This window comes from Rhizobacter sp. OV335, assembly GCF_900142965.1.
Taxonomy (GTDB): Bacteria; Pseudomonadota; Gammaproteobacteria; order Burkholderiales; family Burkholderiaceae_C; genus Rhizobacter.
This window is the reverse complement of the sequence record NZ_FRCQ01000001.1, coordinates 165857-280701: the sequence shown is the minus strand read 5'-3', so window position 1 is coordinate 280701 and position 114845 is coordinate 165857. Positions and strand designations below refer to the sequence as shown.

At 69.8% G+C, this 114845-nt stretch carries 96 protein-coding genes (2 of these 96 running past the window's edge); 50 read left to right on the top strand and 46 right to left on the bottom strand.

Annotated elements, in window-relative coordinates:
- On the bottom strand, positions 1–1097 hold the 5' portion of the coding sequence (locus tag BUE42_RS01280; RefSeq protein WP_235002009.1) for a wax ester/triacylglycerol synthase family O-acyltransferase. It extends 343 nt beyond the left edge of the window; 1097 of the gene's 1440 nt are visible here — the first part of the coding sequence; the start codon lies at positions 1095–1097; the stop codon falls past the left edge of the window.
- A 103-nt stretch (positions 1098–1200) separates the two neighbouring features.
- On the opposite strand from BUE42_RS01280, the gene BUE42_RS01275 reads away from it, so the two are divergent.
- Both BUE42_RS01275 and BUE42_RS01270 read left to right on the top strand, forming a co-directional pair.
- Positions 1201–1458, top strand: coding sequence for an acyl-CoA-binding protein (locus tag BUE42_RS01275; protein WP_073462283.1), 258 nt, complete (start codon positions 1201–1203; stop codon positions 1456–1458).
- On the top strand, positions 1455–2624 hold the full coding sequence (locus tag BUE42_RS01270; RefSeq protein ID WP_073462282.1) for an acyltransferase family protein: 1170 nt from the start codon (positions 1455–1457) through the stop codon (positions 2622–2624). The genes BUE42_RS01275 and BUE42_RS01270 overlap by 4 nt, the downstream gene beginning before the upstream one ends.
- 42 nt (positions 2625–2666) lie before the next feature.
- Here BUE42_RS01270 and BUE42_RS01265 read toward each other — a convergent pair whose 3' ends face one another.
- The 4 genes from BUE42_RS01265 to BUE42_RS01250 all read right to left on the bottom strand — a co-directional run bounded on the left by BUE42_RS01265 (position 2667) and on the right by BUE42_RS01250 (position 7464).
- Positions 2667–3005 carry a polyhydroxyalkanoic acid system family protein gene (locus BUE42_RS01265; RefSeq protein ID WP_073462281.1) on the bottom strand — a complete coding sequence of 113 codons (339 nt, stop codon included), beginning with the start codon at positions 3003–3005 and terminating at the stop codon, positions 2667–2669.
- A gap of 18 nt (positions 3006–3023) precedes the next feature.
- Complete coding sequence (locus tag BUE42_RS01260) at positions 3024–4118, bottom strand: aminopeptidase (RefSeq protein WP_073462280.1); 1095 nt, start codon at positions 4116–4118, stop codon at positions 3024–3026.
- A 28-nt stretch (positions 4119–4146) separates the two neighbouring features.
- Complete coding sequence (locus tag BUE42_RS01255) at positions 4147–5304, bottom strand: ABC transporter substrate-binding protein (RefSeq protein WP_073462279.1); 1158 nt, start codon at positions 5302–5304, stop codon at positions 4147–4149.
- Between the two features lie 129 nt (positions 5305–5433).
- Positions 5434–7464 carry a molybdopterin-containing oxidoreductase family protein gene (locus tag BUE42_RS01250; protein WP_073462278.1) on the bottom strand — a complete coding sequence of 677 codons (2031 nt, stop codon included), beginning with the start codon at positions 7462–7464 and terminating at the stop codon, positions 5434–5436.
- Between the two features lie 152 nt (positions 7465–7616).
- On the opposite strand from BUE42_RS01250, the gene BUE42_RS01245 reads away from it, so the two are divergent.
- The 7 genes from BUE42_RS01245 (at position 7617) to BUE42_RS01215 (ending at position 15007) form a co-directional block, all read left to right on the top strand.
- Positions 7617–8744, top strand: coding sequence for an ABC transporter substrate-binding protein (locus BUE42_RS01245; protein ID WP_073462277.1), 1128 nt, complete (start codon positions 7617–7619; stop codon positions 8742–8744).
- 26 nt (positions 8745–8770) lie between these two features.
- Positions 8771–9901 (top strand): ABC transporter substrate-binding protein, encoded by a 1131-nt coding sequence (locus BUE42_RS01240; RefSeq protein WP_083613790.1) that lies wholly within the window; start codon positions 8771–8773, stop codon positions 9899–9901.
- Positions 9902–9986: 85 nt separating this feature from the next.
- A complete protein-coding gene (locus BUE42_RS01235) occupies positions 9987–11189 on the top strand; it encodes a M20 aminoacylase family protein (protein WP_073462275.1) in 1203 nt (400 codons plus the stop codon).
- Between the two features lie 7 nt (positions 11190–11196).
- On the top strand, positions 11197–12282 hold the full coding sequence (locus BUE42_RS01230) for a M14 family metallopeptidase (RefSeq protein WP_073462274.1): 1086 nt from the start codon (positions 11197–11199) through the stop codon (positions 12280–12282).
- Positions 12283–12308: 26 nt separating this feature from the next.
- Positions 12309–13643, top strand: a complete 1335-nt coding sequence (locus BUE42_RS01225) for a chloride channel protein (protein ID WP_235002029.1) — start codon at positions 12309–12311, stop codon at positions 13641–13643.
- Positions 13644–13721: 78 nt separating this feature from the next.
- Complete coding sequence (locus BUE42_RS01220) at positions 13722–14030, top strand: DUF1272 domain-containing protein (protein WP_073462272.1); 309 nt, start codon at positions 13722–13724, stop codon at positions 14028–14030.
- Positions 14027–15007, top strand: a complete 981-nt coding sequence (locus tag BUE42_RS01215) for a GlxA family transcriptional regulator (protein WP_073462271.1) — start codon at positions 14027–14029, stop codon at positions 15005–15007. The genes BUE42_RS01220 and BUE42_RS01215 overlap by 4 nt, the downstream gene beginning before the upstream one ends.
- A 1-nt stretch (position 15008) precedes the next feature.
- Here BUE42_RS01215 and mdoH read toward each other — a convergent pair whose 3' ends face one another.
- The 3 genes from mdoH to BUE42_RS01200 all read right to left on the bottom strand — a co-directional run bounded on the left by mdoH (position 15009) and on the right by BUE42_RS01200 (position 20374).
- On the bottom strand, positions 15009–17228 hold the full coding sequence (gene mdoH / locus BUE42_RS01210; protein ID WP_083613789.1) for a glucans biosynthesis glucosyltransferase MdoH: 2220 nt from the start codon (positions 17226–17228) through the stop codon (positions 15009–15011).
- Positions 17201–18673, bottom strand: a complete 1473-nt coding sequence (locus BUE42_RS01205) for a glucan biosynthesis protein G (protein WP_073462269.1) — start codon at positions 18671–18673, stop codon at positions 17201–17203. Before BUE42_RS01205 ends, mdoH begins: the two co-directional genes overlap by 28 nt.
- 393 nt (positions 18674–19066) lie before the next feature.
- A complete protein-coding gene (locus BUE42_RS01200) occupies positions 19067–20374 on the bottom strand; it encodes a DUF4397 domain-containing protein (RefSeq protein ID WP_073462268.1) in 1308 nt (435 codons plus the stop codon).
- 134 nt (positions 20375–20508) lie between these two features.
- On the opposite strand from BUE42_RS01200, the gene BUE42_RS01195 reads away from it, so the two are divergent.
- The 5 genes from BUE42_RS01195 (at position 20509) to BUE42_RS01175 (ending at position 25150) form a co-directional block, all read left to right on the top strand.
- Positions 20509–21381 (top strand): DUF6502 family protein, encoded by an 873-nt coding sequence (locus BUE42_RS01195; protein ID WP_073462267.1) that lies wholly within the window; start codon positions 20509–20511, stop codon positions 21379–21381.
- On the top strand, positions 21378–22562 hold the full coding sequence (locus tag BUE42_RS01190; RefSeq protein ID WP_073462266.1) for a DUF5666 domain-containing protein: 1185 nt from the start codon (positions 21378–21380) through the stop codon (positions 22560–22562). The genes BUE42_RS01195 and BUE42_RS01190 overlap by 4 nt, the downstream gene beginning before the upstream one ends.
- A 94-nt stretch (positions 22563–22656) precedes the next feature.
- Positions 22657–23343 carry a heavy metal response regulator transcription factor gene (locus BUE42_RS01185; protein WP_073462265.1) on the top strand — a complete coding sequence of 229 codons (687 nt, stop codon included), beginning with the start codon at positions 22657–22659 and terminating at the stop codon, positions 23341–23343.
- Positions 23340–24713, top strand: coding sequence for a heavy metal sensor histidine kinase (locus BUE42_RS01180; RefSeq protein ID WP_073462264.1), 1374 nt, complete (start codon positions 23340–23342; stop codon positions 24711–24713). Before BUE42_RS01185 ends, BUE42_RS01180 begins: the two co-directional genes overlap by 4 nt.
- Before the next feature lie 89 nt (positions 24714–24802).
- Positions 24803–25150, top strand: coding sequence for a DUF4148 domain-containing protein (locus BUE42_RS01175; protein WP_073462263.1), 348 nt, complete (start codon positions 24803–24805; stop codon positions 25148–25150).
- Between the two features lie 13 nt (positions 25151–25163).
- Here BUE42_RS01175 and BUE42_RS01170 read toward each other — a convergent pair whose 3' ends face one another.
- Together BUE42_RS01170 and BUE42_RS01165 are read right to left on the bottom strand one after the other, a co-directional pair.
- Positions 25164–26069, bottom strand: coding sequence for a LysR family transcriptional regulator (locus BUE42_RS01170; protein WP_073462262.1), 906 nt, complete (start codon positions 26067–26069; stop codon positions 25164–25166).
- Between the two features lie 57 nt (positions 26070–26126).
- Positions 26127–26504, bottom strand: coding sequence for a hypothetical protein (locus BUE42_RS01165; RefSeq protein WP_073462261.1), 378 nt, complete (start codon positions 26502–26504; stop codon positions 26127–26129).
- 347 nt (positions 26505–26851) lie between these two features.
- On the opposite strand from BUE42_RS01165, the gene BUE42_RS01160 reads away from it, so the two are divergent.
- The 8 genes from BUE42_RS01160 to BUE42_RS01125 all read left to right on the top strand — a co-directional run bounded on the left by BUE42_RS01160 (position 26852) and on the right by BUE42_RS01125 (position 42654).
- Positions 26852–27298 carry a hypothetical protein gene (locus tag BUE42_RS01160; protein ID WP_073462260.1) on the top strand — a complete coding sequence of 149 codons (447 nt, stop codon included), beginning with the start codon at positions 26852–26854 and terminating at the stop codon, positions 27296–27298.
- A gap of 246 nt (positions 27299–27544) precedes the next feature.
- Positions 27545–29083 carry an Lcl domain-containing protein gene (locus BUE42_RS01155; protein WP_073462259.1) on the top strand — a complete coding sequence of 513 codons (1539 nt, stop codon included), beginning with the start codon at positions 27545–27547 and terminating at the stop codon, positions 29081–29083.
- Positions 29084–29134: 51 nt separating this feature from the next.
- Positions 29135–32890 (top strand): DUF4132 domain-containing protein, encoded by a 3756-nt coding sequence (locus BUE42_RS01150; RefSeq protein ID WP_073462258.1) that lies wholly within the window; start codon positions 29135–29137, stop codon positions 32888–32890.
- Positions 32887–35859 carry a DUF4132 domain-containing protein gene (locus tag BUE42_RS01145; RefSeq protein WP_073462257.1) on the top strand — a complete coding sequence of 991 codons (2973 nt, stop codon included), beginning with the start codon at positions 32887–32889 and terminating at the stop codon, positions 35857–35859. The genes BUE42_RS01150 and BUE42_RS01145 overlap by 4 nt, the downstream gene beginning before the upstream one ends.
- A complete protein-coding gene (locus tag BUE42_RS01140; protein WP_073462256.1) occupies positions 35856–36947 on the top strand; it encodes an ATP-binding protein in 1092 nt (363 codons plus the stop codon). The genes BUE42_RS01145 and BUE42_RS01140 overlap by 4 nt, the downstream gene beginning before the upstream one ends.
- Before the next feature lie 12 nt (positions 36948–36959).
- Positions 36960–39488, top strand: a complete 2529-nt coding sequence (locus tag BUE42_RS01135; protein WP_073462255.1) for a DUF5682 family protein — start codon at positions 36960–36962, stop codon at positions 39486–39488.
- Entirely contained in the window at positions 39485–40630 is a 1146-nt protein-coding gene (locus BUE42_RS01130) for a VWA domain-containing protein (protein WP_073462254.1), read from the top strand. The genes BUE42_RS01135 and BUE42_RS01130 overlap by 4 nt, the downstream gene beginning before the upstream one ends.
- The gene (locus BUE42_RS01125) at positions 40627–42654 is read left to right on the top strand and encodes a hypothetical protein (RefSeq protein ID WP_073462253.1); all 2028 of its coding nucleotides are present in this window, start codon (positions 40627–40629) and stop codon (positions 42652–42654) included. The genes BUE42_RS01130 and BUE42_RS01125 overlap by 4 nt, the downstream gene beginning before the upstream one ends.
- On the opposite strand, the gene BUE42_RS01120 is transcribed toward BUE42_RS01125, so the two are convergent.
- The gene (locus BUE42_RS01120) at positions 42639–43874 is read right to left on the bottom strand and encodes a serine hydrolase domain-containing protein (protein WP_073462252.1); all 1236 of its coding nucleotides are present in this window, start codon (positions 43872–43874) and stop codon (positions 42639–42641) included. The two genes, BUE42_RS01125 and BUE42_RS01120, sit on opposite strands and share 16 nt — an antisense overlap.
- Before the next feature lie 200 nt (positions 43875–44074).
- Here BUE42_RS01120 and BUE42_RS01115 point away from each other — a divergent pair, with 200 nt between their 5' ends.
- The gene (locus tag BUE42_RS01115; RefSeq protein WP_143171237.1) at positions 44075–44782 is read left to right on the top strand and encodes a hypothetical protein; all 708 of its coding nucleotides are present in this window, start codon (positions 44075–44077) and stop codon (positions 44780–44782) included.
- Positions 44783–44912: 130 nt separating this feature from the next.
- Positions 44913–45467 (top strand): thioredoxin family protein, encoded by a 555-nt coding sequence (locus BUE42_RS01110; RefSeq protein ID WP_073462395.1) that lies wholly within the window; start codon positions 44913–44915, stop codon positions 45465–45467.
- A gap of 6 nt (positions 45468–45473) precedes the next feature.
- Here the strand turns inward: BUE42_RS01110 and BUE42_RS01105 are convergent, their stop codons facing one another.
- Positions 45474–46214, bottom strand: a complete 741-nt coding sequence (locus BUE42_RS01105) for a response regulator (protein ID WP_073462250.1) — start codon at positions 46212–46214, stop codon at positions 45474–45476.
- Between the two features lie 175 nt (positions 46215–46389).
- On the opposite strand from BUE42_RS01105, the gene BUE42_RS01100 reads away from it, so the two are divergent.
- On the top strand, positions 46390–46815 hold the full coding sequence (locus BUE42_RS01100) for an organic hydroperoxide resistance protein (RefSeq protein WP_073462249.1): 426 nt from the start codon (positions 46390–46392) through the stop codon (positions 46813–46815).
- A 38-nt stretch (positions 46816–46853) separates the two neighbouring features.
- Positions 46854–48161, top strand: coding sequence for an ATP-binding protein (locus BUE42_RS01095; RefSeq protein WP_073462248.1), 1308 nt, complete (start codon positions 46854–46856; stop codon positions 48159–48161).
- A 46-nt stretch (positions 48162–48207) separates the two neighbouring features.
- Here BUE42_RS01095 and BUE42_RS01090 read toward each other — a convergent pair whose 3' ends face one another.
- On the bottom strand, positions 48208–48891 hold the full coding sequence (locus BUE42_RS01090) for a glutathione S-transferase (RefSeq protein WP_073462247.1): 684 nt from the start codon (positions 48889–48891) through the stop codon (positions 48208–48210).
- A 245-nt stretch (positions 48892–49136) separates the two neighbouring features.
- On the opposite strand from BUE42_RS01090, the gene BUE42_RS01085 reads away from it, so the two are divergent.
- Positions 49137–49898, top strand: a complete 762-nt coding sequence (locus BUE42_RS01085; RefSeq protein ID WP_073462246.1) for a DUF4397 domain-containing protein — start codon at positions 49137–49139, stop codon at positions 49896–49898.
- Here BUE42_RS01085 and BUE42_RS01080 read toward each other — a convergent pair.
- Genes BUE42_RS01080 through BUE42_RS01065 form a run of 4 tightly spaced genes read right to left on the bottom strand, consistent with a single transcriptional unit; the run spans position 49885 to position 54552 of the window.
- On the bottom strand, positions 49885–50538 hold the full coding sequence (locus BUE42_RS01080) for a response regulator (protein WP_073462245.1): 654 nt from the start codon (positions 50536–50538) through the stop codon (positions 49885–49887). The two genes, BUE42_RS01085 and BUE42_RS01080, sit on opposite strands and share 14 nt — an antisense overlap.
- Before the next feature lie 58 nt (positions 50539–50596).
- Positions 50597–50953, bottom strand: a complete 357-nt coding sequence (locus BUE42_RS01075) for a hypothetical protein (protein WP_073462244.1) — start codon at positions 50951–50953, stop codon at positions 50597–50599.
- Positions 50950–53367 (bottom strand): hybrid sensor histidine kinase/response regulator, encoded by a 2418-nt coding sequence (locus tag BUE42_RS01070; RefSeq protein ID WP_073462243.1) that lies wholly within the window; start codon positions 53365–53367, stop codon positions 50950–50952. The genes BUE42_RS01075 and BUE42_RS01070 overlap by 4 nt, the downstream gene beginning before the upstream one ends.
- A gap of 6 nt (positions 53368–53373) precedes the next feature.
- On the bottom strand, positions 53374–54552 hold the full coding sequence (locus BUE42_RS01065; protein ID WP_073462242.1) for an HD domain-containing phosphohydrolase: 1179 nt from the start codon (positions 54550–54552) through the stop codon (positions 53374–53376).
- A 219-nt stretch (positions 54553–54771) separates the two neighbouring features.
- Between BUE42_RS01065 and BUE42_RS01060 the strand changes: the two genes are divergently transcribed.
- The 8 genes from BUE42_RS01060 (at position 54772) to BUE42_RS01025 (ending at position 63112) form a co-directional block, all read left to right on the top strand.
- Entirely contained in the window at positions 54772–55248 is a 477-nt protein-coding gene (locus BUE42_RS01060; protein ID WP_073462241.1) for a Csu type fimbrial protein, read from the top strand.
- A 13-nt stretch (positions 55249–55261) separates the two neighbouring features.
- On the top strand, positions 55262–55723 hold the full coding sequence (locus BUE42_RS01055; RefSeq protein WP_073462240.1) for a hypothetical protein: 462 nt from the start codon (positions 55262–55264) through the stop codon (positions 55721–55723).
- Positions 55724–55767: 44 nt separating this feature from the next.
- Positions 55768–56469, top strand: coding sequence for a fimbrial biogenesis chaperone (locus tag BUE42_RS01050; protein ID WP_235002007.1), 702 nt, complete (start codon positions 55768–55770; stop codon positions 56467–56469).
- 13 nt (positions 56470–56482) lie between these two features.
- Positions 56483–58873, top strand: coding sequence for a fimbria/pilus outer membrane usher protein (locus BUE42_RS01045; protein ID WP_073462238.1), 2391 nt, complete (start codon positions 56483–56485; stop codon positions 58871–58873).
- Complete coding sequence (locus BUE42_RS01040; RefSeq protein ID WP_073462237.1) at positions 58870–59721, top strand: spore coat protein U domain-containing protein; 852 nt, start codon at positions 58870–58872, stop codon at positions 59719–59721. The genes BUE42_RS01045 and BUE42_RS01040 overlap by 4 nt, the downstream gene beginning before the upstream one ends.
- Before the next feature lie 221 nt (positions 59722–59942).
- Positions 59943–61244, top strand: a complete 1302-nt coding sequence (locus BUE42_RS01035; RefSeq protein ID WP_143171236.1) for a WD40 repeat domain-containing protein — start codon at positions 59943–59945, stop codon at positions 61242–61244.
- A 54-nt stretch (positions 61245–61298) separates the two neighbouring features.
- The gene (locus tag BUE42_RS01030; protein ID WP_073462235.1) at positions 61299–62435 is read left to right on the top strand and encodes an AAA family ATPase; all 1137 of its coding nucleotides are present in this window, start codon (positions 61299–61301) and stop codon (positions 62433–62435) included.
- On the top strand, positions 62432–63112 hold the full coding sequence (locus BUE42_RS01025) for a DUF4276 family protein (RefSeq protein WP_073462234.1): 681 nt from the start codon (positions 62432–62434) through the stop codon (positions 63110–63112). Before BUE42_RS01030 ends, BUE42_RS01025 begins: the two co-directional genes overlap by 4 nt.
- 16 nt (positions 63113–63128) lie before the next feature.
- On the opposite strand, the gene urtE is transcribed toward BUE42_RS01025, so the two are convergent.
- The 13 genes from urtE to BUE42_RS00960 all read right to left on the bottom strand — a co-directional run bounded on the left by urtE (position 63129) and on the right by BUE42_RS00960 (position 81214).
- Positions 63129–63821, bottom strand: a complete 693-nt coding sequence (gene urtE, locus BUE42_RS01020) for an urea ABC transporter ATP-binding subunit UrtE (protein WP_073462233.1) — start codon at positions 63819–63821, stop codon at positions 63129–63131.
- A gap of 3 nt (positions 63822–63824) precedes the next feature.
- Positions 63825–64718, bottom strand: a complete 894-nt coding sequence (gene urtD, locus BUE42_RS01015) for an urea ABC transporter ATP-binding protein UrtD (protein WP_073462232.1) — start codon at positions 64716–64718, stop codon at positions 63825–63827.
- On the bottom strand, positions 64715–65851 hold the full coding sequence (urtC, locus tag BUE42_RS01010; RefSeq protein ID WP_073462231.1) for an urea ABC transporter permease subunit UrtC: 1137 nt from the start codon (positions 65849–65851) through the stop codon (positions 64715–64717). Before urtC ends, urtD begins: the two co-directional genes overlap by 4 nt.
- The gene (gene urtB, locus BUE42_RS01005; protein WP_143171254.1) at positions 65848–67440 is read right to left on the bottom strand and encodes an urea ABC transporter permease subunit UrtB; all 1593 of its coding nucleotides are present in this window, start codon (positions 67438–67440) and stop codon (positions 65848–65850) included. The genes urtC and urtB overlap by 4 nt, the downstream gene beginning before the upstream one ends.
- Positions 67441–67531: 91 nt before the next feature.
- The gene (urtA, locus tag BUE42_RS01000; RefSeq protein ID WP_056815695.1) at positions 67532–68806 is read right to left on the bottom strand and encodes an urea ABC transporter substrate-binding protein; all 1275 of its coding nucleotides are present in this window, start codon (positions 68804–68806) and stop codon (positions 67532–67534) included.
- 618 nt (positions 68807–69424) lie between these two features.
- Positions 69425–70396, bottom strand: a complete 972-nt coding sequence (locus tag BUE42_RS00995) for a response regulator transcription factor (RefSeq protein WP_073462394.1) — start codon at positions 70394–70396, stop codon at positions 69425–69427.
- Between the two features lie 76 nt (positions 70397–70472).
- Positions 70473–73436: a pilus assembly protein gene (locus BUE42_RS00990; RefSeq protein WP_159445351.1), complete on the bottom strand. Its 2964-nt coding sequence runs from the start codon at positions 73434–73436 to the stop codon at positions 70473–70475.
- A gap of 749 nt (positions 73437–74185) precedes the next feature.
- Positions 74186–74833: a pilus assembly PilX family protein gene (locus tag BUE42_RS00985; RefSeq protein ID WP_073462228.1), complete on the bottom strand. Its 648-nt coding sequence runs from the start codon at positions 74831–74833 to the stop codon at positions 74186–74188.
- Positions 74827–76011, bottom strand: coding sequence for a PilW family protein (locus BUE42_RS00980; protein WP_073462227.1), 1185 nt, complete (start codon positions 76009–76011; stop codon positions 74827–74829). The genes BUE42_RS00985 and BUE42_RS00980 overlap by 7 nt, the downstream gene beginning before the upstream one ends.
- Complete coding sequence (locus BUE42_RS00975; RefSeq protein WP_159445350.1) at positions 76012–76467, bottom strand: type IV pilus modification PilV family protein; 456 nt, start codon at positions 76465–76467, stop codon at positions 76012–76014. It abuts the gene before it with no gap.
- A gap of 8 nt (positions 76468–76475) precedes the next feature.
- Entirely contained in the window at positions 76476–77114 is a 639-nt protein-coding gene (locus BUE42_RS00970; RefSeq protein ID WP_143171253.1) for a GspH/FimT family pseudopilin, read from the bottom strand.
- Positions 77114–77560, bottom strand: coding sequence for a type IV pilin protein (locus BUE42_RS00965; RefSeq protein ID WP_073462224.1), 447 nt, complete (start codon positions 77558–77560; stop codon positions 77114–77116). Before BUE42_RS00965 ends, BUE42_RS00970 begins: the two co-directional genes overlap by 1 nt.
- 135 nt (positions 77561–77695) lie before the next feature.
- A complete protein-coding gene (locus BUE42_RS00960) occupies positions 77696–81214 on the bottom strand; it encodes a hybrid sensor histidine kinase/response regulator (RefSeq protein WP_073462223.1) in 3519 nt (1172 codons plus the stop codon).
- Between the two features lie 82 nt (positions 81215–81296).
- Between BUE42_RS00960 and ureA the strand changes: the two genes are divergently transcribed.
- Genes ureA through ureC form a run of 4 tightly spaced genes read left to right on the top strand, consistent with a single transcriptional unit; the run spans position 81297 to position 84240 of the window.
- Positions 81297–81599 (top strand): urease subunit gamma, encoded by a 303-nt coding sequence (gene ureA, locus BUE42_RS00955; protein WP_056815720.1) that lies wholly within the window; start codon positions 81297–81299, stop codon positions 81597–81599.
- 11 nt (positions 81600–81610) lie between these two features.
- A complete protein-coding gene (locus tag BUE42_RS00950; protein WP_143171234.1) occupies positions 81611–82207 on the top strand; it encodes a HupE/UreJ family protein in 597 nt (198 codons plus the stop codon).
- A gap of 12 nt (positions 82208–82219) precedes the next feature.
- On the top strand, positions 82220–82525 hold the full coding sequence (locus BUE42_RS00945) for an urease subunit beta (protein ID WP_073462221.1): 306 nt from the start codon (positions 82220–82222) through the stop codon (positions 82523–82525).
- Positions 82525–84240, top strand: a complete 1716-nt coding sequence (gene ureC, locus BUE42_RS00940) for an urease subunit alpha (protein ID WP_073462220.1) — start codon at positions 82525–82527, stop codon at positions 84238–84240. The genes BUE42_RS00945 and ureC overlap by 1 nt, the downstream gene beginning before the upstream one ends.
- 11 nt (positions 84241–84251) lie before the next feature.
- Here ureC and BUE42_RS00935 read toward each other — a convergent pair whose 3' ends face one another.
- From BUE42_RS00935 to czcI, 4 genes are all read right to left on the bottom strand, one after another.
- Entirely contained in the window at positions 84252–87380 is a 3129-nt protein-coding gene (locus BUE42_RS00935) for an efflux RND transporter permease subunit (protein ID WP_073462219.1), read from the bottom strand.
- A gap of 13 nt (positions 87381–87393) precedes the next feature.
- The gene (locus BUE42_RS00930) at positions 87394–88587 is read right to left on the bottom strand and encodes an efflux RND transporter periplasmic adaptor subunit (RefSeq protein ID WP_073462218.1); all 1194 of its coding nucleotides are present in this window, start codon (positions 88585–88587) and stop codon (positions 87394–87396) included.
- 20 nt (positions 88588–88607) lie between these two features.
- The gene (locus BUE42_RS00925; protein WP_073462217.1) at positions 88608–89831 is read right to left on the bottom strand and encodes a TolC family protein; all 1224 of its coding nucleotides are present in this window, start codon (positions 89829–89831) and stop codon (positions 88608–88610) included.
- 76 nt (positions 89832–89907) lie between these two features.
- On the bottom strand, positions 89908–90258 hold the full coding sequence (czcI, locus tag BUE42_RS00920; RefSeq protein WP_073462216.1) for a cation efflux protein, CzcI family: 351 nt from the start codon (positions 90256–90258) through the stop codon (positions 89908–89910).
- A 140-nt stretch (positions 90259–90398) separates the two neighbouring features.
- On the opposite strand from czcI, the gene BUE42_RS00915 reads away from it, so the two are divergent.
- A complete protein-coding gene (locus BUE42_RS00915; RefSeq protein WP_073462215.1) occupies positions 90399–92258 on the top strand; it encodes a multicopper oxidase domain-containing protein in 1860 nt (619 codons plus the stop codon).
- Between the two features lie 11 nt (positions 92259–92269).
- Here the strand turns inward: BUE42_RS00915 and BUE42_RS32890 are convergent, their stop codons facing one another.
- The 3 genes from BUE42_RS32890 to BUE42_RS00905 all read right to left on the bottom strand — a co-directional run bounded on the left by BUE42_RS32890 (position 92270) and on the right by BUE42_RS00905 (position 97853).
- Positions 92270–92419 (bottom strand): hypothetical protein, encoded by a 150-nt coding sequence (locus BUE42_RS32890; RefSeq protein ID WP_159445349.1) that lies wholly within the window; start codon positions 92417–92419, stop codon positions 92270–92272.
- A gap of 85 nt (positions 92420–92504) precedes the next feature.
- Positions 92505–95852 carry a di-heme oxidoredictase family protein gene (locus BUE42_RS00910; RefSeq protein WP_235002004.1) on the bottom strand — a complete coding sequence of 1116 codons (3348 nt, stop codon included), beginning with the start codon at positions 95850–95852 and terminating at the stop codon, positions 92505–92507.
- Positions 95853–96206: 354 nt separating this feature from the next.
- Positions 96207–97853 carry a methyl-accepting chemotaxis protein gene (locus BUE42_RS00905; protein ID WP_073462214.1) on the bottom strand — a complete coding sequence of 549 codons (1647 nt, stop codon included), beginning with the start codon at positions 97851–97853 and terminating at the stop codon, positions 96207–96209.
- Positions 97854–97946: 93 nt separating this feature from the next.
- Here BUE42_RS00905 and ureE point away from each other — a divergent pair, with 93 nt between their 5' ends.
- The 7 genes from ureE (at position 97947) to ureG (ending at position 103411) form a co-directional block, all read left to right on the top strand.
- Positions 97947–98522 (top strand): urease accessory protein UreE, encoded by a 576-nt coding sequence (gene ureE, locus BUE42_RS00900; protein WP_073462213.1) that lies wholly within the window; start codon positions 97947–97949, stop codon positions 98520–98522.
- A gap of 5 nt (positions 98523–98527) precedes the next feature.
- Positions 98528–99238: an urease accessory protein UreF gene (locus BUE42_RS00895; RefSeq protein ID WP_073462212.1), complete on the top strand. Its 711-nt coding sequence runs from the start codon at positions 98528–98530 to the stop codon at positions 99236–99238.
- Positions 99239–99260: 22 nt separating this feature from the next.
- Positions 99261–99974, top strand: coding sequence for a response regulator (locus BUE42_RS00890; protein WP_073462211.1), 714 nt, complete (start codon positions 99261–99263; stop codon positions 99972–99974).
- The gene (locus BUE42_RS00885) at positions 99971–101170 is read left to right on the top strand and encodes an ATP-binding protein (protein ID WP_083613784.1); all 1200 of its coding nucleotides are present in this window, start codon (positions 99971–99973) and stop codon (positions 101168–101170) included. Before BUE42_RS00890 ends, BUE42_RS00885 begins: the two co-directional genes overlap by 4 nt.
- 131 nt (positions 101171–101301) lie before the next feature.
- Positions 101302–102231, top strand: coding sequence for a dioxygenase family protein (locus BUE42_RS00880; RefSeq protein WP_073462210.1), 930 nt, complete (start codon positions 101302–101304; stop codon positions 102229–102231).
- Positions 102232–102402: 171 nt separating this feature from the next.
- Positions 102403–102708: a hypothetical protein gene (locus BUE42_RS00875; RefSeq protein ID WP_143171232.1), complete on the top strand. Its 306-nt coding sequence runs from the start codon at positions 102403–102405 to the stop codon at positions 102706–102708.
- Positions 102709–102766: 58 nt separating this feature from the next.
- Complete coding sequence (gene ureG / locus BUE42_RS00870; protein WP_073462209.1) at positions 102767–103411, top strand: urease accessory protein UreG; 645 nt, start codon at positions 102767–102769, stop codon at positions 103409–103411.
- Between the two features lie 11 nt (positions 103412–103422).
- Here ureG and BUE42_RS00865 read toward each other — a convergent pair whose 3' ends face one another.
- From BUE42_RS00865 to BUE42_RS00850, 4 genes are read right to left on the bottom strand one after another with little or no spacing between them, the layout of a single operon-like run.
- A complete protein-coding gene (locus BUE42_RS00865) occupies positions 103423–104439 on the bottom strand; it encodes a S49 family peptidase (protein ID WP_073462208.1) in 1017 nt (338 codons plus the stop codon).
- Positions 104440–104462: 23 nt separating this feature from the next.
- Positions 104463–104873 (bottom strand): Rieske (2Fe-2S) protein, encoded by a 411-nt coding sequence (locus BUE42_RS00860; RefSeq protein WP_083613783.1) that lies wholly within the window; start codon positions 104871–104873, stop codon positions 104463–104465.
- A complete protein-coding gene (locus tag BUE42_RS00855; RefSeq protein WP_073462206.1) occupies positions 104866–105528 on the bottom strand; it encodes an HAD family hydrolase in 663 nt (220 codons plus the stop codon). The genes BUE42_RS00860 and BUE42_RS00855 overlap by 8 nt, the downstream gene beginning before the upstream one ends.
- Positions 105525–106544, bottom strand: coding sequence for an RluA family pseudouridine synthase (locus tag BUE42_RS00850; protein ID WP_083613811.1), 1020 nt, complete (start codon positions 106542–106544; stop codon positions 105525–105527). The genes BUE42_RS00855 and BUE42_RS00850 overlap by 4 nt, the downstream gene beginning before the upstream one ends.
- Positions 106545–107183: 639 nt before the next feature.
- Here BUE42_RS00850 and BUE42_RS00845 point away from each other — a divergent pair.
- The 3 genes from BUE42_RS00845 to BUE42_RS00835 all read left to right on the top strand — a co-directional run bounded on the left by BUE42_RS00845 (position 107184) and on the right by BUE42_RS00835 (position 111680).
- Entirely contained in the window at positions 107184–110399 is a 3216-nt protein-coding gene (locus BUE42_RS00845; protein ID WP_073462204.1) for an Rne/Rng family ribonuclease, read from the top strand.
- A gap of 160 nt (positions 110400–110559) precedes the next feature.
- Complete coding sequence (locus tag BUE42_RS00840) at positions 110560–111006, top strand: nuclear transport factor 2 family protein (RefSeq protein WP_073462203.1); 447 nt, start codon at positions 110560–110562, stop codon at positions 111004–111006.
- Entirely contained in the window at positions 111006–111680 is a 675-nt protein-coding gene (locus BUE42_RS00835; RefSeq protein WP_073462202.1) for a methylamine utilization protein, read from the top strand. Before BUE42_RS00840 ends, BUE42_RS00835 begins: the two co-directional genes overlap by 1 nt.
- A 16-nt stretch (positions 111681–111696) precedes the next feature.
- Here BUE42_RS00835 and nagZ read toward each other — a convergent pair whose 3' ends face one another.
- The 5 genes in view from nagZ to era are tightly spaced (at most 17 nt apart) and all read right to left on the bottom strand, a layout consistent with a single transcriptional unit that may run on beyond the window.
- Entirely contained in the window at positions 111697–112746 is a 1050-nt protein-coding gene (gene nagZ, locus BUE42_RS00830; protein ID WP_073462201.1) for a beta-N-acetylhexosaminidase, read from the bottom strand.
- Positions 112747–112763: 17 nt separating this feature from the next.
- A complete protein-coding gene (gene acpS, locus BUE42_RS00825) occupies positions 112764–113162 on the bottom strand; it encodes a holo-ACP synthase (RefSeq protein ID WP_073462200.1) in 399 nt (132 codons plus the stop codon).
- Positions 113159–113959 (bottom strand): pyridoxine 5'-phosphate synthase, encoded by an 801-nt coding sequence (locus BUE42_RS00820; protein WP_073462199.1) that lies wholly within the window; start codon positions 113957–113959, stop codon positions 113159–113161. The genes acpS and BUE42_RS00820 overlap by 4 nt, the downstream gene beginning before the upstream one ends.
- A 7-nt stretch (positions 113960–113966) precedes the next feature.
- The gene (gene recO, locus BUE42_RS00815) at positions 113967–114758 is read right to left on the bottom strand and encodes a DNA repair protein RecO (RefSeq protein ID WP_073462198.1); all 792 of its coding nucleotides are present in this window, start codon (positions 114756–114758) and stop codon (positions 113967–113969) included.
- 9 nt (positions 114759–114767) lie between these two features.
- Positions 114768–114845 carry the end of a GTPase Era gene (gene era / locus BUE42_RS00810; RefSeq protein WP_073462197.1) on the bottom strand. It continues 882 nt past the right edge of the window, so only the last 78 of its 960 coding nucleotides appear in the window; its start codon lies beyond the right edge, outside the window; its stop codon occupies positions 114768–114770.

The following is a 114845-nucleotide window of genomic DNA, read 5'->3' as shown; positions in this document are numbered from 1 at the left end:
AGCGGCTGGTAGCTGCCCTTCAGGTCGGTCATGCGCGCTCGCACCGCGTAGACGCGCTCGACCGGGTTCGCGATGCCGATCGGCAGCACCAGCGGCACCAGCCCGAAACGGTTGCCGAGCTGGTGCGCCTTCTCGAGCGGGCGCAGGTTCACCGGCACCATCGCGCGGATCTCCTGCCCGTCGGGGTTCTCGCCGCGTGCGCGCAGGTAGCCGCCGATCGCGCCGGCCACGCAGGCCAGCAGCACGTCGTTGACCGAGCAGTTCAGCGCGCGGCCGATCGCCTTCACCTGGTCGAGCGGGATCGGCTCGCCCCAGGCCACGTGCTTGCGGCCGACCGGCGTGCCCTTCAGCGAGGTCGGCGAATCGTCGGGCATCAGCGCGAGCGCCGCCACGTCGCTCAGCACCTGGTAGCCGGTGCGCGCCATGTCGAGCGAACCCAGCAGCGGCTGCTGCGGGTGCGCCAGCATCTCCATCGACTTCGCGATGCCGCCGCCGTACATGCCGATCGCCTTGACGGTCAGGTCGGTCAGCGGCTTGACGACCGCATCGGACAGCCAGTCAGCATCGCCGTCGTCGTCGGCCGCCTTGCCGCGCGTGCGGCGCGGTGGCGGATCCTGCCCGCCGTCGGTGATCGACAGCATCACCGAGATCAGCGCGATGCCGTCGGCGATGCAGTGGTGCACCCGGGCGATCAGCGCGCTGCCGCCCTCGTAGTCGTCGATCAGGTGGAACTGCCACAGCGGGTGCGCGCGGGCCAGCGGCGTGCTGCTCAGCTCGGCGACACGCTCCTGCAGCGCCTGGCGCGCCGACTGGCCGCGGGCACGGTGCAACGGCTCGTGCAGCACGTGCTGCTGCAAGTCGAAGGCCGGGTCGTCGACCCAGCTCGCGCCCATCGCGTCTTCCACCACCTTCTGGCGGAAGCGCCCGTACTTCAGCAGCTTGTCCTCGACGCGCTCGCAGAGCGCGGCGTGCGTGATGGCCGGCTGCAGCAGCCACACGCCGACGATCATCATCAAGTTCACGTCGTTGTCCATGCGCAGCCAGGCGGTGTCGACGCGCGACATGCGCTGGGTTGCGGCGTGGGGGGAGGTGGGCATCGTCGGGGTCTCCTGGGGGCGTGTCTTGTTCTGCGGGGCACGATGATGGGTAACATTCGCCGCGTCAATGCCGACTTTCACCCACGCATCACCGGAGACCTTCATGGCCGACCTCAAGACCCAGTTCGACGCCGCCGTGGCCGACTCGAAGAACCTGCCCGAGAAGCCCGACAACATGACGCTGCTCAAGATCTACGCGCTGTACAAGCAGGCGAGCAGCGGCGACGTGGACGGCAAGCGTCCCGGCTTCACCGACATGGTCGGCCGCGCCAAGTGGGACGCCTGGGATGCGGTGAAGGGCAAGTCGGGCGACGAGGCGATGCAGGAGTACGTCGACCTGATCGAATCGCTGAAGGAGTGACGCGCGATCGCCAGCCCGGGCTGGACACGCTGCGGGCGCTGGCGATCCTCGGGGTCTTCGCGTACCACTACCGGGTGTTCGTCAGCGGCGAGAACACCTTCGGCTGGGCCAGCGCGGTCGGCTGGACCGGCGTCGACCTGTTCTTCGTGCTGAGCGGCTACCTGATCGCCAACCAGCTGCTGGGCGGGCTGCTCTCGGGGCGGCGGCTGTCGTTCGGCGCGTTCTATGCGCGGCGCGCGCTGCGCACGCTGCCGAACTTCTGGGTCGTGCTGGCGCTGTTCTTCCTGTTCCCGGCGGTGATGGGCGGGCGCGAACCGCCGCCGCTGTGGCGCTTCCTGAGCTTCACGCAGAACATCGAGCTGCAGCCGGGCACCGCGTTCTCGCACGCCTGGTCGCTGTGCATCGAGGAGCAGTTCTACCTCGGGCTGCCGCTCGCGCTGTGGGCCGTGACGCGGCTGCGGCACCAGCGGGCACTGGCCTGGGCGCTGATCGGCGCGCTGGTGCTGGCAGCGATCGCCTGGCGCAGCATGCTGTGGCTGCAGTACGGCCGCGAGGCCGGCGGCGCGATCGAGCGCTACTACCCGACGGTGTACTACGGCTCGCTGTCGCGGCTCGACGAGTTCCTGCCTGGCGTGGCACTCGCGCTGCTGAAGAACGGACACCCGCAGGCCTGGGCGCGCGTCACGCAGCATGGGAAGGCGCTGTTCGCGGCCGGGCTGGCCGCGTCGCTCGCGATGCTGTGGGGCCTGATGAATTTCTACGAGATCGACGGCTACGGGTATGGCTACCTGATGAGCGGCTTCGGCTACTCGCTGATGGCGATGGCCTGGGCGCTGCTGCTGCTGAGCGCGCTGAGCCGCGGCTCGCCGCTGCAGCGCTGGCGGGTGCCCGGCGCGGCGTCGCTCGCGCTGTGGTCGTACGCGCTGTACCTGACGCACAAGCCGATCGCGTTCATCGTGAACCGCCAGCTCAAGCCGTGGGCGCTGCCGACGCCGCTGCTGGTCATCGCGATCTCGGCCGCCTGCCTGCTGGGTGGCTGGCTGCTGTTCAGGCTGGTCGAGACGCCGTTCATGCGGTGGCGGGACCGGTGGGTGCCGCGGCAGTTCGATGCGAGCGAGATGACATCGCGTACCGCGCCGGCGGGAGTCGGAACCCGTTCGCCCTGAGCAGGGTTCTTTTGCAGCGGCCCGGTCGATCAGCGTTCTCGATCAACGGCCCTTGGTCTTCTTCGCTGCGGCCTTCTTCGCCGGCGCCTTGCCGCCCGCCAGCAGCGCATCCAGGTTCTTCTCGATCTCGCCCTGGATCGTGCCGGCGAAGGCGCCCATCAGGAAACCCAGCTTCGCCTGCAGGTCGAAGTGGTCGGCCGCGACGACCAGCTCGCCACTGACGCCTGATCGCTTGAACTCCACCGTGTCGGTGTCCTCGCCTTCGATCACGGTGCATTCCATCTCGAACTTCTTCTCGGCCTCTTCGGCCCATTTCCACGCGATCTCGCGCGCGCGGGCCAGGCCCAGGTCGTGGTCGCGGTGGATGTGGATGTCGGGCATGTCGGTCTCCTCGGGTCTTTATGGGGTCGCCGTCGCAGCGCCGGCGGATTGGAGTGTCGCGCGCCGCTCGTCGCGCGGCAACGCGGCGATGCGCCGCACCTCGGCGTAGAAGCGGTCGAAATCACGGCCCTCGCGTTCGAACAGGCGCTCGAACTGCGGCACCAGCTCGTTGTAGGCGGCCAGCACGCCCAATGACGCATTGTTCGCGCGCTCGAACCAGCCGTCGTAGCCCGCATAGCCGGCCCACGCGCCGGCCTTCAGCGCGGCGTAGTCGGCACGCAGCGCCGCCATGCGCTCGGCCTTCGCGCCGCGCTTGTCGGCATCGCTGCGGCCGCTGCGGTAGATCGCGTCGAGGTCGCTGCGCGCCTGCATCGTCAGCGCACGGAACTCCTGGCGCCGCTGGTCGTAGCGCTCGTACTCGTCGCGCGCCGCGGCCGTCGACTTCTCGACCAGCCAGCGCGTGCCGCCGATGCGCTCGACCGCGGTCGCGAACGACTCGTTGAACATCGTGTCGTCCTTCGCGAAGGCCACCTGGTGCGCCAGCTCGTGAAAGATCAGCCGCGCCAGTTCGCCTTCGGGCCAGCGGATGAAGGTGTTCAGCAGCGGGTCGCTGAAGAAGCCGCCCGGCAGCTTGCCGAGCGTCGAATAGGCCGGCACCGCGTACACGCTGACCTCCAGCCCCTCGGCGCGCAGCTCGTCGCCCTGCGCGTTGGCGGCCGGCTGGTCGAAGTAGCCGCGGTAGCCGACGCAGCCGGTCACCGGGTAGCACCAGGTCTTCAGTTGCAGGCTCAGTTCAGGCGCGGCCACCACGTTCCACACCGCGGCGTTGCGGTGCAGGTCGGCATAGCGCCGGTAGCTCGCGTTGTCGGGCAGCTTCAGTTCGCTGACCGCGTAGTCGCGCATGCGCTGCGTCAACTGCAGGCGCTCGCGCAAGGGCTCGGCCGTGGCCGGGTCGGCGATCCAGTCGCTGACCGGCTTCGCCTGGTTCAGCAGGCTCAGGTGGCCGCCGACCGATTGCGCCAGGTAGCGCACCGAGCCGCAGCCACTGAGCGAGCCCAGCAGCACGACCACGCCGACCGCCATCCACCACTTTTTCTTCACCGAAACTCGCATCGCGCGAGTCTAGGCGAGCTGACCAGGCTCAGCTCAACCGGCGCCCGTTGGCCCCGAGCACCGCCAGGCCGACGTAGCGCGAGGCCACGTACGGTGCCGTGCCGCCGAAGCCGAGCGACAGCTCGCCCAGGTTCAGCTGCTTGAGGCCGGTCAGCGCCAGGCGCAGCTTGTCGCGGGTCACGTCGCGGCCGGCGCGGCGCAGCCCCTCGGCCACCACCATCGCGTTGACATAGCCTTCGAAGCTGCTGGCGCCGAACTCTTCGCGGCCGATCGCGCGCATCGCCGCCTGGTAGCCGCGCACTGATTCGAGCTTCGGCGACACCGCATCCGGAAACACCTGCGACAGCGCGATGCCCTGCGACGCGGCGCCCAGCTTGGACAGCTCCGACGAGATCACCGACACCGACAGCCCGACCATCGGCAGTCCGGCCATGCGCGCGCGCAGTTGCAGCATCAGCGCCGTGCTGGTCGTGCCCGTCGTGCCGAAGAACACCACATTGGGCTTGGCCGCGAGCAGCTGCTCGACGACCTGTGCCACGTTGGAGCCGTCGACCGCCGCCGGCAGCGTCGTCACCGCCTGCAGCCCGGCCGCCTGGAGCGCGGCGGTCGCGTCCTTCGCGACCTCCTTGCCGAACGGGTTGTCGAGGTAGACCAGCGCGATGTCCTTCAGGCCCATCGCCACCAGCTGCTGGGTCACGCGCGTCACCTCGTCGGTGTAGCTCGCCCGCACGTGGAAGACGTTGCGCTGGCCCGGCTGGCGCAGCGACGATGCGCCGGTGATCGGCCCGACATACGGCACGCCGGCCTGCTCGATCGCCGGGATGATGGCGGCGTTGTTCGCGGTGCCGATGCACGAGATCAGCGCGAACGCGGTGTTGCCCTCGATCATCTGCTTGACGTTCTCGACGGTGCGCGCCGGCACGTAGCCGTCGTCCTTCATCAGCAAGCGCAGTTCGCGGCCGTGGATGCCGCCGGCCTTGTTGATCGCCCCGAAGGCGGCCGAGATGCCGGCATTCTGGTCACGACCCGAGCCGGCCAGGATGCCGCTCAGCGCGGCCGAACTGCCGAGCGTGACCTGGCCCGCGCTCAGGCCCTCGTCGGCCCCATGCGCGACATGAACCCAGCCGGCGCCGCTCGCCGCCGCCACACCCTGTACACACGAACGCAAGAACGACCGACGCTTCATCGCTACGACTCCAGGCGAAAAGCAGTCACTCTCGGGGCAGCGCGGGAGACCACCTGTCCCGGCCGCGACACCGGCGAATACATCGCGGGGAAACGTGAAGCCCGTCACCGGCCTCGCGGCCGGCCTGCATCATTCACGCGACACTTCGACCAGGCAGTCGTAGAAGCTGGGCGCGCGGCCGAGGTCGGTCAGGCGCTGGTGGGTCAGTTCATTGACGTTGGTGCCGCGCACGCCGAGCTTGCGCCACCAGATGCCCAGGCCGTTGACGACGCCCGGCCGCGCGCGCTGGCTGACCACCGCCTTGCACCAGTACTCGCCACGGTCGTTGAAGACCCGCACCAGCTCGCCGCCGGTGATGCCGCGCCGCTGCGCATCGTCGACGTGGATCTCCAGCACCGGCTCGCCCTCGATGTCGCGCAGGCTCTGCACGTTGACGAAGCTGGAGTTCAGGAAGTTGCGCGCCGGCGGCGAGATCATCGCCAGCGGGTAGCGCTGCGCGAGTTCGGGCGTCGAGCTGGCCGATTCGTAGTTCGGCACATGGTCGGGCACGCCCCAGCCCGGCGCGTCGATCGTGCAGCGGCCGCTCGCGGTCGGGAAGCCGCCGTCGGCGAACGGCGCCTCCGCGATCGCCAGCTTCACCCAGTGCTTCTCGCGCAGTTCGTCGAAGTCGACGACATCGCGGCCGAAGGCCTGGCGCGCGAGGGCTTCGTCGCTGTCGCTGAAGCACGGCGCATCGAAGCCCATGCGCGCGGCGAGCTCGCGGAAGATCTGCGTGTTCGGCTTCGCCTCGCCGACCGGCGCGATCGCCGCCTCGTTGATCAGCACGTAGGTGTGGCCGTAGCTGGTGTGCACGTCCAGGTGCTCCAGCTGCGTCGTGGCCGGCAGCACGTAGTCGGCGTGGTCGGCGGTGTCGGTCATGAAGTGCTCGAGCACGACGGTGAACAAGTCGTCGCGCCGGAAGCCCTTCACGACCTTCGGCGACTCGGGCGCCACCGCGACCGGGTTGCTGTTGTAGACGATGAGCGCCTCGATCTTCGGGCCGAACGCCGCCGAGCTGTCGCGCAACAGGTCGTCGCCGATCGTGCTCATGTTGATGGTGCGCGGGCGCCGGCCGGCCAGCAGCTCGGGCCGCTGCAGCGCCGCCTTGTCGGGATGGAACCAGCCCGACGCCGACAGCAGCATGCCGCCCGCGCGGTGCCGCCACGCGCCGGTCAGGCACGGCAGGATCGCCACCAGCCGCACCGCGTTGCCACCGCCGCGCACCCGCTGCATGCCGTAGTTCAGGCGGATCGCGGCCGGCCTGGTCGTGCCGTAGTCGCGGGCCAGGCCGCGCACCTCGTCGGCGCTGATGCCGCAGGTCTCGGCGGTGCGCTCGGGCGTCCAGGCCATCGCGCGTTCGCGCAGGGCCGGCCAGCCTTCGGTGTGGCGTTCGATGTAGTCGGCATCCAGCCAGTCGTTGACGACCAGCTCGCGCATCAGCCCGAGCGCGAGCGCACCGTCGGTGCCGGGCAGCAGCGCGATGTGCTGGTGGCACTTGTCGGCCGTCTCGGTCTTGCGCGGGTCGATGCAGACGAGCTTCGCGCCGTTGCGCTTGGCCGCGTTCGCGAAGGTCCAGAAATGCAGGTTCGACGCGATCGAGTTGCTGCCCCAGATCACGATCAGCTTGCTCTCGGCGAAGTGCTCGACGTGCATGCCGACCTTGCCGCCGTAGGTCGCCATCAGCGCTTCAGCGCCGGCCGAGGCACAGATCGTGCGGTCGAGCAGCGAGGCGCCCAACTGGTGGAAGAAGCGCCCGGCCATGCTCTCGCCCTGCAGCAGGCCCATCGTGCCGGCGTAGCTGTACGGCAGGATGGCCTGCGGCGCGCGCGACGCGATTTCGCCGAGGCGCGCAGCGATGTCGGACAGCGCTTCATCCCAGCTGACGCGCACGAACTGCCCGCTGCCCTTGGTCCCGACCCGCTTCAGCGGATGCAGCACCCGGTCCGGGCTGTAGGTTCGTTCGGTGTAGCGCGACACCTTGGTGCACAGCGCACCGTGCGTGGTCGGGTGACCGGCGTCGCCTTGTATGCGAATTGCGCGACCGTTCTCAACGGTCACGCGAATGGCGCAGGTGTCTGGACAGTCATGCGGGCACGCCGCCGCAACAGTTCGTGAACTCATCGCGGCACTATTGCACAAGCTTCCGGATGTATGTACCTGCTTGGTAATGAACCGCACCGTTTGTACCGATATGGACGGATATCCTTACGCCCCAGCAAACGGCCCGCCGAGTCGTAACAAGCTGCAACAAATTTGTCAACGGAACTTGCCCCATGAAACGTCGTGTACTTCTCAAAGGTGTTGCCGCCGGCAGCGCCATGTTGGCGTTGCCTGCGCTGGCACAAAGTGACCGTCGGCTCGTGCTGGGCCAGTCCGCCGCCTTCACCGGCCCGGCCGCGCAGTTGGGCATCCAGATGAACCGCGGCGCGCGCGTGTTCTTCGATGCCTTCAATGCCGCCGGTGGCGCCAACGGCCACACCGTCGAATTGAAGACACTGGACGACGGCTATGAGCCGGACCGTTGCAAAGCCAACACCGACCGCTTCATCAAGGAAGACGTGTTCGCGCTGTTCGGCTATGTCGGCACGCCGACCTCGCTGGCCGCGCTGCCGCTGGTCAACGAGAGCAAGATGCCGTTCTTCGGGCCGTTCACCGGTGCCGAGGCGCTGCGCGAGCCGTTCAGCAAGTCGATCTTCCACGTGCGGGCGTCGTACTACGACGAGACCGCGCTGATCGTGAAGAACCTGACCCAGCTGAGCCTGAACAAGATCGCGGTGTTCTACCAGAACGACGCGTACGGCAAGGCCGGCCTGGAAGGCGTGACACGCGCGCTGAAGCCGCTGAACCTCGCGCCGGTCGCGCTGGGCACCGTCGAGCGCAACACCGTCGCGGTGAGCCAGGCGGTGAAGGACATCGTCGCGAAGCTGCCCGACGCGGTGGTGCTGATCAGCGCGTACAAGTCGTGCGCGGCGTTCATCCGTGAAGCCCGCAAGGCCGGCTACGGCGGCACCTTCTACAACGTGTCGTTCGTCGGCACGCAGGCGCTGGCCGACGAGCTCGGCAAGGAAGGCCGCGGCATCATGATCAGCCAGGTGATGCCGTTCCCGTTCTCGACGACCACGCCGATCTCGCGCGAGTACCTCGAAGCAGTGGCCAAGGCCGGCGGCGACGCGACGCCGAACTACTCGAGCATGGAAGGCTACCTGGCGGCGAAGGTGTTCGCCGAGGGCCTGAAGCGCGCCGGCCGCGCGCCGTCGCGCGACGCGCTGATCGCCGGGCTGGAGTCGATCCAGAACGCGAACTTCGGCGGCTTCAACGTGCACTTCGGAGCGAAGGACCACGTCGCGTCGAGCTTCGTCGACGTCTCGATGCTGACCGAAGACGGCAAAGTCCGTCGCTGATCCCTGTTCAATCGTTTGGAGTTCTTGTGAATCGTCGTCATTTGCTGCGCCTGGGCGCATTGGCCCCGGTGGCCCTGGCCTTTCCGAAGCTGGCGACCGCCGCCTCGTCCAAGATCGTGCTCGGCCAGTCGGCCGCGTTCTCCGGTCCGGCCAGTGCGCTGGGCGAGCGCTACAAGGAAGGCGCACTGCTCGCCTTCGAACGCGTCAATGCGCGCGGCGGCATCAACGGCCGCACGATCGAGCTGCGCAGCGTCGATGACGGCTACGAGCCCGACCGCTGCGCCGAGAACACCCAGAAGCTGCTGAAGGACGACGTGTTCGCGCTGTTCGGCTACATCGGCACGCCGACCTCGGTGGCCGCGCTGCCGCTCGCGACCGCGGCGCGCACGCCGTTCTTCGCACCGTACAGCGGTGCCGAGGCGCTGCGCTCGCCGTTCAACCGCATGGCTTTCCATGTGCGCGCGTCGTACAACGACGAGACCGCCGAGATCGTCAAGCAGATCACCTCGATCGGCATGAAGCGCATCGGCGTCTTCTACCAGAACGACAGCTACGGCAAGGCCGGCCTCGACGGCATGACCGCGGCGCTGAAGGCGCACAACCTCGCCGCGGTGGGCCTCGGCACGGTCGAGCGCAACACGGTGAACGTGGACGCCGCCGTGGGCACGATCCTGGCCGACAAGCCCGACGCGATCGTGCTGATCAGCGCCTACAAGTCGTGCGCCGCGTTCATCCGCGCGGCCCGCAAGCAGGGCTTCAGCGGCAGCTTCTACAACGTGTCGTTCGTCGGCACGCAGGCGCTGGCCGCCGAACTGGGCCAGGACGCCCGCGGCGTCGCGATCAGCCAGGTGATGCCGCTGCCGTTCAGCGCGACGGTGCCGATCTCGGCCGACTACCTGTCGGCCGGCAAGGCGCTGGGCGCGAAGTTCGAGCCCAACTACGGCGGCATCGAAGGCTTCGTCGCGGCGCGCACCATCATCGAAGGCCTGCGCCAGGCCGGCAACAACGTGACGCCGGAGACGCTGGTGACGGCACTGGAGAACATGCCGGAGCTGAACCTCGGCGGCTTCTTCGTCGACTTCACCGACCGGTCACATGCCGGCTCGAAGTACGTCGACATGACGATCCTGACGGCCGAAGGCAAGGTCCGGCATTGAAGGTCCGGCATTGAGTTTCGGGGTGGCCCCGTCGGACAAGGGCCACGAGTAAACTGGATCGCTTCGCACGAGCTGGAGCGTTTCCATGCAGTTGATCGAATCCATCCTGGCCGATGCCGCGGCCGTCACGGCGATCCGACGTGACATCCATGCCCACCCCGAACTCTGCTTCGAGGAGAAGCGCACCGCCGACGTCATCGCGAAGGCGCTCACCGACTGGGGCATCCCGATCCACCGCGGCCTCGGCACCACCGGCGTCATCGGCATCGTGAAAGGCACCGCGGGCACGAGCGAGCGCGCCGTCGGCCTGCGCGCCGACATCGACGCGCTGCCGATGACCGAGAAGAACACCTTCGCGCATGCCAGCACCCACGCCGGCAAGATGCACGCCTGCGGCCACGACGGCCACACCGCGATGCTGCTGGCGGCCGCGAAGCACCTGTCGAAGAACCGGAACTTCGACGGCACCGTCTACCTGATCTTCCAACCGGCCGAAGAAGGCGGCGGCGGCGCCCGCGAGATGATCAAGGACGGCATCTTCGACAAATTCCCGATGGAAGCGGTATTCGGCGCCCACAACTGGCCCGGCATGAAGGTCGGCCAGTTCGCGCTGAAGAACGGCCCGTGCTTCGCATCGAGCAACGAGTTCCGCATCGTGATCCGCGGCAAGGGCTCGCACGCCGCGATGCCGCACAACGGCATCGACCCGGTGCCGATCGCCTGCCAGCTGGTGCAGGGCTTCCAGACCATCATCACGCGCAACAAGCGGCCGATCGACGCCGGCGTGATCTCGGTGACGATGATCCATGCCGGCGAAGCCACCAACGTGGTGCCCGACAGCGTCGAGATCCAGGGCACCGTGCGCACCTTCACGCTCGAGGTGCTCGACCTGATCGAGAAGCGCATGAAGGAGGTGGCCGAGAACCTGTGCGCCGCCTTCGATGCCGGCTGCGAGTTCGAATTCACCCGCAACTACCCGCCCACCATCAACCACCCGGTGGAAACCGAGTTCGTGCGCGGCGTGATGGCCGACGTGGTCGGGGCCGAGAACGTGCAGGAGTTCGAGCCGACGATGGGCGCCGAAGACTTCAGCTACTTCCTGCTCGAGAAGCCGGGCTGCTACTTCCTGATCGGCAACGGCGACGGCAGCCACCGCATCGGCGGCCACGGCATGGGCCCGTGCATGCTGCACAACCCGAGCTACGACTTCAACGACGACCTGATCCCGCTCGGTGCGACGCTGTGGGTGCGCTTGGCCGAGCAGTGGCTTTCGCAGCCGCGGCGCTGAGGTCGGCATGATGAACACCGAAGCGCTCTTCGCACAGACCTACGCCGAAGCGCGCGGCAAGTTCCTGGCCGCGGCCGAGGCGGCCGAGCTCGACGTCGAGACCCATGTGCACCCGCTGCTCGGCCGCGACGGCGAGACGCTCGCGATGGACATCGTGCGCGACGGCCCGGCCGATGCGGGCCGGCTGCTGATCATCAGCAGCGCCTGCCATGGCGTCGAGGGCTTCTGCGGCTCCGGCATCCAGGTCGGGCTGCTGGGCGATGCGGCGTGGCGTGCGTCGGCCCATGCGGCCGGCGTGGCGGTGCTCTGCATCCACGCGCTGAACCCGCATGGCTTCTCGTGGTGGCGCCGCACCACGCACGAGAACGTCGACCTGAACCGGAATTTCCACGATTTCAGCCAGCCGCTGCCGGCCAACCCCGGCTACGACGAACTGGCCGGGCTGCTGGTGCCGCCGACCTGGCCGCCGTCGCCCGAGGTGATGATGCGCATCGGCCAGTTCGTGCAGCAGCGCGGCATGGAAGCGCTGCAGGCCGCCGTGTCCGGCGGGCAGTACGACCATCCCGAGGGCCTGTTCTACGGCGGGCGCAATCCCACCTGGAGCCAGGTGACGCTGCGCCACGTGCTGCAGCAGCACGGACAACGGGCAGCGAAGCTCGGCTGGATCGACCTGCACACCGGGCTCGGGCCGATGGGCGTCGGCGAGCGCATCTTCGCGTGCCGCGACGATGCGGCCGCGCTGGCCCGCGCCCGCGCCTGGTGGGGCGACGGCGTGACCTCGATCTACGACGGCAGCTCCAGCTCGGCGCTGCTGACGGGGCTGATGTGGAGCGCGGCGTACGAAGAATGCCCGCAGGCCGAGTACACCGGCATCGCGCTCGAATACGGCACGCTGCCGATCATGCAGATGATCGAGGCGCTGCGGGCCGACCAGTGGGTCGAGAACCACCCGGAGGCGCCGGCCGAGCAGCAGGCGCAGATCAAGCGCCAGACCCGCGATGCGTTCTACATCGACACGCCGCAGTGGAAGCAGCAGGTGTGGGAGCAGGCACGCGACGCAGCGGGGGCGGCAGTGCGGGGGTTGGCAGGCTGAGCGGCCGACGCCCACTGATGGAGCCACTGCAGCCGCATCCGGATTTCGTCGACGCGGTCCGCCAGGAGCTGTCGGATTGGCGCAGTTGGCTGGCGCGTGCCGTCGTGCTGGCGTACGCGGCGGCGGCCGGGCTGGCGGTCGTGGGCTTCACGGCCTTGTCGGACCTGGCATTGCGCGGCTTCACGGCGATCACGGCCTGGCAGGCCTGGCTGCCGTTCGTCTGGATGCCGGCCTGTGCCGCGGCCATCGTGTGGGTGACGCGGCGCCACGTACCGGGCGCCGCGGGCTCGGGGATCCCGCAAGTGATGGCCGGGCTGTCCATGCAGACGCCGCCGCCGCAGCTCGGGCTGTTCGTCTCGCTGAAGCTGAGCCTTGCCAAGGTCCTGCTGACCGCGGCCGGGTTGCTGGGCGGCCTGTCGATCGGCCGCGAGGGACCCTCGGTGCAGGTGGCCGCCGGCATCATGCAGAGCGCGAAGCGCTGGCTGCCCGAAGGCTCGGGCATCACCTCGCACGCGCTGCTGGTGGCGGGGGGCGCCGCCGGCATCGCGGCGGCATTCAACACGCCACTGGCCGGCATCGTGTTCGCGATCGAGGAACTCTCGCGCCGCATCGAACAACGCAGCAGCGGGCTGATCATCGCCGCCATCGTGCTGGCCGGCCTGATGGCGGTGTCGGTGTTCGGCAACTCGACCTACTTCGGCGTGATCCACGTGCCGGCCATGGGGCTCGGCCTGCTGTGGCCCGGGCTGCTGGTGGTGCTGCTGTGCGGACTGGCCGGCGGGCTGTTCTCGCGCCTGCTGATCACCTCGCTGTCGCCACGTGAAGACCGCATCGGACGCTGGCAGCGTGTCCACCCGGTGCGCTTCGCGGCGGCCTGCGGACTGGTGCTGGCGCTGATCGGCTGGGTGACCGCCGGCGCGACCTTCGGCAGCGGCTACGGTTTCACACAGGGCTTGCTGGCGGGCGAGGCGCACGCGCCGGGCCTCGTGGTGGTGCTGCGCTTCATCAGCACCTGGATCTCGGCCGCCTGCGGTGTGCCGGGCGGCATCTTCGCGCCGTCGCTGACGATCGGCGCGGGCATCGGCAGCGACGTGGCGATGCTCACCGGCGATCACGCTGCCTCCGCAGCACTGATCGCGATGGGCATGGCGGCGTTCCTCGCAGCGGTGACGCAGGCGCCCATCACGGCCTTCATCATCGTGATGGAAATGGTCGACGGGCATGCGATGGTGTTGAGCCTGATGGCGGCGGCGCTGGGGGCCAGCCTGGTGTCGCGCTGGATCAGCGCACCGCTGTATGCGACCTTGGCGGCGATGCAGCTGCAGCGGCTGCCGGTCACGGACCCGCCTGTCCGGAATTGATCGGTCCCGGTCGGCCGACGCCGCGACAGCCGGTGCCTTGGCAGCTATCGTGCTGGCCTGCATCCTCGAAAGCCCGCCATGCTCCAACTCCGCCCCACCTGCGAACACTGCAACACCGCGCTGCCGCCGGAATCGCTCGATGCGCGCATCTGCAGCTTCGAATGCACCTTCTGCGCGAATTGCGTCGACGGCGTGCTCGGCAACGTCTGCCCGAATTGCGGCGGCGGCTTCGTGCCGCGCCCGGTGCGGCCGGTGACCGACTGGAAAGGCGGCAACCACCTGGCCCGCTACCCTGCCGAGACGGCGGTGAAACACCGGCCGGTCGACCCGGCCACGCAGGCCGCGTTGCGCGAGCGCCTGCGCGGCGTGCCACCCGAGCAGCGATGAACCGCGTCGACGTCGCGATCGTCGTGCCGCCGCGCACGCTGCTGCTCGATGTCGCCGGGCCGGCCGAGGCGTTCCGGCTGGCCGACACGCACCTCGCGGACCAGGGCCGGCCAGAACGCTTTCGGCTGCGCTTCGTCGGGCCGCAGGCGCAGGCCCCGAGCTCGGTGGGGTTGCAGGTGGCGGGACTCGAGGCGCTGCCGACGCGCTTCGCCGCGCCGACCTGGCTGATGGTGGTCGGCCAGCCCTCTGCCGCGCTCGGCCGGCCCGATGCGGCGACGCTGGACACCATCGACTGGCTGCGCCGCGATGTCGGCCCGCTGCTGGCGTCGGGCGAGGATCACCGCCTCATCGGCGTCTGCACCGGCGCGCTGCTGCTCGCGCGCGCCGGGCTGCTCGGCGGGCGGCGCTGCACGACGCACCATGCGTTCATCGAGATGCTGCGCCGCCTCGCGCCGGCGGCGCAGGTGGTCGACAACCGGGTGTTCGTGCTCGACGGCGCGCTCGCCACCAGTGCCGGCGTGACGGCCGGCATCGACCTCGCGCTGCACCTGATCGCGCTGGCCTGCGGCGATGCGCTGGCGGCGCGGGTCGCGAAGGACCTGGTCGTCTATTTGCGCCGCACGCCGAACGACCCCGAGCTGTCACCGCTGCTGGCGCACCGGCACCACATCCACCCCGCGCTGCACCGCGCGCAGGACGCGGTGTGCGAGCGGCCCGGCAACGACTGGACGCTGGCGTCGCTGGCCGATGCGGCGCACGTGACGACACGTCACCTGCTGCGGCTGTTCGCCGAGCACGCGGCGGTGTCGCCGATGACCTATGTGGAGAAGATCCGCCTGGAGCGGGCGCGCCAGGCCTTGTCGGGCGGCGCCAGCGTCACGCGGGCCGCGGAGCACGCGGGGTTCGCGTCAGACCTGCAGCTGCGCCGGGCCTGGGGCCGGCACCTGGACGGCACGCCCCGTGCCGCCAGGCCGTGAATCACGCGCGACGTTCGTTGCGCACCAGGCTGGCGTTGGCCGCCAGCTGATCGCGCAAGCGCACGATCGTCTGCGGCTCGCTCAGCAAGCGCATCCGGTCGGCCTTGCTCAGCCGCTCGGTGTCGTGCTGGGCCAGCAAGCCCTTCACCAGCAGGCGGCGCGCCTTGCCGCGGCTGCCCCAACTGGTGTTGCGCGGGCCCATCGCGCCGCGCACCACGTCGAACAGCCACGGGTCGTTCAGCGCATCGCGGAACTGGCGCACCGGCGCCGCGCGGCGCGCATGCGCCCAGGCACGGCGCAGCACCGTCGGCGCCGAATGCTCTTCCGGCGTCAGCAGCAGCTTGTTGGCCAGCAGGCGCTGGCCGAGGCCCGAGCGGCTCGTCAACACCACCAGCGGCACCGCCAGCAGCAGCGGCAGGCCCATCGGCGCCAGCCACAGCGTGGCCTGCGGCTGCACCCACAACACCAGCGCCGACAGCAGCGCCACGCCACCGCTGATGAACATGAAGCGGCGCGCCGCATCCGCCCAGCCGATGTCGCTCGCCTCCCGCGGAGGCGACTTCCAGTCCAGCTTCAGCCCGGTCAGCGCGACGACGACGAACAGCGTGTGCGCCATCATCCGCACCGGCGCCTGCAGCACCGACAGCCCGCCTTCCAGCACGGCGCCCTTGATCAGCGCGACGGTGCCGCCATAGCGGTGCTGCTGCTTCGTCATCACGATCGCGGCCACGCCCATCACGCGCGGCATCGCCAGCATCACCGCGGTGGCGAGCCACAGCAGCGCCATCTCGACCGGCAGCTCGCGCGTCGCCCCGAACACCGGGTGGCCGCCGAACATCCACAGCCCCGCGCCGAGCAGCACGAATGCCAGCCACAGCGGGGCCGACAGGTAGGCCAGCGCGCCGGTCAGCAGCATCGCGCGGTGCACGCCGTGCAGGCCGGGCTCGGCGATCAGGCGGGCGTTCTGCAGGTTGCCCTGGCACCAGCGGCGATCGCGCTGCAGCTCCTCGAGCAGGTTGGGCGGTTGCTGTTCGTAGCTGCCGTGCAGGTCGTGCACCAGCCACACGTGGTAGCCGGCACGGCGCATCAGCGCGGCTTCGACGAAGTCGTGCGACAGGATCTCGCCGCTCAGGCCGCCACGGCCCTTCAGCGGTGCCAGCCCGCAATGCTTCATGAAGGGCTCGACGCGGATGATCGCGTTGTGGCCCCAGTAGTGCGATTCGCCCAGCTGCCAGTACTGCATGCCGGCGGTGAACAGCCGGCCGGCCACGCGGCCCGCGAACTGCTGCGAGCGCGCATGCACGGTGTCGAGGCCACAGGCCTGCGGCGCGGTCTGCAGGATGCCGGCGTCGGGGTTGGCTTCCATCAGCCGCACCAGCTTCACCAGGCAGTCGCCGCTCATCACGCTGTCGGCGTCGAGCACCACCATGTAGCGGTAGTCCTTGCCGAAGCGGCGGCAGAAGTCGGCCACGTTGCCGGCCTTGCGCTTGGTGCGGATGGTGCGCCAGCGGTAGTAGATGCGATCGGCCAGCCCGCCCTCGGCGCGCAGCTCGGCCCAGGCGGCCAGCTCGGCGGCGCGGATCTCGGGGTCGTTGGTGTCCGACAGCACGTAGACGTCGAACAGGCTCGACGCGCCGGTGGCGGCCAGCGACTCGACCGTCGCGCGCAGGCCGGCGAACACGGTGGAGACCTGCTCGTTGCAGATCGGCATGATGATCGCGGTGCGCGCGGCCTTGTGGATCGGCTCGTTGCCGACCGACGATGCCGACATCGCATGCCGGTCGCCACGCCACAGCACCCAGAAGCCCATCATCGCGGTGAAGAAACCGGCCGACACCCATGCGAACAGCAGCGCGTACAGGCCGATCTGCAGGTTGCGCAGCCAGGCGCTCTCGTGCTGCGGCAGCACGGTGGCCAGCAGCGCGGTGGCACCGGCGGCCGACAACGCGACCAGGCCCAGCAGCACGCGGCGGCGCGCCTTCGCGGCACGCTCCCAGGCCTCGGGGGCCTGAGCCGGTGCGGCCGGCGCGGCCACTGCGGCGCGCGCGCCGGGCTGCACCAGGCGGCCCAGGCCGGCCAGCGTGCCGACCAGCAGCTCGCCGAGGCTGCGTGTGAAACCACGCCACGGCTGAGCCACCATCGAGCCGCGGTTCATGCGCGGCATGCTGGCGCCCGGTGCGGATCGGTCGGCGCTCACTCGGGTTGAATGATCGTGGTCCATGTTTCGGTCAAGGCGTTGTCGCCGGTTTGGAGAAAGGCTCGCAGCTCGGCGGGTTGCGCGAGTTCGAGGCGGTTGACGCGCACGGTCATGCGCCAGGTGCCGGTCGCAGGGTTGCGATAGGCGTTGCGTTCAACGATCTGGGCGTTGGTGCCGGCCGTGACGACGGCCTTCACCTGGGCATTGGCCGGCAGGGCACGCAGCGCGGGGCCGTCGAAATCGACGACGTACTGCACCTCGCGCGGATCCAGTGCTTTCTTGCGGTCGACGAAGCCATGGCCGCGGCGGGTCTGCACCGTCCAGCCGGCAGGCGGGCGCTGCTGGCGCTCGCCCTGCCACTGCATGCGGTAGGCGAAGTCGATCGGCTGGCCGGGCGCCGGCACGCTGGCAGGCACCCAGTACGCGACGACGTTGTCGTCGGTCTCGTCCGGCGTGTGCAACTGCAGCAGCTCGACGCGGCCCGGGCCCCACGAGCCCTGCGGCGTGACCCAGACGCTCGGGCGGTGCTCGTACTGCGCCTCGGTGTCTTCGTAGCTGTTGTAGGCGTGGTCGCGCTGCATCAGCCCGAAGCCCTTCAGCTCGGCCATCGAGAACGAGGTCACCAGGGTGCTCTTCGGATTGACCAGCGGGCGCCACAGCCATTCGCCGCCGCCCTTGCCATCGCCGGTGGCGACCATCAGGCCGTCCGAGTCGTGCACCTCGGGGCGGAAGTCACCGGCCTTCGGCTGGTTCTCGCCGTGCGCGAACATGCTGGTCAGCGGCGTCAGGCCGAGCGTCGCGACGCCGGCGCGCAAGAACAGGCGGGCCTGCACGTCGATCGCCGTCTCCTCGCCGGGACGCAGCGTGATGCGGTACGCGCCGGTCGCGCGCGGCGAATCGAGCAGCGCGTGGATCACCAGCGTGGTCGCCTGCGGCGCCGGGCGCTCGATCCAGAACTCGCTGAAGCGCGGGAACTCCTCGCCGCTGCCGCCGACGGTGTCGATGCCCAGCCCGCGCGCCGACATGCCGTAGTGCTGACCCTTGCCCAACGCGCGCAGGTAGCTCGCGCCGAGGAAGACCACCAGCTCGTCCTTGTAGGCCGGATTGTTCAGCGCGTAGTGCACGCGGAAGCCGGCGAAGCCGAGGTCGCCCCAGCCCTTCTGCGTCAGCTTGTTCTTGCCGTAGTCGAAGTCGGCGCGGTCGAACGCGACGTGGTTGACCCGGCCATCGGGGGCGATCTCGTTGATCGACACCGGCTGCGTCTGGAACTTGCCGAGGTGGAAGAAGGCCAGCTCGAACGGCAGGTTCTCGCGGCGCCACAGCGCCTTCTGCGGGTTGAAGCGGATGTCGCGGTACTGGTCGTAGTCGAGGTTCTTCAGCTCATCGGGCAGCTTGACCGTGACCGGCGCGTAGGCACGGGTCGCGGCTTGGCGGGCGCGCTCGGCCACATCGTCGAAGCCGAAGGCCATCGCCTGGCCGGCGAGGCCCGCGAGGCAAAGGGAAACCAGCGCGCGAACCCATGTCGCGGATCGGCGAACGGTGGAAGCGGTGAGCGCGGTGTGACCGGGGGAAGCGAGCAAAACGTGGTTCCTGTCTGGCAAAACAAGGCCGTGAAAACGGCCGCGATGCCTTGACAGCGCAACGCTTGTGCCAGCAGAAAAAATCGTTTCGGATCAACGACTTGCAGCGAGTAACAAAGGGTTTGCCCGTATCTGACGCTCAAACAGCTGTCCGGACCGGTCTTTTTGTCGCCAGGCAGCGACAGCCCTTCCGCTGGGTTTCGCCAAGTCGTTGATATGAAACAACTATTCGCCTGTCACCGGATGGCGACAGGCGAATCGGCGACCGGTTGCCGCCGCCGTTCAGCGATCGCGCACCAGCGTCCCGAGCGGCGCCGCGGCGTCGCCGAGCATGAACACCGTGTAGACCCGGGTGGCCTGCAGGTTGGCTTCGTCGTTCAGGTACAGCCGGGACGCCGCGGCCGGCGAGGTGACCTCCAGCCGGATCGGGTTGCCGACCACCAGACTCGCGCTGACCGAGGCCTGGCCGAACGGGATGTCGCTGGCGACGAGGCCGTAGTCGGCCGTCAGCGTCACGTTGCCGGCCAGGCCGTTGACGCCGTGCACCAGCCGCAGCTTCGCGCTGGTGGCGGCGGCCGGCTTGTTGTTGTCCTGCAGCACGAACGCGGTCGGCGCGGCCGGCGTGCCCAGCACCATCAGCGTCACGTCGGCACCGGGCAGCGCGGTGAACGCCGGCAGCGCGATGGCGGCACCGCCGTTCACGCGCAGTTCACCGGTGACCGCACCGGCCGGCACCATCGCATACGGCACGATCGCCGGCGACGCGATGCCGCTCGACAGCGTGATGCCGTTCGCCTTCACCGACACCGCACCGCTGGCCGTCGTGCCGGCCACCACGCGCACGCGGGCCGACGGGTTCTTCTGCGCGACCACGTCGGCGCGCTGGTTCAGCAGCAGGCCGTGCACCAGCACGCCGCCGGGCGTGGCCGTCAGCACCAGCGTCACGACCTGCTGGTCGGCGAGCGTCACCGACGGCAGGTCCAGCCGCACGTCGGCCTTGTTGCCGGCGCCGGTCACGACGACGCGCCACGCGCCCTTCGCGAATTCCTTGTACAGGCTCAGCGTGTCGGTCGGGACGTTGCCAAGCGCCGGGTTCTGGTCGGCGAGGCTCGCATCGGCCGGGAACACGTAGGTGTCGAGCGTGCCGGCCTCGACCGCGCCGTTCATCACGCGCAGCTTCGCCTGGCCGGCCGACGGCGCCGCTTCGCTGTCGTTCATGTACATCGCGCGCAGCGAGGTCTCGCTGCTGTAGGCCACCAGCGTGTGGTAGCCGTCGCTGGCCACGGTGCGGCTCACGCTGGCCGCGCTGGAGGTGGAGCCGCTGCGCTTCAGCGTCATCGCGACCGTGCCCGAGCCGATCTCCGAATAGGCCCCGACCGCGAACGACGCGGTGTCCTTGGTCTGCAGCGCGTCGCCGGCGTAGAAATCGAGCGCCGCGTAATCGGTCGTCGCGTTGACCAGGCGCACGCGTCCGGGCGAGCCGCCGCCGTCGTCGGAGCCGCCGCCGCAGCCGGGCAGCACGGCGGCCGCCGCCAGCGCCGCGAGCGCCGTCGCGGCAACCAGGATCCGGCGGGTGAAGAACTTGTTCATCGAAGCGTTTCCAGTGGATAAGTCAAATGTGCCAATCGCACATTCACTGTAGATTCCACGACACACGGTGACAAGCCCCGGGCAACCACGGATGGCAAAACCGTGATCAAATGTGCACACTGCACATTATTCCGATGACCCCGCCCGACGACACCGAAGCCGCCTTCCAGCAGGCGCTCGAGCGCCTGCTGCTGCCGCTCGCGCAGCTGTGCCTCGATCGCGGCCACGGCTTCCCGCTGCTGGCCGAGGCGTTGAAGCGCGCGCTGGTCGCGGCGGCACGCGAGGCGCACTCCGGCGCGCAGGCGAGCCGCGACATCAGCCGCATCAGCACCACCACCGGCCTGACGCGCCGCGAGGTGACGCGCATCACGCACACGCCGCCGGCCGACGCGTCGCCGCGCAGCTCGCCGGCCACGCAGGTCTTCACCAAGTGGATGGGCAGCCGGCGCCTGCAGGACAAGCACGGCCACCCGAAGGCGCTGCCGCGCCAGGGCAAGGCACCGAGCTTCGAGGAGCTGGCGCGCTCGGTGACGCGTGACGTGCACCCGCGCAGCTTGCTCGAAGAGCTGTGCCGGCTCGGCCTCGCGAGCTTCGATCCGGTGACCGACACCGTCACGCTGGAGCGCGATTCCTTCGTGCCGAGCGCCGACCAGTCGCGGCTGCTCGGTTTCGTCGGCCACAACGTCGGCGACCACCTGTCGGCCGCGGTGGCCAACCTGGCGGCCGGCAGCAGCGGCGAGAAGCCGCCGCATTTCGAGCAGGCGGTGTTCGCCGACGGCCTCTCGGCCGATTCGGTCGCGCAACTGCGCGGGCTGGTCACCGAGCAATGGCGCGGGCTGATGGCCGCGCTGGTGCCGCGGCTCACCGAGATGATCGAAGCCGACGAGCGCGCGCACCAGGCCGGCGATCCGCCGCCGCGCCGCGTGCGCGTCGGCCTGTACACCTTCCATGCCGATGCGCCCGCGGCGGCGGCACCCTCTTCACCAGACGAGCCCGACCCATCGTGAACACCCGCCCACCGACCCGCCGCCGCCTGACCGCGGGGCTCCTGGCCGCCGCGCTGCTGATCACCCCGCTGGCCGGTTGCGGCGGTGGCGTCGACAGCGGCGGCACCGGCATCATCGCGTCCGGCCCGATCAGCGGGCTCGGCTCGATCTTCGTCAACGACGTGCGCTTCGACGACGACAGCGCCGAGATCCGCGACGAGCAGGGCGCGCTGCTGACGAAAGACCAGCTGAAGCTCGGCATGACGGTGATCGTCGAGGGCGGCACGCTGGACACCAGCAGCACGCAGGCCACCTCGACGGCGCAGGTGATCCGCGTCGTCAGCGACCTGGTCGGGCCGGTGGGCACGGTGGATGCCGCCGGCGGCAGCTTCACCGTGCTCGGCCAGACGGTGCTTGTCGGCGCGCGCACGCTGTTCGACGGCAGCCTGACCGGCGGCTTCGCTGCGCTGGTGCCGGGCATGACGGTGCAGGTGTATTCGCAGTACGACCCGCTGACGCGCCAGTACGCCGCCACGCGGGTCGAGCAATTGCCCGATGCCGCGTTCTACAAGATCCGCGGCGTGGTCGCGGCGCGCGACCCGCAGGCGCCCAGCCTGACGCTGGGCAGCGAGGTGATCGGCGTCGGCGGCGTGGCCGGCAGCGCGGTGCCGCCGGTGGACATCGGCGATTTCCTCAGCGTGCGCCTGCTCGCCGAGAACGGCCAGCTCGCCGCCACCTCGGTGCGCACCGCCGACCTGATGCTGAGCGACCATGCGGTGGCGCGCGTCGAGGGCACGGTGACCGAGATCCTCAGCCCGCGCAGCTTCAAGGTGAACGGCATCGCGGTCGACGCCGCCGCCGCGCACTTCGACGGCGACGAGAGCAAGGTCGTGCTGGGCGCGCGCGTCGGCGTGCTGGGCAGCACGCAGGCCGGCACGCTGGTGGCGGCGCGGGTGATCGTGCACGACGACAGCGTGCCGGCGATCGCGAGCTTCGCGCTGGTCGGCGCGGTGCAGGAGTTGGACGCGGCGGCGCGCAGCTTCCGCATCCGCAACACGCCGGTGGTGTTCGACGACAGCACCACGTTCAGCGGCGGGCTGGCCGCCGACCTGGCGAACGGCCGGCGCGCCTCCGTGGCCGGCGTGCCCTCGCTCGACGGCACCCGCATCGTCGCGACGCAGGTCACGTTCGCGGCGCCCTGAGCGGCTCGTCAGACAGAAGAAGTCCCGCGCAGATGACAGATTTGTCATCTGCGCGTCAGCCGCCGGCCGGGGGAGCGTCACTAAACTCCCGGGAATGCGCGTCCTGATCATCGAAGACGAACCGAAGACGGCCGACTACCTGCGCCGCGGGCTGACCGAGCAGGGCCACGTCGTCGACGTCGAGCACAACGGCATCGACGGCCGCCACGCGGCGCTCGAAGGCCGGCACGACGTGATCGTGCTCGACGCGATGCTGCCCGGCATCGACGGCTTCGAGATCCTGCGCGACGTGCGCCGCGTGAAGCAGGTGGCGATCATCATGCTGACCGCGCGCGACGGCATCGAAGACCGCGTGCGCGGCCTGCAGGACGGCGCCGACGACTACCTCGTCAAGCCCTTCTCCTTTCTTGAACTCAGTGCGCGGCTGCATGCGCTGTCGCGCCGCAGCCGGCAGACCGAGCCGACCACCATCACGATCGGCGACATGGTGCTGGACCTGCTCGGGCGCAAGGTGCAGCGCGGCGGCGACCGCATCGACCTCACCGCGAAGGAGTTCTCGCTGCTGACCACGCTCGCGCGCCGGCCCGGCCAGGTGCTGTCGCGCACCGAGATCTCCGAACTGGTGTGGGACATCCACTTCGACAGCAACACCAACGTCGTCGAGGTCGCGGTGAAGCGGCTGCGCGCCAAGCTCGACGGCCCCTACCCGGTCAAGCTGCTGCACACGATGCGCGGCATGGGCTACGTGCTCGAGGCGCGCGCGGCGGAGGGCACGCCGTGACGCGCCGCCTCTCGGTGCGGCTCACGCTGATGTTCGCGGCCTGCGCCGCGGCGGTGTTCCTGGTCGGCGGCTGCGCGCTCTACCGCATGCTCGACGGCGGCATGATGGAGCAGGTGCGCGGCGAGATGCGGCTGCGCGCCGGCTGGGCCGAATCCATCGTGCTGCGCGTGCAGGATGAATCGCAGTGGCGGCTGTGGCTCACGCCCAAGTTCAACACCCTCGAGATGGAGCGCAGCGACGTGCGGCTGTGGGTCGTCAGCGACGATCCGAGCTTCCGCTACGGCCCGCGCCGCGCCGACATCGAGGCGCTGGCGATGGCCGGCGGCTATGGCGAGCTGGTCGAGCCCGGCCACCCGTGCAAGCTGCTGACCTGGACCCGCCACCTGCCCGCCGACGGCGACCGGCCCGCGGTGACCCTGGTGCTGGTGAAAGACCCGCTGCGCTTCCTGCAGACGCTGGAGGACTTCCGTTTCGCGCTGATCGGGCTGGGCACCGTCGGCGTGCTGGCGGTGGCCTTTCTCGGCTACGGCATCGCCCGCGTCGGGCTGCGTCCGCTCGACCGGCTGAGCCGGCAGGCGCGGGCGCTCGATCCGAACCACCAGGACCAGCGGCTCGTGCTGCAGCCGATGCCCGCCGAGCTGGACAAGCTGACCGCCTCGTTCAACGGCGCGCTGGCGCGGCTGGAGGCGGCGTACCAGCAGCTGGAGGCCTTCAACGCCGACGTGGCGCACGAGCTGCGCACGCCGCTGACCAACCTGATCGGCCAGACCCAGGTGATGCTGACGCGCGAGCGCAGCGCCGGCGAGCTGGAAGAAGTGCTGCGCTCCAACCTCGAGGAGATGGAGCGGCTGAAGGGCATCGTCAACGACATGCTGTTCCTCGCGCGCGCCGACCAGGGCGCGGCCGCATCGCGCCATGCCGACACCTCGATCGCCGACGAGGTGCACAAGGTGGCCGAGTACCTCGATGCGCTGCTCGACGAGCGCGGCGTGCGCATCCGCGTGCAGGGCGACGAGCGCGGCTGCGTCGAGACGGCGCTGCTGCGGCGCGCGCTCGGCAACCTGCTGCAGAACGCGATCGAGCATTCGACGCCGGGCGACGAGATCGTGGTCGAGATCGCGCGCCTGCTCGACGCGCCCGAGCAGATCCGCGTGGCGGTCAGCAACCCCGGCAACCCGATCGACGAGCAGCACCTCACGCACCTGTTCGACCGCTTCTACCGCGTCGACAGCGCGCGCCGCAACCCGGGCGGCAACCACGGGCTGGGCCTCGCGATCGTCAAGGCGATCGCGCTGATGCACCGCGGCTCGGTGTTCGCGCGCTCGCAGGCCGGCCGCAACACCTTCGGTTTCACGTTGACGGCCACCTGACAAAAACGTCATCTGCCGGACAGGCTCCTGTGCGGGCCCGCTTTCTACGATGCCTTCACTCCCAACCACTTCGTGAAAGGTACCGAATCATGAAAGCCACCCTCGCACTGAGCATCGCCGCCCTGGGCTTCACCGTGCTGTCGCAAGCCGCGCACGCCGACACCGACACCTACGCCGACAAGGCGATCAACCAGGCCTACAGCGCACCGTCGACGCTGACGCGCGCCGAAGTGCAGGCCGACCTGGCGCTGTGGCAACGCGCCGGCCTGGAAGCCGCCGCCGGCCGTGAAAGCTTCGACCCGACCCGCCCGGACATCGCCAGCCGCCTCGCGCAGTACAAGCAATGGCGCAGCGGCTCGGAATACCGCAACGAGCTGGCGCGCCTGCAGGACAAGTCGATGACGGCGCAGGCGCCTTCGTCGCGCATGGCCAACTGAGCGGGCGTTCTCCTCAAGCCGCCAGCTTCACCGATCGGCAGGCCGAGGCCAGCGCGACCAGGTTCGGGTCGCGCTGCCTCGACTTCAGGTAGTTCAGCCCGATCTGCTGGCGCACCTGGTAGCGCGGCTGCAGCGGGATCAGCTCCACCTTGCCGCCGAGTGCCTCGCGCACGCGGCCCGGCAGCAGCGTGCAGCCGAGGCCGCCGCCGACCAGGTTGATCAGCGTGAAGATGTCGCCCACCTGCATCGCGAGCTTCGGCGTGAAGCCGGCGGCGCGGAACGCGGTGTCGAAGCCGTCGCGCGTCGCGAAGCCCTTGCGCAGCGTGACGAAGCGCTCGCCGACGCAGGCCCCCAGGTCCACCGCGCCCAGCCGGGCGTAGCGCGAGCCGATCGGCGCCGCGAAATACATCTGGTCATCGAACAGCGGGGGCGATTCGATGTCCGGCTCGTTCGGCGGGATCGCCATCAGCGCGGCATCCACGGTGCCGGCGCGCAGCTGCGCGAGCAGCTCGGCGTTCGAGCCCATCACCAGTTCGGCCTGCACGTCGGGGCGGCGCAGCTTCATGTCGGTGACGAGCCGTGGCACCGTCTCGACCCCCAGCGAATAGAGCGCGCCGAGGCGGATGCGGCGGGCCGACCAGCCGCCGCTCGCGCGCGCAGCCTGCACGCCGTCGTCGAGGATCTGCAGCGCGTGGCGCGCGGACTCGGCCAGCACGCGTGCGGCCTCGGTGGGCAGCAGCTCGCGACCCTCGTGGCGGAACAGCGGGCAGTCGAGCGCGTCTTCCAGCGAATGCAGCGCGCGGTGCACGCTGACCGTGCTGACCTCCAGCTGCTCGGCGGCACGCCGCAGGTTGTTGGTCTCCATGTACGCCAGCAGCATCTCCAGCTTGCGAAGCGTGATCTCTTCCATCAGTGCCATCGCACGGGTCTTTCCTTGTTTGCGATGGATGCTAACGATGAGGGATCCCCGAAACTGCTACGCAATGTTCCGTTCGTTGCAAGGCGCGCGCAGGGTGAGCCGCGATGGCGGGAAGGCTCCGTCGCAGTGGGGCGGGTAAACGAGCAAGGGCAGGTTCAACAGGTCGTCGGTCCAGCCTGCTTGGCCCCGGGCACGCAGGTGCGGCCTGCGGCCACTGGAGCGATCGACCTTCACTTCGCGACGGCGACAGGAAACCGGATCGATGAAGTAGAGGCACTGCGCATCGGACTCGATCAGCTCGATCGCTGTGGTGGCATTCAGTTGCCGCATCAGCGAGCCGACGTGGCTGAACATCAGGCCGACATGGGTGATCGCACGGTGCGTGGGGTTGGTGGTGGGATGGAGGGTGATGAAGTTGATGAGGAGGTCGGGCATCGGCGATGCGTCTGCGGAAGGACGCGCGAAAGAGGGAATGCGCCGAGCTTGCGGCGAATGTTCTCTGTTGACACGTGTCTTCAGGCGACCGAGTCGACAAGATGGCGGCCGATGCGCCCCAGCCGCAATGCCCTTCTCGTGCAAGCCCTCGGTGTCGTTCTGAAGAAACGTCGCCAGGGGACAACCGGCATGGCGACATGCGGGCCGCGTTCGCCTCCAGGCCCGCGTGAACACATGATGCGGCGCAGCGATCCGACAACCTCGCCCGTCCAAGCGTTACACCTCGCCGGTCAACAGGTGAACCACCCGAGCCGTTGGATGCCCCATCAACGACTCCGGATGCGCCCATGCACCCCGTCCCCCGAACCCTGTCGCGGCTCGCCGCCGCGGCCTGTCTTGCCTTCGCCCTGACCGCCTGCGGTGGCGGCGGTGACGACGGCTACGTCACCTTCGACGTCGGCATCATCGTTGCGGGCCAGCCGATCAGCAACGGGCATGTGCACTCCGGCTCGTCGCAGAGCATCTCGGTCTATGCCGGCGACTCGCTGCAGCTCGATGCCAGCGAGCCGGTCGTGTGGTCGCTGCAGGTCGCGGGCACCTCGGTCAGCGGCAGCGGCAGCACGGTGTACTACGGCGGCATCGGCGTCACGATCGACACCCTCAGCGCATCGCGCATCCTGGTCGACACCTTCGACACCAGCCCCTTCAGCACGCCGGTCGCGCTGACCTTCACCGCGACCTCCACCTATGACGCGGCAGTGGTTGCCACGGTCACGGTGTACGTCTTCTACTGAACCTGGCAGTTCAGAATCCAGGGCGAACACAGACCCTCGTCGCCCCATGCCCATCGCCCTCGACAGCGTGTTCATGCGCAAGCAACTCACGTGACCCTCAGCGAGGTCGTGCCCGACTGACCCGATTGGTGATGCGCTTCACGCTGCGGTCCGCTTGTCGATCAAGCCGCATGCAGAAACGGCCGATATGTCCGCTGCCCCCCGTCCATTCCCGGACCCGGGCCCATGCGCACAAGGACAGCGGCGATGAAACGGATCAGGCAGTTGTTGATCGGCACCGCCATCGGTGTGCTGGCCGCATGCGGCGGCTCGGGTGGTGGCAGCAGTGGCGGCAGCACGACCGCGATGGGCGGCAACTCGGTCGGCAATGCACCCGCGACGAGCACCGTGTCGGGTGTGGTGGCCGACAAGAACGGGCTGGCGATCCAGGGCGTGCTCGTCACCGTGTTCCACCACAACGACCACACGACCCGGACCGCCAGCACCGACGCCGACGGCCGTTACGCGATCGCCGGGCTCAGCGCCGGCGTCAATGCCGACTACGCGGTCTACGCGCAGCAGGCGGGCTTTGCCTTCTACCCGTCGGTCGGCGACGTGGCCGGTTCGGTCACGAAGATGGATTTCAACGGGCTCTACCGCACCGTGATCCGCTTCGCGACGCTGCCGACGCACGATGTCGCGAACGCGGACTTCACCGCCTCGCGCGCAGGCGACCGGATGGCGAGCCTGCCGCGCACCGGACAGTCGGCGAGCTTCGCGGTCGGCGACGACGGCTCGCTCGCCCACGGCGTGGCATGGCCCGGCACCCGGTTCATCGACCACGCCGACGGCACCGTCACCGATGCACTGACCGGACTGGTGTGGCTCAGGAACGCCGGCTGCTTCAACGCGACCGACTGGCCGACGGCGCTCGCCGCGGCCGCGCAACTGGCCAGCGGCACCTGCGGCCTGAGCGACGGCTCGGCCGCAGGGCAATGGCGCATGCCGAACGCGAACGAGCTGGAGAGCCTGGTCGACGTGTCGCAGGCCGGCCCGGCGGTGGCGAGCGGCCACCCGTTCACCGGCATCGCCCTCGCCAATGCCTACTGGAGCTCGACCACCTACATGGCACTGACGAGCAGCGCGATGGCCATCCGCTTCAGCGACGGGCGCTGGATCAACGGCGCGAATGCGGCCGACGGCGGCATGAGCAACGTAAAGGCCAGCTCGGCGAACTCGCTGTGGGCCGTGCGCTCGGGCGCGGCCGGCGCGGTGCAGCTGCTGGCCACCGGCGTGTACGCCGGCATCGGCGGCGGCTCGTTCGGCAGCGCCGACGATGCCGCGCTGCAGACCGGCGCGCCCCTCACCTCGCCGCGCTTCATCGACAACGGCGACGGCACGCTGGCCGACACGGTGACGGGCCTGACCTGGTTGAAGAAGGCCGATTGCATCCAGCAGCCCTGGTCGGGCGCACTGGCGGCGGTGAACGCGCTCGCGAACGGCCAGTGCGGCCTCGCCGACGGATCGACCGCCGGACAGTGGCGCCTGCCCAACCGCGCCGAGATGCTCAGCCTGTCGGACCGCGCGCCGACCTTCCCGCAGGCCTCGTACCTGAATGGCCAGTACCAGGCCAGCACGGCGGTCACCGGCCCCGCGGTGTTCGACAACTTCATCGTCTCGGACTACTACTGGACCTCGACCACCAGCGCGGCGGACATGAGCGAAGCCTGGACCGTCTACAGCTGCGACTTCGGCGTCTACAACGTCGCGAAATCCGAGCTGCGTTACGCGCTCGCGGTGCGGTAGCGCCCCGATATAGTCCGCTGCTGTACGCAGCAGACAGGAAGGACGCGGGGCATGCGCCGATTCGAGCTGGTCGAGGGAACATCGAGCAAGTTCTGGGAGGTGGCGGTGGCAGAAGCCGACGTGACGGTGCGCTTCGGCCGCATCGGCACCAACGGCCAGGCCAAGACCAAGTCGTTCGCGAGCGCTGCGGCCGCGCAGGCCGAGCATGACGCGCTGGTGAAGGAAAAGACCGGCAAGGGCTACCGCGAGACCGGCGTGGCCGCCGGCGCGACGCTGGCGGCGGTCGCTGCGCCGGCTGCGGCGCCTGCAGCGCCGAAGGCGGCAATCCCCTCGACACCGACAGCGACGCCGACACTGCCACCGCCACCCAAGGCGCCTTCCCCTCCCGCCGCGACACCCGCCACCGACGCCGCGCCGATCGACTGGCCCCACGGCGGCTTCGACTGGAACGATGCCCTGCGCAAGGCGCTGCCGGTGGTCCGCGGCATCCATGCCCCCACGCCCGTCGATGGCCGCAGCCTGCTTGCGACGCCCGTCACCGTCCGCGACGTGCAGTACAGCCACCGCGCGCAGGAGTTCACCGCGCTGGCTTCGCAGCTGAAACGGGCCTGGTCGCAGTGGAACGCCACCAGCTTCACCGAGATGACGCAGCCCGATCGGCTGAAGCAGGCCGATCCCGACTACTGGCTGGAGCTGTGCGCGCAGTGCCTGCACGGCAACGTCCTGCACCAGGGCGACCACTACGGCACCCACGGCCTCGCCTGGGCCACGCAGGTGGGCATCGCGCTGCACGGCCTGCCGTTCATGATCGAGACCGCGCTCGATCTCGCGCGCGGCGCGCAGCCGCACCAGTTCACGCTGAGCCGCGTGATCAGCTCGCAGTTCGAGGCGCTGCGCACCGCGATTGCCGCCGCCGGCGACGCCGAGCACGATGCCGCCGTCGCCACGCTCGATCGCCAGGCCGGCTCGACACCGCTCGACCGCCTGCTGCGCGCCGTGCTGTGCCCGCACCGCAGCGACTGGGCCCTCACCAGCATGGCCGACGACGCCGCGGACGACCAGCTCTACCTGCGCGACTGCGTCGTGCCGGCCGAGGCCATGCGGAGCTACCTGAAGGCCGCCTCGCCGTACTACTACCTGATGGAAAGCGCGCTCGCGCTGCAGATCCACCTGCACGGTGCCGACGCCTTCGAGCTGCTCGCCGACCTGCTGCGCCGCGCCGACGACCGCGACAACAGCGAGAAGTTCACCGCGCTGGTGCTGCGCATGCGCGTGCCGCAGAGCATCCCGCTGCTGACCGAACTGATCGAGCGCAAGGACGCGCGCGCCGCGCTCGACAAGCTGTCCGAGCGCTACCCGGCCGCCACGCTGCAGTGCGTGATCGGCCATGCGCTCGCGACGCGTTCGCGGCTGGCCGAAGGCTGGGCCGTGCGGCTCGCATTGCGCGAACCCGCCGCGCTGGCGCAGGCCCTGCCCACGCTCGGCGCCGGCGAGCGCGAGCGCTTCCAGGCGCTGCTCGATGCACTGCAGAGCGCCGAGGCTTCGCCCGAGCAGCTGCCGCCGCTGCTGCGCGAGCCGCCGTGGCTGCGCAAGGCACGCGCCGAAGACTTGCCGACGCTCGACATCACCGTGCGCGCCACGCCCGACCGCCTCGTGTGGACCGCCGCCGAACGCACGCGCCATGCAGCCCATCAGGTCAACCCGTGGCGCAGCAAGCAGGCACCGAGCCCGACCGCGTACGCGCTGACCGAGATGCAGGTCACGCCCGAAGGCCAGGCGCGCGTGATGGCCGGCCAGCCGCTGCTGCCCGACAACTTCAAGATCACGAAGAACTACTTCTACGGCCAGACGCCCGAGGTCGTGCTGCTGTTCCCCGACACCGCCGCGCTCGCGCTGTGGAGCAGCTACCCGTCGAAGTACTGGTATTCGTTCAGCGACAACAGCGCGCCGATCCGCGCGATCCTCGCGCGCCACGGCGAGGCCGCAGTGCCGGGCTTCGTCGGCTACGTGCAGTCGTATCCGGAATCCGGGCTGCCGATCGCAATCGATGTCGACAGCGCGCAGCTCGTGCCGATCGCGCTGCACGCACTGCGCAACCTGAAGAAGGCGAAGGCGCCTGCGATGGCCTGGCTGCGCGCGCACGTCGACACCGCGCTGGCGCAAGCCCTGCCGCTCGCCTTCGGCCGCGACCGCACGCAGCGCGAGAACGCGCAGTTCGGCCTGCGCTGGCTGGTGGCCAACGGCTTCGAGGCGCGGACCCGCGAAATTGCCGGGTCGTACGGCACGCCGATGCAGCACGCGCTGCAGGCCCTGCTCGACGCCGACCCGCTGCTGGTGCTGCCGGCGCGCATGCCCAAGCTGCCGGTGTTCTTCGTCGCACCGGCGCTGCGCCGCCCGCTGCTGCGCGACAGCGGCGAAGCCCTGCCGACCACCGCGATCGAGCACGTCGGCTCGATGCTCGCGATCAGCAAGCTCGAAGCGCCCTACCCCGGCCTCGCGATCGTCAAGGAGCTCTGCACGCCGGCCTCGCTGGCCGAGTTCGCGTGGGACCTGTTCGAAGCCTGGATCGCTGCAGGCGCGCCGAGCAAGGACGGCTGGGCCTTCGCGGCGCTCGGCCTGCTGGGCGACGACGAGACCGCGCGCCGGCTCGCGCCGCGCATCCGCGAGTGGCCGGGCGAATCGGCGCACCAGCGTGCGGTCACCGGGCTGGATCTGCTCGCCGCGATCGGCAGCGACGTGGCGCTGATGCACCTGAACGGCATCGCCGGCAAGGTGAAGTTCAAGGCCTTGCAAGACCGCGCGAAGGAGAAGATCGCCACCGTGGCCGAGGCGCGCGGCTTCACCGCCGCCGAGCTGGCCGACCGGCTGGTGCCCGACCTGGGGCTCGACGAGCAGGGCGCGCTGGAACTCGATTTCGGGCCGCGCCGCTTCTTCGTCGGCTTCGACGAGACGCTGAAGCCCTTCGTGAAGGATGCGCAGGGCGTGCGCCTCAAAGACCTGCCGAAGCCGGTCAAGAGCGACGACGCCGCGTTGGCCGAGGCGGCGACCGATCGCTTCAAACAGCTGAAGAAGGATGCCAAGGCCATCGCCAGCCTGCAGGTCACGCGGCTGGAGATGAGCATGGTCGAGCGCCGGCGCTGGGGGGCCGCCGATTTCAAGCTGTTCTTCCTCGAACACCCGCTGATGCGACACCTCGCGGCACGCGTGGTGTGGGGCGTGTATGAAGGCGAGGACGACACGCCCGGCGCGCTCGCGAGCGCCTTCCGCGTCGCCGAGGACTGGACGCTCGCCGACGGCGACGACTTGCAGACCCTGCTGCCCGACGACGCGAAGGTCGGCATCGTCCACGTGCTGGAGATGCCGGCCGCGATGCAGGCCGCGTTCGGCCAGGTGTTCGCCGACTACGAGATCCTGCAGCCCTTCAAGCAGCTCGGCCGCGAGACCTACCGGCTCACGCCGCAGGAGCTGCAGGCCACCGAGCTGACGCGCTTCGCGCAGAAGACGGTGGCCACCGGCAGCGTGATGGGCCTGGTCAACCGCGGCTGGGAGCGCGGTGCGGCGCAGGACGGCGGCTGGGTCGGCTGGTTCACGAAGCGCGTGGGCGGCGGGCTGGAGGTGGAGCTCGAACTCGACCCCGGCACCGTGATCGGCGACCTGAGCTACGAACCGAAGCAGCGCATCCCGAAGATCGTGCTGCGCGAATCCGGCACCTGGGCGCAGCAAGGCCATGTGAAGTTCGAGCGGCTCGACCCGATCGTCGCGAGCGAGGTGCTGCGCGATGCGGACCTGCTGGCGCCGCTGCCATGAAGAAGGCGCTCCTCGGCCTGGTGTGGCCCACCGGCGGCTTCCAGTGGACGCCCGAGTGGCTGGAGCTGCTGCCGGTGATGCGCGGCGTTCACCTGCCGTCGGCCGCACCGTCGACTCAAGAGAGTCCGACCGTCGCGCTGGAAGCCGCGCTGGTGGGGCCGCTGCCCCAGGCCTACGCGGATTGGTTCGCACGGTTCGAGCCGCTGCGCGACGCGGTCGCCTGTGCCGACGAGGCCACGTACGAAGCCGCGCTCGCGGTGGCCCAGCGCGGCAGGACGAGTTCGTCGTCGGCCGCCCGCGCCTGTGCCTTCGTCTTCCCGCAGCTCGGCGACTGGACGGCCGAGTGGCTGGCCGCCCACGGCAAGGAGCCTTGGGGGCATGCAGTGCTGGTGCGGTCTGCGATGCAGCCGGCCGACTTTCTGGCGTATTGCGCGGCGCACCCCTGGCTCGACCACGCCTCATTGACGAAGGGCGTGCTGCTGCAGTTGAAGCTGCACGGCGAGGCGGCGCTGGAGGTGCTGGCGTGGTTCATCCGCACGCGCCTCACGTCGCGTGACCCGAAGCTCGCGACGCAGGCCCTCAAGCTCGCGGCCCAGATGCGGGTGCCCGGCCTGCTGCCGCTGCTGGTGGTGCAGTCGGAGCACAAGAAAGTGCGCGACACGCTGGAGAAGCTGGCGAAGAGCCATCCGGTGGCCGTGCTGCTGACGGTGATCCGCCATGCGGTGGCCGGCCGCAGCCGGGCCGCCGAGACCTGGGCCTTGCGGCTGGCGCATGAGTGGCCGGAGGTCTTGCCGGCCGCGCTCGATGCCCTGGAGCCGGCGCTGCGCAGCCGCTTCGAGGGCGCCGTGGCGGCGCTGAATCCGGTGGAGGCGCCCGACGCAGCCTTGGCGCCGATCCTGCGAGAACCGCCGTGGCTGCGCGCCGACCGGCCGGGGCAGTTGCCGGTGCTGGACATCGCCGCCATTGCGACGCCCGATGCCCTGGCGTGGCCTGCGGGCCTGCTGGAGCGCGTGCGGGCCATGCAGGCCCAGGATCAGGTCGAAGACCTTGCGCAGTGGAACAGCCTGCCGCCCGAACACTGGAAGTTCAGCCCCTGGAGTCTCGATGCCGAACAGGTGCTCGCCCGCTTCGGCGTGGCAGCGATCCCCGGCATGGTGGCGGTGCTGACCACGCACCTCGGCAAGAGGCCGGACATCGCGCTGCTGATGGACACGCCGCTGCTGGTGCCGCGCATGGCGAAGCTGCTGCGGCAATCGCGCATGCACCGCGCCGGCGCGATCGACTGGATCACCAAATTCCCGCGTACCGTGATGGTCCGCGCGCTGCCCGCGGCGTTCGCGGCGCAGCACAGTCCGGAGCGCGACGATGCGCGCCACACCTTGCGCTGGATGGCGGAGCGGGAAGGCGGGCGCAGCAGCCTGCTGGAAGCCGCCGCGGCTTGTGGCGAAGCGATGACCCAGGCCGTCACAGCCCTGCTCGGCACCGACCCGCTGGACGTGCTGCCAGGCGAGATGCCGCCGTTGCCGGCCTTCTGCGACGTGGCCACGATGCGCCGCCCGCACCTGCAGGCCGGCGGCGCGCTCAGCGTTGCCGCCACCGGGCACCTCGTGCGCATGCTGATGATCGGCCAGCCCGATGCGCCCTACCCCGGCGTCGCGCTCGTGCAGGCCGCGTGCACGCCGGCCAGCCTCGCCGAGTTCGCGTGGGACCTGTGCGAGGCGTGGATCGCCACGGGTGCACCATCGAAGGACAGCTGGGCCTTCCGCACGCTCGGCCTGCTCGGCAACGACGAGACGGCCCGCCGCCTGATCCCCCGCATCAACGACTGGGCCGGCGCACCGGGCACCCGCGGCCGCGCCGAATCCGCGCTCGACCTGCTGGCCGCCATCGGCACCGACGTGGCGCTGATGCTGCTGAACACGCAGGCCACCAAGGGCCGGCACAAGCGCGTGCAGATGCGTGCGGCCGGCATGATCGCGGCGGTGGCCGATGCGCGCGGGCTCACGCTCGATGAACTCGGCGACCGGCTCGCGCCGACGCTCGGCCTCGATGAGCCCGATGCGGCGGTCTTCGATTTCGGCCCGCGCCGGTTCTCGCTCAGCTTCGACGAAAGCCTGAAGCCCGTCGTGCGCGATGCCCGCGGCCTGCGCCTGAAAGACCTGCCGAAGCCGCTGAAGGCCGACGACGCCGCACTCGCCGGCCCGGCAGCCGAGCGCTTCAAGCAGCTGAAGAAGGACGTGCGCGCCATCGCCAGCCTGGAGATCACGCGGCTGGAGCGCGCGATGCGCAATGGTCGGCGCTGGCCGCTGCCCGCGTTCCGGCGCTTCTTCCTGGCCCATCCGCTGATGCGCCACCTGGCGGCGCGCCTGGCCTGGGCCACCTACGACGGCGGCGCGCTGCGCCAGCCCTTCCGCGTGGCCGAGGACTGGACGCTCGCCGATGCCGCGGACGAGCAGCTCGCGCTGCCCGAGGCCGCGCTGATCGGCATCCTGCACGTGCTCGAACTCGATCCGCCCGCGAAGGCGCAGCTCGGCCAGCTGTTCGGCGACTACGAGATCCTGCAGCCGTTCAAGCAGTTGCAGCGCGAGACCTACGCGCTGACGCCGCAGGAGAAGCAGCAGAGCACCATCAAGCGCTTCGAGAACCGCGATGTCGCGACCGGCGCCGTGATCGGCCTGGACCAGAAGGGCTGGGAGCGCGGCCGCGCGGAGGACGGCGGCATGGTCCGCGAGTACACGCGCGACGTGCCCGATGGCCTGCGCGTGACGCTGCGCTTCAGCCCCGGCATCTTCGTCGCCGGCGGCGTGATGGAGCCCCGCCAGTCGCTCGAGTGGCTGACGCTCGCACGCCGTTCGGCCGAAGGCGCCGTCAACGCGCTATCGTTCGACGCACTCGACCCGGTGTCCGCCAGCGAGATGCTGCGCGACATCGACCTGCTGAACCCCGCTCTTTCACAGCCCCAGCCATGACCGACCGCACCCTCGCCCTCAAGAGCCAGCGCCCGCCCGCCGAGCTGCTCTACGCCGACGAGCTGGCCCAGCTCGCGAAGCACGACAGCGGCCCGGTGCCGCCCGGCTGGCGGCTGTCGATGAAGGCGGTGATGCGCTTCATCGGCGGCGCGCCCGACATCCGCCGCAAGATCGTCTGCGCGCCCAGCCTGCTCGAGCGCGCGATGGTCACGCTGGCGTCGAACCGCGCGCTGCTGCTGGTCGGCGAGCCGGGCACCGCGAAGAGCCTGCTGTCGGAGCTGCTCGCGGCCGCCATCAGCGGCACCAGCACGCTGACCATCCAGGGCAGCGCCGCCACCACCGAAGACCAGATCAAGTACGGCTGGAACTACGCGCTGCTGCTGAACGACGGCCCCAGCCCGCGCGCGCTGGTGCCCTCGCCGCTGTACCGCGCGCTGCGCGACGGCCGCATCGTGCGCTTCGAGGAGATCACGCGCTGCCCGCCGGAGGTGCAGGATGGCTTGCTGTCGATCCTCTCCGAGCGCCTGCTGATGGTGCCCGAGCTGGCCGACGACAACGCGGTGTTCGCCGCGCCCGGCTTCAACCTGATCGCCACCGCCAACACGCGCGACCGCGGCGTCAACGAGATGTCGGCTGCGCTGAAGCGGCGCTTCGCGTTCGAGACGGTGTTCCCGATCGCCGACTACGACGAGGAGCTCGCGCTGGTGCGCTCCGAGCTGGCGCGGCTGCTGGCGCAGGACCAGATCGCGGTGCAGCCATCGGACGACGTGCTGGAGGTGCTGGTCACCACCTTCCGCGAGCTGCGCACCGGGCTCGACAAGGACGGCAACGCCGGCGAGCGGCTGTCGACCGTCGTCAGCACCGCCGAGGCGGTGAGCGTCGCGCATGCGGTGGCGCTGCGCGGCCACTACCTGCGCGGCGATGCCGGCCGGCCGGCCGACATCGTCGAGGCGCTGGCCGGTGCGGCCGCGAAGGACAACGCCGACGACCTGAAGAAGATCCGCCGCTACATCGAGCAGCGCGCCAGCCGTCGCAAGGGCGAGCACTGGCAGGCGTTCCACGCGGCGCGGCATCTGCTGCCGGAATGAGGGGCGCCTGAGGTGCCGACGGGCCAGGTTCGCGTGATCGGCGTGCGCCACCACAGCCCCGCCTGTGCCCGGCTGGTGGCGCATGCGATCGCGCACGAGCGGCCGCAGGCGGTGCTGATCGAGGGCCCGAGCGATTTCAACCCGCGCATCGGCGAGCTGCTGCTCGATCACCAGTTGCCGCTGGCGCTGTACAGCTACGCGAACGAGGACGGGCAGGCGGCGCAGTGCTGGTTCCCGCTGCTCGACCATTCGCCAGAGTGGGTCGCGCTGCGCGCGGGCCGCGACATCGGTGCGGCGCTGCGCTTCATGGACCTGCCGCACTGGCGCTACCGCGCGCTGTCCGATGCGCAGCGCCGCACCGCCGGGCAGTGGAACGCCCGCTCGCGCTACGGGCAGGTGGTGGAGCACCTGTGCCGCCGCTTCGGCTGCGACAGCGACGACGCGCTGTGGGATCACCTGTTCGAATCGCTGCCCGCCGACGCGCCGCCGGACGAGCTGGCCCGGCGGCTCGACCTGTACTTCGCCGAGTTGCGCGGCGACGAGGCCGGCACGCCGCAGGACCAGGCGCGCGAAGCCCACATGGCGCAGTGGATCGCGTGGGCGGCGGCCCACTTCGAGCGCGTGCTGGTGGTGTGCGGCGGCTGGCACAAGCCGGCGCTGGAACGCACACCGTTCGCCCTGAAAACACCGTTCGCCCTGAGCTTGTCGAAGGGCCCGACCATCCTGAGCCTGTCGAAGGACCTGAGCTTGTCGAAGGGGGGGACTGAGCCTGTCGAAGGACCTGCGCGCTCCGGGAACAACCCTTCGACGGACGGGCCTTCGACAGGCTCAGTCCCTGCTCAGGGCGAACGGGAGGGACGCGAACGGGAGGTGCGCTCCGTGACCGACGAACCCGAGGTGCCGCAGCCGGCCGACGAACGCGCCGCCGGTTGCTACCTGGTGCCGTTCGAGTTCCGCCAGGTCGATGCGCTCGGCGGCTATGCCGCGGGGCTGCCGTCGCCGATGTACTACCAGTGGCTGTGGCAGCACGGGCTGCGCCCGGCCGGCGACCGCGCGGTCGCGACGATGGTGGCGCGGCTGCGCCGTGCGCAGGTGCCGCTGTCGACCGCCGACCTGCTGGCCTTCGAGCGCAGCGCCGCCGCCTTGGCCGCGCTGCGCGGGCACGCGGTGCCGCTGCGCGTGGATCTGCTCGACGCGCTGCAATCGGCCGTCGTCAAGGAGGCGCTGGACGTGCCGGCGCCGTGGAGCAACGACCGCCGCCTCGGCCCGCACCACCACCCTGTTCTGCGCGAGGCGCTGCTCGCGCTGACCGGCGACGGTGCCGGCCGCCTGCATGGCGACACGCCGCTGCCGCCGCTGCTGCGCGACGTGCGAGAGCGCCTGGCCGCCCTCGACCTGCCGATCGAGCGCACGGCCCACCAGCGCGTGCTCGACCGCCGCCGCGCCGACGACACCGTGCGCGCCCAGCTGCTGTGGCAACTGCGCTGCCTGAAGATCAGCGGCGTGCAACTCGTCGAGACCAAGGCGCCCCGCGCCGCACGCGGCCTCGCGCGCGAGCTGAACTTCGAGGAGCACTGGCGACTGCAGCAGACCGAGCGCTGGTACCCCGACCTGATCGAGGCCGCAGTGCACGGCGCCACGCTCGAAGCCGCGGCGCGCCAGGCGCTGCTGCGCCAGGTGGCCGACGCCCAGGGCGACGCCGCGGTGCTGGCGCAATGCCTGATGCAGGCGATCCGCGCCGGGCTGCTCGACATGGGCCGCGAACTCGCGCAGCAGCTGCGCCAAGGCATCGGCCGCAGCCACGACCACGGCGCGCTCGCGCGGGCCGCGCAATCGCTGGCCGCGATCGTCGAGTCCGGCTTCTGGGGCGACGACCCGCGCGCGCTGCTCGAAGACACGCTGGCGCTGATGGCCGGGCAGCTGCTGTGGCTGCTCGAAGGCCGCGACGGCGCCGGCAGCCCGCAGTTGCTGGAGGCCGACGTGCGCGCGGCCGCGGTGTTCGACACGCTGCTGCGCCTGCACCTGCCCGCGCTCGACGCCGGCTTCGTGCGGCAGACGATGGCCCGCCTCGCGCGCGCCGCCACCAAGCCGCCGGCGCTGCGTGGCGCGGCACTCGGCGTCGCGTTCCAGCACGACGCGCTGGCCGCCGATGCCCCGACCGCGCGCGACGAGGTGATCGCCATCACGCGCGCGATGCCGCCGCGCGACGCGCTCGGCGATTTCCTGTATGGCCTGTTCTCCTGCGCGCGCGCACTGGCGAGCGAGAGTGACGGCATCGTGCGCGCGATCCATGCGGCGCTCGACGGCATGGGCGTCGAGGACTTCCTGGTCGCGCTGCCGGCGCTGCGCTCGGCACTGGGCTGGTTCCCGCCACGTGAGCGCGGCGCGCTGGCCGCGCACGTCGCGCGGCTGCTCGGGCTGGACGCGAACCAGCGGCAACGACTGCTGAAGCTGCACGACGGCACCGAGGCGCTGCTCGATGCGCGGCGCGTCGAAGCGCAGGCGATGGCCTGGGCAAACCAGATCGGCTTGCTGACATGACCAAGCCGCTGCCCGACCTCGATGCCGCCGAGCGCTGGCGCCTGCTGCTCGGCGAGGCCGCCGACGCGAGCCTCGGCGCGGCCGGTGGCAACGCGGCCGCGATGGACCGCGCGCTCGCGTGGCTGTACGGCCGCGACGACCGGTCGCAGGACGGCCGACATCCCGACGACGCGCTCGACCGCCACGGCGGCAGCGAGGCCTCGCAGCTGACGGTGCCGGAGTGGATCAACGGCATCCACGAGCTGTTCCCGAAGGAGACGATCGAGCGGCTGGAGCGCGACGCGATCGAGCGTTACGGCATCGACGAGGTGGTGACCAACCTCGAGGTGCTGGAGCGCGCGACGCCCAATCCGGCGTTGCTGCAGGCGGTGTTGCGCACCAAGCACCTGATGAACCCGCAGGTGCTCGCGATGGCGCGCAAGCTGGTCGACAAGGTGGTGCGCGAGCTGATCGAGAAGCTCGCGAAAGACGTGCAGCGCGCCTTCAGCGGCGCGCGCAAGCCGCAGCAACTGAGCCTGCAGGGCGCCGCCGCCCAGTTCGCCGCGCGCGAGACGCTGAAGCGCAACCTGCGCCACTACGACGTGCAGCGCGGCCGGCTGGTGATCCAGCGGCCGCTGTTCCACGTCAACACGCGGCGCGTGCTGGAGCCCTGGCAGGTGTTCCTGCTGGTCGACCAGAGCGGCAGCATGCTGAATTCGGTGATCCATTCGGCGGTGACCGCCGCCTGCCTGTGGGGCCTGCCCGGCATCAAGACGCACCTGATCGCGTTCGACACCGAGGTGGTCGACCTGAGCGACAGCGTCACCGACCCGGTCGAGGTGCTGATGGGCGTGCAGCTCGGCGGCGGCACGTTCATCGGCAAGGCGGTGGGCTATGCGGCCGAGCGCATCAGCGTGCCGCGGCGCGCGGTGGTCGTGATCGTCAGCGACTTCTACGAAGGCATGCCGGAGCATGTGCTGATCGGCCACGTGCGGGCGCTGGTGGCGCAGGGCAGCACCGTGCTCGGGCTGGCCGCGCTCGACGAGCGGGCCGATCCGGTCTACGACAAGGAACTCGCCGGCCGGCTGGTCGAGGCCGGCGCGCAGGTGGGCGCGATGACGCCGGGGCAGCTGGCGGCGTGGCTGGCGGAGAAGCTGAAGTGAGCGACACAACGAACCCGGTCCGCGACGACCTGCTGCACCTGTCGCCCGAGGCGCTGTCGCATGCGGCGAACGCCGGCATCGTGAAGCGCGCGGTGCGCGAGCTGGCGGGCGGCTACCGGCCGCGGCTGTCGGTGGATGCGCAGGGGCTGCTGGAGGCGGCGTTCGACGACGGCGTGAGTTGCCGCTGGCCGGCCGGCGTGGCGATCCAGGACGCGCGCTGCAGCTGCAACGCGGCCGGCGTGTGCCGGCACCGCGTGATCGCGGCGCTGGCGTACCGCGAATCGGCGTCGGCACAAGCGGAACAGGCGGCCGCGCCGCTGCCGGTCGCCGCACCGGTGGCCGATGCCGACGATGCGGCGCTGGCGCGCGTCGTGCCGGCCACGCTGCTGGCACAGGCCGGCCTGCTGCGCGATGCCGGCATCAGCATCGAAGTGCGGCAGCGCAGCGGCGGCGACCCGTGTGACACCGCGCGGCTGCCGAGCGCCACCGTGCGCTACTGGGGCGGTGCCGCGCTCGAGACCGCGCGCTGTGACTGCGTGCGCGCGGCGGCCTGCGAGCACGTCGCGCTCGGCGTGTGGGCGTTCCGCGCGGCGCGCGAACAGGATGCGGTGGCAACGCAGCTGACGGTGCGGCTGGGCTCGGCGGGCCAGGCCCATGCGGTCGAGCGGGCGCCGTTCGAGCAGTTGGTCGAGGCGATCGTGCGGCAGGGCGTGTCGCAGGGGGCCGATGCGTTGATGCAAGGCCTGTCGACGGCACGCATCGCTGCGGCGGACGCGGCCTGGCTCGCGTTGCTGCTCGCCGACCTGGAGACCTGGAGCGAGGGCTACGCGAAGCGCCGCGCGCTGTACGACGCCGCGCAGGGCGTGGACCTGCTGGCCGAGCTGGGGCTGCGGCTGGCTGGCGGCGGCCTGCCCGGCCATGCCGCCGCGGTGCTCGGCATCGGCCAGGCCGGCGAGACCGCGCTCGACCGGGTGCGCCTGATGTGCCTGGGGGCGCGCACGCAGCGCGATGGCGAGAGCCGCCGCACGACCCTGGTGATGGCCGACATCGACACCGGCACGCGCCTGGTGCTGGCGCATGCGTGGCAGGTGCCCGAGGCGCGGCGGGCCGACGAGGCGGCGATCCGTGCCGCCGAGCGGCTCGCACCCGGCGTGTTGCTGGAGGCGCTGGCACAAGGCCAGTTGCTGGCGCAGCAGGCCGCGCGCCGGCCCGACGGCAGCGTGCGGCTGGCGCGTGCACGCAGCTCGCAGAACAGCGTGCTGCCGCAATCGGCCGACTGGGCGCAGCTCGGCGCGCCGCTGCGCTTCGACAGCGTGGCCGCGCTGCGCGCCGAGCAGCAGGCGCACCCGACGGCCGCGCTGCAGCCGCGGCATGCGGCGCGGCGCTTCATCGTGTTCAGCCCGGCTGCTGTGCTGCCAGCGGCCTACGACGCCAACGAGCAGGGCGTCGCGCTGCTGCTGCGCGATGCGCAGGACGCGCCGCTGCTGGTGCAGCGCTTCCACGAACGCCATGCGCCGCATGCGCTCGATGCGATCGCCGCGGCGGCGAGCGGCCGGCACGGCGCGCTGCGCCACGTGGCCGGCGTGCTGAGCTGGCAGCACGGCGTGCCGAGCCTGGAGCCGTGGGCGTTGGGCTGCGAGGGCGGGCTGCTGGTGCCGGATTTCGCGAAGGCCAGCGGCGCGCTTGGTGCACTGCCGCTGGGGGTGGCGCAGTCGGCCAGCAGCGACCCTTGCTCGCTGCAACTCGAAGCGCTGCGGCAGCACCTGGCAACACTGCTGCACCACGGCCTCGCGCGGTTGCCGCGTGCGTGGGCCGGTGAATCGGCGCCACTCGCGCGGCGGTTGGAAGCGGCCGGGTTGCGCGAGCTGTCACAGCGGCTGCAGGCACTGTCGGCCGAGGTGGTGGCCGCGCAGGACCATCCCGGCGGTGCGGTGCTCGCGCCGGCGCTGCTGCAACTGCTGGCGCTGCGCCAGCTGCATGAAGACGCGGCGATGCTGGAGCGCGGCGACTACCAGTCGCCGTAGGCCGCGACGATGCCGCGCAGCAGCGCGTTGCGCTCGGCGCCCAGGTGGTTTCCGCTCGCATCGCCCGAGGCATCCTTGCCGACCGCGGTGTGCACGACCACCAGCTTCAGCGCCGGGTCCACGAAGATCGCCTGGCCATAGACACCGAGCAGCATGAAACGCCGCTGCCGCCCCGGCACCAGCCAGGTCTGCAGGCCGTAGCCGAAGTAATTGCTGCCGTGGTACGCCATCTGCCCCGGCCGGAAGGCCTCGGGCTGGCGCGCGGGGTCGGTCATGTCGAGCAGGTGCTCGCGTGACACCACCGCAACACCGTTCACCTGCCCGTCGGCGGCCATCATCATCCCGAGCCGCGCGTAGTCGCGCAGCGTCGCATTGAACCCGCCCTGCGCGAGCTCCACCTGGTCCGCAGGGTTCAGCAGCCAGCTCGCCGCCGCCTGCGCGCCGATCGGCTTCCACAGCCGCTCGCCGACGTACTCGCACAGCGTGCGGCCGGTCGCGCCGCGCAGCACGAGGCCCAGCACCTCGGTCTGCGCGCCGGCGTAGTTGAAGCGCTGCCCCGGCGGATCGCTGCGCTCGGTGACCTCGCGCGCCGCCTGCGCGATGCCGGCGCGGCGCGCCGTCGCGTTGAAGCGCGCGCGATCGTCGTTCGGCGTGTAGTCCTCGACGTAGCGCGCACCCGACGCCATGCGCAGCAGGTCGACCAGGCGCGTGCCGCCATACAGCGTGCCCTTGAGCGCGGGCGCGTAGGCCTCGGCCGGGTCGTCGAGCGACTTCAGCAGGCCGTCTTCCAGCGCCTTCATCACCGCCAGCGCGGTGATCGTCTTGGCCATCGAGTTCGACAGCATCCGCATCGCCGGCGTGCGGTCGTAGTTGTAGCGCTCGGCGACGATCTCGCCGTCTTTCACGACCAGCAGGCCGGTCGCGCGCTGGTGCTGCATGTAGTCGTCGAGCGTCAGCTTGCGGCCCTGGTAGCGGTAGCTGAACGGCGTCTCGGCGGCCGCGGCCTTCAGCGGCACCGGCGTGTCGGCCGGCGCCAGCGTGCACGACGGGTTGAAGCTGTCCATCGCGCTGAACGAGCCGACCAGCCAGGGCTCTTGATAAGCCTGCCGCAGCGTGCGGGCCGCGGGGTAGCCGGCGGCCTGGCCGAGCGCGGCCTCGTCGGGTGCCGCGAACGCGACCAGCGGAGCGAGCAGCAGCAAAGGCAGGTGACACAGGCGCATCGGCCGATTGTCGGGCGCGATGGCAGCGCGTAACGTTTTTTTACGCGCATGCCATGTCAACGCGTGTCTTGCGCGTTCGTTCAGTATCGCAACTAACAAGACACCACACAGCCAAAGCCGTCGTGCCGATCTCCGGATCGGCATGGGATGGGCGGAGCCTTGTCAGTTCGCGCCCCTCCACAACCCATCTTCATATCATCATGAAACTATCAAGCACCCCTTCCTGCCTGTTGATCGCCGGCCTCTGCGCCACGCTCGCCGCCTGCGGTGGCGGTGGTGACGACTGCCCGCCCGCGGTCGACCCTCCGGTCGAGACGCTGCCCGACGTCAACGACTGCTTCACGGTCAAGCCCGGCCTGCGCTACACGATCTCCGATCCGGACAAGACCTATATCGCGAAGTCGGTCCTCTACACGCAGGAAAAGTTCGACGGCGCCGTCCACCCGGTGCAGATCGAGTACTTCGACGTCGAAGGCACCTCGCACGCCGCCAAGCACTATTTTTCGATCGAGGCGGACGGCGTGCGCTTCTGGGGCGACTACGACTACACGCCCGAGGGCGTGCAGGCCACGAAGTCGGTCTACACCGGCTTCCTGCTGCCGAACACGCTGGCCCCCACCCAGACGGTGACGATCCACTACACCGACAACAACTACTTCACGAACGGCGGCTTCCTGGCCGAAGCCGAGCAGGAGACGTGGACCTTCGAAGGCCACGAGACACTGACGATGGCCGGCCGCAGCTTTCCGAACGCCTGCCGCTTCAAGGTCATCGACGACACCCTGCCGTCCTTCGGGACGACCGTGATGTGGGTCGCGCCCGGCTACGGGCCGATCCAGTACAAGTTCATCAATGTCGACGGCACGGTCAGGGGCGTGCGCAATCTCGCCAGCGTGACCGAACCCTGAGCGCCGCGCGGTCATTCCCGTGAAACGTAATGTGTCGGCGTGCCGGGCCGACACACAGGCCTACGAAGAAACCTCGGCGGTGGCGGTGCGCGACCAAGAATCCGCGCACCTGCCACTCCGCACCACCGCCATGAACCTCCGATCCAACGCCCTCCTCGCCGCCGTGGCCATCGCCGCGACGGTGGTTCTCGTCACGCTGGCCGCACCACCGGCCATCGGCACACCCGCCGTCGCCCACCCGGTGGCGGCGCCCGATTTCCAAGGCATCGCCACCTGGCAGAACTCGCCGCCGCTGAAGATGGAGGCGCTGCGCGGCAAGGTGGTGCTGGTCGACTTCTGGACCTACACCTGCAGCAACTGCCTGAACCAGCTGCCGCACGTGAAGGAATGGCACGACAGGTTCAAGGACCAGGGGCTGGTCGTGATCGGCGTGCACACGCCGGAGTACGCCTTCGAGAAGTCGACGCCCAACGTGCAGGACGCGATCCGCAAGCTGCAGATCACGCACGCCGTCGCGCAGGACAACGACTACGCCACCTGGCGGGCGTACGGCAACCAGTACTGGCCGGCGCTCTACCTGATCGACAAGCAGGGCCGCATCGTCTACACGCACTTCGGCGAAGGCCGCTATGGCGAGACCGAGAACAAGATCAAGGCGCTGCTGGCCGAGACGTCGGCACCGTGATCAAGCTCAGTCGCGCGACTCGACGCCCGACGCGAAGACGTAGCCTTCGCTGCGCACCGTCTTGATGTAGCGCGGCTCGCGCGCATCGTCGCGCAGCCGCTGCCGCAGCCGGCTGACCAGCAGGTCGATCGAGCGCTCGAACAGCTCGGCCTCGCGGCCCTGCGTGAGGCTCAGCAGCTGGTCGCGGCTCAGCACCCGCTGCGGGTGATCCAGGAACACCCGCAGCAGCCGGTACTCGGCACCGCTCAGCGCCACCATCACGCCCTGCTCGTCGAGCAGGTGGCGCGCGACGGTGTCGACCTCCCACTCGCCGAACGCCAGCCGGTGCGAGGCTTCGGCCACCCGCATGTTCGGCGGCAGCATGCGGGTGCGGCGCAGCACCGAGCGCATGCGCGCCAGCAGCTCGCGCGCGGCGAACGGCTTGGCGAGGTAATCATCGGCGCCCATCTCCAGCCCGAGGATGCGGTCGGCCTCTTCGTTGCGCGCGGTCAGCATCACGATCGGCGTTGCCTTGTACTTGCCGCTGCGCAGGTCGCGGCACAGCGTCAGCCCGTCTTCGCCGGGCAGCATCAGGTCGAGCACGATCAGGTCGAACGGGCCGGATTCCTCCAGCGCCGCGCGCATGTGCCGGCCGGTCGGCACGGCCACCACGCGCAGGCCGTTCTTGACCAGGTAGGTGGTCAGCAGCTCGCGGATCTCGCGGTCGTCGTCGACGATCAGCACATGGTCGCTGGGCTTGGCTTGCATGGCCGTGACTGTAGTGCGGCGGCCGCCCGGGCGCAGCCCCTTTGTATTGCAGTGTGTCCGGGTCGCACCGCGCCTACATGCGAATGCAAATCCGGGGGGTGGCCGACACACCGGGGATACAGCGGGCCGTTGAAATACAGGCTCGCTTCAACCCAACTCTCCTGAAGGAATCGCCATGCTGCAGAAGATCGCCAATGTTCTCTATACCGCTGCCACCCGTACCACCGGAGGCCGCGACGGCGCGGGCCGTTCCAGCGATGGCGCGCTCGACGTGCAGCTGAGTCCGCCCGGGTCGGGCAAGCCCGGCACCAATCCCGAGCAGCTGTTCGGCGTCGGCTACTCGGCCTGCTTCATGGGCGCGATGCAGATCGCCGCGCGCCAGCTGAGCATCAAGTTCCCGGCTGACACCGCGATCGACGCCCGCGTGTCGCTCGGCAAGACCGCCGGCGACGCGAGCTACGCACTGGCTGTCACACTGTCGATCAGCCTGCCCGGCCTCGACGCCGACGTGAAGCGCCGCCTGGTCGACGCGGCGCACCAGACCTGCCCGTACTCGGCCGCGACGCGCGGCAACATCGAGGTCGACTTCGTGATCGCCTGACATCGATTGCCCGACCCCACCGCAACGGACCGCCAGACATGATCCACGTCACCCTGCCGATGCCGCGCTCGCTGTTCGCGCGCGTCACGCTGATCATCGTGCTCGGTCTCGCGATCGCGCAGGGCCTGACCTTCGTGCTGATCCGCTACGAGCGCGGCATGGCGCTGCGCGAGCTGATGATGCTCGGCATCGAGCGCGACATCGCGAGCTCGATCGCGATCATCGACCGCCTGCCCGCCGACGAACGCGACGGCTGGCTCGCGCGGCTGGAGCGCCGCAACTACCGCTTCTCGCTCGGCGGCAGCGCCGGCGGGCCGGCCCCGGCGGATGCGATGCTGCGGCAGTTCGCGACCGCCATCGTCGATGCGATGAAGCCGTTCGAGACGGTGCGCGTGGCCGAGGTGCCGCAGCCGGTCGGCGGGCTGCAGATCCAGGTGAAGCTGTCGGACGCGAGCATGGTGATCGTGCATGCGCGCCGCGTCGACATGCCGGTGTCGGGCTGGGTCAGCTGGGTGCTGGCGGCGCAGCTCGCGGTGCTGGCGCTGTGCGCCTGGATCGCGGTGCGGCTGCTGACGCGGCCGCTGGCGGCGCTGGCCGCCGCGGCCGACCAGCTCGGCCCCGACCTGAAGGGCCAGGCGCTGCCCGAGCACGGCCCGAGCGAGGTCGCGCACGCGGCCCGTGCCTTCAACGCGATGCAGCAGCGCATCGCCGGCTATGCGGCCGAGCGGGTCGAGATATTGGCGGCGATCTCGCACGATTTGCAGACGCCGATCACCCGCATGCGGCTGCGCACCGACCTGATGGACGACGGCCCCGACCGCGACAAGATCCGCCAGGACCTGGACGCGATGAACCTGCTGGTGCGCGAGGGCGTGACCTACGCGCGCACGCTGCACGGCGCGACCGAGCCGCCGTGCCGCATCGATGCCGATGCGCTGTTCGAGAGCCTGATCGCCGACTACGAGGACGCCGGCGAAGCGGTGCAGCTGGAAGGCCGCGTCAGCGTGCCGATCGTGTCGCGGCCGAATGCGCTGCGCCGCATCCTGATGAACCTGATCGACAACGCGCTGTCGTTCGGCAGCGAGGTGGCTCTGCGGGTGCAGACCGACGGCACGCGGCTGACACTGTCGGTGCTCGACAACGGGCCGGGCATTCCGGAAGACCAGCTGGAGGCGGTGCTGAAGCCGTTCTACCGCCTCGAGGGCTCGCGCAACCGCAGCACCGGCGGCACCGGGCTGGGCCTCGCGATCGCGCACCAGCTGGCGATCGCGATGGGCGCGCAGCTGAGCTTGCACAACCGCAGCGCTGGTGGGCTGGAGGCGCGGCTGGTGCTGTCGCTGGGTTGACGACGCGCTCCGCGCTTGAGTGCTGCAGCTTCAGAAGCCATGCAGGTCAATCGTTCGCGAAGTCGTACGGCCCACCCCGCTCCAGCGCGCGCTGGTAGGCCGGCCGCGCATGGATGCGCTTCAGCCAGGCCATCAGCTTCGGCCGGCTCGCATCCAGCCCCGCGCGCTGCGCCGAGGCCTCGACCGGAAAGCTCATCTGGATGTCGGCCGCGCTGAACTCGCTGCCGGCAAACCACTCGCTCCTGCCGAGCTCCGCCTCCATGAAGTCGAGCTGCCGCTTCAGGTTCGGCTCGACCATCAACGCCAGCACCTTGGCCGAGATGCCCTTCGCGATCGGCTTCACGAAGAACGGCATCGGCGATTTCGGGATGCGGTCGAAGATCAGCTTCAGCAGCAGCGGCGGCATCGCCGAGCCTTCGGCGAAGTGCAGCCAGTAGGTGAAGCGCAGCGCTTCCGGCGTGCCCGGTTCCGGCTTCAGCCGCCCCTGGTTGCCGGGCCCGAAGCGCGCCAGCAGGTACTCGATGATCGCGCCCGATTCGGCCAGCGTGTTGCCCTCGTCGGTGATCACCGGCGACTTGCCCAGCGGGTGCACCTGCAGCAGCTCCGGCGGCGCCAGCATCGTCTTCGGGTTGCGCTGGTACTTCTTGATCTCGTACGGCACGCCCAGCTCTTCGAGCAGCCAGAGCACGCGCTGCGAGCGCGAGTTGTTCAGGTGGTGGACAACGATCATGCGGTCTCCTTGGTGCCGGATGGCGGACAGGGGTGGCTCGAACGGCAGCGCCGGTGGCGCGCATTGTCGCGGTGCGGCATCCGACAGTGCCCGCCCGTGAAGGCGGCGCCTTGTCCGACATCGATCTCAGGCACGCCCCACAGCGGGTCACCGCATCCACCGACACGGTGCACGGTGCACCGACCCTAGAGTCGCCTCACGGTTTCCCGATCGATTCCACCGACTCCATTGAAAGGCTGTCCATCATGCACAAAGCTCTCAAATTCCTCGCGGCGTTCGCTCCGATCCTGCTGGTCGCCGCTTGCGGCGGCGGCGATGACAGCATCGACGACCGGCTGGACATCGCCGACCCGAAGGTGCGCTTCATCCACGCGATCCCGGCCGGCCCGAACGTCGCGCTCTATCGCAACACCGAGGTCTCGGGCGGCATCAGCGATGTCGGCTACCTGTACGCGTCGAAGTACTACGTCGTCGACACCGCACCGGCCGACTACACCGTGAAGACGACCGTCGGCGGCGCCACCGTCGGCACGATCAACTTCAACCCGACGCGCGGCAACAAGTTCACGCTGATCGCGGTGCCGGGCGAAGCCACGACCACCAACCTGCTGCTGATCAACGATCCGTACGACAAGCAGCTCACCGCCACCAACGGCCGCGTGCGCGTCGTCAACGGCTCGTTCAACGCGCAGAACGTCGACGTGTACCTGACCGCCGCCAATGTCGACATCGCCACCGTGGCGCCGAACTTCGCGGCCGCGGCCTACAAGAACGCGGTCCCGGCCTCGAGCGCGAACTCGACCGACTTCACCGCCGGCAACTACGTGATGCGCGTGACGACCGCGGGCACGAAGTCGGTGATCTTCACCGCGCCGATCGAGGTGCAGACCAACGCCGACCTGCTGCTGATGACGGTGCCGCAAAGCATCGCCGTCAACGACGTGAAGGTGCTGGAGGTGATCGCCGACAACGGCCAGCCGAGCACCGAGATCATCAACCAGCCTTGAGGCTGCTGCGATGATGCGACGCCGCCAGCAGCAGCTGGCGGCGTTGCGCATGGGCCTCCAGGAAACCGAGCACCCGGTCCCAGGGCACCGGCTTGCGGTACAGCAGCACGTTGGGCGGCAGGCCGCCGCGGCGCGCGATCTCGTCGTCGTCCAGCCCGGTGACGACCACCTGCGCCATCAAGGCAAGCTCCACATCGTTCTGCACCGCGGCCACCAGCCGGAACCCGTCGACCGGCTCCATCTGCAGGTCGGTGATCAACACATCAGGACGAAAGCGCTCGAGCTTCAGCAAGGCCTCGATGCCGTCGGTCGCGAATTCGCACGAGATCGGCAGCCTGCTGCGGCGCAACACCTTCTGGTAGCTCAGCGTGGTGGTCGGGCTGTCCTCGACGATCAGCACCGTCATGCTCGACGACGGGGCCGGCGTGGCGGCCGACGCCGCCCCCGGCACCAGTTGCAGCTGGCCGCTCAGCAGCGCCTGCACCGAACTGCGGACGATGCGCCGGTGCCCGCCCGGCGTGCGCATCGCGAGCAGCACGCCGCTGTCGACCATCTTCTGGACCGAGGTGCGGGAAACCCCCAGCAGGCCGGTCACCTCGCCCACGGTCAGTAATTCCTCGTGTTCCACGGTGTCGGTCAACTTGCTGTCGGGAGAAGCGCCGATGTTACGGCCTCCGCCCGGAGCGCCCGGGCAGCGCTCAGGAGAAGCGCTGCCGCAGCCACTCGCGCGCCCCGTCGGCCGCCGCCTCCAGCAACTGCGTCACCTCGTGCTGCACCAGGACCGTGTCCAGCACCTCGCCGCCGTGGCAGCTGCGCTCTATCTCGCGCACCCGGCGGCCGGCGTCGAAGCACCAGATCGATTCCAGCGAGTTCGCCAGCTCGTGCAGCACCGCGGCATAGGCGGCGCGGCCGCGTGCCGGGGCGTCTTCCAGCGCCGTGCGGCCGGTGTCCAGGTCTTCCAGGAACGCGAGCAGCACTTTGGCGATGCTGTCGGCATCGCCATCGAAATCTGCCAGCGCGCGCCGGGTGTCGAAGGTGACCTTCGGAAAGTTCATGGGTGAGCGGCTTCCAGGGTGGGTGTCAGGCTGATGCGGGGCAGGAATTCCGGCAGCTCCGGCAGCGGCTCGTTGGCGGCGATCAGCGGCACGAGCTTGCGGATCAGGCCGTTGCGGTCGACCGGCTTCGTGATGTAGTCGTTCATGCCGGCCGCCTGGCATTGCTCGCGCTCGCCGCCCATCGCGAGCGCGGTCACGCCGATGATGGGCACGCTCGCGCCGCTGGTGTGGCCCGCGCCCGACACGCCGCCCATCGCGCGAATCGCGCGTGCCGCGTCGTAGCCGTTCATCACCGGCATCGAGACATCCATCAATATCGCGTCGAAGTGCGCGCCGGCCGCCTTCTCGACCGCCTGCTCGCCGTTGTTCGCGATCTCGACGTGCGCGCCCTCCTGCTGCAGCCACTTGCGCAGCAGCATCTGGTTGATGCGGTTGTCGTCGACGACCAGCACGTGCCGGTCGACCAGCCCGTGCGCCAGCGTGTCGATGCCGATGTCGGGCTGCGTGTGCACGAAGCCGACGCTCGATGCGGCGCGCGGCAAGAAGACGATCACCTCGAAGCACGAGCCGCGGCCCTCGGTGCTTTCGACCTGGATGTCGCCGCCCATCATCCGCGCGAGCTGGCGGCACAGCGCGAGGCCGAGCCCGGTGCCGCCGTAGCGCCGCGTGACCGACTCGTCGGCCTGCGTGAAGGCGGCGAAGAGCCGCTTCTGCAGCGCCTTCGGGATGCCCACGCCGGTGTCGGTGATGGCGATGCGGATGCGGCTGCCGTCGGGCACGCGCGCGTCCCTCGCCTCGGCCACCTCGACCCGCACGCCGCCGGAGGTGGTGAACTTGATCGCGTTGTCGAGCAGGTTGTTCAGGATCTGCGTGATGCGGAACGGATCGCCCAGCAGCACCGGGTGGCCGACGTGGAAGCGCGCCTCGAAGCGCAGCCCGCGCGATTCGGCCAGCGCCTTGAACGGTACGCAGGCATCGTGCAGCTGCTCCTCCAGGTCGAACGGCAGGCTCTCCAGTTCGAGCCGCCCGGCCTCGATCTTCGACAGGTCGAGGATGTCGTTGAGCAGGTTGCGCAGCAGCCGCGCGCTCGACCGCATCACGTCGATGTACTCGCGCTGGTCGGGCGTCGGCGACGAGCGCGTCAGCAGGTCCAGCATGCCGGCGATGCCGTTGAGCGGCGTGCGGATCTCGTGGCTCATGTTGGCCAGGAAGCGCGATTTCACCTGCGCCGACTGCTGCGCCTCGGCGAGCGCCGCCTCCAGCGCGCGCGCGTCGCGCAGCTCCTGCGTCATGTCGCGCAGGAACAGGCACATCTTCGGGCCGTGCGGCAGCTTCATCAGCTCGCCGTACAGCCGCACGGTGGCGGCGCTGCCGTCGGCGCACAGGATGCTGCGGTCGAGCATCAGCCGCGTGCGCTGGCCGGCGCCGTGCGCCGCGAAGTCGAGCATCGTGCGCATGAACTCGTAGCGCTCGCCCGCCGGGATGATGCGGTCGAGCCGGCCACCGACGAGCTGCTCGCCGCGCCAGCCGAACTGGCGCTGCATCGCCTCGTTGCAGATGCGCACGGTGCCGGTCACGTCGTACACCAGCACCGCCTCGGGCATCGCGTCGATCACGCGGCCGAGCGTGCGCAGCGCCTGCTCCTTCGCACGCAGCTGGTGGGTGCGCTGCGCGACCACCTCGGACAGCGCATGCGCGAGCGCCCGCAGCTCGCGCGAACCGACCGCCCGCGGGGGCGGCGCCTGCACCGGCGCCTCGAGGTGGGTCGCGCGCTCGCGCGCCCAGCCGACCAGGCGCTCCAGCCCGCGCGCATGGCGGCGCATCAGCAACCCGAACACCATGCCGCCGGACAACGAGATCGCGACGAACAGCACCACCAGCACGCCCACTACGTAGCGCACCGTGGTGTCGGCCGGGCGCAGGCTGACGGTGGCGACCAGCACGCCGTCGCCGCGCGGCAGCGGCACCCAGCTGCGCATGCGCGTGCCGTCGATCATCTGCCAGCCGGGCTGCAGCATCGCGCCGGGCGACACGTCGAGCGGCAGGGCCGGCGGATCGCCGTCGCCGCGCACGACGCGGGCCTCGCCCTGCGCCGACAGCACGACGGCGTTGACGTAGGTCGGCGCCTCGAGGTGGTTCTGCAGGCTTTGCCGCTGCGCCGCCGCCTCGAACTCGGTGCGCGGCAGGCCGCCGAGGTCGAGCGCCAGCCCGCGCAGGCGGCTCAGGCTGATCCCGCCGGCCACCTGGTGCATCGCCGCTTCGACATAACCGAACGACGCGACGCCCAGCACGATGAGCACGACCGCGAGCGTGGCGGCGTGGATCACCAGCACCTGCGTCGCGAAGCCGCGCCGGCGAAACCAGTCGACGAACCGCGCCGCGGGTGTGCGGCGCGGTTGCACCAGGGTATCCATGATGGGTCAGATTAGAGTCATCGGCGTCGTCTTTGCAAAGGGCTCGGCCATCTCGAAGTACTGCTTGATCGTGAGAAGTTGGTCGGAAGCGTCGGTCAATGCGCTGACGACGGCCGGGTCGAAGTGCGTGCCGGCCTGCGCACTGATCTCACGGATCGCGAGGTGCAGCGGCCAGGCCGCCTTGTAGGGCCGCTCGGTGCTCAGCGCGTCCAGCACGTCGGCCACCGCGACCAGCCGGCCCGACAGCGGGATCTCGTGGCCGCGCAGGCCCTGCGGGTAGCCGCTGCCGTCGAAGCGCTCGTGGTGCGACAGCGAGATCTCGGCGCCGAGCCGGATCACCGCGGACGACGAGTCGCGCAGCAGCTCGAAGCCGAGTGCAGGATGCCTGCGCATCAGCGTGCGTTCGTCGTCGTCCAGGCTGCCGCTCTTGTGCAGCACCGCGTCGGGCACGCCGACCTTGCCGATGTCGTGCAGCGGCGCGGCGGCCACCAGCATCTGCGCCTGGGTCAGGCTGAGCCCGTAGCGGCGGCCGATGACGGCCGCGTAATAGGCCATGCGCTCGGTGTGCTGCCCGGTGTTGCGGTCGCGCAGCGACGCGATGCGCGACAGGTGGCGCAGCATCGACTCGTCCTCGTCGGTGATCTCCGCCTTCTGCTCGTACTGCGCGAGCAGGCCCCAGCCGCCGTGCGATGCCGGCCCCTCGCGGCCGGCATCGGCCAGCAGCACGCGGTCGAGCACCGGCGCGGCCAGCGACGGCGCCGCCATCTCGAACGGCGCCTGCGCGGCGCTCAGCAGGCTCTTCACGCGGCGCAGCAGTTCCTCGCCGGTCAGGTCCTTGGACAGCACGTCGCTCGCCCCGGCCTCCATCGCGCGCGGCCGCAGGGCCTCCAGCGACTGGCCGGTGAACATCACGATCGGCAGCGTGCGCGCCGGCGGGTAGTGGCGCAGCGCCTCGATGAAGCGGATGCCGTCGATCTGCGGCATGCCGTAGTCGACCAGCACCAGGTCCGGCAGGCGGTAGTGGCAGGCCTGCAGCGCCGGCCAGGCACTGCGGAACACCGTGACGTTGCGGAAGCCCCGCGTGTTCAGCAGTTTCTGCATGCGCACACCGACGACCGGGTTGTCGTCGATCACGCAGATGCGTGGCACGAAGGGCGCGAAAGGAAGGGTGCGTGGCGTGTTCATTCGGCAAGTCTGGCAGAAAGAAAAGCGAAAATCGATTGCGATTTATGTGGTTTATTTGCCAAGCAGGCGCAAAAGCACCCCTCATTCAAGGGGGTCGTCCTCACGATTGAGGACGGAAATCTCGCAGGCAACTCATCGGGAATCCGAGGACTTGCGCGGCGCATTCAACTTAATCACAATAATCACCGTAAACGCAACTTTCACACCGGAGATGCCTTCATGAAGAACGTCCTGCTCACCGCCCTGCTCGGGCTCGGCCTGGCTGCCCACGGCAGCGCCTTCGCGACCGATTCCCCCCCGCAGAACTTCACCGTCACGGTCAACCTGACACCGGCCTGCGCGCTCGGCACCGTCGGCGGCATCGCGTTCAACTACACCGGCGCGCAGGCCACGCCGGCCACCGGCAGCGGCGGCGGCTTCACGCTGCTGTGCACCACCAACCTGCCGTACAGCTTCACGCTGGACGCCGACAGCGGCAGCTCCGGAACGGCCACGGCGCGCACCTACACGGACAACGCCACGCAGCTCGCCTACACGCTGACCACGCCGGTCGCCGGCACCGGCACCGGCGCCAGCCAGGGCCTCTCGCTGAGCGCGACGATGGCGGCCAACCAGGCCGGCTCGTGCCCGTCGGCGACCGCCTGCGACAACACCGCAAGCACCAACCGCACCCGCACGCTGACGGTCACGTACTGAGCACGGCCGGCCCATGCATGCCCATCCGCGGGTCGGATCGCTGCGCCGCCGGCACGGCCGGGTGCCGCAGTGGCACGTGCTCGGCGGCGTGTGCGCTGCGCTGGCCGGCAGCACCGGGCTGCCGGCGCGTGCCGGCAGCGCCGAGACCGGCGTCGCGGTCCACATTGCGCTGACGCTGCCGGCCGGTTGCCGCAGCAGCATCGAGCGCTCGGCCGGCGGCGCGCGCGTCACGCTCACCTGCGGGGCCAACCTGTTCATCAACGTGCGGCCGGTCATCGTGTCGGCCGCGGCGGGCGGGTCGGCCGGCGCGACGCGCGGCGCGGCCGATCCGGCAGGCGGCCCGGCCAGCCCGGCCGACGGCGCGGGCGAGACCGTGTCCTGGCTGATCTCGCCCGACGGCGAGCCCGCCGCGGACGACGCGCGGCCGGTGCAGGTCGCCGCCGGCCGCGCGGTCGAGATGTGGATGATCTTCTGATGCGCCCGCCGCGCGCACGGGCCTCGCTCTCGTTGGCGTGGTCGTTGACGTTGTCATTCGCGCTGTCATTGACGCTGGGGGCCACATCGGCCGCCGCCGGCGTCTTCACGATCTCGCCGGTGCGGCTGCACATGGCGCCGCGCGACCGTGCCGTCGCGGTCGCCCTCGGCAACGACGGCGACTCGCCGCTGGTGCTGCAGGCGGAGCTGTTCCTGTGGCGCCAGGATGCCGCCGGCGCCGACGTGCTGACGCCCACCGACGACCTCGTGCTGGCGCCACCGATCGTCAAGCTCGATCCCGGCGGGCGCCAGGTGGTGCGGCTGGCGATGGTGGTGCCGCGCGACGCCGCCCGGCAGCTCACCTACCGCCTGGTCATGCGCGAGGTGCCGGAGGCGCTGCCGGGAGCGCCCGGCGTCAGCGTGCCGGTCGCGCTGGCGATGAGCCTGCCGGTGTTCGTCACGCCGCCGGCGGCGCGCCGCGACCTCGCCTGCACGCTGCAGCGCGATGGCGCGCAGCTGCTCGCGCAGTGCGTGAACCGCGGCAGCGCCTACGCGCAGGTGCGCGAACTGCGCGTGCTGCGGGCCGGCCGGCAACTCGCGCGCTTCGACGGCGGCGCCTACGTGCTGCCGGGGGCCAGCCGTCCGATCGCGCTGCAGTCCGACCCTGACGTCGCGCCCGGACCGGCGCAGCTGGCGCTGCTGTTCGACGACGGCACGCGCCGCACCGACGAACTGGCGCTGCCGTGAGGCCGCGGCCGCGATGGACCGGCACGCGCTGCTGCGCCGGTCGGCCCGGCTCGCCTGGGTGGCGGGCGCGATGACGGCGTGCGCGCTGCCGTTGCTCCACGCCCAGGCGCAGGCGGTCGATGCAAGCGCGGAGCGCGTGCCCGGCGAGCGGCTGATGCCGCTGGAGGTGCGCGTCAACCAGCAGCCGAGCGGCGGGTGGCTGTTGATGGAGCGCGCCGGCGTGCTGTTCGCCCCGGCGATCGCGTTCGACGAATGGCGGCTGAACCGGCCCGAGCTGCCGCCGCTGCGCGTGCGCGGGCAGGCCTGGTACCCGCTGTCGGCGCTGCCGGGATTCGCCGCGCGCTTCCACCCGGCCGCGCAATCGGTGGACCTCGACTTCGCGCCGCAGGCCTTCGCGGCAACGCGCCTCACGCAAGCGGCGCCGAAGCGGCCGACGGTGTCGCCGGCCGAGCCGGCCCTCGCGCTGAACTACGACCTGAGCCTGACCCGCTTGGCGGCGCGCGGCGCGATGGCGCAGCAGGGCCTGGGCGCGCTGGTCGAGCTCGCGCTGTCGGGCAACGCCGGCGTGCTGTCGTCCAGCCACGCCGGACGCAACCTCGCGGTGCGCGGCTTCGATGCAGCGCCGCGCTGGCAGCGCCTGGAGACGAGCTTCACGCACGACTTCCCCGAGCCGCGCATCAGCCTGCGCCTGGGCGACCTCGTCACGCATGCCGGCGCGATCGGCCGGCCGGTGTTCTTCGGCGGCGTGCAGCTGTCGCGCAACTTCGCGCTCGACCCCGCCTTCATCAGCCGGCCGATCCCGTCGCTGGCCGGCACCTCCAGCGCGCCCAGCACGCTGGAGCTGTACATCAACGACGTGCTGCGCCAGACCGGCAACCTGCCGGCCGGCCCGTTCACGGTCAACGAACTGCCGCTGCCCGACAGCACCGGGCAGGTCCGCATGGTGGTGCGCGACATCCTGGGCCGCGAGACGGTCGTCGAGCAGAGCTTCCTGTCGAGCAACGCGCTGCTGGCGGCCGGCCTGAGCGACTGGAGCCTGGAGGCCGGCGAGCTCCGGCGCAACCTCGGCCTGCCCGACGCGCACTACGCCACCCGCTTCGGCGCCGGGTTGTACCGGCTGGGCCTGAGCCCCGACTGGACCGGCGAGCTGCGGGCCGGCCTCTCCGGGCCGCAACAGGAGGCGAGCATCGCGCTCAGCCATGCCCACACGCCGTGGCCGGTGCTGGTGCAGGCAGGTCTCTCGGGCAGCCGCAGTGCCCTTGGGCATGGTGCGGGTTGGCTGCTGAGCATCGAGCGTGCCGGCATCGCGAGCGGCTGGCTGCTGCGCACCGAAGGCAACACCGCCGCCTGGCGCGGGCTGGGCCAGGACCCGCAGACGCCGCCGACGCGCCGCCAGACGACGTTCAGCCAGCGGCTGAACGCAGGGCGCTGGGGCAGCCTCGGGCTGAGCATCGCGCAGAGCGTGGCCGGCGACGGCAGCCGCTACCTCGCGGCCACCACCGGGCAGAGCCTGCGCATGGGCGACCGCAACACGCTGAGCCTGGCCGTCACGCGGCTCACCGGCAGCACCGCCGGCACGCGGCTGACGGCCACGCTGTTCGTGCCGCTCGGACCGCGCAGCGTGCTCAGCGCGACGGCGGCGCACACGCGGCACGGCGACTCCGACACGCTGGTCGGCCTCAGCGCCTCGCCGGACGACCCCGCCGGCTGGGCCTGGCGCCTGCTGGCCGGCGAGCGCAGCAGCGCCGCGCAGGCCGAGGCCGGCCTGTACCGCGACGGTCCGCGCGGCAGCCTCGCGCTCGACCTCGGCCAGACGCGCGAGCTGCAGACGCTGCGGCTGGGCGCGCAGGGCGCCTGGGTGGCGGTCGACGGCACGCTGTTCGCCACGCGGCGCAGCGGCAACGCAATGGCGCTGGTCGAGGTGCCCGGCCAGCCCGGCGTCGGTGTGAGCCTGCTCGGGCAGGTCGCGGCCCGCACCGGCAGCGACGGCCGGGCGCTGCTGCCGCAGTTGCTCCCCTACCAGCCGAACGCGGTGCAGCTCGATCCGTCGGACCTGCCGATCGGCGCCGAACTCGATTCGGTGGAGATGTCGGCCGTGCCCCCGGCACGCAGCGTGGTGAAGCTGCGCTTCCCGGTGCGCAGCGGACGCGCGGCCCTGATCCGCGTGCGGCTGGAGGACGGCGAAGCGGCGCCGCCGGGCGCCGAGGTCGGCATCGTCGGCGACCCGCAGGTGTTCTACATGGCGCGCCGCGGCGAGGTCTTCGTGACCGGCCTCGCACCGACGGCCACGCTGGTGCTGCGCTGGCGCGGGCAGTCGTGCGCGCTGGCAGTGCGGCTGCCGCCGGACGACGGCAACGACATCACGCGCGTCGGACCGCTGACCTGCGCCGGGGTGTCGCGATGAGCTTCGCGCAACGCTCGGGTGCCCTGGCCGGCACCCTGGCACTTCTCGCCGTGCCGGCGACCGCGGCGGGCGCGGTCAGTTGCACGCTGACGCTGAGCTCGCCGTCGGGCAGCGTGGCGGCGGGCGCCCTGACGCTGGGCGGCACGCTGACCGTGCAGTGCACGAAGGCGGCGGACAGCCCGCTCGCGAGCGCCTCGTTCAGCGCCACCGTCGGCTCGACGCACGCGCTGGCCGCCGAGGACAACGCCGGGCGCGGCATCGGCTACGGCCTGTGGCAGGACGCCGGCGCCAGCACCCCGTGGGGCAGCAGCGCGCCGTACGCGCTCAGCGGCAGCGTGGTCTTCGCCGGCGGCCCGATGGCGAGCACGCAGCTGCCCTTCTACCTGGTGGCGCCCGCGCGGGCGTTCCGGCCCGCGGCGGGCAGCTACCGCGACACGCTGCTCGTCACGCTGGCCTACAACGTGGACGGCAGCGCTGCGCGGTCCGGCGGCAGCACCGGCGGCAGCAGCGGGACCGGCAGCGTCGCGCTCGACGTGCCGCCGGCCTGCAGCCTGTCGATGCCGACCGCGGTGACGCTGGACTACGTCGCCTTCCAGTCCGCGCCTGCCATCGCCGCCAACAGCTTCAGCGCCGACTGCAACACCGGTTACGGGCTGGCACTGGACAGCGGCGGCGGCACGCTGCTCGGCCTGCCCTACACGCTGACGCTGGATGCCGACTCCGGCCTCTACGACGGCCAGGTGCACCAGCACCGCGTCACCGGCCGCATCGACGCCGGACTGGCCGGCTCCTGCGCGGCGGCGCCCTGCCAGGCGAGCCGGATCCACTGGCTGACCATCAGTTATTGAGGGGCTGACCGGTTGAACGGTTGAATGGCCCGCTCCAGCGGAGGGCCCGGAGGGCCGGGCGGGCAGCCGACTCCGATACCCTTGCCCGCTGGCGAGGACCCCCCATGTCGACTCTTCTCAGATCGGCCCGAGACAGGGCTGACGGATCCGGCAGTACCGATATCCCCAAGGCACGCAGCCGCCCACGCATCGGTGGGGCGGAGACGCCGCGCATTGCGCTCGTGTGCGTGTTGCTCGCGCTGGTGCTGCTGGCGCTGGATTTCAAGGTCAGCCAACGCGTGCTGGAACTCCACGGCCCGTCGGCGCTGGCGCTGCGCCCCGACGGCACGCAAGCCTGGCTGGCCGTCGATGACGAAATCTGGTCGTTCGACGCCGGCGGGCACCGCGGCAAGCGGGCGAAGCTCGCCGAGATCGGCCTGCCCGGCCACGCCTACAGCCTCGATTGGCACCCGGGCGCCGGTTTGCTGGCGATCCGGCTCGACAACGAGCCGACGATCCACCTGCTCGACCCGGCCACGCTGCTGCCGACCGGCACCATCACGCTGCAATGGCCGCCCGAGCTGGTGGAGCACGCCAGCCGCGCGGTGCACCTGGCCTTTGCCGAGGACGGGCGCATCGCGGCATCGACCGGCGGCGGCCATGCGGTGGCGCTGTTCGGCCGCGACGGCCGCTTCCTCGCGCGCACCGTGCTGGGCACCTACCGCTTCACGAACGGCCTGTGGTGGAGCGGCGATGCGCTGTGGACCACCGACACCAACGGCTTGCAGCTGAAACGGCTGGACGGCCGCACGCTCGCGCTGCAGCAGGCGGTCGACGTGCCGGCGCCGCGCGGCACCCGCTACCTGGGCCTGGCGCGGCCACATCCGCCGCAGGCGGCCGACGTCAACGAACCGCTGCCGCTGGCCACCGTGATCCGTTTCGGCAACGACCGCATCGTCGGCGTGGTGGCCGACATCCTGCCCGGCGGCGGCGAGCTGCTGTTCTCGCAGACCGAGCGCATGGAGCCGCGCGACCTCGGATGGCTGGGGCGCGAGCTGCTGGTGGTCGACGGCCGGAGCCGCTCGGTGCTGCGCTGGAGCGGCGCGCACGAGCCGCTGCCGCCGTTCGGCGATGCCGACAGCCGGCGCGAGCTGCAGGAGACCGGGCAGATGCAGCAGCGCCTGCAGTGGCTGCACCAGGCGCTCGTCGCGGCGGCGATCGGCGGCGTGGTCGCCGCGATCACGCTGGTGTGGCACGCGCGCCGCGGCAGCCGCTCGCGGCGGCGCATCGCGGCCACGCCGCACTGGTGGGCGGTGCTCGCCTCGGCACTGCTGCCGGGGCTCGGCCAGTGGATGCGCGGGCGCAATGCGATGGCGCTCGCCTGGTTCCTGGTCTGGTCGGTCTACACGCTCGCGATCAGCGTGCCGGTGCTGTGGAACCTGCTCGGGCCGCGCAGCGACGTGTCGGTGCAATACGCGGCCGACGTGCTGGCGGTGCAGTTGCTGATCACCGCGTTCGCGGCGCTGGAGGCGGCGCGCCGCTGAGGCCAACGGCGTTGCGACTTTGAGAACCACCTCGATTGTCGGTAGAGTTCCGGGATGACCCACATCCAGAAGCTCACCGTCAAGGGCTACAAGTCCATTGCGGCGCTCGTCGACTTCGAGCTGCGCCCACTGAACGTGCTGATCGGGGCCAACGGCGCGGGCAAGAGCAATTTCATCGGGTTGTTCAGGTTCCTGGCTTCGGTGGTCGGCGACAACTTTGCGGTTGATGTGCAGAAACGGGGCGGCCCGGAAACCTTGCTTCACTACGGCAGCAAGGTGACACCCCAGATGAGCATCGACATCCGGTTCTCGGGCACCGAAGGGGTCACCGGTGTCTACGAAAACGGCTATCGCATCACACTGGCGGCAACGCAGGACAACCGGCTGATCTTCGCGCGTGAAGAGCCGACCGTGCGTGGCGCTGGCTACGCTTCGCCGAAGGTCTATTCGCTGGGTGCCGGTCACGACACGGCCCGCATCCGCAGCGACAAGGACAGTCCGAGTGCCACCGTCAGCCGCTATGTGCTGGACAAGCTGCAGATCTGGCGGCAATACCACTTCCACGACACCGGCGACACCGCAGCGGTCAAACGCATCCATGCCGTGAACGACAACCTGCGGCTGAAGCCGGACGCAGCCAACCTGGCGGCGTATTTGCGCAAGCTGAAGACCACCCCGATCTTCGAGAGCAGCTACGACCGCATCGTAGAGACCATTCGCCGCGTGGCGCCGTTCTTCGGCGACTTCCTGTTTCGCGACGACGCAGGCGAGTTCATCGAACTGGAATGGACAGAGCGGGGACGGCCCGACACGCCCTGGAAGGCTCATGTGCTGTCGGACGGAACGCTGCGTTTCATCTGCCTCACCACCCTGCTGCTGCAGCCCAAGAGCCTGTTGCCCGACACCCTGCTGATCGATGAGCCGGAACTGGGGCTGCACCCCTTCGCGATCAACTTGCTGGCCGACATGCTGCAAGAGGCCGCCGAGAGCAAACAGGTGATCGTGTCGACCCAATCCGTCGAGCTGCTCAACGCCTTCCAACCCGAGGACGTGGTGGTGGTGCAACGTGAAGAGGATGCCTCGGTCTTCAAGCGTCTCGACAAGGCTGCACTGAGCGACTGGCTCGCGGACGACTACAGCCTGGGTGAGCTTTGGAAGCGCAACATCCTGGGCGGGAGGCCCGGTTCATGAAGCGCGTCTGCGTGGTCTGCGAAGGGCAGACCGAGGAAGAGTTCATTCTGCAAGTGCTGGCGCCGGCCTTTTACGATCTGGGCTTGAACCTGGTCCCGGAAATGATCGAGACATCGCCCGGCCACAAGGGCGGCGCATTGCGCTACGCCCGTGTCAAGCGCCATCTGCGCAACACGCTGCGCCAAAACAGCGCCCCGGTCGTCACCACGCTGTTCGACCTGTACCACCTCGATGTCGACTTCCCGGGAATGTCAGCTGCGCAGGAAACGCCCGAACTGTCGCAGCGTCTGAGGATCTTGACCGAGGCCCTTCATGCGGATGTGGTGGACGAGGCCGGATGCGCACCAGACCGCTTCATCCCCCATATCCAGCCCCACGAATTCGAAGCCCTGCTGTTCAGTGACGTTGCAACCCTGGTCACCGTTGAACCGGCCTGGCAGCAGGCCGAAGCCGTGCTGACCGCGGCACGTGCGGCCGTAGCTTCACCCGAGCACATCAACGATCACCCCGATACCAAGCCGGCAGCTCGCCTGGAGCGTGCATTGAAAAGCCCGAGCTATCGAAAGAGCTTGCACGGGCCCACTGCGGCCCGGAAGATCGGATTGACGAAGATGGAAGAGGAGTGCGCCTCTTTCGCCGGATGGCTCGCCCGGATCAGAGCCCTGGCACAGCCGTGAAGGCTGACGGAAGCATTCAGATCGACATCCGGTCCCGCACGCCCTCGGCTTCCATGTTCGGGCCGCGGCCGCGCTGGATGATCTCGCCGCGCTCCATCACCAGGTACTGGTCGGCGAGCTCGGCCGCGAAATCGTAGTACTGCTCCACCAGCACGATCGCCATCGTCTTGCGGTCGGCCAGCATGCGGATCACGCGGCCGATGTCCTTGATGATGCTCGGCTGGATGCCCTCGGTCGGCTCGTCGAGGATCAGCAGCTTCGGCCCGGCCGCCAGCGCACGCGCGATCGCGAGCTGCTGCTGCTGGCCGCCCGACAGGTCGCCACCGCGGCGGTTGATCATCTGCTTGAGCACCGGGAACAGCTCGAACAGCTCGGCCGGCACCGGCGTGCCGCCGCTCTTGTACGCCAGGCCCATGCGCAGGTTCTCGTCGACCGTCAGCCGGCCGAAGATCTCGCGGCCTTGCGGCACGTAGCCCACGCCCTTGCGCACGCGCTCGTACGGCGTGTCGTGGGTGATGTCCTGGCCGTCGAGCCGGATGCCGCCGGTCTTCACCGGCACCACGCCCATCAGGCTCTTCAGCAGCGTCGTCTTGCCGACGCCGTTGCGCCCGAGCACCACGGTCACCTCGCCCAGCTTCGCCTCGAAGCCGAGGTTGCGCAGGATGTGCGACCCGCCGTAGTACTGGTTGATCCCTTCGACCTTCAGCATGGTTCAGCGCCCAAGATAAACCTCGACCACCTTGTCGTTGGCCTGCACGTCGGACAGCGGGCCTTCCGCCAGCACGCTGCCCTCGTGCAGCACCGTCACCTTCTTGCCGTTGCGCCCGTTCTGCGTCAGCTCGCCGATGAACTTCATGTCGTGCTCGACCACCACCAGCGAGTGGTTGCCCTCGAGCGACAGGAACAGCTCGGCGGTGCGCTCGGTCTCTTCATCGGTCATGCCGGCCACCGGCTCGTCGAGCAGCAGCAGCTTCGGGTCCTGCATCAGCAGCATGCCGATCTCGAGCCACTGCTTCTGCCCGTGCGACAGCAGACCGGCGACGCGCTGCGCGCCGTCCTTCAGGTGGATCAGCGCCAGCATCGCGCCGATGCGGTCGAGCTGCTCGCCGTTCAGGCGGAAGAACATCGACGAGCGCACGCCGCGGTCGGCCTTCAGCGCGAGCTCGAGGTTCTCGAACACCGTCAGCTGCTCGAACACCGTCGGCTTCTGGAACTTGCGGCCGATGCCGATCGACGCGATCTCGTTCTCGCGCAGCCGCAGCAGGTCGATGGTCGAGCCGAAGAAGGCCTTGCCCGCATCGGGCCGCGTCTTGCCGGTGATGACGTCCATCATCGTCGTCTTGCCGGCGCCGTTCGGCCCGATGATGCAGCGCAGCTCGCCCGCGCTGATGTTCAGCGACAGCGCGTTCAGCGCCTTGAAGCCGTCGAAGCTGACGGTGATGTCGTCCAGGTACAGGATGGCGCCATGCGTGGTGTCGAGCACGCCGTCCTGCACCACGCGGCCGTAGCTCGCCGCGCGGCCGCCCGAGGTGCCGGTGCCGCCTTGCTCCTTGTTCGCCAGGGCCGCGCGCACGCGGGCGCCGGCTTCCATCAGCTCGGGCGTCATGCCTTTACCTCTTTCTTCTCGCCGCGCCCGAACTTGCGCGCGAGCCCGACGATGCCTTGCGGCAGGAACAGCGTCACCGCGATGAACAGCGCGCCGAGGAAGTACAGCCAGAACTCCGGGAACGCTTGCGTGAACCAACTTTTCGCGCCATTGACGAAGAACGCGCCGACGATCGGCCCGACCAGCGTGCCGCGCCCGCCGACCGCCGCCCAGATCGCGATCTCGATGCTCGCGGCCGGCGACATCTCGCCCGGGTTGATGATGCCGACCTGCGGCACGTACAAGGCGCCGGCGATGCCGCACATCACCGCCGAGATCACCCAGATGCTGAGCTTGTAGCGCAGCGGGTCGTAGCCGGTGAACATCACGCGGCTCTCGGCATCGCGGATCGCCTGCAGCACGCGGCCGAACTTGCTGCCCACCAGCCAGCGGGCCAGCACGAAGAAGCCGATCAGCGCGAGGCCGCTCAGCACGAACAGCGTCATCCGCATCGTCGGCGTCGCGATCGGGTGGCCGAGGATGCGCTTGAAGTCGGTGAAGCCGTTGTTGCCGCCGAAGCCGGTCTCGTTGCGAAAGAACAGCAGCATCGCCGCATACGTCATCGCCTGCGTGATGATCGAGAAGTACACGCCCTTGATGCGCGAGCGGAACGCGAAGAAGCCGAACACGAACGCGAGCAGCCCCGGCACCCCCACGATCAGCAGCAGCGTGGCGGCGAAACTGTCGCTCGCCGCCCAGTGCCACGGCAGCGTCTTCCAGTCGAGGAAGACCATGAAGTCCGGCAGGTCGGACTGGTAGTTGCCATCGCGCCCGATCTGGCGCATCAGGTACATGCCCATCGCGTAGCCGCCGAGCGCGAAGAACACGCCGTGGCCGAGCGACAGGATGCCGGTGTAGCCCCAGATCAGGTCCATCGCCAGCGCGCAGATCGCGTAGCACATGATCTTTCCGATCAGGCTGATCGCGTAGTCGCTCAGGTGCAGCGCGTTGCCGGCCGGCACCGCGAGGTTCAGCACCGGGGCGACGACGAGCACCGCGACCAGCGCGATGAAGATGCCGCTCCAGGCCTTGATCGACAGCAGCGAGGTCGACGGCCCGACGGGGCGCGACGGTGTCGGAAGAACGGCGCTCATGCTTCGGCACTCCGGCCTTTCATCGCGAAGATGCCTTGCGGCCGCTTCTGGATGAAGATGACGATGAAGACCAGCACCATGATCTTCGCGAGCACGGCGCCCTGCCAGCCTTCGAGCAGCTTGTTCAGCACGCCCAGGCCGAGCGCCGCGTAGACGGTGCCGGCCAGCTGGCCGACGCCGCCGAGCACCACCACCATGAACGAGTCGACGATGTAGCCCTGCCCGAGGTCGGGCCCGACATTGCCGACCTGCGACAGCGCGCAGCCGGCCAGCCCGGCGATGCCGGAGCCGAGCGCGAACGCATAGGTGTCGACGCGCGCGGTGTTGACGCCCATGCAGGCGGCCATGCGGCGGTTCTGCGTGACGCCGCGCACGAACAGGCCGAGCCGCGTGCGCGCGATCAGCAGCGCGACGCCGGCCAGCACCAGCACCGCGAACGCGAGGATCGCGATGCGGTTGAACGGCAGCGTCAGGTTGCTCAGCACCTCGACGCCGCCCGACAGCCACGACGGGTTCTCGACCTGCACGTTCTGCGCGCCGAAGATCGAGCGCACGCCCTGCATCAGCACCAGGCTGATGCCCCAGGTGGCGAGCAGCGTCTCGAGCGGGCGACCGTACAGCCAGCGGATCACGCTGCGCTCGAGCACCGCACCGACCAGCGCGGCGGCCAGGAACGACGCGGGGATCGCGACGATCACGTAAGCGTCGAACAGGCCCGGCAGGTGCGACTTGAAGAAGTTCTGAACCACGTAGGTCGCGTAGGCGCCGATCATCATCAGCTCGCCGTGCGCCATGTTGATCACGCCCATCAGCCCGTAGGTGATGGCCAGGCCCAGTGCAACGAGCAGCAGGATGCTGCCCAGGCTGACGCCGGTGAACAGCACGCCGAGGCGCTCGCCCCAGGCCAGGCGCGCATCGATCGCGGTGAGCGCGATGCCGAGCTGGCTGCGGATGTCGGTCTCGGTCTCGCCGCCTTCGGCCGCGGGCTTCAGGCGGTCCAGGATCAGGGTCTTGGTGGCCGGCGTCAGGCTGCCGGCGAGCGCGCGGGCGGCTTCCATGCGCTTGCCGGTGTCGGTCGACGACACCAGGATCGCGGCACGCACCTGCGTCAGTTGCTCCTTCAGCGATGCATCGGCCTCGGCGGCGAGCGCCTTCTCGATCAGCGGCAGGCGGCCTTCGTCGGCCTCTTCCTTCAGCGCCTTGATCGCGGCGCGGCGCTCGCCGAGGTCGGTGGAGAAAAGCTTCAGCGCAGCCAGCGCGCCTTCGAGCTCGCGGCGCATCTGGTTGCTGTTGATCACGTCTTCGGCGCCGTCGGGCAGCTTCGCGTCGGCACCGGTCGAGGCATCGTTCGCCTTGTCGCCGCGCACCACGAAGACATGGTCGCCCGAGAGCTTCACCGCGTCGTCGAGCATCGCCTGCACGAAGGCGGCGAGCCCGTCGTCGCCGCGCGCGAGCGAGGCCTGCAGCGCGGCGATGCGCTCCTCGTTCTCGCCCTTCGCGAGCGCCAGCGCCTGCGGTGGCGTCAGCGCGTGGGCCGCCGCGACCGACAGGCCGAGCAGCAAGGCGATCAGCCAGCGTTGTGCGTGCATGGGAAGCATCGAAAGAAATCCGTCCTGCTCAATTCGACAAGGGCCACCCGTTCGATGGGTGGCCCGTTTTTCAGATCAACCGGTCAGCCGATCACGACTTCTTTTCCGGCTCGTCCTTCTTCTTGTCGTTGCCTTCGATGTACGGGCTCCACGGCTTGGCCTTCACCGGGGCCGGGGTCTTCCACACCACGTTGAACTGGCCGTCGGCCTTCACTTCGCCGATGAACACCGGCTTGTGCAGGTGGTGGTTCTTCGCGTCCATCGTCGAGACGAAGCCGCCCGGGGCCGGGAAGGTCTGGCCGGCCATTGCGGCGATGACCTTGTCGGTGTCGGTACTGCCGGCCTTCTTGACCGCCTGCGCCCACATGTGGATGCCGATGTAGGTGGCTTCCATCGGGTCGTTGGTCAGCGGCTTGTCGGCGCCCGGCAGGTTCTTCGCCTTCGCGTACTCGGCCCACTGCTTCTTGAAGGCGTCGTTGGTCGGGTTCTTGATCGACATGAAGTAGTTCCATGCCGCGAGGTGGCCCACCAGCGGCTTGGTGTCGACGCCGCGCAGCTCTTCTTCGCCGACCGAGAAGGCCACCACCGGCACGTCGGTCGCCTTCAGGCCCTGGTTGCCCAGTTCCTTGTAGAACGGCACGTTCGAATCGCCGTTGATCGTGGAGATGACGGCGGTCTTGCCGCCGGCCGAGAACTTCTTGACGTCGGCGACGATGGTCTGGTAGTCGCTGTGGCCGAACGGGGTGTACTTCTCGTCGATGTCGCTGTCCTTCACGCCCTTGCTCTTCAGGAAGGCGCGCAGGATCTTGTTGGTGGTGCGCGGGTAGACGTAGTCGGTGCCGAGCAGCACGAAGCGCTTGGCGCCGCCGCCGGCCTTGCTCATCAGGTACTCGACCGCCGGAATCGCTTGCTGGTTGGGCGCCGCGCCGGTGTAGAAGACATTCTTGCTGAGCTCTTCACCTTCGTACTGCACCGGGTAGAACAGCAGGCCGTTGAGTTCCTCGACGACCGGCAGCACCGACTTGCGCGACACGCTGGTCCAGCAGCCGAACATCACGGCGACCTTGTCCTGGCTGATCAGCTGCTTGGCCTTCTCGGCGAACAGCGGCCAGTTGGAGGCCGGGTCGACGACCACCGGTTCGAGCTGCTTGCCGAGCACGCCGCCCTTGGCGTTGATCTCCGCGATCGTCATCAGGGCCGTGTCCTTCAGCACGGTCTCCGAGATCGCCATCGTGCCCGACAGCGAGTGCAGGATGCCGACCTTGATGGTGTCGGCGGCCTGCGCGAACAGCGGCAGGCCGAGGGCGGCGACGCCGAGCGACACGGCGCTCAGCGACGCGGCGAAATTGCGGCGGGATGACTTCATGGACGAACGCTCCTGTGGGTTGTGTCTCGCGTCCCTCCGTGGCGGGGGACGGACGGACGCAGGTTACGGAGCGGGGCCGGATCGAGGAATACGACAGATGGCGTAGGGCGCTTTTGCGCGTGCAAAGGCGCGGGTGGGCAGGGTGTGGCGCGCCGGACGGTGCGGTCATCGCCCCTGGCGGGGCAATGACTGCCCCGCCCTGATTGGCGCTCCACACCCTGCCCACCCGCGCCTTTGCGGAACCGCCGCGCTGTGTTTGGGGGGAAAAGACTGAAGTGACCGACGAGCACGCCAACGCCCGCACGCTCGTCGGTCACTTCAGTCTTTTCCCCTCAACAAGAGCGGCTGGTTCTGCGCGGCGGGTGAGGGGATGGGCTGGGGGCGATTTCTGGGGCGACGGAGAAGATCGGCTTTGGGGATGGCGCGCGCCAGCGCGCTTCGTGGACTGACTCATCGGCACTGTTTGACCACAACGAACGAAGTGAGTGGAGGGAGTTTGCCGATGCATCCCCAAAGCCGATCTTCGCAGTGGAGTCGGCCCCCGGGCCGACCGCCCCGGCATGAGCCGCCAGCCCATCCCCTCACCCGCCGCGCCGCCGCAGAAGCAACGCAGAAAAATCACCCGCCGTGCCAGGGCGCCAGCGCCCGCACCTTCTGGATCGCCAGCGATGCCGCCGCATTGCGCGTCTCCACGCCGAGCTTCTCGAACACATGCTCCAGGTGCTTCTTCACCGTCGCCGGGCTGCTGCCGAGGATGTCGCCGATGTCGCGGTTGGTCTTGCCCTTCGCGACCCAGTACAGCACCTCGGCCTCGCGCAGCGTCAGCTTGAAGGCCTGCAGCACCGCATCCACCGCCGCCGCGTCCGACACCTCGCGCATCACGATCAGCCAGTCGTCATCACTGGTGCGCTGTTGCAGCGAGAACACCAGCTGCCGCTCGCCACGCACCACCGACAGCGACGTCGGCTCGCGGCCGTCGGCCGCCAGTTGCGACTGCGCCTGCAGCCACACCGCCAGCTCGGCCGGCACGTGCGCCGGCGGCGCCTCGAAGTAGCGCTGCATCAGCTCGCGTGCAAGCGCCGTCTGCCACACCGCGCGGCTGTTCTCGATCCGTTCGGTCACGTGGATCGCCATCGTCGCGTGGCCGAAGGCATCGAGCGCATTGCGGGCCTGCCTCGCCTGCCGCGCACTCTGCATGTGCACCACCATGCGCGCCAGCACCTCCTGCGGGCGGATCGGCTTGGTGACGTAGTCGATGCCGCCGGCCTGGAAGGCGGCCACCACGTGCTCGGTCTCGGTCAGGCCGGTCATGAAGATGATCGGAATGTGCGAAGTGCCGGGCTGCGCCTTCAGCCGGCGCGCCACCTCGAAGCCGTCCATGCCGGGCATCACCGCATCGAGCAGCACGATGTCGGGATCGGCCTGGATCGCACGCTGCAGCGCGCTCTCGCCGTTGACCGCCACCAGCACGGTGTAGCCCGCCTCGTCGAGCGCGTCATGCAGCAGCGAGAGGTTGTCGGGCACATCGTCGACGATGAGCACGACATCGCTCAGGCTGCGGTCTGGAAGTCTCTCGGTCATGGCCGGCATGGCGGGAAGGATGCGCACCGCGCGGTGCAGGAGCGCCAAGCGTAGCCGACGCCGGCCCCACGGGCCGGCCGGAATTTCACTGCCCGATCGACAGCTCCCGCCAGGTCAGCCGGCGCGTCCCCTTGTCCGGCCCCGCCGTGGGCACGTTCTTCACCGACGAACTGCCGTCCGAGCTGTTGATCGAAGCCACCACCTGGCCGGTGGTCGTGATCGCCAGACTGGCCGTGCTGGACACCGCCTCGCTGTTGAGCAGCACGCCGGCCTCAGTGCCGGTGCTGACCTTGAGCCCGGTGGCGTAGTCGATGTAGTTCAGGTAGCTGCTGCCGCCGGTCTTGCAGCCCGCGTCCTTGGTCGGCAGGTCTGACACATAGACCAGCGTGCCCAGCTGCAGCGTCGGGTTGGTGTCGATGCGCTCGCCGGCATTCGGCAGGTCCTCGTACCAGCCATCCATGCTGTCGAAGCTGAGCGCATGGCCGAGCGGGCTGCTGACACTCCGCGCGCCGCCGCTGTCGGTCAGCGTGCGCGGCATGAAGCATTGCGTGACCTTGCTGGTCGTGCAGGCGCTCGCGCGCGGGCTGCCGTACAGGCCACTGCTGCCGGCGGCGGTGGTCAGCGTGTCCTTCAACGCATAGAGCGTCTGCGTCTGCGTCGACGACACATCGGTCAGGCCCAGGTACGAGCCGGTGCCCACATAGACCACGCGCGTGCCGCCGACCAGCCCCAGTTCGGGCCGGGTCGTGACGGGCTGGCGCGCGCCGGCGGCATCGGCCAGCGTGGCCATCAGCTGCACGCCGGCGCTGCCGCCCGACTTGGTGAGCGTGCGCAGGTCGAAGCGCCACAGGTTGCCGAGCAGGTCGCCGCCGTACACATAGGTCGCGACATTGTTGCCGGCGCTGACGCTCCAGGCGCTCAGCCGCGCCAGGCCGCTCGGGCATGGTGCGGCCGTGCAGCCGGCCGGCACGCTGCCGCCGGTCGTCGAGCCGATGCCGGTGTCCAGCTTCTGGATGACGGCGCCGGTCTTCGCGTTCAGCACCCACATCACCCCGCGGCCGCTGCCGGGCGAGATGTTGTTGTAGCCGGAGCTCAGCAACACCACCCAGGTGCCGTCGGACAGCTTGGTCACGATCGGCGCGCCGTACGAATACCCGAGGTCGGCATCGCGCACGTAGGCGGCGTCCAGGCCGGTGTCGTGCGTGAACTCCCACAGCACCTGCGGCGAGGCCGGATCGCTGACGTCCAGCGCGTAGAAGCCGCGGCCGCCGGCGCCCAGCCCGCCGACGAGGATGGTGCGCCAGGCCGAGCCGTCGTGGATGTCGGCCGCGGTGGTCGCGCCGTTGACGAAGAAGCGGTGCCGGGTCGCGTATTTCTTGTCGGCCAGCTGATACAGCCGGGGCAACAGCAGCGACGGGATGTAGGCCCACGATTCGGCGCCGGTGTCGGCCCGGAAGGCATGCAGCATGCCGTCGTTGGCGCCGAGGTAGACCATCGCCTGCCGGCTCGCCTGGCTGCTCTTGTAGGCCGCGTAGCCGGTGTCGGCATACGACTGGCTCGGCGGACCGACGTACACCGGCTGCGCATCGACGGTGTCGCCCAGCACGTGGGTGCGCAGGAAGTAGTACGCGGTGTTGCCGATGCCTTCGTTGCCGCGCTCGCCGCGCAGGTAGGCCACGAGGTTGGCTCCGCCTGCGCCGACGGCGCCGGCACTGGCGCTGTCCACCTGCGCGGTGCTCGCGAGGCAGGCACTGCCCACACTGCACATCTGCGACAGGCCGCCGATGGCCGCCACCTTGAAGTAGCCCTGTTGCGTGCTGCTGAGCGATGACCACTCGAACGGGATGCGCGTGCCGCTGCCGCCGGCAGCTTTCCAGGTGTAGAGCTTGCGGGCGCCGGCGGAGAGCTTGTCGAGCAGCGGTGTGGTCTTCAGGCCGGTGCCGGAGGATTCGATGCAATCGTTGCCGGCCCCGGACTGCGACCAGTCGGGCGTCGCGGCGCGCGCGCCGGTCGTGGCGTTGACGGTGTAGCGCGCCAGCTCGCCGAACCACTTCGACGAGCAGAAGCCGGTGCTGAAGACGTAGTTGGAACTCGCCGCGGACAGGTTGACATTGCCCGAGGTCGGCGCCGCCGCGCTGGAGCCCGATGACACGATGCTTTGCAATGCGGTGCTCAGGCCGTCCTTCAGTTCACCGACGTTGGTGGCGCTGTAGTAGCCGCCGCGGCCGTTGATCGCGGCATGCCAGAGGTCGTCGATCGCGGTTGCAGTGTCCTTGGCGGGTTTGGGCCAGGTGCAGAGGCCGCTCGACTGCCAGCGACAGATGCCGGTGGCCTGCAAGGCTGCACTGGCCGGCGTCCCGTTGACGATGTCGTAATAGTCGCCGCTGCCGGCCGACGCGTAATTCGACTGGAATTGCATGTAGCCTGACGCGCCCAGGCCGATGGTGTAGGTCACCAGGTTCTGACGCTGATTGGCATAGGCGTTGCTGGCGACGTCAATGCCCTGGGGGTTCTTCGCATTGCCCAAGGCATCCGAACGCAGGTCGGTGGCGTAGTAGTACTGTGCCACATCAGCCAATGTATTGATCACCTTGTTCGCGTCCCCGTACGGGCTCGGCAGGCTGCCGTCCTGATCGCCCACAGCCGTGCTGCCATCGACCCGCTTCGGTGTTGTCGAATCATTCCAATATCCGTCTGTCTGCAGGATCGCGTAATTGCGTTGACAGGCGTACTGCATTGGATCTTTCGCCGTCTCATTCCACACGGTGGTGAGCTTGCCGGCGAAATACTGTCCGGTTGTGGACAGCGCCGTTCTCAGCGGCGTCGATGTTGCCGTTTTGGCGGCAGCGATCGTCGCGTACAAGGTCTGTTTCGTGGCCGAATCGAAGTCATCCACATTCAGGAAGTCTGTGCGGCCGGTGACATCGTTGATCGTCATGTAGCCCACACGCACGCTGTCATCCAGGTCGGCGAACGTCAGCAAGATGGCCGTCTTGGCCATCTGGATGCGGGTCCGGTAATAGGCATGCCAATTCGCATAGTTGGTCATCTCCTCCTCGTAGGTGCATGTCGCACCGGCGCAATCGAGCCGTGCGCCCGCCTTGGTGTAGCTTGTCGTACTGCTCTGCACCGTCGTGGCATTGTTGCTGCCGGGCACCGATGACGTGGCGCCTGGGGTTCGAGAACTTGTATACGTCTTGCCATCGCCGAGACTGCCGGCAGCGTAGACAACCTGACAGTTCGTCAAATTCGAATCCGAACACCACCGAACGTAAGCAGGATATGGATAAGCCGTGGTGGCCGCAGATTGACTCTTGCAAGAAATCAAGGCCGGCGAGTTGCAGTATTCGCCCACCGTGAACGTGTAGTAGACCGGGGGACTGGTCTTCAGATTCGCGGTCCCCGTCGTCAGTTGTTGATATGCGTCCAATGGAACGTTGGTCCACGTTGCCGTGTTCGCGGCGTTCATCGACAGGTAGTAGCTTCCATCGCCTTTCGGCGGCACGACATAGCGGACGCCGGGATCGTAGAACACGCTGTTGAAGCGGCTGTTTCTTCGAAGTTGCGACAGGCTTGAATCGGCCCAATCCGGCATGGTCGTGTCTTCCATGCTGCTGGAATTGTCCAGAATGAACATCAGATTCGGCTTCACCAGCGAAGTCGTCGCTACCGGCGATGTCGCCAGATCGGTCGCATCCGCGATCGCCGGCATCGGCAAGCACGCGCAGCAACAGGCCAACACCGCGATCCATGGGCGTGCGTCCATCGTCATTCCTTGGTTCATGCCGTGCTCCCGCGTCACAAGGCCACCATGGCCTGCACCCAGGCCGTCGTGTTGCGCGGCCCGCTCACCTGCACCGTGATGCGGTAATACACCTGGCTCTTGCAATTCAGATTGCCGCCGCCGCCATTGCTGCCCAGGCCCATGCCGCTGCCGCAGCCGACGGCATCGGGCAGCGCCGAGCAGGTGCCGTTGGCCGGGTCGCCGGCGGCGCTGCACATGCGCTGGACCAGGTACGCCACGGTGTTGCCCGCCGCGTCCGTCGCACCGCCGTTGGGCTGGCCCGGCTGCGCGCCGGCACTGACCAGCGCGGCCCACAGGTCCGGCCAGTCCTGTGCGGTGCCCGGGTCCTGCCGCGTCGCCAGGTAGCCACGCGCGGCCTGGTCACAGGCCAGCACCGTGCTGCCGCTCGCGCAGGTGCTGGCGCTGGAAGAACTTGCCTGGCCGGTGTTGTTCTCGAGCCAGGCCACCGCGGCCTCCAGGCCCTGGTCGCCCGAGCTGGTGGCCGATTGCTTGAAGCCGAGGTTGCCGGCGATGCCGTTGGCCGTTGCAGTGGATCGGCTCAGCGCCACCGCGGCCAGCGTCAGCGCCACCAGCACGATCAGCACCAGCACCAGGATCACGCCCTGCTGCCGGTCTTTCGGATTGCATTGCAGGCTCAGCATCCGCCGGACCCTCCTTGGTACGTCAGCTGCGAGCCCTGCCAGATCAGGTTGCGCAGCGGCACAGTGGCCTGCAGCACCCGGTGGCGGTAGTGCGTCCAGTCGGTGTTGGCGCTCAGGTCGATCGGCAGCGCGATCGGCGTGACGGTGGTGAACGCGGCCGACAGGCTGGTGTTGGCCGTCGAGCCGTCCCACGCCGGGGCCGCCGACGTGACGGTGTTCTTGTCGTAAGCGGGGCTGCGCGCCACCACCGCCAGCCGCAGCGCGACCACGCGGGCCCAGCGGCACACCAGCGGCAGGCTGCTGGTGTCCGAGGTGCCGCCCGGTGTGGTCTGGTCCCAGGTGTCGACGACCCCACTCATCGCCGAGGCCGCCACGCCCGAGGTGTCGCGACCGTACTGCGCGCGCAGGCCGACGATGTTGCCGGCCAGCGGCACCCACACATCCGGGTTGCCGGTGTAGCTGGCCTTGCCGCAGTCCCAGGCCAGGTAATCGCACAGGGTCAGGCTGCCCTGGCGCACCGCATAGGCCCGCACGCGGGGCGACGCCCCCAGGTCGAACACGCTGCTGCCGATCGGCAGGCCGGCGCTGCCGGGCGAGACCGTCAGCGCCGATCCGCTGATCGCGCTGACGGCATCCAGCGTCAGCGCACACGGGCTCGGCCGGGTCGAAGCGGCCGCCACCACGCGGTTGCCGACGCCGAACATGCCGGCGGTGCTGACGTCGTAGCGCCCGGCGATCGACGCCGCGATGGTGGCATCGCCTTCGGACGGCCCCGCCGAGGCGCCGGTGACGAGCAGCAGCGTGTCGGTGCCGATGTCGCCGGCGGGCACCAGCGCGGTTCGCGGGTTGACCACCGCCGGCGCGAGCGCATCGAGCGTGACTGCCGCGGTGTCCCTGCTGGTGGTGTACGACAGGCCGCAGCCGAGGATCGAGAAGTTGGCGATGCCGTGGCCGGACTGGGCGATCTCGCGCTGCAGCTCGTACAGCGCGAGGCCACCCGCCACCTGGGCATCGTTGCCGCCGGTCGTGGTGCGCTTGTCGCTTTCGGCCGACGCGAACAGGCGCATCACCAGCACCACGCCCACCATGCCGATCAACAGCGCGACCATCAGCTCGACGAGGCTGAAGCCGCGTGCGCCTGCATGGCGCCGGGCATTGGAAGGCGTGTGTCGGCTCATCTATTTCACCTGCGCCAGCACGACATGGCTGTGGTAGCCGCTGTCGCCGGGGGCTTTCCAGAAGATGGTGACGGTGGCCAGGCTGCTGGCGGTCGCCGCGCTGCCGGCGGGCACGGTGGTGAAGCTCACGGTGGGCGCCTTGCCCGCGACGTTCGGCAGACCCGAGGCCTCGACCGACGCACGCCAGCTGGTGTAGCCGACACCGCCGGTCTCACTGCCGAACTGCGCCTGCAGCGTGGCGGCGGCGCGGTCGGTGATCCACAGCCGGCCGACCAGCGACGCGGCCTGCGCCGCCGCGATGGCGCGGTAGCGGGCGCCGGACGCCTGCTGCACCGATACCGCCTGCAGCTTCACCAGGCCCAGCACACCGATGGCGAAGATCAGCAGCGCGCACAGCACCTCGATCAGCGAGAAGCCGTGGGCGCCGCGGTGCGACGGTGGACGAGGGAGATTCATGCAGTGGTTCATGCGTTGCTCGGGCAGCTCATCGCGTCGGCCGCGGTGTTGCCGGCGCTGCGCGCCGGATCGCACATGCGCACCTCGCCGGCCGGGCTGACGACCACCTTCAGGCAGCGCGTCGGGCCGGCCGGTGCGCAGCTCTGGCCGCTCGCGCCGACCGCGATGCTGAGCAGGGCCGCACCGGACGCGGGGGAGCTTGTCGAGGTCTGCCGGCCGAGCCCGTCGAAGGCGACCACCGAGCGCGTGGCCGAGAGCGTGGCCGCCGCGTCGCCGGCCACCACCGGGCTCACGCGCAGCAGGTTGGGTGCGGCGCCGGTGCCGAGCGCCGACGCACAGGCGCCGGCCGGGGTCTGCGCGGCACCGAGGTTGATCGCCCAGTGCGGGCCGCTCGCCGTGATCTGGCAGCTGTCGGCCAGCGTGTCGACCAGTTGGAAGCGCACCACCGCGTTGCGCCGCACGGCTTCGGCGCGAGCCGACTGCAGCCCGTTCTGCAGCGACTCGGCGGTGCTGCGTACGCGTGCATTGCGCAGCCAGTCGCCGAATGACGGCACGCACAGCAGCATCAGCAGCGCGAACACCGCCAGGCCCACCATCAGCTCGACCAGGGTCATGCCCCGGACGGCAGCGCGATGCCGGGCAACCATCAGCACACCCCGCCCTTCTTCGTGACCCAGCAACTGCCCGTCGGCGACGACCAACCGGACACGCCGCTGACCACCGAGGTCTGCTTGCCGTCCTGGTTGACGGTGTAGCTGAAGCCCGCCATGGCCCCGGTGCCGGTGGCCGTCCAGGTGTAGGCGGTGTCGGACGAAGCGGTGCAGCTGAAGCTGAAATAGCTCGACGCGCTCGCGGTGACGCCGCAGGTCTTGACGCTCGCGCTGGTGTAGTAGCTGCGGTTGTCCTGGAACCACTGTTCCATCTTGACCTGCAGCGTGGACAAGGTCGCGGTGGCATCGGGAATGCGACCGCGCCGGAGGTAGTCGACATACGACGGCAGCGCCACGCCGGCGAGTATCGCGATGATCGCGACGACGATCATCACCTCGATGAGCGTGAAGCCTGTGTTCTGACGACCCGGGGTTCTGCGCATGACCTGCCTCAATTCGCTACTCGGCGAAACAAGAGGCAACTCTGCGCAACATCTATGGAGGAATTACGCCCGAATTGTCAAACACTGTCATCGCGACGGCCTGTGATCGGCCGCACCGTGAGATCTGATCCGCGATCAGGGCCGGGTGCCTGCAGCAACCGACCCATGCAAGGCCTTCTCGAGGATGCGGCTCACCGCCTCCAACTGGAACTTGCGCACCAGCTCGCGCACATGGCCTGCGAATCCGGCACAGGCAGGCTGCTCGGCCTCGATCCGGTCGAGCTTCTGGACGATGCCGCGGAAGTAGCCCAGGCGGACCAGCTCATCGAGCGCGCGCAGCGCATCGGCATCGGGCAGCACCCAATCGGCCGATGAAGCCGATGCCGTCGATGCGGGCGCTGCCGCGTGGCCGGCCGACATCGGCGTGGCCTCCACCCACTGCAGGCCGAGCCGCGCGCCCAGCCAGTCGAGCAGCTCGTGCACGCGCACCGGCTTCAGCACGAAATCGGTCGGCGCGATGCCGACGTCGTTGTCCAGCTCCTTGTCGAAGGCATTTCCCGAGACGATGGCCACCGGCGCAGGGCTCAGGCCCTGGGCGCGGATCGCGCGGATGGTGGCCCAGCCGTCGATGCCGTGCATCGCGAGGTCCATCAGGATGGCGTCGGGCGTGACGCTGCGCAGCAGGCGCAGGCACTCGTCGCCGGAGGCGGCCTGGTGGATCTCGAAGCCCAGCGGCTCCAGCACGCTCACCAGCAACGCGCGGTCGACCTCCTCGTTGTCGACCACCAGCACGCGGCGCCGCGGGCCCTGGTAGCCGGTGCGCGCGATGCGCGGCGCCGGCACCGCCACCGCGTCGCGCGCGGCCGGCAGGAACAACCGGATGCGGAACAGCGTGCCCACCTGCGGGGTGCTGTGCACCGTCATCTCGCCGCCCATCAGGTCGACCAGCATCTTGCTGATCGTCAGGCCCAGGCCGGTGCCGCCGCTGGCCATCGCACCGGCGTCGCTGCCGCGCGCGAACGGCTCGAACACATGCTCGATCTCTTCGGGCGCGATGCCGGGGCCGGTGTCCTCGATCTCGAAGGTGGCCATCTCGCGCGCGTAAGTGGCGCGGAACACCACCTGCCCGACCTGCGTGAACTTGACGGCATTGCCCAGCACGTTGATCAGGATCTGGCGCAGCCGCTTCTCGTCGCTGCGCACCACCTCGGGCAAGGCCTGCGACAGCTCGTGGCTGAACGCGATGCCCTTGCCGGCGGCCTGCAGCTCGAACATGCGCACGATCTGCTGCACGCCGTCGCGCAGGTGCATCGGCTGCGATTCGAGCCGCAGCTTGCCGCCTTCGATGCGGGCGATGTCCAGCGTGCCCTCGATCAGCGACAGCAGGTGCTCGCCGCCGCGCCGGATCACGCTGATCGCCTGCTGGCGGTGCGGCGGGATCGACGCGTCCTCATCGAGCAATTGCGCGTAGCCGAGGATGCTGTTCAGCGGCGTGCGCAGCTCGTGGCTCACCGTCGTGATGTAGCGGCTCTTGGCCTGGTTCGCGAGCTCGGCGCTGCGCTTGGCCTGCTGCAGCTGCAGGTCGGTGCGGCGGTGCGAATCGATTTCGCGGCGCAGCGCCTGCGTCTGCTCGTGCACCGCCTGCGTCTGGCGGTTCGATTCCTCCTGCGCCACCTGGCGGCTCTTGTGCGTCAGCACCAGCCACCAGGCCACGATGCCGCTCACCAGCAGCAGCGCCGCGAAGGCCTTGATGAAGCCCAGCCGCAGCGCCGGTGCGAGTGCCGCGCCGGGCTCGCCGAGCAGCCGCAGCTCCTGGTGGTACAGCAGCCCGAACAGCCCGGCCAACAGCGGCACCACCACCGCCATCAACAGCACGTAGTGGCCGAGGCCGGTGTCGATGTACGGCCAGGCCCGGCGCGGCAGCAGCGCGCGCAGCGCCGCCGACCATTGCGCCGACAGCTTGGCCTCGGGCTTGCACAGGTCGTCGCAGCGCGCGTCGAGCGAGCAGCACAGCGAGCAGATCGCGCCGAGGTAGGCGGGGCAGTGGGCCAGGTCGTCGGCCTCGTACTCGCGCTCGCAGATCACGCACTGCTGCAGGCGGGTGAACAGGCCCGGCGGACTGCGCCGGGCGATGTAGAAGCGGCCCTTGGTGGCCCACGCGATGGCGGGCGATGCGATGAACGCGGTGGCCAGCGCGATCAGCGCCGAGAACGCCTGCGCCATCGGCCCGAACACGCCCAGGTACGCCGCGATCGACAGCACCGAGGCCGCGCCCATCGCGCCGACGCCCACCGGGTTCACGTCGTACAAGTGCGCGCGCTTGAACTCGATGCCCGGCGGCGAGAGCCCGAGCGGCTTGTTGACCACCAGGTCGGCCACCACGGCCATGATCCACGAGATCGCGATGTTCGAGAACAGCCCCAGCACCTCGCCGAGCGCGCGGAACACGTCGAGTTCCATCAGCATCAGCGCGATCATCGTGTTGAACACCACCCACACGACGCGCCCCGGGTGGCTGTGCGTGAGCCGCGCGAAGAAGTTGGACCACGCGAGCGAGCCGGCATACGCGTTGGTCACGTTGATCTTCAGCTGCGAGACCACGACCAGCAGCGCCGTCGCCGCGACCGCCCACGCCGGGTGCGGGAACACGTACTCGTAGGCCGCGAGGTACATCTGGTTGGGATCGACCGCGCGGTCGACCGGCACCGAATGGCTGATCGCCAGGTACGCGAGCAGCGCGCCGCCCAGCATCTTGAGCACGCCCGGCACCACCCAGCCCGGCCCGCCGATCAGCACGCCCAGCCACCAGCGCTTGCGGTTGGCGGCGGTGCGCTCGGGCATGAAGCGCAGGTAGTCGACCTGCTCGCCCATCTGCGTGATCAGCGCGATGCCCACCGTCATCGCGGCGCCGAACAGGCCGAGGTTGAACTCCGCGCCGCGGCCCTCGGCGCCGGCGTAGTGCACCAGGCCGTCGAGCACGCCCGGGTTCTGGCGCAGCACGTAGACGTAGGGCACGACCAGCAGCACCAGCCACAGCGGCTGCGTCCAGACCTGCAGCCGGCTGATCGCGGTGACGCCGTGCGTGACCAGCGGGATCACCACCAGCGCGCAGATCAGGTAGCCCCAGGCCGGCGGCACGTCGAACGCCAGTTCGAGCGCGTAGGCCATGATGGCCGCCTCGAGCGCGAAGAAGATGAAGGTGAAGCTCGCGTAGATCAGCGAGGTGATGGTCGAGCCGATGTAGCCGAAGCCGGCACCGCGCGTCAGCAGGTCCATGTCGAGCCCGTGCCGCGCCGCGTAGATGCTGATCGGCAGGCCGGCCAGGAAGATGATCAGCCCGGTGGCGAGGATCGCCCAGAACGCGTTCAGGAAGCCGTACTGCACCAGCAGCGTCGCGCCCACCGCCTCCAGCACCAGGAACGAGGCGGCGCCGAACGCGGTGTTGGCCACGCGCAGCTCGGACCATTTGCGAAAGCTGTGCGGCGTGAAGCGCAGCGCGTAGTCCTCCATCGTCTCGCGCGCGACCCAGCTGTTGTAGTCGCGCCGGACCTTCACCACCCGTTGCACCGCGCGCTCGTCCTGCGCCGCCCCGGCCGGCGGCACGATGGCCGGGCCGACCGGCACGGCACCGTCGAGGGGGTTGGCAGGCTTCATGCGGGGTTTGAGCGCAAGCCCCGTGCCATTGCGGTGACCAGGCGCCCTAAGATGTGGCACACCTTCTGCTTCCCGCACCACCATGGAACTGACGCCGCGTGAGAAAGACAAGCTGCTGATCTTCACGGCCTCGCTGCTGGCCGAGCGCCGCAAGGCGCGGGGACTGAAGCTCAACTACCCCGAGTCGGTCGCGCTGATCAGCGCGGCCATCATGGAGGGCGCGCGCGACGGCAAGACGGTCGCGGCGCTGATGAGCGAAGGCAAGACGGTGCTGACCCGCGCCGACGTGATGGACGGCGTGGCCGAGCTGATCCCCGAGATCCAGGTCGAGGCGACCTTCCCCGACGGCACCAAGTTGGTGACCGTGCACCAACCCATTGCATGAACGAGAGCCCCATGACTCAGACGATGCGTTCCCGCCGGCTTGCCACCGGCCTGCTGCTGGCGCTGCCGGCCCTCGCGATGGCGCACACCGGCGGCGATGCCGGCCAGCACCATGACGCCGCTGGCGCACTCGCCGCCGGCTTCGCCCATCCGTTCACCGGGCTGGACCACCTGGCCGCGATGGTCGCGCTGGGCATCTGGAGCGCGATGACGGCGCGGCGCGCGTGGATCGCGCCGCTGGCCTTCGCCGGCACGCTGCTGGCCGGCGCGCTGCTGGGCCTCGCGGGCGCCACGCTGCCGGCGGTGGAGCCGATGATCGCCGCGTCGCTGCTGGTGCTGGGCTTGTTGCTCGCGACCAACGCGCGCCTGCCGGCCGCGGCCGGGGCGCTGCTCGCGGCAGGCTTCGCGCTGTTCCACGGCCTGGCGCACGGTGCCGAACTGGCCGGGCCGACCGCGGCCTTCGCGCTGATCGGCATGGTGGCCGCCACCGCGCTGCTGCATGGCGCCGGCATCGGCATCGGGCTGTTGCTGCGCACGCGCGCCGCCTGGCTGCCGCGAGTGGCCGGGGCAGCCGTCGCGCTGTTCGGCATCGCACTGCTGGTCAACTGAAGGGGGCCGGCGATGATTCCAGGCGAAGTGCTCACCGACGGCCCCGACATCGAGATCAACGTCGGCCGCCGCACGATCACGCTGGTGATCGAGAACAGCGGCGACCGACCGGTGCAGGTCGGCTCGCACTACCACTTCGCCGAGACCAACCCGGCGCTGCGCTTCGACCGCGCGGCCGCGCGCGGCATGCGGCTGAACATCGCGTCGGGCACCGCGGTGCGCTTCGAGCCGGGGCAGCAGCGCACCGTCGAGCTGGTCGACTACGCCGGCGACCGCAAGGTCTACGGCTTCCGCGGCGAAGTGCAGGGAGCGCTCTGATGGCCACCATCAACCGCCGCGCCTATGCGGAGATGTTCGGCCCCACCACCGGTGACCGCGTGCGCCTGGCCGACACCGGCCTCATCGTCGAGGTCGAGAAGGACTACACGCTGCTCGCCGGCGGCTACGGCGAAGAGGTGAAGTTCGGCGGCGGCAAGACCATCCGCGACGGCATGGGCCAGGGCCAGCGGCTGTCGAAGGACGTGGCCGACACGGTGATCACCAACGCGCTGATCATCGACCACTGGGGCATCGTGAAGGCCGACATCGGCCTGAAGGCCGGCCGCATCAGCGGCATCGGCAAGGCCGGCAACCCCGACGTGCAGCCCGGCATCGACATCGTGATCGGCCCCGGCACCGAGATCATCGCCGGCGAAGGCAGCATCGTCACCGCCGGCGGCATCGACACCCACATCCACTTCATCTGCCCGCAGCAGATCGAGGAGGCGCTGATGAGCGGCGTCACCACGATGCTCGGCGGCGGCACCGGCCCGGCCACCGGCACCTTCGCGACCACCTGCACGCCAGGGCCCTGGTACATCCACCAGATGCTGAAGGCGGCGGAGGCGTTCCCGATGAACCTGGGCTTCCAGGGCAAGGGCAACGCCAGCCTGCCCGGCCCGCTCGACGAGCAGATCGAGGCCGGCGCCTACGGCCTGAAGCTGCACGAGGACTGGGGCACCACGCCGGCGGCGATCGACAACTGCCTGAGCGTGGCCGACCGGCACGACGTGCAGGTCACGATCCACACCGACACGCTGAACGAATCGGGCTTCGTCGAAAGCACGATCGACGCGTTCAAGGGCCGCACCATCGCGACCTTCCACACCGAAGGCGCGGGCGGCGGGCATGCGCCCGACATCATCAAGGCGGCCGGGTTGCCGAACGTGCTGCCGTCGTCGACCAACCCGACGATGCCGTACACGGTGAACACCATCGACGAGCACCTCGACATGCTGATGGTGTGCCACCACCTCGATGCGTCGATCGCCGAAGACCTGGCCTTCGCCGAGAGCCGCATCCGCCGCGAGACCATCGCGGCCGAGGACATCCTGCACGACGTCGGCGTGTTCTCGATGATGTCGTCGGACAGCCAGGCGATGGGCCGCGTCGGCGAGGTGATCATCCGCACCTGGCAGACGGCCCACAAGATGAAGGCGCAGCGCGGCACGCTGGCCGAAGACAACGCGCGGCACGACAACTTCCGCGTCAAGCGCTACATCGCGAAATACACGATCAACCCGGCGATCACGCAGGGCATCTCGCACGAGGTCGGCTCGGTCGAGGTCGGCAAGCTGGCCGACCTGGTGCTGTGGAAGCCGGCCTTCTTCGGCGTGAAGCCGTCGCTGATCCTGAAGGGCGGCTTCATCGCGGCCGCAGCGATGGGCGACCCGAACGCGTCGATCCCGACGCCGCAGCCGGTGCACTACCGGCCGATGTTCGGCTCGTACGCCGGCGCGATGCACGACACCAGCGTCACCTTCGTCTCGAAGGCCGGGCTGGACGCCGGCGTGCCGGAGAAGCTGGGCTTGAAGAAGCGCGCGGTGGCGGTCAGCAACACCCGCAAGATCAGCAAGGCCGACATGATCCACAACGGCTTCACGCCGAAGATCGAGGTCGACCCGCAGACCTACGAGGTTCGGGCCGACGGCGTGCTGCTGACCTGCGAGCCGGCGACGGTGCTGCCGATGGCGCAGCGGTATTTCCTGTTCTGACGACGGTCAAATTACGCCTCGTCGTCGTCGCGGCGATGCGCCCACCGGTACAGCACCGGCAGCACCAGCAAGGTCAACAGCGTCGATGACAGGATGCCGCCGATCACGACCGTGGCGAGCGGCCGCTGCACCTCGGCGCCGGTGCCGGTCGCGAGCGCCATCGGGATGAAGCCCAGCGACGCCACCAGCGCGGTCATCAGCACCGGCCGCAAGCGCGTCAGCGCGCCGTCCTGGATGGCCGCATCGAGGCTCGCGCCCTGCTCGCGCAGCCCGCGGATGCACGACAGCATCACCAGCCCGTTCAGCACCGCGACGCCCGACAGCGCGATGAACCCGACCGCCGCCGAAATGGACAGCGGGATCCCGCGCGCCCACAGCGCCAGCACGCCGCCCGTCAGCGCGAACGGAATGCCGGTGAACACCAGCAGGCCGTCCCGGGCGTTGCCGAACATGGTGAACAGCAGCACGAACACCATCGCCAGCGCGAGCGGCACCACCCACTGCAGTCGCTGCGCCGCCGACTGCAGCTGCTCGAAGGTTCCGCCCCAGGCCGTCCAGTAGCCACTCGGCACGGCCACCTTGGCGATGGCCGCCTGCGCGTCGGCCACGAACGACCCCAGGTCGCGCCCGGTGACGTTCGCGCTGACCACGACGCGGCGCTTGCCGTTCTCGCGCGACACCTGGTTCGGCCCGGGCGCCAGCTCCAGGCTCGCCAGCTCGCCCAGCGGCACGTACGCGGCCGCCCCGCTGCCCCGGGGCAGCGCGATCGGCAGGCGGCGCAGCGCGTCGACGTCCTGCCGCACCGCCTCCGGCAGCCGCACGACGATGTCGAAGCGGCGGTCGCCCTGGAAGAAGGTGCCGGCCTCGCGCCCGCCGATGGCCGTGGCCACCGTCTCCTGCACCTCGTTCATGTTGAGGCCGTGGCGCGCCGCCTTGCCGCGGTCGACGTTGACCGTCAGCACCGGCAGGCCGCCGGTCTGCTCCACCTTCACCTCGGTCGCGCCGGGCACCCGCTGCAGCGCTTCGGCGATCTCGGCGGCCGCCTTGTCGAGCACCTCGCTGTCGTCGCCGAACACCTTCACCGCCACGTCGGAGCGCACGCCCGAGATCAGCTCGTTGAAGCGCAGCTGGATGGGTTGCGAGAACTCGTGGTTGCTGCCGGGCACCTGGGCCGCTTCGTCGCGGATCGCCGCCAGCAGCGCGTCCCTCGTCTTGCGTGGCTGCGGCCACTGGTCGACCGGCTTCAGCATGATGTAGCCGTCCGAGATGTTGGGCGGCATCGGGTCGGCAGCGATCTCGGCCGTGCCGGTGCGCGCGAAGATGCGCTCGATCTCCGGGAAGCGCGCCTTCAGCCGGGCTTCGAGTTGCTGCTGCATCTCGACCGACTGCGTCAGGCTCGTGCCGGGGATGCGCAGCGCCTGGACCGCGAAGTCGCCCTCGTCGAGGTTGGGCACGAACTCGCTGCCGAGGCGGCCGGCCACCGCGACCGAGAAGGCGACCGACACCGCGGCCGCCGTCAGCACGACCGGCGCATGGCGGAAGGTCGCGGCCAGCGCCGGCTCGTAGCGCCGCCGGGCCCAAGCCATCAGCGCGTTCTCCTTCTCGGCCACCCTGTCGCCGATGAACAGCGCAATCGCGGCCGGCACGAAAGTCACCGACAACACCATCGCTCCGAACAGCGCCAGCAGCACCGTGAAGGCCATCGGGTGGAACATCTTCCCCTCGACGCCGCTCAGCGCGAGCACCGGCACGTAGACCACCATGATGATCAACTGCCCGAACAGCAGCGGCCGTCGCGACTCCCCGGCTGCCGCGAAGACCTCGTGAAAGCGCTCGCTGCGGGTCAGCGGCCGGCCGCGCTGCGCCTGGGCATGCGCGAGTCGCCGCACCGCGCCTTCGAGGATCACGACCGCACCGTCGACGATGATCCCGAAGTCGAGTGCGCCCAGGCTCATCAGGTTGGCGCTGATGCCGAAAGCCACCATGCCGGAGAAGGTGAACAGCATGGCCAGCGGGATCACCATCGCGGTGATCAGCGCCGCCCGCAGGTTGCCGAGAAACGCGAACAGCACCGCGATGACGAGCAGCGCACCCTCGAGCAGGTTCTTCTCGACGGTGCGGATCGCCTTGTCCACCAGCACCGTGCGGTCGTAGACCGTCACCGCCTGCACGCCCGGCGGCAGCGTCTTGTTGATGGCCGCCATCTGCCGGTCGACCGCGCGCGAAACGGTGCGGCTGTTCTCGCCCATCAGCATGAACACCGTGCCGAGCACGACCTCCCGGCCGTTCTCGGTGGCGGCGCCGGTGCGCAGCGCGCGGCCGGGTTCGACCTGCGCGACGTCGCGCACCCGGATCGGCTGGCCTTGTGCGGTGCCGACGATGATGGCGCCGATGTCCTCGATCGACGTCACCTGCCCGGGCGCGCGCACCAAGTACTGCTCGCCGCGGCGCTCGATGTAGCCGGCGCCCTGGTTCGCGTTGTTCTTCTCGAGCGCCTCGACCACGTTCGCCAGGCTCAGGCCGTGCGCGCCGAGGCGCTCCAGGTCCGGCGCGACGACGTACTGCTTCTCGAAGCCGCCGATCGAGTTGATCTCGGTGACGCCCCGCACGTTGCGCAGCTGCGGCTTGATGACCCAGTCCTGGATCTCGCGCAGGTCAGCCGGCGTGTAGGGCGTGCCGTCGGACTTCTTCGCGCCCTCGGTCGCCTCGACGGTCCACAGGTAGATCTCGCCGAGGCCGGTCGAGATCGGGCCCATCTGCGGCGCGATGCCCGCGGGCAGGCGGTCGCGCGCCTCCTGGACCCGCTGGTTGACGAGCTGGCGGGCGAAGTGGATGTCGGTGCCGTCCTCGAAGATGACGGTGACCTGCGAGAGGCCGTAGCGCGACAGCGAGCGCGTCTGCGCCAGGCCCGGCAGGCCCGCCATCACCGTCTCGATCGGGTAGGTGATGCGCTGCTCGGTCTCGAGCGGCGAGTAGCCCGGCGCCTCGGTGTTGACGACCACCTGGACGTTGGAGATGTCGACGACGGCGTCGATCGGCAGGCGCATGCCGTTGTAGAGGCCGATGCCGGCCATCGCGAGCACGGCCAGCATGACGAGCCAGCGCTGCTCGATGCAGAAGCGGATGATGCGTTCGAACATGGTCGGTCCCCGCTCAGTGGCCGTGCTCGGCGCCGGCCTTGCCGAGCTCCGACTTCAGGATGAAGGTCTTCGACGACGCGACCTTGTCGCCCGCCTGCAGGCCGCCGAGCACCTCGACCGTGCGGCCGTCCGAGCGGCCGGTCTTCACCGGCGTCGCGATGAAGCCGCCGGGCACCGCCGTGAACACCACCGTCTCGTCGCCGAGGGTCTGCAGCGCCTCGGCGCTGACGGCGAGCGGCACGGCCTGGTCCTCGCCCCGCACCGACACCGTCACGAAGAGACCGGGCCGCCAGGCGCCCTTCGGGTTGGTCACGGTCACGCGCGCGCGGGCCGTGCGGGTCTGCTCGCCGAGCAGCGCGCCGACGTAGGCGATGCGGCCTTCGGCGCGGCTGTCGAACGCTGTCGACGAGACGACGACGCGCTGCCCGACGCGGACCGTCTCCAGGTCCTTCGGCGCGACGGCGAACTCGGCCCAGACGCTGCCGAGGTCCGACACCGTGAAGATGCTGGCGTCTTCCTTGACCGCCTCGCCGAGGCTCAGGTGCTTCTCGACGACGGTGCCGGCGAACGGCGCGCGGATCTCGAAGCGGTTCAGCACGGACGACGATGCGCTCGCGCCCACTGCGGCCAGCTTCTGCGCTGCATTCCGCACCGCGATGTCGGCTTCGTGCAGCGCACTGCGGGCCTGCTGGTAATCCTGCTCGGCGGAGATCCTGTCGTCCCGCAGCTTCTTCTCGCGCTCGTGGGTGGCACGCGCGGCGTCGCGGCGCTGCTGCGCGACGAGCAGTTCGCTGCGTTGCTCGGCGAGCGCGGTGCTCGCGACGACGGCCAGCACCTGGCCCTGGCGCACGACCTGGCCGAGCTGGACGTTCACCGCCTCGGCGACGCCGGCCACGCGCGGCACGACATGGGTCGTGCGGTCTTCGTCGAAGCGGATCTCGCCCGGGAACGGCGCGGCCACCTGGAGCGTGGCCGGACCGGCTGCCTGCAGCGTGATGCCGGCGGCCTTCAGCTGCTCGTCCGTCAGCTTGATCTCGCGCTCGTGCGCGTCCTTCTCGGCGTGGCCCGCCTCTTCGTGATCGTCGGCGTGCCCGGCTTCCTCGCCGCCGGTCTTCGCGCGTTCCGTCATCAGGACGGCCCCGCCGCCCCCGAGGCCGGCGAGCACGATGAGCGCCATCGCGATGCGTTGTTGCTTGCTGATTGCCATGATGTTCGATGGGTGTGGGTTCAGCGACCGAGCAGGCGGTCGATGGCCGAGGCGGCCTGGTGGGAGGTCGACAGCGCGCCCAGGTAGCGGGCACGTGCCTGCAGCAGCGAACGCTGCGCGTCGATGACGTCGAGGAAGCCGAACTTGCCGGCCTCGAAGCCCTGGGCCGCAGCGTCATAGGCCTGGCGCGCCGCGGGCAGCACGGTCGACTTCAACGTTTCGGCCGACGTGCGCGCGACGGCCAGCTGGTTCGAGGCCTGCCGCAGCTCGGTGAAGGCCCGGATGCGCGCGGCCTGGTGCTCGTCACCCGCCTTCTCTGCGCGCCGGGCCGCTTCGTGCGTCGCGCCCTGGTTGCGGTCGAAGAACGGCAGCGGCAGCGAGATGCCGACGATCGCCTGCGTGCGGCCCAGTTCGTTGTCGCGCTTCGCGCCGACGCTGACGGTGAGCTCCGGCACGCCCTTGCTGCGCTCGACCTCGACGAGTGCGCGGCGCCGTTCCGTCTCGAGCCGGCCGATGAGCAGCCCTGGCGCGTCATCGAGTGCGCGGGCCAGTTCGTCGGGTGGCGCTCGAACGGGGACGAGCTCGACATCGCCCTGGACCGTGGCGTAGGCCAGTTCCGGTTCCCCCCACAGCGCCGCCAGCATCCGGCGTGCCGCCTGCAGTTCGGCGTCGGCTTCCACCGCTTCCAGCTGCGCATTCGCCTGGTCGACGCGTGCACGCGTTTCGTCGACCGGCGAGACCTTGCCGGCGGCCACCCGCTTCGCGATGGCGTCGACCGCGCGCGTCGCGAGGTCGGCGGAATCCACGGCGAGGGCGCCTCGCTCCTGCGCCACCAGCACCGCGAAGAACGCCCGGACCACGTCGGCACGCAGTTGCGCGCGGGCCTGGCCGAGCTCGGCCTGCGCCAGCTCGCGCCCGCGCTCCGCGGCCTGCAGGCGCGCGGCACGCTGGCCGCCGAGTTCGATGGGGAAATCCAGCGTGGTGGTGGTCGTGCGCGTGGCACGGCGCGTGTCCTCGACCGAGACGTTCAACGCCGGGTTGCGCCACGCGCCGGCCTGGCGCATCGCACCATCCTGCGCATCGACCTCGCGCTGCGCAGCACTGAGCGCGAAGTTCCGCGAGGCCGCCAGCGACTGGGCCTGTTCGAGGGTCAGGGCCAGCGCAGGCTGGGCCTGCACCGGATTGAAAAAGAAAGGGCTGAGCCATATCGCCGCCAGCCCGAGCGGCAGCACGAGTTTTCGCATCGAATCTCACCAGGTTGATCCAGGGATTCGGCGAAACGTCAGGACAGTTGGAGGAAGTGCGTGAGCGTCTCGCCGGTCAGACGAGACGAAGCCACTGAGGGCGGTCGGGCGCCCGGGCGAGCGCGGAGGAGAACGGCGACGGGGTCACCGGAAGGGGCAGCGTCGATGCGGCCAGGAAGGCGAGCGCATCGGCCTGCGTCGCAAGGCCCGCGGAGCCGGCAGCCTGGCACACGCCGCAATCCGCATGCGCCTTCTGCTTGCCGTCGGCGCTCTTGCCGCTCGCGTCCTTGCAGGCGTGGACATGGTGGCCGACGTGCATCCCCTGCTGCTCGGCGGTCTCGTGCTCGCAGTACACCGATGCCGCCGACCAGGCGAACTGGAGCGGCAGGAACAGCGCGATGAGGAGGAGGACGAGCCGGCGGGCCATGGGCAGGGCGGAGTGTACGAAAAAGCCCCACCGCAGGGCCCACGCCAGGTTACGCACACTGCGCTCGGGGCTTTCCGGGCCTGCGCTTGACCTTCCCCCCGTGGTAAAGCAGACAGTGGGCGTCTCGCGGGAGAAGAAGAATGCTCGCTCAACCCATCGACTATTTCCTGGTCGCCTGGTTCGCCCTGGCGGGGCTCTCGACGGGCTGTGTCGCCTGGGACCAGTTCCGGAACAATCCCGAGCCGGTCGTGATGAAGTGGGGCTTCGTCCTGGTGACGCTCTACCTGGGACCGATCGGCCTGCTGCTCTACGTCATGGCAGACAAGGAGCCGCGCCCGGGCGAACACGAAGCGTTCATCGAGCCGCTGTGGAAGCAAGGCGTCGGCTCGACCATCCACTGCGTCGCCGGCGACGCGACCGGCATCATCGCCGCGGCGGTCGTCACGGCGGCGCTGGGGTTGCCGATGTGGCTGGACCTCATCGTCGAATACCTGGCCGGCTTTGCCTTCGGGCTCTTCATCTTCCAGTCGCTCTTCATGAAGAACATGATGGGCGGCACGTACTGGCAGAACGTCAGGAAGTCGTTCATGCCCGAGTTCATCAGCATGAACGCGATGATGGCCGGCATGGCCCCCGTCATGACGCTGCTGATGATGGGTCGCGACATGCGCGCGATGGAGCCCACCGAACTGCTGTTCTGGGGCGTGATGTCCTTCGGCGTCGCAGCGGGGTTCGCGGTCGCGTACCCGGTCAACGTCTGGATGGTTTCACGCCGGATGAAGCACGGGCTGATGACCGAGCGGCACTCGCACGGGCAGCCGCGCGCCGAAGAAGCAGCGCGCCCGGCCCCCGCGCCGCATGCCGGCCACCATCCAACGCCGCCGCAGGCGATTCCACAGGTGACGCGCCCGCAGCTGGCCGCCGTGACCCTGGCCACCGGCCTGATGCTGCTGGCAGGGATGACCTTCCCTTCGCTGTTCGTGAACATGCGGCTTTCCGCCCGCGACGTCGGCGGGGCCATCATGCCGCCGGGCATGGTGATGGGCTGGGACACCCCCGCGGAGGCGATGCGCGACATGTCCGCCGTCCACCCGCGGCAGGTGAGCTTCACGGCACCACCGGCGGCCCAGGGCGACCAGGTGCTCGCACCGAGGCTCGAGGGCGGCGTCAAGGTCTTCGAGCTGGACGCAAGCGTCGTGCGCTGGAACATCCTGCCCGACGTGCAGGTGGAGGGCTACGCCTTCAACCACCAGATTCCCGGCCCCCGGCTGCGGGTGACCGAAGGCGACCGCGTTCGCATCCGGGTCACGAACCACCTGCCGGAAACGACCACCGTGCACTGGCACGGCCTCATCGTGCCGAACGACATGGACGGGCCGGCCAGGATCGTCCAGCGCCCCGTCAAGACCGGAGAGACCTACACCTACGAGTTCACGACCGAGCAGTCGGGCACCTACTTCTATCACTCGCACGACAAGGTCGACCGGCAGCAGGCCCTCGGCCTGTACGGCGCGCTCATCATCGACCCGAAGCCGCCCGTGCTGGAGCCGACGGCCGACCACGAGTACGTCATCCAGCTGCAGGAATGGCTCAAGCGCGAAGGCCTCACCTACCCGGCCATGCAGATGGAAGGCGGCATGCCGAATTACTTCACCATCAACGGCAAGGCCTTTCCGGCGACGGACAGCGTGAAGATGAAGGTCGGCGAGACCATCAAGCTGCGCTTCGTCGGGAGCAACAACAATTTCGTGCACCCGATGCATGTGCACGGCGGTCCGTTCACCGTGGTCGCGCGCGACGGGAACGTGCTGCCCGAAAGCGCGCGCTTCCAGGCGGACACCGTCAACGTGGGCCCGGGGCAGCGCTACGACGTCATCTGGAAGGCGGCGAAGCCCGGGAAGTGGCTGGTCCATTGCCACATCCCGCATCACACGACGAACAACAACGTCGAGCAGGACGGCGGCGGCGGCTTGATGATGGTTCTCGACGTCAGCGCCTGAGCGACTTCGTTCTAGCGGTCGGGCGCCTGCAGAAAGTCGGTGAGCATCGCGCAGACCCACTCGGGGTGCGCCACCGGCCAGCCCTCCGGATCGGGCGCGACACGGCGATACGCATCGCGAAACGGCAGCGTGTTCTTGTTGTCGGGCTTCAGCGCGGCCATGCGTTGCTTGAACTCGGACGAAAGCCCCGCGAGCGCGGGGCTTTCCGATGTCAGCCGGCCCCGGTCGGGGGCCGGTACGGTCTCGTCAGAGCGACCCGAGGAAGGCCAGCAGGGCCTGGCGATCCACCGTCGACAGCGCCGCGAAGCGATTGCGGGCGTTGGTGGCTTCACCACCGTGCCACATCACCGCTTCGGTCAGCGTGCGGGCGCGGCCGTCGTGCAGGTAGCCGACCTTGCCGGCCGTGCCCATCACACGGTCGGTGTAGCCGATGCCCCACAGGGCCGAGGTGCGCCACAGGTTGCCGGCGGCCGTGCCTTCGACATAGTTGTCGGCCATGTCAGGCCCCATGTCGTGCAGCAGCAGGTCGGTGTACGGCTTGATGCTCTGGTTGCGCAGCTCGGCGAGCGGATGACCGGAGCCGGTCTTCTGGTCCACCGTGTGGCAACCCTGGCAGTTCGCCGCCTTGAACACCTTCGCGCCGTTGGCCACCTTGACCGGATCGACGTCCAGGTCCGACAGCGGTGCCACGCCCTTCGGGAACCCGCTCACCAGGCTGCGCTGTGCCGGAACGGCCAGCAGCTGCAGGTAGCGCGAGATCGACTGCAGGTCGGCCTCGGCCAGGCCGCGCTCGCTCTTCGTGCGGCAGGTCGGCAGGCCCGACAGGCAATCGCGGCTCGGGTACACCGGCGTGGTCACCGACATGTCCTGCAGCAGGGCCGATGCGGCTTGATGGCGCAGGCTGAACTTGCCGGCCTTCCAGCCGAAGCGGCCCAGGCGCACGTCACCGGTTTCCGGGTCGAACACGAAGTTCGCCTGGCCCTTGATGCCGTCGGCGTCTGCCGTGGTGCGGGCACGCGCCAGGATGTCAGCTTCCGGAATGGCTTCCAGCAGGCCGGTCCCCAGCATCGGCTGCGCAGAACGCAGCGAGACGACTTGCGGCGTCGGGCCGTCGAAGGCCAGCTTGGGCTTGCGCAGCTCCACCGACGTGCCGTCGGCCAGCTTCACGGTCTGGGTGTCGAAGCCTGCAACGCGAACGCCGTTGCCCCAGTCCTGCGGCGAGCCGTCGGCCCCGCGGGCATTCATCTGCACGCCCACGCCGTAGCGCGAGTCGGGCACCTGCTGGCCCTGGGCATTGATCGACGCGGTGTGCACCGACATCGTGTCCAGGCGCTGGTTGACTGCCGCCGGCGCCGGGCTGCGGCCGTTGTTCACGTGGCACGCGAAGCACGACGACTGGTTGTAGCGCGGCCCCTGCAGGCCCACCAGCGCATCGAAGCGGTCGTTGCCCGGCTCGTTGTGCTCGCCGGTGAACATGTTGGTGTGGATCGCACGGCGACCTTCGACGAAGCGCTGCATGTTCTGCATGCCGACGTTGATGTGCGGCTGCTGGAAGATGAAGGTTCCGTTGTCGGCGTAGTCGTACGAGAGCGATCCGGTGCCGCCCTGCAGCGTCTCGGCCGGCAGCGGCGCGTTCATCAGGCGCGGCTGCACGCCGTACCAGGGGCGCAGGCCCGTGCCGACCACGTAGGTCCACTCACCCGCGTAGTAGCGGATGCCGCCGTTGTCGCCCTTGGCGGCCATCGCCTCCTTGGTCGAGAAGAACGACGGTGAAACCTCGATCACGTCGCCCGCCACCAGCGGACGTGCGGGCACGTTCCGGCCGTTGGGCATGCCGTCCGCGCCGACATCGCCGTGGCCCGGGTAGTCCTTGACGGTCAGGCTGCAGTCGTTGTTCAGGATGTTGCTGCTGACCAGCCTGCCGTTGGGCGGGTAGGCCACCGGCGGGCAGATCGTGACCTTGTCGTTGACCAGCTGGCCCGGGTTCATCCAGCCGTAGCCGGTGACGCCGACGCGATCGAACGCGCGGAACCACGCCACGCCGCCAGGCAACTGGTCCTGCGTGAAGTAGTGGTTGACGCGCAGCGTCGGCGCGGTCACGCCGGCGACCCGGCTGTTGTCGATGATCTCGAAGCCCCAAGTGCGGTTCTTGAAGTAGTTCGGCACGAAGGTCAGGAAGTTGCCCGGGCCCTTGTCGACCGGCCTGCCGTTCGCGTCGACCGTGTCGTTCGGGCCTTCGCCGATCTCGTTCCAGTCCTCACCGCGCTCGCGGCCGTGGCGGGCCAGGCCGCGGATGCCGAAGCGCGTGACCAGGGTGCCGTCGGCCAGCGTGAACTGCAGCGTCTCGACCGGATCGACCTGGGTCGGCAGCGGTGCCATGCCGGTGCCGCTACTCGGCGCCTTCAGCGGCGCGGTGGCCACCGTCGGCATCGTGTTGTCCGAACCCGGCGTCTTGAACTCGGCTTCCCACAGCGAGTAGCCGTACTGCGTGCCGCGTGCCACGCCCTGCAGGCGCACGAAGCGCGAGTTGATGCCGAGGTTGTAGAAGCCCTCGGTGCCGCCCTTGCCGTTGCTGACGTAGCGCACCTGCGACCAGGTCTGGCCGTCGTCGGAGACCTGCAGCGCGTATTCCTTGCCGTAGGAGTTCTCCCAGCTCAGCTTCAGCGCGCCGATCTGCTTCTTGCTGCCGAAATCCCACTGGATCCAGGCGCCGTCTTCCTGCTTGCTCGACCAGCGCGTGCCGATGTTGCCGTCGATCGTGTTGGCGGCGGGCATGCCGCCGTTCTCCAGCGCCGACGACGTGGCCGCCACCGGCTTGATCGCGACGCCAGGGTTGCTGACATCGGGTGCAGGCGCGGGAGCGGGGGCCGGTGCGGGTGCCGGAGACGGGGCCGGTGCGGGGCTCGGGGCTGGCGCAGGGGCCGGGCTCGGCGCGGGAGCGGGCGCAGGGGCCGGGCTGGGCGCCGGTGCCGGGGCGGGCGCCGGTGCGGGTGCGGGTGCCGGGGCCGGCGCCGAGGTCGTGCCGGTGTAGGCCTGGATCTCGAAGATCGAATAGCCGTACTGGCTGGAACGGGTGACGCCCTGCACGCGCAGGTAGCGACCCTGGCCGCTCAGGCCGGTCCAGTCCTCGATGCCGCCCTGGCTGTTGTCGATGGTCTTGATCGTGACCCAGTTCGACTTGTCGCTCGAGACCTGCAGCAGGTATTTGTTGGCGTGGGCGCGCTCCCAGTTGATGCGCACGCGGGAGACGCTGACCGACTGGCCGAAGTCCAGCGTCAGGTTCTGGTCGTCCGTGAAGCCGCTGCTCCAGCGGGTGTTGTCGTCGTGGTCGATCGCGGCCGCAGCCGACAGGTCGCCGCGCTCGGAAGCGCTGGCCGTGGCCGCGACGGGCGTCAGCGCGATGCCGATCGGGTCACCGACCGCCATGGCGCGCGACCGGTCGCCACCGGCATCGCTGGAACTGGCGTTGCTCGGGTCGGCGGCAGAGGAGCTCCCTCCGTCGCCGGAACCGCATCCGACCAGCAGGACCGCCAGGGCGCAGTGCAGCCCCAGCATCGAACCGTTGCGCAAGCTGCGCAGCACATGGTGTTTCATTGGCTTCCCCTCCAAGACGTGGCAGAAACAAGGCCCGGATGCTGCACGCTTCGCGGAGAAAGCCTGTAAGCCGAGGGGAGCCGTCGGATGGCTGTCAAAGCACGTTCGTGCGAATTGGCACACCCCGACGGAAGAGTGCACACACTCTCGTTAGTGTTCCCGCCAAATATCGCTGCCCGACGATTTCATGCGCTGTGGCAAGTCGGCAGGCGATGTCGTGAAGCCACCGTTCATCGGTCATTCCCGACCGTTTGGAATCGGTTCCAAATGAAGTGCTCGCAAACTTCTTGCTCTTCGTTACATCGGCTCACTTTTGACCGATGCGAGCTATTCGGAGAGTCTGAGAGCCCCGTTTCAAGCGGATACAAGACCGACGCCGAGCGCTGCCGGATGGCCGTGAACCGCGGGTTTTACCGATGACGGCACAAGCACGCCGGCATCGGCCTCGGTCTTGAAGGCCGCGACCGACTCGAGGAGCTTCTGCGCCTGCGTCTTCAGGCTCTCGGCCGATGCCGACGCCTCTTCCACCAGCGCCGCGTTCTCCTGCGTCGAGTGGTCGAGCAACGACACCGCCTGCGTCACCTGCTCGATGCCGCTGTGCTGCTGCGCAGCCGAGCGGCGGATCTCGCCGACCAGGTCGTTGACGCTCGACACCTGCTGGTGGATGTCCTGCATCACGCGGCCGGCATCGGCGACGTGGCGCGAACCGCTGCCGACCTTCTCGGCGCTGTCGGTGATCAGCTGCTTGATCTCGCGCGCCGCACCGGCGCTGCGCTGCGCGAGGCTGCGCACCTCGCCGGCCACCACCGCGAAGCCGCGGCCCTGCTCGCCGGCACGGGCGGCTTCCACCGCCGCGTTCAGCGCAAGGATGTTGGTCTGGAACGCGATGCCGTCGATCACCGAGATGATCGATGCGATGCGGTCGCTCGACTGCTGGATCTCCTGCATCGTCTTGACCACGTCGCCCACCACCTGCTGACCACGGCCTGCGGCCTGGCGGGCACTGCGCGAGATCTCCTCGACGCGGTTCACGGTGCCGGCGCTTTCCTTCACGGTGGCCGACATCGTCTCCATCGACGAGGCCGTCTCCTCCAGGCTGGCCGCCTGCCGCTCGGTGCGGTCCGACAGCGACAGGTTGCCCTGCGCGATCTCCGACGCGGCGCTGTACACCGAATCGCTCGAATTGCGGATGTCGCCGACGGCGGTGCGCAGGTTGTCCTGCATCTGCGCGAGGGCCGCCATCAGCTGGCCCATCTCGTCGCGGCGCTCGCTGTCGATGCGGCCCGACAGGTCGCCACCGGCGATGCGCTGCAGCGCCGCCATGCCGCTGCGCATCGGGCGCACGACGCTGGTCGTCAGGCCCCAGGCCAGCAGGCTGCCAAGCGCCAGCGCGATCGCGCCGCCGACGGCCATCGCGGTGCGCGAGCGCTGGTTGCCGGCGCTGGCGGCGACGATGCGCGCATCGGCGTCGTCGCGGATCACCTTGGTCAGATCGGCAGCCGCCTTGCTCAGCGTCGTGAAGTTGGCCAGCGTCTCGCCTTCGAGCAGCTTCTTGACCTTCTGGAAGCGCTCGGCATCGTCGGCGCTGGCGAGCAGCCGTTCGATCTCGGCCGAGCTGGTCTCGTAGGATTTCAGCGCGCCGTCGACCGGCGCGAGTTGCGGCTCGATCGCATCGGCCCGCGGCAGGCTGCGCAGCAGCGTGATCTGCTCGACGAAGCGCGCATGGTGCTTCTTGAAGGCATCGGCCTGCGTCGCCCGTTCGGACTCGCTCCAGCGCGTGGCCAGCAGCTCCTGGGCGCCGCGCATGCCGCGCGCCGCGGTGCCCAGTTCGGACACGCCGTTCATCGCCGGCATCGTCATGCCGGCCAGGTCGTCGAAGCGGCCTTGCAGCTGCGACATCTCGAAGAAGCTCTGGCCGATCGTCGCGCACGAGAGCAGCAGCACGCTGGCGAAGCCGAGCGCGAGGCGCACGCCGATGCGCACGTCCTGGAGCAGTTTCATGGGTCCCATCCTTGTTGTAATCCTTGGGAATATCGGCTTTTCGTCGATGCGCCTGAACGAAAATCCCCTAGGGTTTACTGCCACACTCACACCATGCTGACCGTGAACAAACTCCTTGCGCAGGGCCATGGATTGGCCCCTGCCCTCGTCAAACGCGCCGCGTCCGTCGAACTCGACTGGGACGTGCGCCAGAAGAGCCGCTTCGACGCCACCGATTCGCAGGGCCGCACGCTCGGCGTGTTCCTGCCGCGCGGCACCGCGGTGCGCGGCGGCGACGTGCTGGTGGCCGAAGACGGCTCGCTGATCCGCGTCATCGCGGCGCCTCAGCCGGTGCTGGTCGTGACGCACTGCACGCAGCACGGCACGCCGTTCGATTTGCTGCGCGCCGCCTACCACCTGGGCAACCGGCATGTGCAGCTCGAATTGAAGCCCGATCACCTGAAGCTCGAACCCGACCACGTGCTGGCCGACATGCTGCGGCAGATGCACCTGATCGTGAACGCGGCGACGCTTGCGTTCGAGCCCGAGGGCGGTGCGTATGCGGCGGGCGGTGGGCACGGGCATCACGGGCACGACCACGGTGACCATGAGGGTCACGACCATGGCGATGACCCTGGGCACGAGGGCCACGATCACCACGGCCATGGCCACCACGGCCACGACCACTGACACCGATGCCCCGCGTCCGCCGCGCTCCTGCCCCGACCAGCGCCGCCTCGCTGCTGCAGCTGATGTGGCTGGCCTCGCCGGCGCTGCCGGTCGGCGGCTTCAGCTACTCCGAAGGCCTCGAGTCGGCGGTCGATGCCGGCCTCGTCACCACCGAGGCGCAGACCGCCGCCTGGCTGCTCGACCAGTTGCGGCTCGGGCTGGCGCGCAGTGACCTGGCGCTGGCGGCCAAGGCCTTCGGCGCCTGGCAGCGTGACGACCGCGACACGATCCGCGAGCTGAACGACTGGGTCGTGCAGACCCGCGAGAGCAGCGAGATGCGGCTGCAGACCGAGCAGATGGGCCGCTCGCTGCTCGAGTGGCTGAAGAACCGCGGCCTGGCCGACACGCGCATCGCAATGCTGGCCACGCTGAAGCCGGCGCCGACCTGGCCGGTGTCGTTCGCGCTGGCCGCCGCGCAGACCGGCGCGCCGCTGCGCGATGCGCTGCTGAGCCTGTGCTTCGGCTGGGCCGAGAACATGGTGCAGGCCGCGCTGAAGGCGGTGCCGCTCGGCCAGAACGCCGGCCAGCGCGTGCTGGCGGCGCTGGCCGACGCGATCCCGCCAGCGGTCGACCGCGCGATCGCGGCCACGCACGGCGAGCGCCAGGCCTTCACGCCGATGCTGGCGATCCTGTCGGCACGCCACGAGGCGCAGTACTCGCGGCTGTTCCGGTCCTGAACCACCGCGGAGCGCCCGCCCGATGATCCACGCCCTGCTGGTCGACGACGACCTCGACCTGCGCCAGCTCGTCAGCGACTACCTGCAGCGCTACGGCATGCGGGTCACCGCGGTGGCCGATGCCGCGAGCCTGCGTCGCGTGCTGCGCGTCGGCCTGACCGGTCCCGACCCGTTCAAGGTGCTGCTGCTCGACCTGATGCTGCCCGACGGCAACGGCCTCGACCTGTTCCGCTGGGTGCGCGAGGTCGCGCCGCTGCCGGTGATCATGCTGACCGCGCAGGGCGACCCGGCGAGCCGCGTCGTCGGGCTGGAACTCGGCGCCGACGACTACCTGCCGAAGCCCTTCGAGCCGCGCGAGCTGGTGGCGCGCATCCACGCGGTGCTGCGCCGCGCCGGGGCCGCGCCGGTGGCCGCGCCGACGGCGACCGTGCTGCAGTTCGCCGGCTGGACCTTCGACCGGCTGCGCCGCCAGCTGACCTCGCCGCAGCAGGTGGTGGTCGCGCTGTCGTCGGCCGAGTTCCGGCTGCTGTCGGCCTTCGTCGACCACCCGAACCGCGTGCTGAGCCGCGACCAACTGCTTGACCTCACCCGAGCACCGGGTGCCGACGTCACCGACCGCAGCATCGACCTGACGGTGTCGCGGCTGCGCCAGAAGCTCGACGAGCCGAACCTGATCCGCACCGTGCGCGGCGAGGGCTACCTGTTCGACGCGAACGACGCCGGGGCCCGGGCTTGAACCTGAGGCAGCGGCTGCAGCAGCTGTTCAGCGACACGCTGTTCAAGCGGCTGATGCTGCTGATGTGGGTCGCGCTGGTGGCCAGCCATTTCCTCAGCTTTGCCGCGGTGCGCAGCCTCGCCGGCGGGCTGGGCGATGCACCGCCGATGCACGGGCCTGCGCCAGGGCCGGAGGGCATAGGCGTGCCGCCGCTGGCGTCGCTGCCGCCCGGCTTGCTGCCCGATGGCGGCGGCCCGCGTGAACCTCCGCCCGGCATGGCGAGCCCGGACGGGCCACCCCCTCATGACCGGCAGCCCGGCGGCTCGCCGCCGATGCGCTCGCTGTGGCTCGACTACCTGGTGCGCTTCCTGGTGATCGGCGGCGCCGCCTGGTGGGGGGCGCAGTGGCTGTCGCAGCCGATGCGCCGGCTTGCTGATGCCTCGCGTTCGCTCGGCGCCGCCATCGCGCAACGCCGGCCGGCGCCGAAGCTCGACGAGCACGCAGGCACGCGCGAGGTGCGGCAGGCCGCGCAGGTCTTCAACACGATGGCGCAACGCCTGCACGAGCAGTTCGACGCGCAAGGCCTGCTGATGGCCGCGATCTCGCACGACTTGCGCACACCGCTGGCCCGCTTGCGCCTGCGGCTTGAGACCATGGAGCCCGGACCCCAGACCGAACGCTGCGTCGCCGACCTGCAGGAGATGGACGCACTGATCGGCAGTGTGCTGTCGATGGTCCGCGACCGCCATGCGCCGCAAGCACATCAGCGCGTCGACCTGCGCGCGCTGTTGCAAGCCCAGGTCGACGACCGGGTCGAGCAGGGACTGGCAGTGCGCATCGCGGACGACAGCGCCGGCGATGCGGTGGTGCTGGCGCAGCCCGAGGCCCTGGGCCGGATCCTCGGCAACCTGATCGGCAACGCGCTGCGCCATGCCGGCTCGGCCGAGCTGAGCCTGCTCGGGCAGACCGGCGAGCTCGAGCTGCGCATCGATGACCGCGGCCCCGGCATCCCGCAGGAGCAGCTGGAGACCGTGTTCCGGCCGTTCTACCGGGTCAACGACGGGGGCAACAGTCGCAGTGGCAACAGCACCAGCGGCGGCAGCGGGCTCGGCCTGTACATCGCCCGCGACCTGGCCGAACAGATCGGCGGCCGGCTGACGCTGTCGAACCGGCCGGAAGGTGGCCTGCGGGCGCGGCTGCTGTTGCCACGCGCCTGACCCACTCACTCGGGCGCACACCAGACACAGTTCAAATGGACCGTGTCCGAGTTGATACAAAGCGTCGATATTCGCGACACCCTCGGCGACGAGCATGGGCAGCTTCACAGCCACTGCCCCGTGCCATCGCCATGTCGAACACCCTTCGCGATCATCAACTCGATCTCGCCCAATCCTCATGCCAGTCCCACGGGCAGCCTCACGAGCACGACCTCGGCCTCGTCCACGACCTGCAGGTGATGCAGCGCCGCCGCGCGCTGACCTGGCTGGCCGGCGTCGGCGCGGTGTCATTGCTCGGCTGCGGTGGTGGTGGCAGTGCCGCAAGCACCGACTCCAGCAGCTCCTCCGGTTCCAGCGGATCGGATGGCTCCGGTGGATCTTCCGGCTCCGGCAGTTCGGGCAGCAGCGGCTCGTGCTCGGTCATCCCCGAAGAAACCGCCGGCCCCTACCCCGGCGACGGCTCGAACACCGCGAACGGCAGCGTCGCCAACGTGCTGGGTGTGAGCGGGATCGTGCGCAGCGACATCCGCCCGAGCCTGCCCAGCAGCCTGGGCACGGCAGAAGGCGTCACGCTGACCGTCACGCTGACGCTGGTCGACACCAACACCAGCTGCGCCGACCTGTCGGGCTATGCGATCTACCTGTGGCACTGCGACCGGGAGGGCCGCTATTCGATGTACTCGTCGGGTGTAACCAACCAGAACTACCTGCGTGGCGTGCAGGAGACCGACGCCAACGGGCAGGTCACGTTCACCACCGTCTTCCCCGGCTGCTACGCCGGCCGCATGCCGCACATCCACTTCGAGGTGTACCGCAGCCTCGCCACCGCGACCTCGTCGACCAGCAAGATCAAGACCTCGCAGATGGCCTTCCCGGTGGCGGAGTGCAGCACGATCTACAGCACCGCGAGCGGCTACAGCGCGAGCGTGAGCAACCTGAACCAGATCAGCTTCGCGACCGACAACGTGTTCAGCGACGGCGTCACGCTGCAGACGGCCTCGCTGAGCGGCAGCGTCGCGGCCGGCTACACCGCCGCGCTCACGGTAGGCATCGCGGCGTGAGATGACACCCTCCCCCGAAGCGCCTTCGGCGCCTCCCCCTCAAGGGGGCACCGTCAGCGGCCCGGCAAAGCCGGTTCCGCGGCGGTCGCTTGACTGTGCCGCCTCGTGCGTTGCCGATGGCGCAGGTGCGTATATGCGCGGCAGCCTGTTTTTTCACGAAGGAGACGACCCATGACCTTGAACTGGATGTACCGAACCGGGGCCGCCGCTGCGGCCACCCTGCTGCTGGCACTGCCGCTGGCCAGCTTGGCCGCCGACCAGGCGCCGTCGCAGGGCGGCAAGCCGCCTGCACCGCCGCCCGAAGCGATCGCGGCCTGCAACGGCAAGGCCGAAGGCGCGACCGCGAGCTTCGCCGGCCGCGGCGGCGAGACCATCACCGGCACCTGCCAGAAGATCGGCGACGTGCTGGCGCTGCGCCCGGCCGGCGGCCCGCCGGGGGGTGGACAGGGCGGCAAGCCGCCGGCCAAGAAGAACTGAGCGCGCAGCCGGCACTACACTCGGTTCGCCCTGCCACCCTGGACGAACCGAGCACCCCATGAGCGCCGCCCTGCACAGCATTCCTCACCGCACGAAGAAACTTCCGCCGCTGCGCGTGGGCGTGGGCGGCCCGGTCGGCTCCGGCAAGACCACGCTGGTCGAGATGCTGTGCAAGGCGATGCGCGAGCGCTACGACCTGGTGGTCGTCACGAACGACATCTACACCAAGGAAGACCAGCGCCTGCTGACGGTGGCCGGCGCGCTCGAGGCCGAACGCATCATGGGCGTCGAGACCGGCGGCTGCCCGCACACCGCCATCCGCGAAGATGCGTCGATCAACCTCGAAGCGGTCGACCGCATGCTCGGCAAGTTCCCGAACGCCGACATCGTCTTCATCGAGTCCGGCGGCGACAACCTCGCGGCCACCTTCAGCCCCGAGCTGAGCGACCTGACAATCTACGTGATCGACGTCGCGGCCGGCGAGAAGATCCCGCGCAAGGGCGGGCCCGGCATCACGAAGAGCGACCTGTTCGTGATCAACAAGACCGACCTGGCGCCGCATGTGGGCGCCGACCTGTCGGTGATGGAAGCCGACACGAAGCGCATGCGGCCGAACCGGCCTTATGTGATGAGCAATCTGAAGACGCGGGCCGGGTTGGCCGACGTCGTGGCGTTCATCGAGAAGCGCGGCATGCTCGTGTAGCCCGGATACGGTCAGCGCAGGTTCAGCGTGCCCTGCAACGCGCGCACCGCGCCCGCCCCGATCGACGCGCCGAAGCGCTTGGCCAGCCGCTCGGCGACGTTGTCGCGCGGCGTGTAGTCGATCACCTCTTCGGCTTTCACGACCTCGCGCGCCACCATGTCGAGGTTGCCCAGGTGGTCGATCAGGCCCATCTCCAGCGCCTGCTGGCCGTTCCAGAACAGGCCGCTGAAGGTGTCGGGGCCGATCTTCAGCCGCTTGCCGCGGCCTTCCTTCACGACGCCGATGAACTGCTGGTGGATCTGGTCGAGCATCGCCTGCGTGTAGGCGCGCTGCTTGTCGCTGACCGGCGAGAACGGATCGCCGATGCCCTTGTTCTCGCCGGCCGTCATCAGGCGGCGCTCGACGCCCAGCTTCTCCATCGTGCCGGTGAAGCCGAAGCCGTCCATCAGCACGCCGATCGAGCCGACGATCGAGGCCTTGTCGGCATAGATCTCGTCGGCCGCGACGGCGATGTAGTACGCCCCGGACGCACAGGTTTCCTCGACCACCGCATACACCTTCTTCTGGTGCTTGGCCTTCAGCCGGCGGATCTCGTCGTTGATGATGCCGGCCTGCACCGGGCTGCCGCCCGGCGAGTTGATGCGCAGCACGATGGCCTGAGCACCGTCATCCTCGAAGGCGTTCTTCAACGCACCGACCAGCAACTCGGCGCTGGCCTCGGTGTCGGACGCGATCTCGCCGCGCACCTCGATCAGCGCGGTGTGCGGCCCGCTCGGCGTGGCCGAATGGTTGCGCGCCGTGATCAGCGCCCACGCGATCACCGCGAACACCAGCAGCCAGCTCCAGCGGAAGAACAGCTTCCAGCGGCGGTCGGTGCGGCGGTCCTTGAAGAAGGCGCGGGCCAGTTCGTCGACGGTCTCTTCCATCGAGGGCCGGGCGGCTGCGGCGGTCACCGCCACCGGCGCCGGTGCGGGCGGAGGAACGGGCGTGGCAGCGTCGGGCGAGGGCAACTCGTCGTGCGGATTCATGCGGGGCTTTCGGCAGCCTTCGTTCAGTCTTCGAAGGCGGGTTGGACGTCGCGCGAAGGATACCAATAGACCTCGCCGGCCTCTTCCTCGACGCGCAATTCCGTCAGCTTGCCGCGGCCGCACGGGCCGGCGACACAGCGGCCGTTCAGCGGGTCGTAGGCCGCGCCGTGGATCGAGCAGAGGATGAACTCACGGCCGCTGTCGAGGAACTCGCCGGGCTGCCAGTCCATCTCGGCCGGCACGTGCACGCAGCGGTTCAGGTAGGCGACGACGCGGCCCTCGAAGCGCAGCGCGAAGGCGCGTGTCGGTTCGCGGTACTGCAGCACGTCGAACACCAGCGCCTGGCCCTTCTCGATCAGTTCCGCCGCAGCGCACAGGCGGCGCCGCTCGCTCGGCACCGGCATCAGCGAAGGTGGCTGCAAAGGCTCAGCCATGGTGACTCAGCCACTCGGCCAGCTCGGGCACCGAGTGCGCGACGAAGCGCGGCGCGAAGGCCTCGAAGGCCTCCGGCGCATGCGCCCCGTAGCTGACGCCGATGCAGGCGACGCCGGCGTTCACCGCCATCTGCAGGTCGTGCGTGGTGTCGCCGATCATCAGCGTGCGCTCGGGCTCGACGCCGAGCTCGGCCATCAGCTCGTGCAGCATCTGCGGGTTCGGCTTCGACGCGGTCTCGTCGGCGGTGCGGGTGGCATCGAAATGGCGCAGCAGGTCGGCCGTGCGCAAGGCCTCGTCGAGCCCGCGGCGCGACTTGCCGGTGGCCACGCTCAGCCAGTGGTTGCGCGCCTTCAGCGCGGCCAGCATCTCCAGCGTGCCGGGGAACAGCACGATCTCGTGCTGTTTCGCGAAGTAATGGTGGCGGTAGCGGTCGGCGAGCGCCGGGTACTGCTCGCGGGTCAGGCCCGGCGCGGCATGCTGCAGCGCTTCGACCAGTCCGAGGCCGATCACGTAGCTCGCGGCTTCGTCGGTCGGTATCGCGGTGCCGACGTCGGCACAGGCCGCCTGAATGCAGCGCGCGATCAGCGTGGTCGAATCGAACAGCGTGCCGTCCCAATCGAAGGCGATCAGGTCGAACTGGCGAGGAAGGGTCATGACGGCAGGGTCTGGAGGAACGAACTGCATTCTGCCGGCAACGGCGCCTCGAGTTCGATGGCCTCGCCGCTGGCGGGGTGCTCGAAGCGCAGGCGCCGCGCGTGCAGGAACATCCGCTCGAAGCGCACGCCCTTCACCGCCTCGCCGCGCGCCAGCGCCTTGTTGACGGCGAAGTCGCCGTACTTCTCGTCGCCGGCGATCGGGTGGCCCTCGTGCGCCAGGTGCACGCGGATCTGGTGCGTGCGGCCGGTCTTGATCGTCACATCGAGCAGCGTGAAGCCGGCGTAGGCCTGCGCGATGCGCACCAGCGTGATCGAGCGCCGGCCGTCTTCGTTGTCCTCGTCCACCGCGCGCACGCGGCGCTCCCCTTCGCCGGTCAGGAACTTGTGCAAGGCCACGTCGATGACCTTGCGCGAGGCCGGCCAGGCGCCGACCACCAGCGCGGCGTAGGTCTTGCCGGTCTCGCGGCTGCGGAACTGATCCTGCAGCGCGACCAGCGCCGAGCGCTTCTTCGCGATCAGCAGCAGGCCGGAGGTTTCCTTGTCGAGCCGGTGCACCAGTTCGAGGAACTTCGCGGTCGGCCGCGCCTGGCGCAACTGCTCGATGACGCCCGAGCTGACGCCGCTGCCGCCGTGCACCGCGACGCCGGCCGGCTTGTTGACCGCCATCAGGTGCTCGTCTTCGAACACCACCGGGAACTCGCGCGCCGGCGCGGGCGGCACCGCCGACGGATCGGCCATGCGCACCGGCGGCACGCGCACCAGGTCGCCGATCGCCAGCCGCGTGTCGGCGGCGGCCCGGCCCTTGTTGACGCGCACTTCGCCCGAGCGGATCACGCGGTACACGTGGGTCTTGGGCACGCCTTTCAGCAGCTTGATCAGGAAGTTGTCGAGGCGCTGGCCCTCGGAGCCTTCATCGATCTCGACCTGCTGGACGGCCGGCGCCAGCGCCTCGGCCGGCCCCCTCACCGCGGTGCTTGCCGGCCGACCTGCTTTGGCCCCTATAATGCGTTGCACCACGTTGTTGTCGTAAGTGTTTGATTTATCTGAGTTTAACGTCGATGGCGTTGAACCGGCGCCTGCGACGACAGTGGCGGTCGAGCCTGAGGGCCCGGCCAACAGGTGATGCAACATGCCCGGCCCGCGGTAGGCCCCGTCCCCACGCGATCGAGGCGGCACGCAGCCCGGCATGGCAGAGAAACAAAGAACGAACCCCTGTCAAAAAGGTTTCCAGGCAGGAGACATCGAAGCAGGGTCGTCGCTTACCGGCGTCGACCATTGATCTTCAGCCTCCTTCCCGCGTCCAGTAGTCATTGCGGAACATGTTCCCGGCCCCCACCCCCCACCACTGCCCACCGTGTGCCTTGCGCGCCGTAACCCGGCCTCGTGCCTGCGGGTTCGCGCTGGCCGGCCGTGCCGGGGTCGTGCCTCGAACACCGGCCTCGCGCCCCGCAGCGCCCACTGTCTCGCATGCGCCAACGCTGCCTGACCGGCCGATCGACTGATCGATCCCGCGTCAACGCAGTCCAGGGCGATTCCTTCCGGTTCATCCACGTTTCTCGTGCATCGATGAGTCGCCCCTGAGGTTTCAGAGGCGGCATGTTGAATGGCTGCCACTCGCGCACAACACAGCGCGGTGGTGGCGAAGGAGCGCACATGAAACGCATGCTGATCAATGCGACGCAGCCCGAAGAGCGTCGCCTCGCGATCGTCGACGGCCAGAAGCTGCTGGACTTCGAGACCGAGATCGAAGGCCGCGAGCAACGCAAGGGCAACATCTACAAGGCCGTCGTGACGCGGGTCGAGCCCTCGCTCGAAGCCTGTTTCGTCGACTACGGCGAGGACCGCCACGGCTTCCTGCCGTTCAAGGAAATCTCGAAGAACTACTTCCGCGAAGGCGCGGACGTGCGTAACGCGCGCATCCAGGACGTGATCCGCGAAGGCGACCAGCTGCTGGTCCAGGTCGAGAAGGAAGAGCGCGGCAACAAGGGCGCCGCCCTGACCACCTTCGTCTCGCTGGCCGGCCGCTACCTGGTGCTGATGCCCAACAACCCGCGCGGCGGCGGCGTCAGCCGGCGCATCGAGGGCGAAGAGCGCGAGGAGCTGAAGGAGAACCTCGACCAGCTCGAGTACCCGAAGGGCATGAGCCTGATCGCCCGCACCGCCGGCATCGGCCGCAGCGCCGTCGAGCTGCAGTGGGACCTGAACTACATGCTGAAGCTGTGGACCGCCATCGACGGCGCGTCGCAGGGCGGCAAAGGTGCGTTCCTGATCTACCAGGAGTCGTCGCTGGTGATCCGCGCGATCCGCGACTACTTCACGTCGGATGTCGGCGAGATCCTGATCGACACCGACGATATCTACGACCAGGCGATGCAGTTCATGAACCACGTGATGCCGGAATCGGCCGCACGTGTGAAGCGCTACCGCGATGACGCCCCGCTGTTCTCGCGCTTCCAGATCGAGCACCAGATCGAGACCGCGTTCTCGCGCACGGTGAACCTGCCGTCGGGCGGCGCGATCGTGATCGACCACACCGAGGCGCTGGTCTCGGTCGACGTCAACTCGGCCCGCTCCACGCGCGGCAGCGACATCGAAGAGACCGCCACCCGCACCAACCTGGAAGCCGCCGACGAGATCGCGCGCCAGATGCGGCTGCGCGACCTGGGTGGCCTGATCGTCGTCGACTTCATCGACATGGAAGAGTCGAAGAACCGCCGCGAGGTCGAGACCCGGCTGCGCGACGCGCTGCGCCAGGACCGCGCCCGCGTGCAGTTCAGCTCGATCAGCAAGTTCGGCCTGCTCGAACTGAGCCGCCAGCGCCTGCGCCCGGCGCTGAGCGAAGGCAGCCACATCACCTGCCCGCGTTGCAACGGCACCGGCCACATCCGCGACACCGAATCCAGCGCGCTGCAGATCCTGCGCATGGTGCAGGAGGAGTCGATGAAGGACAACACCGCCGCCGTGCATGTGCAGGTGCCGGTGGAGGTGACCTCGTTCCTGCTGAACGAGAAGCGCACCGAGATCACGAAGATCGAACTGAAGCAGCGCATCACCGTGCTGCTGGTGCCGAACAAGCACCTGGACACGCCGAACTACAAGCTCGAGCGCCTGCGCCACGACGATCCACGCCTGGAGAACCTGCAGGTCAGCTACTCGATGATCGAGGAGCCGGACGACGAGGTCGGCATCACCCGCCGCGAGAAGGCCAAGCCGAAGCAGGAGCCGGTGATCAAGGGCATCCTGCCCGAAACGCCGGCACCGATCGTGCCGCCGAAGCCCGCGCCCGCACCGGTCGCGGCACCGGTGGCCGCAGCACCCGCGCCGGCGCCGGTCGCGGCCCCTGCGCCGGCCGGTGGCGGCTTCTTCGGCTGGGTCAAGCGCCTGTTCGGCGCCGGCGAGCCGGAGGCTGCACCGGTGGTGAAGGCCCCGGTGGCAACGACCGGCGAGGCCGGCGCGAAGCGCGATGGTCGCGGTGAACGTGGCGATCGTGGCGGTCGCGGCAACGGCCGTGGCGAGCGCGACGGCAAGCGCGATGGGCGCCGCGGTGAGCGCGGTGGGGATCGGGGTCGTGGCGAAGGCCGCGGCGAGGGTCGTCCGGAAGGCGGCCGCGGTGAAGGTCGTGGTGAAGGTCGCAATGAGGCCCGCACCGAGGGACGTCCGGAAGGCCGTGGCGACCGTCCGGAACGTGGCGATCGTGGTGGTGAACGCGGTGGCCGCCGCAACGAGCGCAGCGAGCGTGTCGAGGAAGTGGCCGCCGGCGTCGAGGCCGGTGGCGCAGCCGTCGCGCCGCGCACGGACGAACGTCCGCCGCGTGGTGAAGGACGCGGTGAGGGTCGCGGAGAAGCGCGCGGTGAAGGCCGAGGCGAAGCGCGCGGTGAAGGCCGAGGCGAAGGCCGTGGTGGTCGCGGTCCGCGCCCCGAGCGTGAACGCCGTCCGGCCGATGCGCCGGTCGATGGCGCCGTGGCCGAAGTCGCTCCGGTGCAGGCTTTCAGCGACACCGTGCCGAGTCCCGATGCCGAAGGCGGCGAGGCCCGTGAAGGCAGCCGTCGCCGTCGTCGTGGCCGGGGTGGCCGCGACCGTGACGACGCCCGCAATGGCGAAGCCGTCGTGACCGAGGGCGGTGCCGAACTGGCTACCGACGCACAGGGCGACGATGCGGCAGTCCGCGCCGAGCAGCGGCCGGTGGATGCCGCCGACCAGCAGGGCGACAGTGCCGAGTCTGCCGGTGCGCCGGACGGTGGCAACGCCACGCCGGAAGGCGAGCGCGATGGCCGACGCCGTGGCCGCGGCCGGGATCGCCAGCGCCGTGAACGACGCGACGAGACTGAAGGCGGTGCACCGTCCGCTGAAGGCGCCGAACCCGGCACCACCAGCGAGGCTCCGGCCGCCGCGGTGGCCGAACCGGCGTACCGCTCCGAGATCGCCGAGGCGCCTGCCTACACGCCGCCGGTCCAGGCACCGTTCGTGGCAGCGCCGGCCGTTGCGCCGGTCGCAGCAGCGCCGGTGGCCGAGCCCGCTGTCGTGCCGGTGGCCGCTCCGGTGGTGGCCGCAGCCCCGGTCGTGGCGGCTCCGGTCGCCGCTCCCGTGGCAGCGCCGGTCGCCGCACCGGCGGCGCGCTTCGTGCTGCCGTTGGCCGACCTGCAGTCGGTCGCGCAGACCGCCGGGCTGGAATGGGTCAACTCGGACACCGACAAGATCCGCGCCGTGCAGGAAGCGATGGCCCGCGAGCCGAAGCCGATCCACGTGCCACGCGAGCCCCGCCCGCCGGTCGCGATCGACGAAGGCCCGCTGGTGCTGGTCGAGACGCGCAAGGACCTGTCGCAGGTCAAGCTGCCGTTCGAGTCCGAGTCCGGCAAGCCGACGGCCTGACGCGATCTGACAGTGTGAACGACGGCGCCTTCGGGCGCCGTTTTTCATGCGGCGCGGCTTCTGCACGGCATATGCACGAACCTCGGCTGCCCGAGCGCTTCACGGCTTGCCCGGCGGACCTGCAGCGTGCCATCCTCTGCCGTCATCCCAGGAGTTCGCCATGAAGAAGTTCGCCATGCTGCTCGCCAGCTGCATCCCCCTTCTCGTGCCCCGTCTCGCCGTCGCCGGCCCACTCGACGAACGTGCCGCCGAGGCGCACCTGAAGGCCGTCGCCGCCGGCAACGTCGATGCGCTGATGCAGGCCTATGGCGACGACCCGTGGATGGACTGGGTCGGCGGACCGCTTGACGGCCGCTACCGCGGCGCCGACGCCCTGCGCCAGCTCTGGACCAAGTTCGCGGCCGCGAACGACAACCAGCCGCGCACGCTGCAGCGCACCGTGATCACGCAGAACGCGAACCCGAAGGGCGTGACGCTGACGGCGGTCGCCGAGTACGCCGGCAAGACCACCGTGCGCGTTCGCCACGTGCTGGTCTACCGCGACACCAAACTCGTCAGCGAGGTCTGGCAGATCGACCCGAATGCGGTGCTGACGCCGGCGCCCTGATGCCGATGCAGCGCCGCGCGCTCGCTGCCGCCACCGCCGCGCTCGCGGCGATCGGACTGCTCGCCACGGGCTCGGTGCAGGCCGCGTCGGCGACCGTCGACGTGCGGACGCCGCAGGGCGCACCGATCGCCGACGCCGTCGCGTGGCTCGAACCCGCGGCATCCGCAGTCCCCGCGACCGCCAAGGCGCGGCGCCCCGGACGGGCCGAGATCCGCCAGGTGAAGCTGGAGTTCGTGCCCTTCGTCAGCGTGCTGCCGGTCGGCACGCAGGTGGATTTTCCGAACCGCGACAAGGTCAAGCACCACGTCTACTCGTTCTCGAGCGCGAAGAGCTTCGAGATCCAGCTCTACAGCGGCATGCCCGCCGAGCCGGTGGTGTTCGACAAGCCCGGCCCGGTCGTGCTCGGCTGCAACATCCACGACTGGATGGAGGCCTACGTGATGGTGGTCGACTCGGCCTGGTACGGCAAGTCGGACGCGTCGGGCCGCATCGGCCTCGGCAACGTGGCGCCCGGCCGCTACCTGCTGCATGCTTGGCACCCGTATCAGAAGGCCGCCGCGGCAACCCAGGCGGTGGAGTTCACCAAGGGGCGCGACGCGGCGGCATGGCGCGTCGACATCGAACTCGCCGTGCCGCCGCGCAAGCCGCGCCGGCCGCTCGACGGGCAGTATTGAGCTCAGCCCACTGAGCTCAGGGCAGGCGTTCGAGCGCGTTCTGGTAGGTCGGCTGGTGCATCAACTCGTCCCACGGCAGCGGCGAGGTCAGCGGCAGCAGCTCCACCCGGCGCGTCTCGCTGTTCGCATCGGCCTGCCAGCGCCCCTGCTCCAGCGCCTGCGCCAGGCCGTCGAGCAGCACGTCGACCGGCCGGCCACCGTCCACCTTCGACTGGTTGCACAGCAGCACCAGGTCGCAGCCGGCGTTCAGCGCGGCGATGCCGGCCTCGACCGCGGTGCCGGCGACGCGGGCGCCTTCCATGCTGAGGTCGTCGCAGCAGATCGCGCCGGTGTAGCCGAGCTGGCCGCGCAGGATCTCCTTCAGCCAGCGCGACGAGAAGCCGGCCGGCACCGCATCGACCTGCGGGAAGGTCACGTGCGCCGGCATCACGCAGGTCAGCGTGGTCGACAGCCAGTCATAGGGTTTCGCGTCCTCGTCGAGGATCTGCTGCAGCGCGCGGTCGTCGACCGCGCGCGCGACGTGCGAATCGGCCACCGCGTAGCCGTGCGCCGGGAAGTGCTTGCCGCAGTTGGCCATGCCGGCGCGCAGCAGGCCCATGGCCAGCGCCTGCGCGAGGATCGCCACCACGCGCGGGTCGCGGTGGAACGCGCGGTCGCCGACGACCTGGCTGCGGCCATGGTCCAGGTCGACCACCGGCGTGTAGCTGAGCTCCACGCCGCAGGCGCGCAACTCGGCGCCCAGCACGTAGCCGGCCGACGTGGCCGCATCGACGGCCCGCATCGCGTCGCGCATCCACAGCGCGCCGAAGTCGCGCATCGCGGGCAGGTGCGTGAAGCCGTCGGTGCGGAAACGCTGCACGCGGCCGCCTTCGTGGTCGACGGTGATCAGCACGTCGGGCCGGATCGACTTGACCTCGGCCGTCAGCTCGGTCAGGTGGCGGCGGTCGATCCAGTTGCGCGTGAACAGGATCATCCCGCCGGTCAGCGGGTGGCGCAGCCGCCGCCGATCATCGTCGGTCAGGGCCGTGCCGGCGATGTCGAGGATCACCGGGGCGTGTTCGCTCATGCTGTCTCTCTTCGCATTCAGGGTTGCTGGGTTTCGACGACCACGAAGCTGGCCGCGTAGTCGGTCTCGTCGGTGACGCTGACGTGCGCGACCAGGTGCCGCGCCGCGAACCAGGCGGCCAGCTCGCCGTGCAGCACGATCTCGGGCTTGCCGCTCGGCGCGTTGAGGATCTCGCAGGCGCGCCAGGTCATCGGCATGCGCATGCCGCGCCCGATGGCCTTCGAGAACGCCTCCTTGGCCGAGAAGCGGGTGGCCAGGTAGCTGATGCCGCGCGCCTCGACTCGCGCGCGCCGCGCATGGAACACCACCAGTTCCTGCGGGCCGAGCACCTTGGCCGCGAAGCGTTCGCCGCGCCGCTCGAGGGTCGCGGCGATGCGGCGCACGTCGCAGATGTCGGTGCCGATGCCGTAGATCACCGCCGCGCCGCCGTGTGGATGACGCGCTGGTAGTCGCGCACCGTCTCGACCAGGCCGAGCTCGAGCGCATCGGCGACGAGCGCATGGCCGATCGAGACCTCCTGCACGCCGGGCACGGCGCGCAGGAAATCGCCCAGGTTGGCGCGGTTCAGGTCGTGCCCGGCGTTCACGCCCAGGCCGACGCGCAGCGCGGCCTCGGCGGTCGCGGTGAAGCCGGCCAGCACCGCGGCGCCGCCCGGCGTGCCGTGCGCGCTGGCGAAGGTCTCGGTGTAGAGCTCGACGCGGTCGGCGCCCAGTTCGCGGGCCGCCGCCATCGCCTGCGGCTGCGGGTCCATGAAGAGACTGACGCGCGCGCCCAGCGCATGCACCTCGGCGATCAGCGGCGCGAGGCGCGCGGCATCCTCGGGGAAGCGCCAGCCGTGGTCCGAGGTCGATTGCTCGACGCTGTCGGGCACGAAGGTGCACTGGTGCAGGGGCAGGCCGCGGCGCTTCAGCTCGCGCGCGAAGTCCATCAGGTTGTGGAAGGGGTTGCCTTCGATGTTGTATTCGATGTGCGGCGTCGCCTGCAGCAGCTCGGCGAGTTCATAGACATCGCCGGCCCGGATGTGCCGCTCGTCCGGTCGCGGGTGCACCGTGATGCCCTGCGCGCCGCCCTGCAGCGCGAGTTCGGCGGCGCGGGTCACGCTCGGGATGCCGAGGTGGCGCGTGTTGCGCAGCAGCGCGACCTTGTTCAGGTTGACCGACAGCGCGGTCAGGCCGCGCTCCGCTGTCTGGCCGGTGGTCTGGAAGGGGTTCATGGTGGTGTCAGCGCTCCAGGGCTTGCACGTCGAGCATCACCTGCCGCGTGCGCAGCACCGGTGAGCCCAGATGATAGTGAAGCAGCGCGCGCAGCAGCAGCTTCAGTTCCTGCAGCGCCGGCCCGCAGGCCTGCTGCAATGCCGCGAGGCTGCCGTGCTGCAGCGCGGCCTGCAGGCCGATCAGCGTCTGGCCGGCCAGTTCGTTCTCGCGGCCACGCGCGGTCACGACACCCTGCTCGGGCAGCAGCAGGTAGCGGCCGGCGGGATCGACCTCGTCCTGCGTCATCGTCACGCGGCTGAGGTCGGGCAGCACGCCGACCTGCTGCAGCAGCGCCAGCTCGAACGCCCGCAGCGCGGTCTGCACGGCACCGTCGTCGGTGGATGCCAGCAGCGCCAGCGTCGCCGCGTACGCATCGAACAGCACCGGGTGGGCATCGCCGCGGGCGAGCAGCTTCATCAGCAGCTCGTTCAGGTAGAAGCCGCTGAACAGCGCGGCACCGGTCAGCATGGAATGGCCGCCGGCCCATTCGGCGCCGCGCAGCGTCTGCACGTCGCTCGCCGATTCACCGGACGGCTCGGTGGCACGCGGCGGCTTGCCCAGCGTCACCTGGATGCGCTGGAACGGCAGCAGCACCGGGCGCAGTTGCGAGTACGGCCGCTTCGCGCCCTTGGCGACCACGGCGATGCGGCCCTGCTCGCGGGTGAACAGGTCGAGGATCAGGCTGGATTCGCTCCAGTCGTAGCGGTGCAGCACATAGGCCACCTGCGTGGCCGGTGGGCGCGCGGGGCGGGTGGCCATGCGCGGCGGCTACTCGTAGCCGTAGGAGCGCAGATGCTCTTCGTCGTCGGCCCAGCCGGATCGCACCTTCACCCACAGTTCGAGGAA

Excerpts from the sequence above, each read along its gene's own strand:
- BUE42_RS00980 (WP_073462227.1), bottom strand. The coding sequence starts at position 76,011 with ATGAGCCGACACACGCCTTCCAATGCCCGGCGCCATGCAGGCGCACGC.
- BUE42_RS01085 (WP_073462246.1), top strand. The coding sequence starts at position 49,137 with ATGCACAAAGCTCTCAAATTCCTCGCGGCGTTCGCTCCGATCCTGCTG.
- BUE42_RS01265 (WP_073462281.1), bottom strand. The coding sequence starts at position 3,005 with ATGCCCGACATCCACATCCACCGCGACCACGACCTGGGCCTGGCCCGC.
- BUE42_RS01255 (WP_073462279.1), bottom strand. The coding sequence starts at position 5,304 with ATGAAGCGTCGGTCGTTCTTGCGTTCGTGTGTACAGGGTGTGGCGGCG.
- BUE42_RS01155 (WP_073462259.1), top strand. The coding sequence starts at position 27,545 with ATGAAACGGATCAGGCAGTTGTTGATCGGCACCGCCATCGGTGTGCTG.
- BUE42_RS01095 (WP_073462248.1), top strand. The coding sequence starts at position 46,854 with ATGATCCACGTCACCCTGCCGATGCCGCGCTCGCTGTTCGCGCGCGTC.
- BUE42_RS01120 (WP_073462252.1), bottom strand. The coding sequence starts at position 43,874 with ATGCGCCTGTGTCACCTGCCTTTGCTGCTGCTCGCTCCGCTGGTCGCG.
- BUE42_RS01030 (WP_073462235.1), top strand. The coding sequence starts at position 61,299 with ATGACCCACATCCAGAAGCTCACCGTCAAGGGCTACAAGTCCATTGCG.
- BUE42_RS00820 (WP_073462199.1), bottom strand. The coding sequence starts at position 113,959 with ATGAACCCCTTCCAGACCACCGGCCAGACAGCGGAGCGCGGCCTGACC.
- BUE42_RS01195 (WP_073462267.1), top strand. The coding sequence starts at position 20,509 with ATGACCCCGCCCGACGACACCGAAGCCGCCTTCCAGCAGGCGCTCGAG.
- BUE42_RS01220 (WP_073462272.1), top strand. The coding sequence starts at position 13,722 with ATGCTCCAACTCCGCCCCACCTGCGAACACTGCAACACCGCGCTGCCG.
- BUE42_RS01105 (WP_073462250.1), bottom strand. The coding sequence starts at position 46,214 with ATGCAAGCCAAGCCCAGCGACCATGTGCTGATCGTCGACGACGACCGC.
- recO (WP_073462198.1), bottom strand. The coding sequence starts at position 114,758 with ATGGCCACCCGCCCCGCGCGCCCACCGGCCACGCAGGTGGCCTATGTG.
- BUE42_RS01055 (WP_073462240.1), top strand. The coding sequence starts at position 55,262 with ATGCATGCCCATCCGCGGGTCGGATCGCTGCGCCGCCGGCACGGCCGG.
- BUE42_RS01165 (WP_073462261.1), bottom strand. The coding sequence starts at position 26,504 with ATGCCCGACCTCCTCATCAACTTCATCACCCTCCATCCCACCACCAAC.
- BUE42_RS01250 (WP_073462278.1), bottom strand. The coding sequence starts at position 7,464 with ATGAGTTCACGAACTGTTGCGGCGGCGTGCCCGCATGACTGTCCAGAC.
- BUE42_RS00930 (WP_073462218.1), bottom strand. The coding sequence starts at position 88,587 with ATGGCAATCAGCAAGCAACAACGCATCGCGATGGCGCTCATCGTGCTC.
- czcI (WP_073462216.1), bottom strand. The coding sequence starts at position 90,258 with ATGGCCCGCCGGCTCGTCCTCCTCCTCATCGCGCTGTTCCTGCCGCTC.
- BUE42_RS01230 (WP_073462274.1), top strand. The coding sequence starts at position 11,197 with ATGATGAACACCGAAGCGCTCTTCGCACAGACCTACGCCGAAGCGCGC.
- BUE42_RS00970 (WP_143171253.1), bottom strand. The coding sequence starts at position 77,114 with ATGGTTGCCCGGCATCGCGCTGCCGTCCGGGGCATGACCCTGGTCGAG.
- BUE42_RS01140 (WP_073462256.1), top strand. The coding sequence starts at position 35,856 with ATGACCGACCGCACCCTCGCCCTCAAGAGCCAGCGCCCGCCCGCCGAG.
- BUE42_RS00990 (WP_159445351.1), bottom strand. The coding sequence starts at position 73,436 with ATGACCAACTATGCGAATTGGCATGCCTATTACCGGACCCGCATCCAG.
- BUE42_RS00945 (WP_073462221.1), top strand. The coding sequence starts at position 82,220 with ATGATTCCAGGCGAAGTGCTCACCGACGGCCCCGACATCGAGATCAAC.
- BUE42_RS00915 (WP_073462215.1), top strand. The coding sequence starts at position 90,399 with ATGCTCGCTCAACCCATCGACTATTTCCTGGTCGCCTGGTTCGCCCTG.
- BUE42_RS01045 (WP_073462238.1), top strand. The coding sequence starts at position 56,483 with ATGGACCGGCACGCGCTGCTGCGCCGGTCGGCCCGGCTCGCCTGGGTG.
- BUE42_RS01040 (WP_073462237.1), top strand. The coding sequence starts at position 58,870 with ATGAGCTTCGCGCAACGCTCGGGTGCCCTGGCCGGCACCCTGGCACTT.
- BUE42_RS01115 (WP_143171237.1), top strand. The coding sequence starts at position 44,075 with ATGAAACTATCAAGCACCCCTTCCTGCCTGTTGATCGCCGGCCTCTGC.
- BUE42_RS00880 (WP_073462210.1), top strand. The coding sequence starts at position 101,302 with ATGTCGAACACCCTTCGCGATCATCAACTCGATCTCGCCCAATCCTCA.
- BUE42_RS01110 (WP_073462395.1), top strand. The coding sequence starts at position 44,913 with ATGAACCTCCGATCCAACGCCCTCCTCGCCGCCGTGGCCATCGCCGCG.
- BUE42_RS00865 (WP_073462208.1), bottom strand. The coding sequence starts at position 104,439 with ATGAATCCGCACGACGAGTTGCCCTCGCCCGACGCTGCCACGCCCGTT.
- BUE42_RS00845 (WP_073462204.1), top strand. The coding sequence starts at position 107,184 with ATGAAACGCATGCTGATCAATGCGACGCAGCCCGAAGAGCGTCGCCTC.
- BUE42_RS00985 (WP_073462228.1), bottom strand. The coding sequence starts at position 74,833 with ATGCTGAGCCTGCAATGCAATCCGAAAGACCGGCAGCAGGGCGTGATC.
- BUE42_RS00905 (WP_073462214.1), bottom strand. The coding sequence starts at position 97,853 with ATGAAACTGCTCCAGGACGTGCGCATCGGCGTGCGCCTCGCGCTCGGC.
- BUE42_RS01075 (WP_073462244.1), bottom strand. The coding sequence starts at position 50,953 with ATGAACTTTCCGAAGGTCACCTTCGACACCCGGCGCGCGCTGGCAGAT.
- BUE42_RS00840 (WP_073462203.1), top strand. The coding sequence starts at position 110,560 with ATGAAGAAGTTCGCCATGCTGCTCGCCAGCTGCATCCCCCTTCTCGTG.
- BUE42_RS01100 (WP_073462249.1), top strand. The coding sequence starts at position 46,390 with ATGCTGCAGAAGATCGCCAATGTTCTCTATACCGCTGCCACCCGTACC.
- BUE42_RS32890 (WP_159445349.1), bottom strand. The coding sequence starts at position 92,419 with ATGGCCGCGCTGAAGCCCGACAACAAGAACACGCTGCCGTTTCGCGAT.
- BUE42_RS00995 (WP_073462394.1), bottom strand. The coding sequence starts at position 70,396 with ATGCCGGCCATGACCGAGAGACTTCCAGACCGCAGCCTGAGCGATGTC.
- BUE42_RS00925 (WP_073462217.1), bottom strand. The coding sequence starts at position 89,831 with ATGCGAAAACTCGTGCTGCCGCTCGGGCTGGCGGCGATATGGCTCAGC.
- ureA (WP_056815720.1), top strand. The coding sequence starts at position 81,297 with ATGGAACTGACGCCGCGTGAGAAAGACAAGCTGCTGATCTTCACGGCC.
- urtC (WP_073462231.1), bottom strand. The coding sequence starts at position 65,851 with ATGAGCGCCGTTCTTCCGACACCGTCGCGCCCCGTCGGGCCGTCGACC.
- BUE42_RS01260 (WP_073462280.1), bottom strand. The coding sequence starts at position 4,118 with ATGCGAGTTTCGGTGAAGAAAAAGTGGTGGATGGCGGTCGGCGTGGTC.
- BUE42_RS00890 (WP_073462211.1), top strand. The coding sequence starts at position 99,261 with ATGATCCACGCCCTGCTGGTCGACGACGACCTCGACCTGCGCCAGCTC.
- BUE42_RS01245 (WP_073462277.1), top strand. The coding sequence starts at position 7,617 with ATGAAACGTCGTGTACTTCTCAAAGGTGTTGCCGCCGGCAGCGCCATG.
- BUE42_RS01235 (WP_073462275.1), top strand. The coding sequence starts at position 9,987 with ATGCAGTTGATCGAATCCATCCTGGCCGATGCCGCGGCCGTCACGGCG.
- BUE42_RS00935 (WP_073462219.1), bottom strand. The coding sequence starts at position 87,380 with ATGTTCGAACGCATCATCCGCTTCTGCATCGAGCAGCGCTGGCTCGTC.
- mdoH (WP_083613789.1), bottom strand. The coding sequence starts at position 17,228 with ATGGACCACGATCATTCAACCCGAGTGAGCGCCGACCGATCCGCACCG.
- BUE42_RS01065 (WP_073462242.1), bottom strand. The coding sequence starts at position 54,552 with ATGAACACGCCACGCACCCTTCCTTTCGCGCCCTTCGTGCCACGCATC.
- BUE42_RS01130 (WP_073462254.1), top strand. The coding sequence starts at position 39,485 with ATGACCAAGCCGCTGCCCGACCTCGATGCCGCCGAGCGCTGGCGCCTG.
- ureG (WP_073462209.1), top strand. The coding sequence starts at position 102,767 with ATGAGCGCCGCCCTGCACAGCATTCCTCACCGCACGAAGAAACTTCCG.
- BUE42_RS00895 (WP_073462212.1), top strand. The coding sequence starts at position 98,528 with ATGCCCCGCGTCCGCCGCGCTCCTGCCCCGACCAGCGCCGCCTCGCTG.
- BUE42_RS01205 (WP_073462269.1), bottom strand. The coding sequence starts at position 18,673 with ATGGCCTTCGGCTTCGACGATGTGGCCGAGCGCGCCCGCCAAGCCGCG.
- ureE (WP_073462213.1), top strand. The coding sequence starts at position 97,947 with ATGCTGACCGTGAACAAACTCCTTGCGCAGGGCCATGGATTGGCCCCT.
- BUE42_RS01170 (WP_073462262.1), bottom strand. The coding sequence starts at position 26,069 with ATGGCACTGATGGAAGAGATCACGCTTCGCAAGCTGGAGATGCTGCTG.
- BUE42_RS00950 (WP_143171234.1), top strand. The coding sequence starts at position 81,611 with ATGACTCAGACGATGCGTTCCCGCCGGCTTGCCACCGGCCTGCTGCTG.
- BUE42_RS00960 (WP_073462223.1), bottom strand. The coding sequence starts at position 81,214 with ATGAAGCCTGCCAACCCCCTCGACGGTGCCGTGCCGGTCGGCCCGGCC.
- BUE42_RS01275 (WP_073462283.1), top strand. The coding sequence starts at position 1,201 with ATGGCCGACCTCAAGACCCAGTTCGACGCCGCCGTGGCCGACTCGAAG.
- nagZ (WP_073462201.1), bottom strand. The coding sequence starts at position 112,746 with ATGAGCGAACACGCCCCGGTGATCCTCGACATCGCCGGCACGGCCCTG.
- BUE42_RS01025 (WP_073462234.1), top strand. The coding sequence starts at position 62,432 with ATGAAGCGCGTCTGCGTGGTCTGCGAAGGGCAGACCGAGGAAGAGTTC.
- ureC (WP_073462220.1), top strand. The coding sequence starts at position 82,525 with ATGGCCACCATCAACCGCCGCGCCTATGCGGAGATGTTCGGCCCCACC.
- BUE42_RS00910 (WP_235002004.1), bottom strand. The coding sequence starts at position 95,852 with ATGAAACACCATGTGCTGCGCAGCTTGCGCAACGGTTCGATGCTGGGG.
- BUE42_RS00860 (WP_083613783.1), bottom strand. The coding sequence starts at position 104,873 with ATGGCTGAGCCTTTGCAGCCACCTTCGCTGATGCCGGTGCCGAGCGAG.
- BUE42_RS01145 (WP_073462257.1), top strand. The coding sequence starts at position 32,887 with ATGAAGAAGGCGCTCCTCGGCCTGGTGTGGCCCACCGGCGGCTTCCAG.
- BUE42_RS01090 (WP_073462247.1), bottom strand. The coding sequence starts at position 48,891 with ATGATCGTTGTCCACCACCTGAACAACTCGCGCTCGCAGCGCGTGCTC.
- BUE42_RS01215 (WP_073462271.1), top strand. The coding sequence starts at position 14,027 with ATGAACCGCGTCGACGTCGCGATCGTCGTGCCGCCGCGCACGCTGCTG.
- BUE42_RS00975 (WP_159445350.1), bottom strand. The coding sequence starts at position 76,467 with ATGAATCTCCCTCGTCCACCGTCGCACCGCGGCGCCCACGGCTTCTCG.
- BUE42_RS00835 (WP_073462202.1), top strand. The coding sequence starts at position 111,006 with ATGCCGATGCAGCGCCGCGCGCTCGCTGCCGCCACCGCCGCGCTCGCG.
- BUE42_RS00855 (WP_073462206.1), bottom strand. The coding sequence starts at position 105,528 with ATGACCCTTCCTCGCCAGTTCGACCTGATCGCCTTCGATTGGGACGGC.
- urtD (WP_073462232.1), bottom strand. The coding sequence starts at position 64,718 with ATGACGCCCGAGCTGATGGAAGCCGGCGCCCGCGTGCGCGCGGCCCTG.
- BUE42_RS01070 (WP_073462243.1), bottom strand. The coding sequence starts at position 53,367 with ATGGATACCCTGGTGCAACCGCGCCGCACACCCGCGGCGCGGTTCGTC.
- BUE42_RS00875 (WP_143171232.1), top strand. The coding sequence starts at position 102,403 with ATGACCTTGAACTGGATGTACCGAACCGGGGCCGCCGCTGCGGCCACC.
- BUE42_RS01185 (WP_073462265.1), top strand. The coding sequence starts at position 22,657 with ATGCGCGTCCTGATCATCGAAGACGAACCGAAGACGGCCGACTACCTG.
- BUE42_RS01160 (WP_073462260.1), top strand. The coding sequence starts at position 26,852 with ATGCACCCCGTCCCCCGAACCCTGTCGCGGCTCGCCGCCGCGGCCTGT.
- urtB (WP_143171254.1), bottom strand. The coding sequence starts at position 67,440 with ATGCACGCACAACGCTGGCTGATCGCCTTGCTGCTCGGCCTGTCGGTC.
- BUE42_RS01060 (WP_073462241.1), top strand. The coding sequence starts at position 54,772 with ATGAAGAACGTCCTGCTCACCGCCCTGCTCGGGCTCGGCCTGGCTGCC.
- BUE42_RS01200 (WP_073462268.1), bottom strand. The coding sequence starts at position 20,374 with ATGAACAAGTTCTTCACCCGCCGGATCCTGGTTGCCGCGACGGCGCTC.
- BUE42_RS01150 (WP_073462258.1), top strand. The coding sequence starts at position 29,135 with ATGCGCCGATTCGAGCTGGTCGAGGGAACATCGAGCAAGTTCTGGGAG.
- urtA (WP_056815695.1), bottom strand. The coding sequence starts at position 68,806 with ATGAAGTCATCCCGCCGCAATTTCGCCGCGTCGCTGAGCGCCGTGTCG.
- BUE42_RS00965 (WP_073462224.1), bottom strand. The coding sequence starts at position 77,560 with ATGCGCAGAACCCCGGGTCGTCAGAACACAGGCTTCACGCTCATCGAG.
- BUE42_RS01175 (WP_073462263.1), top strand. The coding sequence starts at position 24,803 with ATGAAAGCCACCCTCGCACTGAGCATCGCCGCCCTGGGCTTCACCGTG.
- urtE (WP_073462233.1), bottom strand. The coding sequence starts at position 63,821 with ATGCTGAAGGTCGAAGGGATCAACCAGTACTACGGCGGGTCGCACATC.